94 protein-coding genes, 1 tRNA gene, 2 pseudogenes, 1 riboswitch and 3 other annotated features are annotated in these 99,110 nt (G+C 41.7%); of the genes and pseudogenes, 89 read left to right on the top strand and 8 right to left on the bottom strand.

Annotated features, from left to right (window positions below; all coding sequences use genetic code 11):
• Positions 1–360: 360 nt before the first annotated feature.
• Positions 361–2,157, top strand: coding sequence for a carbon starvation protein CstA (gene cstA, locus ACRRMM_RS04120; protein ID WP_008346013.1), 1,797 nt, complete (start codon positions 361–363; stop codon positions 2,155–2,157).
• Between the two features lie 45 nt (positions 2,158–2,202).
• Here cstA and sspI read toward each other — a convergent pair whose 3' ends face one another.
• A complete protein-coding gene (sspI, locus tag ACRRMM_RS04115; RefSeq protein WP_008346010.1) occupies positions 2,203–2,424 on the bottom strand; it encodes a small acid-soluble spore protein SspI in 222 nt (73 codons plus the stop codon).
• 113 nt (positions 2,425–2,537) lie between these two features.
• On the opposite strand from sspI, the gene ACRRMM_RS04110 reads away from it, so the two are divergent.
• The 3 genes from ACRRMM_RS04110 (at position 2,538) to pheT (ending at position 7,123) form a co-directional block, all read left to right on the top strand.
• Positions 2,538–3,281, top strand: a complete 744-nt coding sequence (locus tag ACRRMM_RS04110) for a TrmH family RNA methyltransferase (protein ID WP_076822407.1) — start codon at positions 2,538–2,540, stop codon at positions 3,279–3,281.
• Positions 3,282–3,658: 377 nt separating this feature from the next.
• Positions 3,659–4,693 carry a phenylalanine--tRNA ligase subunit alpha gene (gene pheS / locus ACRRMM_RS04105; RefSeq protein ID WP_008346004.1) on the top strand — a complete coding sequence of 345 codons (1,035 nt, stop codon included), beginning with the start codon at positions 3,659–3,661 and terminating at the stop codon, positions 4,691–4,693.
• Positions 4,694–4,708: 15 nt separating this feature from the next.
• Entirely contained in the window at positions 4,709–7,123 is a 2,415-nt protein-coding gene (gene pheT / locus ACRRMM_RS04100) for a phenylalanine--tRNA ligase subunit beta (protein WP_428828549.1), read from the top strand.
• A 41-nt stretch (positions 7,124–7,164) separates the two neighbouring features.
• Here the strand turns inward: pheT and rnhC are convergent, their stop codons facing one another.
• A complete protein-coding gene (gene rnhC, locus ACRRMM_RS04095; protein ID WP_035391180.1) occupies positions 7,165–8,088 on the bottom strand; it encodes a ribonuclease HIII in 924 nt (307 codons plus the stop codon).
• A 134-nt stretch (positions 8,089–8,222) separates the two neighbouring features.
• Between rnhC and zapA the strand changes: the two genes are divergently transcribed.
• From zapA to ACRRMM_RS04020, 15 genes are all read left to right on the top strand, one after another.
• Complete coding sequence (gene zapA / locus ACRRMM_RS04090; protein ID WP_008345998.1) at positions 8,223–8,480, top strand: cell division protein ZapA; 258 nt, start codon at positions 8,223–8,225, stop codon at positions 8,478–8,480.
• 7 nt (positions 8,481–8,487) lie between these two features.
• Complete coding sequence (locus tag ACRRMM_RS04085) at positions 8,488–9,021, top strand: CvpA family protein (RefSeq protein WP_025207758.1); 534 nt, start codon at positions 8,488–8,490, stop codon at positions 9,019–9,021.
• A 114-nt stretch (positions 9,022–9,135) separates the two neighbouring features.
• Positions 9,136–10,848, top strand: coding sequence for a DNA polymerase/3'-5' exonuclease PolX (gene polX / locus ACRRMM_RS04080; RefSeq protein WP_428828548.1), 1,713 nt, complete (start codon positions 9,136–9,138; stop codon positions 10,846–10,848).
• A 21-nt stretch (positions 10,849–10,869) separates the two neighbouring features.
• On the top strand, positions 10,870–13,227 hold the full coding sequence (locus ACRRMM_RS04075; protein WP_146272030.1) for an endonuclease MutS2: 2,358 nt from the start codon (positions 10,870–10,872) through the stop codon (positions 13,225–13,227).
• Positions 13,228–13,241: 14 nt separating this feature from the next.
• A complete protein-coding gene (locus ACRRMM_RS04070; RefSeq protein WP_007501637.1) occupies positions 13,242–13,646 on the top strand; it encodes a DUF350 domain-containing protein in 405 nt (134 codons plus the stop codon).
• Between the two features lie 162 nt (positions 13,647–13,808).
• The gene (locus ACRRMM_RS04065; RefSeq protein WP_202734298.1) at positions 13,809–14,264 is read left to right on the top strand and encodes an Imm63 family immunity protein; all 456 of its coding nucleotides are present in this window, start codon (positions 13,809–13,811) and stop codon (positions 14,262–14,264) included.
• A 100-nt stretch (positions 14,265–14,364) separates the two neighbouring features.
• Positions 14,365–16,074: an AMP-binding protein gene (locus ACRRMM_RS04060; protein ID WP_081114428.1), complete on the top strand. Its 1,710-nt coding sequence runs from the start codon at positions 14,365–14,367 to the stop codon at positions 16,072–16,074.
• Positions 16,075–16,248: 174 nt separating this feature from the next.
• Positions 16,249–16,833 carry a TetR/AcrR family transcriptional regulator gene (locus ACRRMM_RS04055; RefSeq protein ID WP_428828547.1) on the top strand — a complete coding sequence of 195 codons (585 nt, stop codon included), beginning with the start codon at positions 16,249–16,251 and terminating at the stop codon, positions 16,831–16,833.
• A 25-nt stretch (positions 16,834–16,858) separates the two neighbouring features.
• Positions 16,859–17,638 (top strand): enoyl-CoA hydratase, encoded by a 780-nt coding sequence (locus ACRRMM_RS04050; protein WP_017358245.1) that lies wholly within the window; start codon positions 16,859–16,861, stop codon positions 17,636–17,638.
• Positions 17,639–17,669: 31 nt separating this feature from the next.
• Positions 17,670–18,443 (top strand): electron transfer flavoprotein subunit beta/FixA family protein, encoded by a 774-nt coding sequence (locus tag ACRRMM_RS04045; RefSeq protein WP_007501632.1) that lies wholly within the window; start codon positions 17,670–17,672, stop codon positions 18,441–18,443.
• A 44-nt stretch (positions 18,444–18,487) separates the two neighbouring features.
• On the top strand, positions 18,488–19,465 hold the full coding sequence (locus ACRRMM_RS04040; RefSeq protein WP_058213898.1) for an electron transfer flavoprotein subunit alpha/FixB family protein: 978 nt from the start codon (positions 18,488–18,490) through the stop codon (positions 19,463–19,465).
• 75 nt (positions 19,466–19,540) lie between these two features.
• Positions 19,541–21,019 (top strand): alpha-N-arabinofuranosidase, encoded by a 1,479-nt coding sequence (locus tag ACRRMM_RS04035; RefSeq protein ID WP_428828546.1) that lies wholly within the window; start codon positions 19,541–19,543, stop codon positions 21,017–21,019.
• A 246-nt stretch (positions 21,020–21,265) separates the two neighbouring features.
• Complete coding sequence (trxA, locus tag ACRRMM_RS04030; protein WP_007501629.1) at positions 21,266–21,580, top strand: thioredoxin; 315 nt, start codon at positions 21,266–21,268, stop codon at positions 21,578–21,580.
• Positions 21,581–21,720: 140 nt separating this feature from the next.
• Positions 21,721–23,493, top strand: a complete 1,773-nt coding sequence (gene uvrC, locus ACRRMM_RS04025; protein WP_368774590.1) for an excinuclease ABC subunit UvrC — start codon at positions 21,721–21,723, stop codon at positions 23,491–23,493.
• Positions 23,494–23,554: 61 nt separating this feature from the next.
• Positions 23,555–23,732: riboswitch (Lysine riboswitch) on the top strand.
• Between the two features lie 131 nt (positions 23,733–23,863).
• Positions 23,864–25,099: an aspartate kinase gene (locus ACRRMM_RS04020; protein WP_007501626.1), complete on the top strand. Its 1,236-nt coding sequence runs from the start codon at positions 23,864–23,866 to the stop codon at positions 25,097–25,099.
• A gap of 168 nt (positions 25,100–25,267) precedes the next feature.
• Here the strand turns inward: ACRRMM_RS04020 and ACRRMM_RS04015 are convergent, their stop codons facing one another.
• On the bottom strand, positions 25,268–25,711 hold the full coding sequence (locus ACRRMM_RS04015; RefSeq protein ID WP_008345974.1) for a YslB family protein: 444 nt from the start codon (positions 25,709–25,711) through the stop codon (positions 25,268–25,270).
• Positions 25,712–25,993: 282 nt separating this feature from the next.
• Here ACRRMM_RS04015 and ACRRMM_RS04010 point away from each other — a divergent pair, with 282 nt between their 5' ends.
• From ACRRMM_RS04010 to ACRRMM_RS03990, 5 genes are all read left to right on the top strand, one after another.
• Positions 25,994–26,602 (top strand): succinate dehydrogenase cytochrome b558 subunit, encoded by a 609-nt coding sequence (locus ACRRMM_RS04010; protein ID WP_007501622.1) that lies wholly within the window; start codon positions 25,994–25,996, stop codon positions 26,600–26,602.
• Between the two features lie 37 nt (positions 26,603–26,639).
• Entirely contained in the window at positions 26,640–28,400 is a 1,761-nt protein-coding gene (gene sdhA, locus ACRRMM_RS04005; protein ID WP_008345971.1) for a succinate dehydrogenase flavoprotein subunit, read from the top strand.
• A 1-nt stretch (position 28,401) separates the two neighbouring features.
• The gene (gene sdhB, locus ACRRMM_RS04000; protein ID WP_008345969.1) at positions 28,402–29,166 is read left to right on the top strand and encodes a succinate dehydrogenase iron-sulfur subunit; all 765 of its coding nucleotides are present in this window, start codon (positions 28,402–28,404) and stop codon (positions 29,164–29,166) included.
• A gap of 122 nt (positions 29,167–29,288) precedes the next feature.
• Entirely contained in the window at positions 29,289–29,747 is a 459-nt protein-coding gene (locus ACRRMM_RS03995; RefSeq protein WP_007501614.1) for an acyl-CoA thioesterase, read from the top strand.
• A gap of 72 nt (positions 29,748–29,819) precedes the next feature.
• Positions 29,820–30,536: a biotin--[acetyl-CoA-carboxylase] ligase gene (locus tag ACRRMM_RS03990; protein ID WP_098680646.1), complete on the top strand. Its 717-nt coding sequence runs from the start codon at positions 29,820–29,822 to the stop codon at positions 30,534–30,536.
• 142 nt (positions 30,537–30,678) lie between these two features.
• Here ACRRMM_RS03990 and ACRRMM_RS03985 read toward each other — a convergent pair whose 3' ends face one another.
• Complete coding sequence (locus tag ACRRMM_RS03985) at positions 30,679–31,809, bottom strand: 2-methylaconitate cis-trans isomerase PrpF family protein (RefSeq protein ID WP_060832540.1); 1,131 nt, start codon at positions 31,807–31,809, stop codon at positions 30,679–30,681.
• A gap of 135 nt (positions 31,810–31,944) precedes the next feature.
• Here ACRRMM_RS03985 and ACRRMM_RS03980 point away from each other — a divergent pair, with 135 nt between their 5' ends.
• From ACRRMM_RS03980 to ACRRMM_RS03900, 17 genes and pseudogenes are all read left to right on the top strand, one after another.
• Positions 31,945–32,805, top strand: coding sequence for a LysR family transcriptional regulator (locus ACRRMM_RS03980; protein WP_007501609.1), 861 nt, complete (start codon positions 31,945–31,947; stop codon positions 32,803–32,805).
• A 155-nt stretch (positions 32,806–32,960) separates the two neighbouring features.
• The gene (locus tag ACRRMM_RS03975; protein ID WP_025207747.1) at positions 32,961–34,277 is read left to right on the top strand and encodes a CitMHS family transporter; all 1,317 of its coding nucleotides are present in this window, start codon (positions 32,961–32,963) and stop codon (positions 34,275–34,277) included.
• Positions 34,278–34,482: 205 nt separating this feature from the next.
• A complete protein-coding gene (gerE, locus tag ACRRMM_RS03970; protein WP_003184172.1) occupies positions 34,483–34,707 on the top strand; it encodes a spore germination transcription factor GerE in 225 nt (74 codons plus the stop codon).
• Between the two features lie 149 nt (positions 34,708–34,856).
• A complete protein-coding gene (locus tag ACRRMM_RS03965; RefSeq protein ID WP_007501606.1) occupies positions 34,857–35,297 on the top strand; it encodes a MarR family winged helix-turn-helix transcriptional regulator in 441 nt (146 codons plus the stop codon).
• Positions 35,298–35,304: 7 nt separating this feature from the next.
• Positions 35,305–36,123: a glutamate racemase gene (gene racE, locus ACRRMM_RS03960; protein WP_206677428.1), complete on the top strand. Its 819-nt coding sequence runs from the start codon at positions 35,305–35,307 to the stop codon at positions 36,121–36,123.
• Between the two features lie 101 nt (positions 36,124–36,224).
• Positions 36,225–37,286, top strand: coding sequence for a GerMN domain-containing protein (locus tag ACRRMM_RS03955; protein WP_017358166.1), 1,062 nt, complete (start codon positions 36,225–36,227; stop codon positions 37,284–37,286).
• 151 nt (positions 37,287–37,437) lie between these two features.
• Entirely contained in the window at positions 37,438–38,166 is a 729-nt protein-coding gene (gene rph, locus ACRRMM_RS03950; protein ID WP_017358165.1) for a ribonuclease PH, read from the top strand.
• Positions 38,167–38,176: 10 nt separating this feature from the next.
• Positions 38,177–38,779: an XTP/dITP diphosphatase gene (locus ACRRMM_RS03945; RefSeq protein ID WP_169791232.1), complete on the top strand. Its 603-nt coding sequence runs from the start codon at positions 38,177–38,179 to the stop codon at positions 38,777–38,779.
• Positions 38,780–38,793: 14 nt separating this feature from the next.
• Positions 38,794–39,318, top strand: a complete 525-nt coding sequence (locus ACRRMM_RS03940; protein WP_212338307.1) for a YfcE family phosphodiesterase — start codon at positions 38,794–38,796, stop codon at positions 39,316–39,318.
• 120 nt (positions 39,319–39,438) lie between these two features.
• Positions 39,439–39,512: transfer RNA gene (locus tag ACRRMM_RS03935), tRNA-Arg, on the top strand.
• Positions 39,513–39,666: 154 nt separating this feature from the next.
• A pseudogene (locus tag ACRRMM_RS03930) lies at positions 39,667–39,999 on the top strand (ArpU family phage packaging/lysis transcriptional regulator); the annotation flags it as partial.
• Positions 39,996–40,538 carry a site-specific integrase gene (locus tag ACRRMM_RS03925; protein ID WP_366205954.1) on the top strand — a complete coding sequence of 181 codons (543 nt, stop codon included), beginning with the start codon at positions 39,996–39,998 and terminating at the stop codon, positions 40,536–40,538. The pseudogene ACRRMM_RS03930 and the gene ACRRMM_RS03925, both read left to right, overlap by 4 nt.
• A 68-nt stretch (positions 40,539–40,606) precedes the next feature.
• Complete coding sequence (locus tag ACRRMM_RS03920; RefSeq protein WP_058336563.1) at positions 40,607–41,554, top strand: DUF2971 domain-containing protein; 948 nt, start codon at positions 40,607–40,609, stop codon at positions 41,552–41,554.
• A 241-nt stretch (positions 41,555–41,795) separates the two neighbouring features.
• A complete protein-coding gene (locus ACRRMM_RS03915; protein WP_058336564.1) occupies positions 41,796–42,680 on the top strand; it encodes a hypothetical protein in 885 nt (294 codons plus the stop codon).
• Positions 42,681–42,861: 181 nt separating this feature from the next.
• The gene (locus tag ACRRMM_RS03910; protein WP_058336565.1) at positions 42,862–43,467 is read left to right on the top strand and encodes a hypothetical protein; all 606 of its coding nucleotides are present in this window, start codon (positions 42,862–42,864) and stop codon (positions 43,465–43,467) included.
• A gap of 46 nt (positions 43,468–43,513) precedes the next feature.
• Positions 43,514–43,870, top strand: coding sequence for a hypothetical protein (locus tag ACRRMM_RS03905; RefSeq protein ID WP_017358159.1), 357 nt, complete (start codon positions 43,514–43,516; stop codon positions 43,868–43,870).
• A pseudogene (locus tag ACRRMM_RS03900) lies at positions 43,860–44,176 on the top strand (HNH endonuclease); the annotation flags it as partial. The gene ACRRMM_RS03905 and the pseudogene ACRRMM_RS03900, both read left to right, overlap by 11 nt.
• A gap of 83 nt (positions 44,177–44,259) precedes the next feature.
• On the opposite strand, the gene ACRRMM_RS03895 reads toward ACRRMM_RS03900, so the two are convergent.
• Positions 44,260–44,775 (bottom strand): hypothetical protein, encoded by a 516-nt coding sequence (locus tag ACRRMM_RS03895; RefSeq protein WP_046527223.1) that lies wholly within the window; start codon positions 44,773–44,775, stop codon positions 44,260–44,262.
• A gap of 91 nt (positions 44,776–44,866) precedes the next feature.
• Between ACRRMM_RS03895 and ACRRMM_RS03890 the strand changes: the two genes are divergently transcribed.
• The 8 genes from ACRRMM_RS03890 to ACRRMM_RS03855 all read left to right on the top strand — a co-directional run bounded on the left by ACRRMM_RS03890 (position 44,867) and on the right by ACRRMM_RS03855 (position 52,119).
• Positions 44,867–45,046 (top strand): hypothetical protein, encoded by a 180-nt coding sequence (locus ACRRMM_RS03890; RefSeq protein WP_017358156.1) that lies wholly within the window; start codon positions 44,867–44,869, stop codon positions 45,044–45,046.
• Positions 45,047–45,812: 766 nt separating this feature from the next.
• The gene (locus ACRRMM_RS03885; RefSeq protein WP_017358155.1) at positions 45,813–47,075 is read left to right on the top strand and encodes a Kelch repeat-containing protein; all 1,263 of its coding nucleotides are present in this window, start codon (positions 45,813–45,815) and stop codon (positions 47,073–47,075) included.
• 254 nt (positions 47,076–47,329) lie between these two features.
• Positions 47,330–47,479, top strand: a complete 150-nt coding sequence (locus ACRRMM_RS03880; RefSeq protein WP_024427820.1) for a teichoic acid D-Ala incorporation-associated protein DltX — start codon at positions 47,330–47,332, stop codon at positions 47,477–47,479.
• Positions 47,480–47,493: 14 nt separating this feature from the next.
• A complete protein-coding gene (gene dltA / locus ACRRMM_RS03875; protein WP_017358154.1) occupies positions 47,494–48,999 on the top strand; it encodes a D-alanine--poly(phosphoribitol) ligase subunit DltA in 1,506 nt (501 codons plus the stop codon).
• A complete protein-coding gene (gene dltB / locus ACRRMM_RS03870; RefSeq protein ID WP_008342868.1) occupies positions 48,996–50,180 on the top strand; it encodes a D-alanyl-lipoteichoic acid biosynthesis protein DltB in 1,185 nt (394 codons plus the stop codon). Before dltA ends, dltB begins: the two co-directional genes overlap by 4 nt.
• A 21-nt stretch (positions 50,181–50,201) precedes the next feature.
• Positions 50,202–50,438: a D-alanine--poly(phosphoribitol) ligase subunit 2 gene (gene dltC, locus ACRRMM_RS03865; protein WP_017358152.1), complete on the top strand. Its 237-nt coding sequence runs from the start codon at positions 50,202–50,204 to the stop codon at positions 50,436–50,438.
• Complete coding sequence (dltD, locus tag ACRRMM_RS03860; RefSeq protein WP_017358151.1) at positions 50,438–51,604, top strand: D-alanyl-lipoteichoic acid biosynthesis protein DltD; 1,167 nt, start codon at positions 50,438–50,440, stop codon at positions 51,602–51,604. Before dltC ends, dltD begins: the two co-directional genes overlap by 1 nt.
• 95 nt (positions 51,605–51,699) lie before the next feature.
• Positions 51,700–52,119 carry a YkvA family protein gene (locus ACRRMM_RS03855; protein WP_017358150.1) on the top strand — a complete coding sequence of 140 codons (420 nt, stop codon included), beginning with the start codon at positions 51,700–51,702 and terminating at the stop codon, positions 52,117–52,119.
• 195 nt (positions 52,120–52,314) lie between these two features.
• On the opposite strand, the gene ACRRMM_RS03850 is transcribed toward ACRRMM_RS03855, so the two are convergent.
• Positions 52,315–53,358, bottom strand: coding sequence for a lactonase family protein (locus ACRRMM_RS03850; RefSeq protein ID WP_008342861.1), 1,044 nt, complete (start codon positions 53,356–53,358; stop codon positions 52,315–52,317).
• 433 nt (positions 53,359–53,791) lie between these two features.
• On the opposite strand from ACRRMM_RS03850, the gene ilvE reads away from it, so the two are divergent.
• The 14 genes from ilvE (at position 53,792) to yihA (ending at position 72,143) form a co-directional block, all read left to right on the top strand.
• Complete coding sequence (gene ilvE, locus ACRRMM_RS03845) at positions 53,792–54,706, top strand: branched-chain-amino-acid transaminase (protein WP_008342856.1); 915 nt, start codon at positions 53,792–53,794, stop codon at positions 54,704–54,706.
• An 8-nt stretch (positions 54,707–54,714) separates the two neighbouring features.
• Positions 54,715–54,962, top strand: a binding site (T-box leader).
• Positions 54,963–55,084: 122 nt separating this feature from the next.
• Positions 55,085–56,809 (top strand): acetolactate synthase large subunit, encoded by a 1,725-nt coding sequence (gene ilvB / locus ACRRMM_RS03840; protein ID WP_008342854.1) that lies wholly within the window; start codon positions 55,085–55,087, stop codon positions 56,807–56,809.
• A complete protein-coding gene (ilvN, locus tag ACRRMM_RS03835) occupies positions 56,806–57,324 on the top strand; it encodes an acetolactate synthase small subunit (RefSeq protein ID WP_007501584.1) in 519 nt (172 codons plus the stop codon). The genes ilvB and ilvN overlap by 4 nt, the downstream gene beginning before the upstream one ends.
• 18 nt (positions 57,325–57,342) lie before the next feature.
• Positions 57,343–58,371, top strand: coding sequence for a ketol-acid reductoisomerase (ilvC, locus tag ACRRMM_RS03830; protein ID WP_007501581.1), 1,029 nt, complete (start codon positions 57,343–57,345; stop codon positions 58,369–58,371).
• Entirely contained in the window at positions 58,358–59,911 is a 1,554-nt protein-coding gene (locus ACRRMM_RS03825; protein ID WP_008342850.1) for a 2-isopropylmalate synthase, read from the top strand. Before ilvC ends, ACRRMM_RS03825 begins: the two co-directional genes overlap by 14 nt.
• Before the next feature lie 18 nt (positions 59,912–59,929).
• Positions 59,930–61,027: a 3-isopropylmalate dehydrogenase gene (leuB, locus tag ACRRMM_RS03820; RefSeq protein ID WP_056705888.1), complete on the top strand. Its 1,098-nt coding sequence runs from the start codon at positions 59,930–59,932 to the stop codon at positions 61,025–61,027.
• 42 nt (positions 61,028–61,069) lie between these two features.
• Positions 61,070–62,485 carry a 3-isopropylmalate dehydratase large subunit gene (gene leuC, locus ACRRMM_RS03815; protein ID WP_428828474.1) on the top strand — a complete coding sequence of 472 codons (1,416 nt, stop codon included), beginning with the start codon at positions 61,070–61,072 and terminating at the stop codon, positions 62,483–62,485.
• 15 nt (positions 62,486–62,500) lie between these two features.
• Positions 62,501–63,100: a 3-isopropylmalate dehydratase small subunit gene (gene leuD, locus ACRRMM_RS03810; RefSeq protein ID WP_008342843.1), complete on the top strand. Its 600-nt coding sequence runs from the start codon at positions 62,501–62,503 to the stop codon at positions 63,098–63,100.
• 123 nt (positions 63,101–63,223) lie between these two features.
• Positions 63,224–64,231 (top strand): DNA damage checkpoint antagonist DdcA, encoded by a 1,008-nt coding sequence (ddcA, locus tag ACRRMM_RS03805; RefSeq protein ID WP_008342841.1) that lies wholly within the window; start codon positions 63,224–63,226, stop codon positions 64,229–64,231.
• 240 nt (positions 64,232–64,471) lie between these two features.
• Positions 64,472–65,746, top strand: a complete 1,275-nt coding sequence (gene tig, locus ACRRMM_RS03800; protein WP_017358146.1) for a trigger factor — start codon at positions 64,472–64,474, stop codon at positions 65,744–65,746.
• Between the two features lie 251 nt (positions 65,747–65,997).
• Entirely contained in the window at positions 65,998–67,263 is a 1,266-nt protein-coding gene (clpX, locus tag ACRRMM_RS03795; RefSeq protein WP_017358145.1) for an ATP-dependent protease ATP-binding subunit ClpX, read from the top strand.
• Positions 67,264–67,401: 138 nt separating this feature from the next.
• Positions 67,402–69,063, top strand: a complete 1,662-nt coding sequence (lonB, locus tag ACRRMM_RS03790) for an ATP-dependent protease LonB (RefSeq protein ID WP_007501566.1) — start codon at positions 67,402–67,404, stop codon at positions 69,061–69,063.
• Between the two features lie 171 nt (positions 69,064–69,234).
• The gene (lon, locus tag ACRRMM_RS03785) at positions 69,235–71,559 is read left to right on the top strand and encodes an endopeptidase La (protein WP_007501564.1); all 2,325 of its coding nucleotides are present in this window, start codon (positions 69,235–69,237) and stop codon (positions 71,557–71,559) included.
• Positions 71,556–72,143: a ribosome biogenesis GTP-binding protein YihA/YsxC gene (yihA, locus tag ACRRMM_RS03780; protein ID WP_007501562.1), complete on the top strand. Its 588-nt coding sequence runs from the start codon at positions 71,556–71,558 to the stop codon at positions 72,141–72,143. The genes lon and yihA overlap by 4 nt, the downstream gene beginning before the upstream one ends.
• A 43-nt stretch (positions 72,144–72,186) precedes the next feature.
• Here yihA and ACRRMM_RS03775 read toward each other — a convergent pair whose 3' ends face one another.
• Complete coding sequence (locus tag ACRRMM_RS03775) at positions 72,187–72,672, bottom strand: hypothetical protein (protein WP_216099433.1); 486 nt, start codon at positions 72,670–72,672, stop codon at positions 72,187–72,189.
• Positions 72,673–72,912: 240 nt separating this feature from the next.
• Between ACRRMM_RS03775 and hemA the strand changes: the two genes are divergently transcribed.
• The 8 genes from hemA to ysxE all read left to right on the top strand — a co-directional run bounded on the left by hemA (position 72,913) and on the right by ysxE (position 81,613).
• Complete coding sequence (hemA, locus tag ACRRMM_RS03770) at positions 72,913–74,280, top strand: glutamyl-tRNA reductase (RefSeq protein WP_008342832.1); 1,368 nt, start codon at positions 72,913–72,915, stop codon at positions 74,278–74,280.
• 7 nt (positions 74,281–74,287) lie between these two features.
• Complete coding sequence (locus ACRRMM_RS03765) at positions 74,288–75,118, top strand: cytochrome c biogenesis protein (protein WP_008342830.1); 831 nt, start codon at positions 74,288–74,290, stop codon at positions 75,116–75,118.
• Between the two features lie 37 nt (positions 75,119–75,155).
• A complete protein-coding gene (gene hemC, locus ACRRMM_RS03760; RefSeq protein WP_008342828.1) occupies positions 75,156–76,091 on the top strand; it encodes a hydroxymethylbilane synthase in 936 nt (311 codons plus the stop codon).
• Entirely contained in the window at positions 76,088–76,879 is a 792-nt protein-coding gene (locus tag ACRRMM_RS03755) for a uroporphyrinogen-III synthase (RefSeq protein WP_008342826.1), read from the top strand. Before hemC ends, ACRRMM_RS03755 begins: the two co-directional genes overlap by 4 nt.
• Positions 76,876–77,847 carry a porphobilinogen synthase gene (gene hemB, locus ACRRMM_RS03750; protein ID WP_007501555.1) on the top strand — a complete coding sequence of 324 codons (972 nt, stop codon included), beginning with the start codon at positions 76,876–76,878 and terminating at the stop codon, positions 77,845–77,847. Before ACRRMM_RS03755 ends, hemB begins: the two co-directional genes overlap by 4 nt.
• Positions 77,848–77,874: 27 nt before the next feature.
• Positions 77,875–79,167, top strand: coding sequence for a glutamate-1-semialdehyde 2,1-aminomutase (gene hemL, locus ACRRMM_RS03745; RefSeq protein WP_008342821.1), 1,293 nt, complete (start codon positions 77,875–77,877; stop codon positions 79,165–79,167).
• A 132-nt stretch (positions 79,168–79,299) separates the two neighbouring features.
• Positions 79,300–80,544 (top strand): LysM peptidoglycan-binding domain-containing protein, encoded by a 1,245-nt coding sequence (locus tag ACRRMM_RS03740; protein WP_432450788.1) that lies wholly within the window; start codon positions 79,300–79,302, stop codon positions 80,542–80,544.
• Between the two features lie 37 nt (positions 80,545–80,581).
• On the top strand, positions 80,582–81,613 hold the full coding sequence (gene ysxE / locus ACRRMM_RS03735; protein ID WP_171465633.1) for a spore coat protein YsxE: 1,032 nt from the start codon (positions 80,582–80,584) through the stop codon (positions 81,611–81,613).
• 74 nt (positions 81,614–81,687) lie between these two features.
• Here ysxE and ACRRMM_RS03730 read toward each other — a convergent pair whose 3' ends face one another.
• A complete protein-coding gene (locus tag ACRRMM_RS03730; RefSeq protein ID WP_003216497.1) occupies positions 81,688–81,876 on the bottom strand; it encodes a hypothetical protein in 189 nt (62 codons plus the stop codon).
• A gap of 169 nt (positions 81,877–82,045) precedes the next feature.
• Positions 82,046–82,275 (top strand) — a binding site (T-box leader).
• Between the two features lie 60 nt (positions 82,276–82,335).
• On the opposite strand from ACRRMM_RS03730, the gene ACRRMM_RS03725 reads away from it, so the two are divergent.
• The 18 genes from ACRRMM_RS03725 (at position 82,336) to obgE (ending at position 99,022) form a co-directional block, all read left to right on the top strand.
• The gene (locus tag ACRRMM_RS03725; protein WP_008342812.1) at positions 82,336–84,978 is read left to right on the top strand and encodes a valine--tRNA ligase; all 2,643 of its coding nucleotides are present in this window, start codon (positions 82,336–82,338) and stop codon (positions 84,976–84,978) included.
• 65 nt (positions 84,979–85,043) lie between these two features.
• A complete protein-coding gene (locus ACRRMM_RS03720; RefSeq protein ID WP_428828473.1) occupies positions 85,044–86,345 on the top strand; it encodes a bifunctional folylpolyglutamate synthase/dihydrofolate synthase in 1,302 nt (433 codons plus the stop codon).
• Positions 86,346–86,497: 152 nt separating this feature from the next.
• Positions 86,498–87,229: a prepilin peptidase gene (locus tag ACRRMM_RS03715; protein WP_428828472.1), complete on the top strand. Its 732-nt coding sequence runs from the start codon at positions 86,498–86,500 to the stop codon at positions 87,227–87,229.
• Positions 87,230–87,386: 157 nt separating this feature from the next.
• Entirely contained in the window at positions 87,387–88,403 is a 1,017-nt protein-coding gene (locus tag ACRRMM_RS03710) for an SPOR domain-containing protein (protein WP_046527137.1), read from the top strand.
• A 177-nt stretch (positions 88,404–88,580) separates the two neighbouring features.
• Positions 88,581–89,150, top strand: a complete 570-nt coding sequence (locus ACRRMM_RS03705; protein ID WP_056705862.1) for a Maf family protein — start codon at positions 88,581–88,583, stop codon at positions 89,148–89,150.
• 48 nt (positions 89,151–89,198) lie between these two features.
• On the top strand, positions 89,199–89,873 hold the full coding sequence (gene radC / locus ACRRMM_RS03700) for a RadC family protein (protein WP_026050121.1): 675 nt from the start codon (positions 89,199–89,201) through the stop codon (positions 89,871–89,873).
• A gap of 90 nt (positions 89,874–89,963) precedes the next feature.
• Positions 89,964–90,983, top strand: a complete 1,020-nt coding sequence (locus ACRRMM_RS03695) for a rod shape-determining protein (RefSeq protein WP_007501538.1) — start codon at positions 89,964–89,966, stop codon at positions 90,981–90,983.
• Between the two features lie 27 nt (positions 90,984–91,010).
• Positions 91,011–91,910 (top strand): rod shape-determining protein MreC, encoded by a 900-nt coding sequence (mreC, locus tag ACRRMM_RS03690; RefSeq protein WP_007501536.1) that lies wholly within the window; start codon positions 91,011–91,013, stop codon positions 91,908–91,910.
• Entirely contained in the window at positions 91,907–92,425 is a 519-nt protein-coding gene (mreD, locus tag ACRRMM_RS03685; RefSeq protein WP_008342803.1) for a rod shape-determining protein MreD, read from the top strand. Before mreC ends, mreD begins: the two co-directional genes overlap by 4 nt.
• 54 nt (positions 92,426–92,479) lie before the next feature.
• Positions 92,480–93,163: a septum site-determining protein MinC gene (minC, locus tag ACRRMM_RS03680; protein ID WP_007501533.1), complete on the top strand. Its 684-nt coding sequence runs from the start codon at positions 92,480–92,482 to the stop codon at positions 93,161–93,163.
• A gap of 2 nt (positions 93,164–93,165) precedes the next feature.
• Positions 93,166–93,969 carry a septum site-determining protein MinD gene (minD, locus tag ACRRMM_RS03675; protein WP_017358134.1) on the top strand — a complete coding sequence of 268 codons (804 nt, stop codon included), beginning with the start codon at positions 93,166–93,168 and terminating at the stop codon, positions 93,967–93,969.
• Between the two features lie 109 nt (positions 93,970–94,078).
• Positions 94,079–94,870: a M23 family metallopeptidase gene (locus ACRRMM_RS03670; protein WP_035701746.1), complete on the top strand. Its 792-nt coding sequence runs from the start codon at positions 94,079–94,081 to the stop codon at positions 94,868–94,870.
• Positions 94,863–95,732, top strand: a complete 870-nt coding sequence (locus ACRRMM_RS03665) for a M50 family metallopeptidase (protein ID WP_428828471.1) — start codon at positions 94,863–94,865, stop codon at positions 95,730–95,732. Before ACRRMM_RS03670 ends, ACRRMM_RS03665 begins: the two co-directional genes overlap by 8 nt.
• A 66-nt stretch (positions 95,733–95,798) precedes the next feature.
• Positions 95,799–95,872, top strand: a sequence feature (ribosomal protein L21 leader region).
• A gap of 12 nt (positions 95,873–95,884) precedes the next feature.
• Positions 95,885–96,193: a 50S ribosomal protein L21 gene (gene rplU, locus ACRRMM_RS03660; RefSeq protein ID WP_003216781.1), complete on the top strand. Its 309-nt coding sequence runs from the start codon at positions 95,885–95,887 to the stop codon at positions 96,191–96,193.
• Positions 96,194–96,207: 14 nt separating this feature from the next.
• Positions 96,208–96,546, top strand: coding sequence for a ribosomal-processing cysteine protease Prp (locus tag ACRRMM_RS03655; RefSeq protein ID WP_007501524.1), 339 nt, complete (start codon positions 96,208–96,210; stop codon positions 96,544–96,546).
• A gap of 12 nt (positions 96,547–96,558) precedes the next feature.
• On the top strand, positions 96,559–96,843 hold the full coding sequence (rpmA, locus tag ACRRMM_RS03650) for a 50S ribosomal protein L27 (RefSeq protein WP_003216586.1): 285 nt from the start codon (positions 96,559–96,561) through the stop codon (positions 96,841–96,843).
• Between the two features lie 277 nt (positions 96,844–97,120).
• Positions 97,121–97,714: a sporulation initiation phosphotransferase B gene (locus ACRRMM_RS03645; RefSeq protein WP_007501522.1), complete on the top strand. Its 594-nt coding sequence runs from the start codon at positions 97,121–97,123 to the stop codon at positions 97,712–97,714.
• Positions 97,715–97,735: 21 nt separating this feature from the next.
• A complete protein-coding gene (gene obgE, locus ACRRMM_RS03640) occupies positions 97,736–99,022 on the top strand; it encodes a GTPase ObgE (protein ID WP_007501521.1) in 1,287 nt (428 codons plus the stop codon).
• Positions 99,023–99,110 lie beyond the last annotated feature (88 nt).

The raw sequence follows: 99,110 nt of genomic DNA, 5'->3' as shown, positions 1-99,110 counted from the left end.
GGTTCTTAAGACGAAGCCTTTCTCCAATATGGGGAAAGGTTTTTTAATTGCGTTGAATTTCCCAGGAAATGAACGTTGGAATGTAAGTTGTGTCAAAAGAACTGTTTTCAAGTAAATGAAGTGATATTTTTCTAGTGAGGAAGGCACATGTGATCCATCTTGTATTTATGTAAGATGAAATCAATAAAAAAGGACAGAGCCTCAAACTTGCTCTGTCAAAAGAGAGTTTATGGAAGTAGGTGAAGCTTATTTTAGATTAAATCAATTATTCCTATTTGTTAACTTGGTTTTAAAAGAAAGAAAAATCAATCAATTCATGTTATATTTGTAACAAATTGTTTATGCAAAGGGGATGGTTAAATGAATGCGGTTTCAATTGTGATAGGATCGATGTGTATTTTAGCGATTGCCTATCGCCTCTATGGTACGTTTATGATGGTGAAGGTACTAAAGGTCACAGATGATCATCCTACACCGGCTCATGCACTCGAGGATGGGAAAGATTATGTGCCAACAAACAAATGGGTCACATTTGGGCATCACTTTGCTGCAATTGCCGCTGCTGGTCCATTAGTTGGTCCGATTTTAGCCGCACAATTTGGGTATTTACCTGGTCTCCTTTGGCTCTTAATTGGAGCGGTGATTGGCGGAGCTGTTCATGATCTCGTGGTCTTGTTTGCTTCGATGCGGAAAAAGGGGAAATCACTATCAGAGGTAGCGAAAGAGGAGCTTGGTCCTGTGGCAGGATTTTGCACAGGGCTCGCCATGTTATTTATTATTACAATTACAATGGCAGGACTGTCCATGGTTGTGCTTCATGCTTTAGAACGAAATCCTTGGGGAACCTTTGCAGTTGGTATTACCATTCCAATAGCGATGGGAGTTGGCCTTTATTATAAAAAGACGGGCAATTTAAAGCTGGCGACATCTGCGGGATTCATATTATTGATGTTGGGGGTATTCCTTGGACCGAATATTCAAGGAACAGCACTTGGAGATTTGTTAACACTTGATACAAAAACGCTTGCCCTTGCCCTGCCAATCTATGCGTTCTTTGCCGCGGCCCTGCCGGTTTGGCTGCTTTTGGCACCCAGAGACTATTTAAGCAGTTTTATGAAAATTGGTGTATTCATCGCGCTCATTGCGGGAATCTTTGTGGTTAATCCAACCATCCAATTTCCGGCGTTTACGGAGTTTGTGAGTGGCGGAGGACCTGTCTTAGCTGGACCTGTATGGCCTTTTATTTCGATTACCATTGCTTGTGGTGCGATTTCTGGTTTTCATGCATTTGTTGGCTCTGGCACAACGCCAAAAATGCTAGATCGTTGGAGTGATATGAAGCCGGTGGCGTTTGGCGCGATGCTCGTAGAATGTTTAGTGGGAATCATGGCGTTAATTGCCGCTACTGCGCTTCATCCGGGAGATTATTTTGCAATTAATAGTACACCTGAAGTGTTCCGTACGCTTGGTATGAGTGTCGAGAATCTTCCTCAACTAAGCAAAGAAATCGGTCTTGACTTAGAAGGAAGAACAGGTGGAGCTGTTACATTAGCTGTAGGGATGGCGTACATCTTTACGGGTATTCCGTTCTTTAGTCATTTGGCCTCTTATTTCTTCCAATTCGTGATTATGTTTGAAGCCGTCTTTATTTTAACGGCAATTGACGCAGGAACCCGTGTCGCGCGATATTTGATCCAAGACTTCTTTGGAGAAGCATATAAACCGCTGAAACGAAATGACTGGGTACCAGGGTCAGTCTTTGCAAGTGCACTTGCTTGTTTTATGTGGGGATACTTGCTTTACTCTGGAGACATTGGGTCCATTTGGGCACTCTTTGGCGTGTCAAACCAGCTAATGGCCTCGGTCGGATTAATCATTGGGGCGACGGTTGTGTTGAAAATCGCGGATAAAAGGCGGTATATGTTGACTTGTTTAATTCCACTTGCCTACTTATATGTGACAGTGAATTATGCGGGTTATTGGATGGTTGCGAATGTCTATCTCAATCCAGAAGCATCTGGCTACAGTGTACTGAACGCCGTGCTTTCGATGATTATGCTGATTTTAGGTTTTGTCATTATCGTGTTCGCTATTAAAAAATGGATCGAGATTTGGCGCGATCCAGCTCTTCGAATGGAGACGCCAATCACTGGCTAAATGAACAAAGCCGGCTTGCTCATAAATAAGCAAACCGGCTTCCTGTTATTGCTGATGTTCAGGCTTTAAGCCCTGCTCTAATGTTTCAAGAATTTCATTTTTTTCATCTTCTGATGCCTCTTGCCATAACACCTCAAACAAAACGCCAAGACCTGGCAGCATTTTTTCCTCGCCGCTTTGAATCGCATCTAAAATCGTATGCTCAAGCTGCTCTTGATTATGGCCAGTAATGTTTTGAATCACTGCGCCTCTTAAATTAAAATCCATTGCCCACACTCCTTTTTTGATGGTGATAGCCCTATTCTGTCTCAAAGACAGGTTTATTATGTAGTGTGCTTGAGATATAATAAATTCATGATATTTAAAGGAGTTAAAGTCGCTTGAAGTATATAGAATCAGCTAAAAACGCACACATTAAACAATGGAAAAAGCTCCATACAAAAAAAGAACGAACGAAAACAGGGCTGTTCCTTGTTGAAGGAAAACACTTAGTAGAAGAAGCATTGAAAAGCGGGGTTGTGAAAGAGTTAATGATCACAACACCTGACATGCTCCCTGCCGACATCGAGCCTGACATTGAGCTGTATGAATTAAGTGAAGAGGCTTTTACTGCGATGACGGAAACGGAAACACCTCAGCAAATCGCAGCGGTTTGTACAATTCCTGTATTTGAGGAGAAAAAGTATGAACGAATGCTTCTGTTAGATGCAGTGCAGGATCCGGGGAATTTAGGCACACTCATTCGGACAGCAGATGCAGCGGGGCTTGATGCTGTGGTCCTAGGGGATGGAACCGTTGATGCGTTTAACGGAAAAACGCTCCGTTCAGCACAAGGGTCTCATTTTCACCTGCCTATCTTAAAACAAACACTACAACAGACAATTCCAGCATTAAAGGCGCAAGGTATACCTGTATATGGCAGTGCTTTAAAAAATGCGAAAGAGTATAGACACATAGCATCAGAAGGTCCATTTGCGTTAATTGTAGGCAACGAGGGAGCAGGTATTGATCCAGAGATTCTTCAAATGACAGATCAAAATTTATATGTTCCGATGTACGGACAAGCGGAATCATTAAATGTGGCTGTGGCAGCAGCGGTTCTTGTCTATCATTTGCGCGGATAGTGTTGCATCACGTCCTATTTTTCACTATAATGAAACTAATATTTTAAAAACCATGATAGAGGAAGATTGTTTCACGGAGCGTCCTAATAGGGAGAATGCATCGTAGACTGAAAGTGCATTTAAGGAATGCTGAAACAGGAATTCACCTCTGGAGTTGTCACCGGGACCGCAGGTTTTGCGTAAAGGTGGACCGGATTCGTTTGATTCCGTTATGTCAATGAAGCTTATTCGCACATGTATTTGTGCTTAACAAGGGTGGTACCGCGACCACAACTCGTCCCTTCTTTTTTGGAGGGGGCGGGTTTTTTTATTGTCTTCAAACAATCAAACACCCGTTTATTCAGACGGTTTTGTATATTAAAAGGAGGATCACACTCATGCAAGAAACGTTAAAACAGCTTGAAACAGAAGCGATAGCAAAGGTTGAAGCAGCCAGTTCGCTCAAAGAAGTCAATGATATTCGTGTTCAATATTTAGGGAAAAAAGGTCCGATTACAGAAGTGCTGCGCGGAATGGGCAAGCTTTCCGCTGAAGAAAGACCAAAAATGGGCGCACTTGCAAATGAAGTGAGAGAGCAGATTGCTGGTGCCATTGCTGAAAAAAATGAGCAGCTAGAAGCAGAAGAAGTGAAAAAGAAACTGGCTTCTCAAACCATTGATGTCACATTACCAGCAAGTCCGATCAAAATCGGGGCAAGACATCCATTAACGATTGTCGTAGAAGATATTGAAGATTTATTTATCGGCATGGGCTATACCGTTGAAGAGGGCCCAGAGGTGGAAACAGATTACTATAACTTTGAAGCGCTCAATCTTCCAAAAGAACATCCGGCACGTGATATGCAGGACAGCTTCTATATTACTGAAGACACACTCATGAGAACGCAAACATCACCCGTTCAAGCACGTACACTTGAGAAATATAAAGGCCAAGGCCCTGTGAAAATCATCTGCCCTGGTAAGGTGTATAGACGTGACAGCGATGATGCCACTCACTCCCATCAATTCATGCAAATTGAAGGACTTGTGGTCGATCACAATATTAGCATGAGTGACCTCAAAGGGACGCTTGAGACAGTCGCAAGAAAAATGTTTGGTGAGGATCGTGAAATTAGACTGCGCCCAAGCTTTTTCCCATTCACAGAACCTTCCGTTGAAGTTGATGTGTCATGCTTTAAATGCGGCGGGAAAGGCTGTTCTGTATGTAAAGGAACAGGCTGGATTGAAATTTTAGGTGCAGGAATGGTACACCCGAATGTATTGAAAATGAGCGGATTTGATCCAGATACTTACCAAGGCTTTGCTTTTGGAATGGGTGTTGAACGTATTGCCATGCTGAAATACGGCATAGATGACATTCGTCATTTCTACACAAATGATATTAGATTCACGAAGCAATTTAAGCAGGACTAAGAGGAGGAAATCAACATGTTTGTTTCATATAAATGGTTAGAGGACTATGTCGATTTAGAAGGCATTCAGCCGGATGAATTAGCAGAGAAAATCACAAGAAGCGGAATTGAAGTGGAAGCCGTTGAGTATAAAGGCGAAGGCATCAAAGGCGTTGTCGTTGGACACGTCATTGAACGTGAACAGCATCCGAATGCGGATAAATTAAACAAATGTCTTGTTGATATCGGCGAAGACGCACCGGTGCAAATTATATGCGGGGCTCCAAATGTGGATAAAGGACAGCATGTGGCTGTCGCAACAGTTGGTGCAGTCCTTCCTGGAAACTTTAAAATTAAAAAAGCAAAACTGCGCGGTGAAGAGTCTCATGGCATGATTTGTTCTCTGCAAGAATTAGGCGTAGAGAGCAAGCTCGTACCAAAAGAATATGCAGAAGGTATCTTTGTTTTCCCGAATGACGTAAAACCAGGAGATGATGCCCTTCAAGCGCTTCAATTAGATGACGCGGTACTTGAACTTGGCTTAACACCAAACCGTGCCGATGCCCTTAATATGCTAGGAGTGGCTTTTGAGGTTGCCGCCATTTTAGGGAGAGACATCAAGCTTCCTGATACAGCGCATGACACTTCTTCTGAAAAAGCAGCAGACTATATTTCTGTTAAAATTGAGGATCAAGAAGCGAATCCACTTTATGCAGCGAAGATCATTAAAAATGTAAAGATTGGGCCAGCACCACTTTGGATGCAAACAAGATTGATGAATGCAGGTATCCGCCCAATTAACAACGTCGTGGATATTACGAATTTTGTCTTACTTGAATACGGTCAACCTCTACACGCCTTTGATTATGACCGCTTTGGTTCAAAGCAGGTGGTCGTACGAAAAGGGGCTGAAAATGAAATGATTCAAACTCTGGATGAACAAGAACGTACATTGTCTTCGAAGCATCTTGTCATTACAAATGGCACAAAAGCGCATGCTGTTGCAGGCGTCATGGGCGGTTTTGAATCAGAGGTGCGTGATGAGACGACAACGATTCTTTTAGAAGCGGCATATTTCAACGGTCAAACCGTCCGTCAAGCATCTAGAGACTTAGGGCTTCGCAGTGAATCAAGCACACGATTTGAAAAAGGGCTCGATCCGCAGCGGACGAAATCAGCAGCCGAAAGAGCAGCGCAATTGATCAGCATCTATGCAGGTGGTGAAGTGTTAAGCGGGACTGTGGAGGAAAACCACCTTGAAACAAGTATGAATGTCATCCACGTATCAACTGAGCGTGTGAACAAGGTGCTTGGTATGAGCATTTCAAAAGAAGATATGATTCAGATTTTCAACAAACTAGGCTTTACAGTGGGCGAATCAAATGATGTGCTTGTCGTAACGGTTCCTTCCCGTAGAATGGATATTACGATTGAAGAAGACCTCATTGAAGAAGTCGCGAGATTATACGGCTACGACAATATTCCATCTACACTCCCTGCGACAGCTGGTACCGTTGGCGGTCTTACGCCATACCAAGTGAAGCGCAGAAAGGTGAGACGTTTCTTAGAGGGCGCAGGGCTTTCTCAAGCGATTACGTATTCATTAACGAATCAGCATAAGTCCACAGCCTTTGCTTTAAATCCAGCTTATCAAACAAGACTTTCCTTGCCGATGAGTGAGGAACGAAGTGTGCTGAGACAAAGCCTTCTGCCAAACTTACTTGATTCTGTTGCATATAACTTAGCAAGACAAGCTGATTCTTTTGCCTTTTATGAAACGGGTTCTGTGTTCTTAGCAGAAGCTGAAGGGGCAAAACCGGTGGAGAAAGAACATGTCGCTGGTGCGCTGACAGGCTTATGGCATAAAAATCTTTGGCAGGGCGAGAAAAAAGCTGTCGATTTTTATGTTGCGAAGGGTATTGCAGAAGGGCTGTTTGAAAAGCTTGGTGTATCAGAAGAGATCACGTATGTTCAAGCAGAGCGTGAGGGCCTTCACCCAGGACGTACAGCCGATGTTCATTTAAATGGAAAAGTGATTGGCTTTGTAGCTGCACTTCATCCAGTAGTGGAAAAGGAATTAGATTTAAAAGAAACGTATGTATTTGAATTTGATTTAACAGATGTAATGACGTCTGAAACAGAGGATATGAAATATACGGCTATTCCGAGATTCCCAGCAGTGACTAGAGACATCGCACTTGTCGTCGATCAGCATATTTCAAGCGGACAGCTGGAGCAAGTCATTTATGAAGCTGGCGGACAATTGCTCACAGACCTTTCCGTCTTTGATGTGTATGAGGGTGAGCATATGGAAGAAGGTAAAAAGTCTGTTGCATTCTCTCTGCAATATTTAAACCCAGAACAAACGTTGACTGAGGAAGAAGTCACGGCTGTTCATACAAACGTATTGAAAGCATTAGAAGATACGTATCAAGCCGTCTTGCGCGGATAATCAAAAGAGCTATCGCTTTATGGGCGATAGCTCTTTTTTAATTATAACCATTTTTTCGCTTTTTGGGTGTTGGCAAAATGAAGTTTTGTAAATTGGCGTAAAGCCTCTTCGCCGTGCTGTTTCATCAGCTTTGCTGCCGCTTTGTCAACATGCGGACCGGCCCCTTTTGGAATGTCAAAGCCCGCTGCTTTTGATAATTTATCCATTTCAATTAAAAAAGCATATCTTGCAATAATAGAAGCTGCAGCAACCGATAAGTGGATGCCTTCTGCTTTCGTACTAAAGTATGTACGCTCCCGAATGATCTTTTTCCCCGCAAGGTGCCTGAAATAAATGCCTGGTTCGGCAAATTGGTCAATGAGAATGGCTTCTGGTTTCTTGCCATCCAGTTTTTCAAGTACGGAGGTGATGACTTGGTTATGAAGCAGTGCCTTCATTTTCCCTTGGCTCATGCCCTTTTCCTGCATCGCATTGTATTTTTCATTCCGAAGCACGAGAAGGCTGAACGGGATGGTTTTGATCAAGTCTTTGGCAATGTTGATAATCTGCGGATCTTTTAGTCCTTTTGAGTCTTTCACCCCGAGCTCTTTCATGAGAGCAAGCTGACTGGAATCAACATAAGCCGCACAGACCGTAATGGGTCCAAAATAATCGCCAGTACCGACCTCATCTGAGCCAATAACCGACATGGAAGCAATGCCGGGTGGTGGGCTGTACTGTGTGATGGATGGTGTTTTTTTGCTTTTTGTTTCAGCTGCTTGTAAATGGTTGAACTGACTTGCTTCAGCTTCTGCCTTTTGTCCTTGGAACAGCACTTTTCCAGATTTGTAAGCTGTAATCGTACAGCCGGGAACCTTTGCTTGAAATAGAGCGCCTGGCGGCAAAGTGTCAGTTAAATGCTGAGCGTACACGCTCTTCATTTTTTTCATGTCTTCTGATGTTGCTTTTAAGACGGATTGGGGCACAGTGGATAACTCCTTTTTACCTTGATATCATTGATTTCTAAAGTGTACCATAACAGGGAAGGGCTCGTCTTTCCATTCAATGTCTAAACATGTTATGATAGAGACTAGGATTCTCGTGGAATGGAGGAGAAACGTTGTCTGACGGCGGTAAAACGAAAACAACAGTTGAGATTTACGGACAGTCCTATACGATCATCGGTCAAGAAACGAAGATGCATATGCGACATGTTGCTTCAATTGTTGATGATAAAATGAGAGAAATCAATGAAAAAAATCCATACCTTGATATAAACAAATTAGCTGTACTGACAGCAGTCAATGTCGTCCACGACTACTTGAAATTAAAAGAGCAATACGAAAAACTAGAGCTTCATCTAAAAGAAAAGGAATGAAATTACCGTGATCGATATCATCATTTTGTTTTTGCTTCTTATGGGAACGCTTGTCGGTCTAAAACGCGGGTTTATTCTTCAATTTATTAAATTGATTAGCTTTGTTGTTTCTATTTTAGTGGCTTCTCTGTTTTATCAGTCACTTGCACCACAGCTTACGTGGATTCCAGCACCTAATTTTAGCGGCGGTCAAGCGCAGCTTGCTTTCTTTAGTGGGAATCTAGAAACAGCTTATTATAATACCATTGCGTTTATCATTCTGTTTATCTTGACTAAAATCCTGCTCGCTATCATCGGCGGATTGCTCACAACCATTGCAAGTATCCCTGTGATTAAACAGGTCAACAAACTGCTTGGCGCTGTTTTAGGATTTCTTGAAACCTATCTATTTGTGTTTATTTTATTGTTTGTGGCCGCATTACTTCCAGTCGATGCGCTTCAAACGATGATGAGCAAATCAATGTTAGCAGATGTGATCGTAAATAGCACCCCTTACCTGTCCGGTCTTGTCAAAGACCTCTGGTCGACGTATGGAGTTTAAGAACTTCTCCTTTCTTGGAGAAGTTTTTTCTCATTCCATGACAGAAAGTTGTCGGATGAAGGGAAAGTTTGTATATTTATATAGGAAGATGCCAAAGCGGCTGGAGGATGAGAGATGAATAAAAAAGATATTATCAAACTTCTTGAAACAATTGCAGTCTATATGGAGCTAAAAGGAGACAATCCTTTTAAAATTTCTGCCTTTCGTAAAGCAGCTGCGGCACTGGAACAAGATGACCGCAGCCTTTCTCAAATAGATGACCTATTAGCATTACCCGGTATTGGCAAAGGAACCTTTGCTGTGATCACAGAGTATATCGAAAAAGGACAGTCTGAAACACTCGAACAATTAAAAAAAGAAGTGCCTGAAGGACTTGTCCCCCTCTTAAAATTGCAAGGACTCGGCGGGAAGAAGATTGCTAAGCTCTACCAAGAGCTTGGTGTTCACGATGCACAGTCTTTAAAAGAAGCATGTGAAGCGGAAAAAGTACAAACGCTTGCTGGGTTTGGCAAAAAAACAGAAGAAAAGATTCTTGCCGCTCTTGAGGAGGCGGGAAAGCAGCCAGAACGACTGCCAATTGGTTTTGCATTAGATGTGGCAGAGCGAATTGATGATGCGCTGGAACAGATGGAGGGAATCATCCGTTTTTCAAGAGCGGGCAGTTTAAGACGTGCGCGTGAAACGGTTAAAGATTTAGATTACATCATTGCGACTGATAACCCTGAACAAGTGAGAGAACAACTTGTTGCTCTTGATGATGTCAAAGATGTCATTGCGAGCGGTGATACGAAGGTATCGGTCATACTTGCACTAGATTTTGAAATCAGTGTAGATTTCCGCCTTGTGACAACAGACCAATTTGCAACAACGCTGCACCATTTCACTGGCTCAAAAGATCATAACATTCGTATGCGACAGCTTGCGAAGGAGCGCGGTGAGCGTATTAGTGAATATGGGGTTGAAACGATCGAAACTGGGGATGTGAAAACATTTGAAGACGAAAGCGCTTTTTATGCACATTTCCAACTTCCGCTCATTCCGCCAGAAATTCGTGAAACCGGAGCAGAGATTGATACGTATAAAGAAAGTATGCAATTTGTGGAACGAAAAGATATCAAAGGCGATCTTCATATGCACTCGACATGGAGTGATGGCGCTTTTTCTATTCGCGAAATGGCAGAGGCATGTATCGCAAAAGGCTATGAATACATGGCGATCACAGACCACTCACAATATTTAAAAGTAGCAAACGGTTTAACAAAAGAACGTTTGCGTTTGCAAGCAAAAGAAATTGACAAGCTGAATCAAGAATTCGAACATTTTCACATTTTCAAAGGGGTCGAAATGGATATTTTGCCGGATGGGTCGTTAGATTATGATGATGACTTTCTAGCAGACATGGATTTTGTCATTGCGTCTATTCATTCTAGCTTCTCTCAGCCGGAGGAAGTCATTATGGAGCGCCTAGAAAATGCCTTGAATAATCAGCATGTGGATTTAATTGCCCATCCAACTGGCCGTTTGATTGGTAGACGAGATGGCTATGCCTTAAATATTGATCAGCTCATAGAGCTTGCGAAAAAAACGGGCACTGCACTGGAACTCAACAGCAACCCGTCAAGACTTGATTTAAAAACAGAGCATTTAATGAAAGCAAACGAAGCGGGTGTGAACATCATGATCAACACAGATGCACACAACTTCGCCATGCTCGATCATATGGACGTCGGTGTCACAGCTGCAAGAAAGGGCTGGACACCAAAAGCAAATGTCGTGAATACATTTTCACTCAATGAGATGAAAAAGTTTTTAACGCGTGACAGGTAGTCGTTAGGAGGCTGGACCATGCTGCAACAAAAAGTGTTAGCATCATTAGAATTTCATAAAGTAAAAGAAAAAGTCATGTCCTATACTGCTTCGACTTTAGGGAAAGAAAAAGCGCAGGACTTAATACCACTCACAGATATCGAGAGCATTCAGCATCTGCTAGAAGAGGTAGCAGAAGCGCAAGATGTGATTCGTTTAAAAGGATCTGCGCCGTTTGGCGGGTTAACGGATATTAGACGAGGCGTCAAACGAGCAGAAATAGGCAGTATATTAAGCCCTGCTGAGCTGATGGAAATTGCGGCGCTGTTATATACCACAAAAAACATGAAGCACTTTCTCACCTCTATGTATGAGGACGGAGTAGAGATACCCCGTCTTCATACATATGCAGAATCGCTGATTTTACTGCCAGACGTGAGAAAAGAAATCGAAAGCTGTATTGGTGACAATGGAGAAGTGCTTGATCACGCAACGCCTGCCCTCCGCACCATACGAACGCAGTTACGATCACTAGAATCAAAAGTACGAGATAAATTAGAATCAATGATTCGTTCACAATCTGCCTCGAAAATGCTGTCAGACACCATTGTGACCATTCGTAATGATCGGTTTGTCATTCCCGTAAAACAAGAGTACCGCTCGAATTATGGAGGAATTGTTCACGATCAATCTTCTTCAGGCGCAACTCTTTTTATTGAGCCGCAAGTGGTCGTGGATTTAAATAACACCTTGCAGCAAACTCGCCTAAAAGAAAAGCAAGAGATTGAAAAGATTTTGCAAATGCTAACAGCGAGTGTGTCAGAGCACATTGATGAATTGCTTCATAATGTGAATGAACTTCAAACATTAGATTTTATTTTCGCCAAAGCCAAATATGCAAAAGCAGAAAAAGCCACAAAACCTACTGTGAATAACCAAGGGGAGATTTATTTAAAACGGGCAAGACATCCCCTATTGCCCCGAGATCAGGTTGTGGCAAATGATATTGAGCTAGGCAAAGATTTTTCTACGATCGTCATCACGGGTCCAAATACAGGCGGTAAGACCGTCACTTTAAAAACACTTGGACTTCTTACGCTGATGACGCAGGCAGGCCTTCATATTCCAGTCGAAGAAGGATCAGAAGTGGCTGTATTCGATCAAGTCTTTGCTGATATTGGAGACGAGCAGTCTATTGAACAGAGCTTGAGTACATTCTCATCTCATATGGTCAATATTGTGGATATCTTAAAGCATTTGACGTCTAATTCACTCGTGTTATTTGATGAATTAGGTGCGGGGACAGATCCTGCTGAAGGTGCAGCACTTGCGATGAGCATCTTAGATGAAGTTCATCAAACAAATGCGCGCGTCATCGCAACGACTCACTATCCTGAGCTGAAGGCATACGGGTATAACCGAGAAGGCGTCACAAATGCGAGTGTAGAATTTGATATTGAAACCTTATCCCCCACATATCGCTTGCTCATCGGGGTGCCGGGACGAAGTAATGCATTTGAAATTTCCAAACGTCTAGGATTGCCTCATCATTTAATTGACCGTGCAAAAGCAGATATGCACGCAGAACATAATGAAGTCGATCAGATGATTGCTTCATTAGAAGACAGCAAAAAACAAGCAGAAGAAGAACTGCATGAGACGGAATTCTATAGAAAAGAAGCAGAGAAGCTCCATAAAGAATTGCAAAAACAAATCCTTGAATGGAATGAACAAAAGGACAAACTGCTGGAAGAAGCTGAACAAAAAGCGGCAGAAAAGATTGAACAAGCAACAAAAGAAGCAGAAGAGATTATTCAAGAGCTTCGGTCCATTAAAAGTGAGCATCGTTCATTCAAAGAACATGAACTCATTGATGCGAGAAAGCGTCTTGAAGAAGCTGTCCCTGAGTTTGACCGTAAGAAAAAATCAGAGCCAGTGAAAAAAGCAGCAAGACAGCTAAAGCCAGGCGATGAAGTCAAAGTGTTGACGTTTGGCCAAAAAGGAACGCTCATCGAACAAACGGGTAACAAAGAATGGAGTGTCCAAATGGGCATTCTGAAAATGAAAGTAAAAGAAAAAGATATGGAATTTATCAAATCAGCACCGGAATTTAAACAAGAGAAAGCCATCACGGCGGTCAAAGGAAAAGACTATCATGTATCACTTGAGCTTGATTTAAGAGGAGAGCGTTATGAGAATGCCTTAAGCAGAGTCGAGAAATACTTAGATGATGCCGTCTTAGCTGGCTATCCGCGTGTGTCGATCATTCACGGTAAAGGCACTGGCGCCTTGAGAAAAGGGGTCCAGGAATTATTAAAACAGCACCGTAGTGTAAAAAATGCTCGTTTTGGAGAACAAGGCGAGGGAGGATCAGGCGTCACCATCGTCGAATTAAAGTAAAAAGGAGAAAACGCATGAAAGCCTTTTGGGAAAATGAACTTGTGGAAATTGCCGCCTATTACAGCGTGGCCGTCCTATGTCTTGTCTTATTTCTGACCATATTTGAACTCGTGACCTCCTATAAAAACTGGGAAGAGATTCAGCGGGGGAACTTAGCTGTTGCTATGGCAACCGGCGGGAAGATTTTTGGGATTGCCAATGTCTTTCAGCATTCCATCGCCCAGCACAACTCGCTTCTTCAAATGGTCGGATGGGGCGTATACGGCTTTGTGATGCTGCTCGTCAGCTATTTCATTTTTGAATTTTTAACACCACGATTTAAAGTAGACAAAGAGATTGAGAATGATAATAGAGCGGTCGGGTTTATTTCACTCATTATTTCTGTTGGGCTGTCTTATGTAGTAGCAGCCGGCATTTAAGGAGACGACATGGAAAAACTAGCCAAAGTATTAATTGTAGTTGCCTGCACTTTTGCGGTTATTGGTGCCGTTTACATGTTCCTGTAAAATGAAGAATACATTCTAGAAAGCTGTCAGGGAAAACCTTGACAGCTTTTCACTCATCAAAGGCGGCGAATCAGAATGAATCAAATCTTGCAAAAAGACGAACTCATAAAGCGCATTGACACTTGTCTCAAAAAGACATCTCTTCCCCAAGACATATATGAACCGTATATTGCACGTCCTTTTCAAACGACTGGTTTTTTTGATGATTTGAGCCCCTATATTGAAATTGATCCAGCCGGCTATATTCTTATTCAATATGAACGAGGGATTAAAGTGCTTCATAAAAGAACAAAAGAGGCGGATGAAGTCGTTTATTGGATTTTAGAAGACACCATCTTTCTAACTGTGTATCTAGACATGATGAGACAATATCAAGTGGACAACATCCACACACATTTACCTAATGACCCTAGTATCCATAAACAGATCGTGGAGAGAGTCCATGAGTCATTTCGTGCGATCGGTGGATTATACGAAAAGTGGCATCATGAAGGGAAAAGAGCCTCTATAGAAACACCGGCGAAAAAATGAAGATGTGTCATGGAACGAGCTCGATTTGAAAAAAGCAAACAGCCATAAGGAAAAGTTTGCTATAATAAAATAGTACGAAAGTTCAGGAAGGAGGGTTTTTATGCAGTCAGATAAACGTTGGCTTCTGCATTACCCGAATCAAATTCCCCACGAACTCACCATCCCAAATGAAACGTTGCAATCTTACTTATTCAGCTCCGCAGAGGCAGCACCTGAGCATACTGCCATTCATTTTTTAGGAAAAAACATCACCTACCAGCAGTTACAAGAAGATGCACTGAAATTAGCCAGTCACTTGATTGACATCGGTGTCAAAAAAGGCGACAGAGTAGCGATTATGCTGCCAAACTGCCCGCAATCGGTGATTTCTTATTATGCGGTTTTAATAGCAGGCGGCATTGTCGTTCAAACCAATCCGCTTTATACGGAGAAAGAACTGGAATATCAAATGGAGGACAGCGGCTCTAAGGTGCTGATCACTCTCGATCTACTGTATCCAAAGGCCTATAAAATGAAAGCGCTGACAAGTATGGAGCATTTGATCATCACAAAATTACAAGATTACTTGCCATTTCCGAAAAACATATTGTTTCCGATTGTCCAGCGAAGGAAAAACAACATGGTCATCCAAGTGGAGAAGAGTGATTCCATTCATCATTTCTCACAGATCATGAAAGAGTCGTCAGGAGAACGGATTCCGCAAATATCCTTTCAACCGAAAGAGGATGTCGCAGTTTTGCAATATACAGGCGGAACGACCGGTTTACCAAAAGGTGTCATGCTCACACACGAAAATATAGTAGCCAATACAGAAATGTGTACATCCTGGATGTATAAAACGAACCGCGGAAAAGAGCGGATTCTTGGGATCATTCCGTTTTTTCATGTATACGGCATGACGACCGTGCTAAACCTTGCAGTCAAAGAAGGTCATCAAATGATTCTTCTTCCGCGTTTTGATGCAGCGGATGCCTTGAAGACCATTGAAAAACAGAAACCGACGCTGTTCCCAGGAGCACCAACGATGTATATTGCCCTGCTTCATCATCCGAATATTGAGAAGTATGACCTATCATCCATCACCGCATGCTTAAGCGGATCGGCCGCTCTTCCTGTTGAAGTCAAACAGAGTTTTGAAAAACTAACAGGAGGAAGGCTGGTGGAGGGGTATGGACTTTCTGAAACTTCTCCTGTCACTCATGCCAATTTCTTATGGGGAGCGAACAAAATAGGAAGTATCGGGTGCCCTTGGCCGAATACAGATGCCGGTATTTATTGTGAAGAAACGGGTGGACTCAAAGCGCCATATGAGCACGGAGAGATTATCGTCAAAGGTCCTCAAATCATGAAAGGGTACTGGAATCAGCCGGATGAGACAGCGGCAGTGTTAAGAGACGGCTGGTTTTTCACAGGAGACATTGGGTATATGGATGAGGATGGTTTTTTCTATATCGTAGACCGGAAAAAGGATGTCATCATCGCGAGCGGCTATAATATTTACCCAAGAGAGGTTGAAGAAGCCCTTTATGAGCATGAGCTTGTACAAGAAGTTGTTGTGGCGGGTATTCCTGATCCGTATAGAGGGGAAACAGTAAAAGCCTTTGTTGTCCCGAAGAAGGATGCCTATGTAACAGAGGATGAACTGGATCGTTTTGTTAGAACAAGAATTGCCTCATTTAAAGTGCCGCGTGTCTACGAATTTAAGGAATCACTGCCTAAAACGGCTGTAGGGAAAATCTTGCGCAGAGTGTTAATTGAAGAAGAAAAAAGAAAGCAATCATCTTCAACAGAAGAACCAGTCGATCAATGAGAGAATGAACCAGCATCATCCGGTCAAGCGGCCGGATGATTTGAATTGTACGTGTCTGCTCTGGTATGCTAAAGGTTGAAAAGAAAAAAGAACATCACTTGACAAATCACTCGTTTCTTTTTAACATAAAGTTATGAATGAATGCTCATTCAATTTAGAAAGGGACGAAGCACATTGAAGCAGAAAAGACCGAAGTACATGCAAATTATTGATGCAGCCGTTGTGGTGATTGCAGAGAACGGCTACCATCAATCACAAGTTTCAAAGATTGCCAAACAAGCAGGAGTAGCAGACGGAACCATTTATCTCTATTTTAAAAACAAAGAGGATATTTTGATCTCGTTGTTTAAAGAAAAAATGGGACAATTCATCGAACGGATGGAAACAGATATTCAAAAGAAACCGTCTGCCAAAGAAAAGCTTCTTCTCCTCATTCGAGAACACTTTCGCCTGCTATCGCAAGACCATCATTTGGCCCTTGTGACACAGCTTGAACTCAGGCAGTCAAACCTTGAGCTGCGCCAAAAAATCAATGAGGTGCTGAAAGGGTATTTAAATATGCTCGACTCCATTTTATCCGAGGGAAAGAAGACAGGAGAATTTAGACAAAATCTAGATGTCCGCTTAGCGAGACAAATGGTATTTGGGACGATTGATGAAACCGCTACAACATGGGTCATGAATGATCAAAAATATGACTTGCCTGCACTCGCAGAAAGTGTACATGATCTTCTCTTAAACGGAATACATCAATCTTAAAGACAATTGAAAAAGGATGATTGACATGGAAAAAATACTTAGCTTACACCAAGACGAACAGACAGCACTCATCACGATTCAACACCCACCTGCAAATGCCTTATCCTCTCAGCTTCTCACTGAACTCAACGACATGTTTGATCAGCTTGAACAAAACAGTGAAGTGAGAGCAATTGTCATTCATGGAGAAGGTAGATTTTTCTCAGCAGGTGCTGATATTAAAGAATTTACGACCTTGCAGGAAGAGTCTGATTATGCCAGCCTTGCAGACAGAGGACAGCAAGTGTTTGAACGAATTGAACAATGTCCAAAACCGGTGATTGCTTCCATTCACGGGGCAGCATTAGGCGGCGGGCTTGAGCTGGCGATGTCGTGTGATATTCGAATCGCAACAAAAGATGCAAAGCTGGGACTGCCGGAATTAAATCTCGGTATTATCCCAGGATTCGGCGGAACGCAGCGCCTGCCTCGCTACGTTGGATCAGCTAAAGCACTTGAAATGATGGGAACAGCTGAGCCAATTACAGGAGAAGAAGCATTTGCCTGCGGACTTGTTTCAAAACTTGCGGAAACAGAGGAAGAAGCGCTGGAAACAGCGAAAACATTGGCGGCGAAATTTGCAGCGAAAAGCCCTAAAACGCTTGAGTATGTGCTTGAGTTATTGAATGCGACAAAAGTGTACTCATATGATGGCGGAATGAAGCTGGAAGCCAAAAAGTTTGCTGAGGTGTTCCAGTCGAATGATGCCAAAGAAGGCATCCAAGCTTTTATTGAAAAGCGTAAACCGAATTTTAAAGGGGAATAAGGGATTAGTACGACACAAGGGGGAGAAATGAATGAATATTTTTGTTTTAATGAAGCGTACGTTTGACACGGAAGAGAAAATCTCTATTCAGTCTGGTGCTATTCAAGAAGATGGGGCAGAGTTCATTATTAATCCTTATGATGAGTACGCAATTGAAGAAGCGATTCAGCTTCGGGATGAGCACGGGGGAGAAGTAACGGTCGTGACAGTTGGCAATGAAGATGCGGAGAAGCAGCTTAGAACAGCACTTGCAATGGGCTGCGATCAAGCCGTTTTATTAAATGTTGAAGATGATTTGGAGGAGTGGGATCAGTTTTCCGCTTCTACGATTCTATATCACTATTTCAAGGATAAAGAAGCTTCCTTGATCTTAGCAGGGAATGTAGCGATTGACGGCGGGTCTGGACAGGTGGCCCCGCGTCTTGCTGAATTACTCGGCTTTCCATATGTCACAACCATTACAAGTATTCAAATCGACGGCGGCTCAGCTTCAATTGAACGAGATGCAGAGGGTGATGTGGAAGTGATTTCTGCCGAGCTCCCGCTAGTGGTCACCGCGCAGCAAGGTCTCAATGAGCCTCGTTATCCATCGTTACCAGGCATCATGAAGGCAAAGAAAAAGCCTTTAGAAGAACTGGAATTAGACGATCTAGATCTAGATGAAGACGATGTGCCATTTAAAATCAAAACAATCGAACGTTTCTTACCGGAGAAAAAAGAGGGTGGCAAGGTGCTGAGCGGCGAGCTTCAGGATCAGGTCAAGGAACTGACAGACCTGCTAAGAAATGAAGCAAAAGTCATCTAAACATCCACTTTACGATACCACGAGAACAAGGGGGAGCTTAAAGGATGAGTAAAAAAGTTGTTGTACTTGGAGAAAGTCGTGACGGTAAATTAAGAAATGTGACGTTTGAAGCGATTGCTGCCGCTCACGAGGTGGCTGATGGCGGTGAAGTGATTGGCGTTTTAATAGGGGATCACGTCAAAGACCAAGCGGATGAACTGCTTTATTATGGAGCGGATCATGTGATGATTGTCGAGCACCCGCATCTTTCTTATTATACGTCTGATGGTTTTGCGCAGGCGTTTCAGGCAATATTAGATCAAGTCAATCCTGATGCAGTGCTCTTCGGTCATACATCGATCGGAAAAGACTTGTCACCAAAAATAGCTGCACGCCTGCAAACAGGCTTAATTTCAGATGCAATAGATGTAAGCGTTACCGGTGAACATCTTGTTTTCACTAGACCGATTTATTCAGGAAAAGCTTTTGAAAAAGTCATTTCAACAGATCGTCTGCTTTTGGCTACTATCCGTCCAAACAACGTGGCACCGTTGGAGCGTGATGCGTCACGCAGCGGAGAAGTGACGCAAGTTTCTGTCGATATTCAAAACCTAAGAACGATCGTGAAGGAAGTCATTAAAAAAACATCAGAAGGTGTAGATTTATCTGAAGCGAAGGTTATTGTGGCAGGAGGCAGGGGGGTCAAGAGCAAAGAAGGCTTTGAACCGCTGAAAGAACTTGCCCAAACGCTTGGCGCAGCAGTCGGTGCCTCGCGTGGTGCATGTGACGCTGACTACTGCGATTATGCCCTGCAAATTGGTCAAACCGGTAAAGTCGTCACACCTGACCTTTACATTGCTTGCGGGATTTCAGGAGCTATTCAGCATTTAGCCGGTATGTCCAACAGTAAAGTCATTGTTGCGATCAACAAAGACCCAGAAGCTGAAATCTTCAAAATCGCTGATTACGGAATAGTTGGTGACTTATTCGAAGTCGTTCCGCTTTTAAATGAAGAGTTAAAAAAGATGAATATCCATTCTTAACGCTCATACACTCAGAATGCCTAGGTATTCTGGGTTTTTTTGTATGTTATCACGAAACAAAGGAGCGGTTTATAAGTGAATGGGACAGTAAAAGTCAATGAAGTGATTGGACGCATTTCTAAACACATTTATGGGCACTTTCAAGAGCATTTAGGGAGAGGGATTTATGACGGGATTTGGGTAGGAAAAGACTCAGAGATTGATCATATTGAAGGGATTCGTACCGATGTGCTAAAGGCCCTTCAAGCATTACATATTCCGGTGCTGAGGTGGCCGGGGGGCTGCTTCGCAGACGAGTATCACTGGGCAAATGGTGTAGGTGATCTGAGTGAACGAAAGACGATGGTAAACACCCATTGGGGTGGTACGGTTGAATCCAATGCATTTGGTACGCATGAATTTATGGCATTATGTGAGCTGCTTGAATGTGAGCCATACATTTGCGGCAATGTGGGAAGCGGGTCTGTTCAAGAATTAGCCGATTGGGTCGAATACATGACATTTCCAAAAGGGACACCTATGTCAGACTGGCGCATTAAAAACGGAAAACAAGAACCTTGGAAGCTGACCTATGTTGGTGTAGGCAATGAAAGCTGGGGCTGCGGCGGGAATATGACGCCTGAATACTACGCAGATTTATATAAACGCTATCAAACGTACGTAAGAGAGTTTGCAGGGCAGCGTATTTACAAAATCGCCTGCGGCGCGAACTCTAATGACGTGAATTGGACGAAAGTATTGATGGAGCGGGCTGCACCGTGGATGGATGGGCTCAGTTTGCATTACTATACGGTCCCAGGAACATGGGAGAAAAAAGGGTCAGCGACCGATTTTGATGAGGATGAGTGGTTTACAACGCTGAAAAAGGCGTCTGAAATGGAGCGGCTTGTTGTAGATCACGGAGAGATCATGGATCGTTATGACCCAGATAAGCGAATCGGGATGATTATTGATGAATGGGGGACATGGTATGATCCAGAACCGGGGACAAATCCAGGGTTTTTGTATCAGCAAAACACATTAAGAGATGCTCTAGTCTGTGCCTTGCATTTTCATATTTTTCATCGCCATTGCCAGCGGATTCATATGGCGAATATTGCCCAGACCGTCAATGTGCTGCAAGCGATGGTGTTGACGCAGGACGAAAAGATGCTTCTGACACCTACCTATCATGTATTTCACATGTTTAAAGTGCATCAAGAAGAAGAAGCGCTTGAAGTAGAATTGAATGCGCCTTCGTATGAACGCCGGGGTGAAAAAATCCCTCAAGTCAGTGTGTCAGCCTCGCGGTCATCTGACAAGATGCATATTAGTTTATGTCATGTGAATCCCCATGAAAAAGCAGACGTATCTCTTGCGATAGAGGGAATCGATGCAAAAACGAAGGTCACTGGCCGTGTGCTGACTGCTGATCGGATGAATGCACACAACACGTTCGATGATCCTCATTCCGTTCAGCCTGCGGACTTTCGGCAATTTGCTGTTAAGCACGGCGAGCTGACTATTGATCTGCCGCCTATGTCGGTTGTCATGTTGACCGTCGATCTGGCTTGATCGCATATTTCAATGTTTGATGAGAAGAGTGTTGGGGCATCATACATTGTAAATGAAGCGGAAAGGGAGTCATGTCATATGCTTAGAACCATTCTGATGATCATTGGTGCGATTGTTGTTATTGGTGCGATTATACGGTTTGTTTTTTAATTCATTTCATAAAAAATGATTCGTAAGCATTTCATTCGCAAGTCACATTGGTAGATGCTATACTAAAAAGCATAATTTACATTGGAGGAATGAATAATGGCAATCGTAAAAGCTACTGACGCAACATTTTCACAAGAAACTGCAGAAGGTGTTGTTCTTGCAGACTTTTGGGCACCTTGGTGCGGACCTTGTAAAATGATTGCTCCAGTTCTTGAAGAACTTGATCAAGAAATGGGCGATAAAATGAAAATTGTAAAAATTGATGTGGATGATAACCAAGAAACTGCTGGTAAATACGGCGTTATGAGTATCCCAACACTTCTTGTTTTAAAAGACGGTGAAGTCGTCGAAACGTCTGTTGGTTTCAAACCAAAAGAAGCACTAGCTGAGCTTGTAAACAAACATCTATAAACCGATCTATGCCCGCGTGGCATGATCTCAAAAAGCGGTTCTCGTATAGTCGAGAGCCGCTTTTCTTTCATCATGGTATAAAACAAATGTTCGTGATACACTAGAAGGAGTGAAAGCGGAAAACAAGGACGGATGAAAATATGAACAAATTGATCAAAGAAAAGCTGTCAGTCTTACCTGATCAACCAGGCTGTTACTTAATGAAAGATAGACAAAATACGATCATTTATGTGGGAAAGGCAAAGGTATTAAAAAATAGGGTCCGCTCTTATTTTACAGGATCTCATGATGCCAAAACGCAGCGGCTTGTCAGTGAAATCGAAGACTTTGAATACATTGTCACCTCTTCAAATATTGAGGCACTTATTTTAGAGCTGAATTTAATCAAAAAATATGACCCGAAATACAATGTCATGCTCAAGGATGATAAAACGTACCCTTTTATTAAAATTACGAATGAACGTCACCCTAAGCTGATTGTCACTCGCAATGTGAAAAAGGATAAAGGGAAATACTTCGGTCCATATCCGAACGTACAAGCAGCAAGAGAAACGAAAAAGCTGCTCGACCGTTTATATCCACTTAGAAAATGTGCAACACTCCCTGACCGAGTCTGTCTTTATTATCATCTTGGACAATGTCTTGCTCCGTGTGTGTATGACATTTCTGAAGAAACGAATAAACAGCTCGTCGATGAAATCACAAGATTTCTAAACGGAGGTCATCAGCAAATCAAGAAAGAATTAACAGAGAAGATGCAAGAAGCGGCCGAACAATTAGAATTTGAGCGGGCAAAAGAACTGAGAGATCAAATCGCTTATATCGACTCAACGATGGAAAAGCAAAAGATGACGATGAGTGACTTATCCGATCGCGATGTATTTGCCTATGCTTATGATAAGGGCTGGATGTGTGTCCAAGTCTTCTTCATCAGACAGGGAAAATTAATCGAACGTGATGTCAGCCTATTTCCGATGTATCAAGACCCTGAGGAGGAATTTCTCACGTTTATGGGGCAGTTTTATGAAAAAAACAACCACTTTTTGCCGAAGGAAATTTTGGTGCCAGACAGCGTCGATCAAGAGATGATTGAGCAATTGCTTGAAACGAATGTTCATCAGCCGAAAAAAGGAAAGAAGAAGGATTTGCTTTTACTTGCCCACCAAAATGCCAAAATTGCACTCAAAGAAAAATTCTCGCTCATAGAGCGCGATGAAGAACGGACAATTGGTGCAGTGAAGCAGCTTGGTGATGCACTTAATATTTATATGCCATACCGGATTGAGGCATTTGATAACTCCAATATCCAAGGAGCAGACCCCGTATCCGCTATGGTTGTCTTTCAAGACGGGAAGCCGTATAAAAAGGAATACCGAAAATACAAAATTAAAACCGTTGAGGGGCCCGATGATTATGCTTCCATGCGTGAAGTCATTAGAAGGCGGTATACCCGGGTGTTAAAGGATGAACTGCCGCTTCCTGACTTGATTTTAATCGACGGAGGAAAAGGACAAATCAACGCAGCCATAGATGTGCTCGAAAATGAATTAAATCTGTCTGTTCCTGTGGCAGGTCTAGTGAAAGATGAAAAACACAGGACATCGAATCTGATGATGGGTGATACGCTTGAAATTGTTGCGCTGGAACGGAATAGTCAGGCCTTTTATTTATTGCAGCGTATTCAAGATGAAGTGCACCGATTTGCGATTAGTTTTCACCGGCAGCTGCGCGGGAAGAATGCATTCCAGTCTATTCTAGACGATGTCCCAGGTATCGGGGAAAAGCGCAAAAAGCAGTTACTTAAACATTTTGGCTCTGTGAAAAAGATGAAAGAAGCCTCTATCCAGGATTTTCAGGACGCTGGTATTCCGAAACAAACGGCCGAACTTTTAATGGCGGCATTAAAAAAATAGATTGTACTTTTTCCAAAAGTCTGTTAAGATGTGACTAATTTAATAAATGAACGTGTTGTTTGTTGAAGATAGAGGTGCGAACTTCAAGAGTAAGCCTTCAGAGATCGAGGGGATCTAGGAAGAGGGCTGAAAGGGGAGCGTCGCCGAAGTGAATAAAATCCACTCATTTTATTCGCTGGCTGTACATTGAAGAAATGTAGGGCTGTCAAGAATGTATTTCTTGGAGGGCTATCTCATTGTTTGCATCGTTTGATGATGATTTTAAAGCAATGGGAGATTTGTTCTCTCATTGCTTTTTTATTTGCAGTGACGAGAGCAGTCTCCGCAGCCTCTTCTCTCACACGTGATCTTTTGAAAAAGGGTGGTAGACATGGGACTAATTGTACAAAAATTTGGTGGAACATCTGTTGGATCGACAGAAAAAATTCGCAATGCCGCAGAGAGAGTCATCGCTGAACGCGAGGCAGGAAATGATGTGGTCGTGGTTGTGTCTGCGATGGGAAAATCAACGGATGTTCTAGTAGACCTAGCGAAAGAACTCACAGATGATCCAAGCAAAAGAGAAATGGATATGCTACTGACAACTGGTGAGCAGGTGACCATTTCATTATTAGCGATGGCACTGCAAGCAAAAGGTTATGATGCCATTTCCTTTACAGGCTGGCAAGCTGGGATGAAAACAGAGAAGGTGCACGGAAATGCAAGAATCGTGGACATCGATGAAGCAAGAATCAAAGAAGAACTGAGTGCGGGAAAAGTCGTCGTTGTAGCAGGTTTCCAAGGAATTGCGGATGATCTACATATTACAACACTTGGGCGTGGTGGATCAGATACGACAGCAGTGGCACTAGCTGCGGCACTCAAAGCGGACAAATGTGATATTTATACGGACGTACCAGGTGTGTTTACAACAGATCCTCGTTATGTGCCGTCTGCGCGAAAACTTGCAGGAATTTCATACGATGAAATGCTTGAGTTAGCCAATTTAGGAGCAGGTGTGCTGCATCCGAGAGCGGTCGAATTTGCGAAAAATTATCAAATCCCACTAGAAGTCCGTTCTAGTATTGAAAATGAATCGGGTACGTTAATTGAGGAGGAATCATCCATGGAACAAAATTTAGTTGTAAGAGGCATTGCATTTGAAGATCAGATGACACGCGTGACGGTATGCGGCCTTTCAAGCGGTTTAACAACGCTATCGACGATTTTTACGACACTTGCAAAGCAAAATATCAATGTTGATATCATCATTCAGTCTGTCACAAGCACCAATCAGACCTCCATCTCTTTCTCTGTGAAAACGGATGATTTGTCTAAAACAGTTGAAGTATTAGAAGAATATAAAGGAGCGCTTGGCTATGAGCAGATTGAGACAGAAAGCAAATTAGCCAAAGTATCTATCGTTGGCTCTGGTATGGTCTCAAACCCAGGCGTTGCGGCTGAAATGTTCGCTGTGTTAGCTCAAAAAGACATTCAAGTGAAAATGGTCAGTACGTCTGAGATTAAAGTCTCAACAGTCGTTGATCGTGAAGATATGGTGAAAGCTGTAGAAGCCCTTCATGATGCGTTTGAATTATCAAAGGTGAGCGCCGCTGCTCATTCTTAAATCTTCAAAAGAGGTGTATCTCATGAAAAGATACACCTCTTTTTTATATTGGAAATCATCAGCATATGAAGAAAGAAAAACATGCGTAAACCGGTACGCCAACTGTGCTATGATAGAAGGGTATATAAAAAAGGCGTGACACAAAGTCCTCGCCTTTCATAAGCAGTGTTAGCTAGGGTCTCTTAAATCCCATTTAACGGTTAAAATGACTTTATCAGCACGCTTCTTTACTTGTTCATATGATTCAGCCACGTGCTCATTGAGAAGCTGAATCTGTTCAGCGATAAAACCTGCTTCCATTTGAAAGCATGGCTCCTTTTGATAGCTGAGTCGATTCGATACAAGTGGACCTTCGAGCTCAAACTCAATTTCCTGTTTTTTAGAATGGACCATCGTGAGAGTTCCCCATCCGGCATCATGGAAAAATTCGGGGATCTTTTCCCATGACTCTTGAGGAAATTTACGAGCAAGCAGTTTACCCGCAAAATACATCATAGATGAATGATCCTGACCAAGAATGTCAGGCAGCAGAACTTCGCGTATCAGCTCGTAGGCAAATCCATTGACTTCAATTTCTTTTAGCTGTTCTAAGTTAGATTCGAATTTATTCATTGTATGGCTCCCCTCTTTCAACAATTTATTATAGCTTATGTGGGCATATGATGACAGAGTTTTCCCTGAAGTCTAAGAAATTCTTATTGTAGTAAAACGAATTTTGATTTAAAACTTTTAAATTTCGGAAAATTTTAATTTATGTACGCGGTTTCTTGACGCTTTTTTGACATAGGAGTAAAATGAAATTGTCAATAAATTTGAATAAAGTGCTTACAATTGAAAGAAGCGGGGTAAGACAATTTTCAAGCAATTGCACTTTTTTTACTAGGGGGTAAAGTAATGTCGGGGAACAAAGAATTTTTTTATCGGAGATTGCATTCTTTGCTTGGCGTCATTCCGGTCGGTCTATTTTTAGTACAGCACTTAGTGATTAACCACTTTGCGACGAATGGACCAGAGGCGTTTAACAAAGCTGCACACTTTATGGAACAGCTTCCATTCAGATATGCACTTGAGCTGTTCGTGATTTTCTTACCACTGATCTATCATGCTGTTTATGGGGTGTACATAGCCTTTACGGCACAAAACAACACGTCTCGCTTCAGTTACTTAAGAAACTGGTTGTTCAGACTGCAACGGATTACAGGTATCATCACATTGATTTTTGTCACTTGGCACGTATGGGAAACACGCATTCAAGCGCAGCTTGGAGCTGAAGTAAACTATGACATGATGGCGAATATTTTAAGCTCTCCATTTATGCTAGGTTTCTATATTGTCGGCGTTTTATCTACTATTTTCCACTTTGCTAATGGCTTGTGGTCATTTGCTGTCAGCTGGGGAATTACAGTTTCACCACGCTCACAAAGAATCTCCACATATGTGACATTAGGTATATTTATAGCGCTTTCATATGTAGGGCTAAGAGCAATTTTCGCTTTTGTTTAAGAGGAAATAGATTAGTAGAAGAGGGAGAGGGGCTACAATGAGTAATTCTAGCATCATCGTTGTCGGAGGCGGCTTAGCTGGTCTCATGGCAACTATCAAAGCAGCAGAAGCGGGAACAGCTGTTAAACTATTTTCAATCGTACCTGTGAAACGTTCGCATTCTGTTTGTGCGCAGGGCGGAATTAACGGAGCGGTCAATACAAAAGGTGAAGGAGATTCACCTTATGAGCATTTTGATGACACGGTATATGGCGGAGACTTTTTAGCTAATCAGCCGCCAGTAAAGGCAATGTGTGAAGCAGCGCCGTCCATTATCCACTTACTTGATCGTATGGGTGTAATGTTTAACAGAACACCAGAAGGATTACTGGACTTCCGCCGTTTCGGGGGAACACAGCACCACCGTACAGCATTTGCTGGTGCGACAACAGGTCAGCAGTTATTATATGCACTAGATGAGCAGGTTCGCCGCTATGAAGTAGCAGGGCTTGTGACGAAATATGAAGGCTGGGAATTCCTTGGTGCTGTGTTAGATGACGAGGAAGTATGCCGAGGCATTGTCGCGCAGAACTTGACGACAATGGAAATCGAATCCTTCCGTTCAGATGCTGTCATCATGGCAACAGGAGGCCCTGGTATCGTATTCGGTAAATCAACGAACTCCATGATTAATACTGGATCAGCTGCATCGATCGTTTATCAGCAAGGTGCTCATTATGCTAATGGAGAATTCATTCAAATTCACCCAACAGCGATCCCAGGAGATGACAAGCTGCGTCTCATGAGTGAATCAGCTCGTGGTGAAGGTGGACGTGTTTGGACATATAAAGACGGAAAACCTTGGTACTTCCTAGAAGAAAAGTACCCAGCATACGGAAACCTTGTACCGCGTGACATTGCAACGCGTGAAATTTTCGACGTATGTGTGGAGCAAAAGCTTGGCATCAACGGAGAGAACATGGTGTATCTAGACCTTTCTCACAAAGATCCAAAAGAGCTTGATATTAAGCTTGGTGGAATCATTGAAATCTATGAAAAATTCATGGGTGATGACCCGCGTAAGCTTCCGATGAAAATTTTCCCGGCTGTTCATTATTCAATGGGCGGCTTATGGGTTGATTATGATCAAATGACGAATATCAAAGGCTTGTTTGCTGCAGGAGAATGTGATTACTCTATGCACGGCGGAAACAGACTTGGTGCAAACTCATTGCTTTCTGCGATTTACGGCGGAATGGTTGCTGGACCAAATGCTGTGAAATACATTAGCGGTCTTGAAAAGTCTGCAGAAGATTTATCATCTGCAACATTCGACAGTGCCGTGAAGAAAGAGCAGGAGAAATGGGACAACATCCTTAGCATGGATGGCACAGAAAATGCATATGTGCTTCATAAAGAGCTTGGAGAATGGATGACGGACAACGTGACAGTGGTTCGTTACAACGAGAAGCTCTTAAAAACAGATCAGAAGATTGAAGAACTGATGGAGCGCTATAAGCATATTAACATCAACGATACAGCTTCATGGAGCAACCAAGGCGCTGCCTTCACGCGTCAGCTTGACAACATGCTTCAGCTGGCACGCGTCATTACGATTGGGGCTTACAACCGGAATGAAAGCCGAGGCGCACACTATAAACCGGAATTCCCAGAAAGAAACGATGAAGAATTCCTAAAAACAACGATGGCTACGTTCAAAGGGAAGAACCAAAAACCTGCATTCCACTATGAGGACGTCGATGTATCGTTAATTGCACCTCGTAAACGAGATTACTCGAAGAAAAAGGTGGAGAAATAAGATGAGTGAAAAAAACACGATTCAATTTATTATCACACGTCAAGATACAGCAGATGGCAAGCCTTATGATGAGGAATTCGAAATCCCTTACCGTCCGAATATGAACGTCATTTCTGCACTCATGGAAATCAGACGTAATCCGGTCAATAAAAAAGGTGAAAAAACAACGGCGATCAACTGGGACATGAACTGTCTTGAAGAAGTATGTGGCGCTTGTTCCATGGTCATTAATGGAACGCCTCGCCAATCATGTACTGCACTGATTGACAAGTTAGAGCAGCCGATCCGTCTTCAGCCGATGAAAACGTTCCCGGTTGTGAGAGACTTGCAGGTTGATCGAAGCCGTATGTTCAATTCATTGAAAAAAGTCAAAGCATGGGTGCCGATCGATGGCACATATGATCTTGGACCTGGACCAAGAATGCCTGAGAAAAAGCGTCAATGGGCGTATGAGCTTTCAAAATGTATGACATGTGGTGTCTGCCTTGAAGCTTGTCCAAACGTGAATGATAAGTCTTCCTTTATGGGCCCTGCACCGCTTTCACAAGTTCGTCTATTTAACGCACATCCGACAGGTGCAATGAATAAGTCTGACCGTTTAGAAGAAATTATGGGTGATGGCGGTCTCGCAAACTGCGGGAACTCTCAAAACTGTGTGCAGGCTTGTCCGAAAGGAATCCCGCTCACAACATCAATTGCAGCACTTAACCGAGATACAACATTACAAGCTTTCCGTAACTTCTTCGGAAGCGATCACGCAGAATAACATCACATTCAGTCCTCCTTGCCAATCATGATGAGTGTTTACAAGAGGCTGGATGCAAAAACATAACAAACGCCTCTTCCAATACGGGAGAGGCGTTTGTTTGCGAATAAGGAGTGGATCAAATGAGGCTGCCGTCATATATTGAAGAACCGTTTGAAGAGTGGAGGGCATCGTTTCGATTTTATGTGGAAACAACCGTCCGTTTTTCAGAAACGGATATGTTTGGTCACATGAACAATGTCACCCCATTTGTGTATTTTGAAGAGGCGCGGATTGCCTTCTTTCAAAAAACGGGAATTGTAGATAAGCGAATGAAGCGCGCGAGAGAGACGATTACGGTCGTGGCAAACCTTCAATGTGATTACATCAAGCAAGTGGAAATCGGTGAGAGGCTGCGTGTGTATGTAAAGCCAGAAAAGGTTGGATCAAGCTCTCTCATCCTTCATTATTTAGGAGAAAATGAACAGCAAGAACCGTGTTTTACAGGCTCAGTCACGATGGTGCAAATAAGTAAAGACACCGGTGCCCCTGTACCGTTTACAGAAGAGGAAAAAGAGACTTTTCAGGCCCAGCGACATTAAAGAATCACGGTCACATGTTTCATTTTGTTATAATAAAAGAATCATAATGAAGAAGAAACAAAAGGAGAGCACATGAAGATTTTTCAATACGACACCATTGATAGTACAAATAATGAAGCGAAAAGGCTTATTCAGCAAGGAGAAACCCCTTCATTTGCTGTATATGCCCGGCAGCAGACAGCAGGGAGAGGCAGGCTTGGCAGACCGTGGGAAACGCCTACAGGGAATGTAGCTGTCACGATGACAGTAAAACCGCCAGTAGATATCTCCACCCAATCAACGATTGCCCCGCTGACGGCACTTGCCATTTATGATGTACTCAAACCACTCATGAGAGCAGAGGATAAACTGGCGATCAAATGGCCAAATGATCTATTGATTAATGAAGCGAAAGTATCTGGCACATTAATTGAAGCAGACCGCAGCGCCATTTACATCGGTGTGGGCATCAATGTAGAGACAAAGCCGGAGCACGTTCCGTATAAAACCGTTTGCCTATCAGAACTCACTGAGGTGAAAGCCGACCAGCTAGTGAAAGATTTGGAAGCGGCCTTTGAAAAATACCATGCACGCTGGCAAATGGAAGGATTTGAAGCCCTCACTGCCCTTTATAACAAACGATTATATCGGCTGAATCAACCGCTTCGTATTTCATTAGATCGTGAAAAGCAAACATGGCAGGAAGGGATTTGCTGTGGTGTGAATCGTTATGGTCATATTCAGTTAAAAGATGATCAAGGACATATAAAAGCCCATTCAGCAGGAGATATTGATGCACCGCCCAAGTAGACAATTTCTCGTTCGATGAGTGTGTAGACAAACCGTTGCATTCGATGTTAGAACGGATTGCTTTAAGATCTTCACACTGAAAAAAAGACAAAGAGCTAAAATCAGTTCATTTTAGCTCTTTGTCGACAAGATGACGTCTCATTTATGCTTCTCTTTTTATTTGAGGTTGAACCATGTAGTCTTGTTTTGTAAAGACCACTCCATCTAGAATTTCTCTTGCGGTTCGAATGACTTTCACTCTATTTTGTGAGATATCAATTTCAGTTTGCATAATACCAGCAGGATGCCCAATACGGAGGGTGTCATCTTTTCCTTGAAACAGCTGAGCTGGAAGCGTTTGATCCATGAAACAGCTGGCTGACACACAGACAGATCCGGTAATGGCAAGTGCTTGGTGCGGTCTTTGCATCGATAGCATCCGAACGATGATGTCCATATCTGCTGCTCTTCTCAATATTCCATTTGTATCTACATAATCAGCAGGCTCGCTAATAATTGCAAGCTTAGGAACAGCTGGAGACTGTAATGTGGCCAATTCTTTTGGTGCAAAGTGGCACATTTCAGCAGCGATGGAACGAATCTCTTCTAAATCATCCAGCAATTCGTCTGTAAACTCCTCAGGCAATTCAGTTCCTTTTAATTGAATATCTTTGGCACGGACAAAGGCGATTGGATTTGCAATGTCAACGATTGAGATCGGAATCTCTCCAAACTTTGTTTGGATCGTATCCATTTTGTTTCCAGTCGGAAAGGTTTTACCTGTGACAGCGCCTTCAGGTTTCTCAAAGGATAAATAAATGGGAGAACCTGTTCCTTTCACTCCTGGAATTTCTGCCTGTCCTTCAAATTTTACTTCTCCGTTCTCGACTTCTACCTCTGCCACAATGATTTTATTCGTGTTGGTATTCAGAATACGTACTGTTGTGACAGGCTCAACTGCTTGGACAAGTCCTTTAATGATGGCATACGGTCCAACTGCTGATGAGATATTCCCACAGTTTCCTTTAAAGTCGACAAATCTTTCATTGATGCTGACTTGTGCAAACGTATAGTTCACATCCACATCTGGACGAGTGGCTTTATCGATAATGGCCACCTTACTTGTTAAAGAATTACCGCCCCCGATTCCATCAACTTGCAGCCGGTCAGGGCTACCCATAATGTCTAATAGAAATGCTTCGAGCTCATCGTGTTCGTAAGGTGCATCATTGGCTTGAATGAAGACCCCTTTGCTTGTACCGCCTCGCATGATTGTGATTGGAACTTTTCTCATTGCTCTCACCCTCAATTGTTTAGTTACTATTTATCTAATCAAAATGGTAAAGTATAATAAGAAATAAGTTAAATACATTATTTTAAGAGAAACTGATAAAATATTTTTATAACAAGGTCAAAAGGAGGGCACACAATGGATGAGAAAGATTGGCGGTTTTTAAAGGTGCTATATGAAGAGAAGAACATCACAAAAGCGGCAGAAAAATTATTTGTATCGCAGCCTGCCTTAAGTTATCGATTGAAACAGCTTGAAGAGGAATTTGACATGAAGCTTTTCTTTAAAAGAAAGCGAGGCATTGAATTTACATCAGAGGGCGAATACTTGGCTAAATACGCAAATGACATGCTCAAGCAGCTCCAGCAAACGAAAGATGGCATGCTCAATATGCAAAAAAAGGTCAAAGGAACGATCAGGTTAGGGGTGTCGAGTAACTTTGCTCAATATAAACTGCCGGAAATTTTAAGAGAGTTTTCTAAGCAGTATCCACATGTTCAATTTATGGTGAACACAGGATGGAGCACAAAAGTCATGGATTTATTAGGGACATCAAGTGTACATTTAGGGATTTTAAGAGGAGATTACGACTGGAATGGAGAGCGATTTTTGCTTGATAAAGAACGCCTTTGTATCATTTCAAAATCAGAAATACAGCTAAAGGACCTTCCGAAACTGCCGCTCATTGACTATCACACGGATAGTTCATTAAAACGATTGATTAACAGATGGTGGCAGGAGACGTTCACGATGCCTCCGCTTGTGACAATGGAGACAGACAGGCAAGATACATCAAAAGAGATGGTGAAGCATGGTTTAGGTTATGCCATTGTCCCGGAAATTTGCCTCAGACCAAGTGATGAGCTATTTGTAAAAGGTCTTTCGTATAAAGATGGACAGCCTGTTTTAAGAGATACATGGCTCATGTACCAGCCGGATTCCCTTCATTTGTCTGTTGTGAAAGCATTCATTGAGTTTTTAAGAAGTCAGCAAGGCTAATTATAAAAAAAATTTATTGAATAGACGAAAAAATCGATATTTTCATTATAAAAAAAGCTATTATATCCTTGAAATAGAAAGCGCTAACATTTCGGGCCGCAAGTGCAAAAGGGGCGCTTGTGGATCGTGTAAAGAAGAGGATGGAGGGATATGAAGTGCTAGCTATTTTAGGGATCTTGATGGTCGTGACTTTTACATTTCTTATTATGACAAAACGTATGCATCCGGTGGTGGCTCTAACCGTTGTGCCAATCATCTTTGCATTAATTGGTGGATTTTACAGCGGATTAGGGGACATGATGCTTGATGGACTCAAGACCGTTGCACCATCTGCTGCTTTATTGTTATTTGCCATCTTATTCTTCGGTGTCATGCTGGATGCTGGATTGTTTGACCCGTTGATCAAACTGATTTTACGCCTTGTGAAAGGCGATCCGGTCAAAATTGCTTTTGGGGTAGCGATTTTGTCTATGCTTGTTGCATTAGATGGTGATGGGACGACAACGTACATGATTACCGTATCAGCTATGCTGCCACTTTTCTTAAGAATTGGGATGAACCCGCTGATTTTAGGGACGATTTCATTATTATCACTAGGCATTATGAGTGGAATGACGCCTTGGGGCGGTCCAGCTACTCGTGCGATTGCTGCACTTGGTTTAGATGCAGCGGAATTCTTCATTCCATTACTCCCGACGATGATAGGGGGCGGTCTTTTTATCCTTTTTACAGCGTATGTTCTTGGAAAAAAAGAACGGAAGCGCATTGGGGTTGCCGAGATTCAGTATAAAGAAGAGGTCTCGATCTCTCCTGAATTGGCGGCATCAATTGAAGATGGCGTTGCAGATATGAAGAGACCAAACTTGATTTGGGTCAACTTCTTCCTGACGATTGCTGTCATGGTCACACTTGTATTGGATATCGTACCGATTCCTGTACTCTTTCTCATTGGCTTTGTCATTGCGCTTATGATCAACTATCCAAAAGTGGAAGATCAGCGTGAGCGGATTTTATCGCATGCAGGAAATGCTTTAACGGTCATTACCCTTGTGTTTGCAGCAGGAATTTTCACAGGCATTTTTTCGGGAACAAAAATGGTGGAGTCCATTGCTCACTTGGTCATTTACATGATTCCAGATTCATACAGCTCATTTTTTCCACTCATTGTCGCTTTGACGAGTATGCCATTTACATTTGTTCTTTCAAATGATGCGTATTATTTCGGGGTGCTGCCAATCTTAGCTGAAGCCGGCGCAGCTTACGGAATTGATCCAGTAGAAATTGCGCGCGCCTCTATTATCGGACAGCCTGTCCATTTACTGAGTCCGCTTGTGGCTTCCACATTACTACTTGTGAGTATGCTGAATAAAGATATCGGTGATTTGCAAAAGTACGCACTGTTATGGACCGTACTCACAGCCCTGTTTACAACACTTATTGCTCTTTTAACAGGAGCCATTTCGATATTTTAAAAGCTTGTTTGATCAAGGACGATGTCTCTATGGGGACTCGTCCTTTTTTGTGCGGTTTGAAGGGGAGCAAATTGGACGCTCATCTGCGGGAATTCTCGATTTTAACGTCACCTACCTCAAGTACCCGGCATATGATATCTCGACTATACAGAATCCCATTCTATAGAGACTAGAGCTCTCACCTTAGCAAGGAGGGTTACAATACTTGAAGGAGAAAGAGTTTCAATCCAAGCCGCTATTAACCAAAAGAGAAAGAGAAGTATTCGAATTGCTCGTCCAAGATAAAACAACAAAAGAAATTGCAAGCGAGCTTTTTATTAGCGAAAAGACTGTTCGAAATCATATTTCGAATGCCATGCAAAAGCTAGGAGTCAAAGGTCGTTCACAGGCCGTAGTCGAGCTTCTGCGTATGGGTGAGCTAGAGCTCTAACGTCAGCCGGTTTTCCTTCCGCACCAGGGAGGAGCCGGTTATTTCTATATCGTTTCCATGAGTCTCTTCTTGCAATTTCATTGAAAAACGAGGAAAATAGGAATGTACGTTTTAATCAAAGTGAGATGCTATAGTGAGGTATCAATGAAATGGAAACGAATGAGTCAGGCCATGTTGCAGAAATTGAAAAATCATTGCGCCATATTGCTGCAATCATTAAGCAAAAAGGTAGAGAAATTCTGAATCAATATACGATTACACCTCCTCAATTTGTGGGGCTTCAGTGGCTTTATGAATTCGGAGATATGACAATAGGTGAGCTATCACAAAAGATGTATTTGGCTTGCAGCACGACAACCGATTTAATTGATCGAATGGAAAAAAGTGAACTTGTTGAACGGGTGAAAGATCCGTCTGACCGCCGCGTGGTTCGCATTCATTTATTACCTGAAGGTGAGCGGATCATTCAAGAAGTGATTGTCAAACGCCAAGAATACGTCAGTGAACTTCTAGGGGCTTTCTCAGAAGAAGAAGCCATCGTTTTCAACCAATCTTTAACGAAACTACAGCAGCAAATGAAAAGAAAATGAGGCGATTTTGTTGGATCAACCCATCGGCGTGATTGATTCCGGTGTAGGCGGTTTAACCGTTGCGAAGGAAATCATGAGACAACTGCCAAAAGAAAAGATTATTTATGTAGGCGACACAAAACGATGTCCATACGGCCCTCGAGCAGAAGAAGAGGTTCTTCAATATACATGGGAAATGGCACACTACCTATTAAGACATCACCATATTAAAATGCTTGTCATTGCGTGTAACACTGCGACGGCGATAGCACTTGATGAAATTAAAGCAACACTTGATATCCCGGTCATTGGCGTAATCCAGCCCGGAGCCCGCACAGCGATCAAGGTGACAAACAATCAGCATATTGGCGTCATCGGCACAGTCAATACGATCAAAAGTGAGGCCTATAAAGAAGCACTGCTTTCTTTAAAAGCAGGACTAACTGTTCAAAGTCTGGCATGTCCATTGCTTGTGCCATTTGTGGAAAGTGGTACGTTTTTAGATCATGCAGCAGATGAAGTCGTAAAAGCTTCTCTTGAACCGATGAAAGAAACAGGCATTGATACGCTCATTCTTGGCTGCACGCACTACCCGATTTTAAAAGAACCGATTCAGCGCTTTATGGGCAGTGGCGTCAACATCATTTCTTCAGGAGACGAGACAGCGAGAGAAGCGAGCACAATTCTTTCATATAAAGGGCTGTTAAATGACTCGAAGGAAGAGCCTGTTCATACGATTTACACAACAGGGCAGCAGCAAAACTTTCAAAACATCGCTCAAGACTGGTTCGGCTACCTGCCAGGAAAGGTCGAAACGGTTTCGCTTGAACACGTATATCAGCAATAACCTACTTCTCATGGAAGTGGGTTATTTTTTTATGAAAAGGGTCTAATCCTCTGAGGGAGCTCGTATACATACTAGTACAAACCACTAGAGGAGGGTGAAGTATGCTGAAAAAAGGAACTACAGCAGCTGTTACGTGTATTGCGTCAGCCATGCTTTTATCAGGATGCGGATTGTTTCAAACAGACCAAGCGAAAACAGAGATTGATCCACCACAAAATGTCACGTTTGTGAAAGAAAATAAAGAAGAGAAACAAACAGCGAAAGAAGGAAAAGAAGAGAAGCAAGCAGATACAGTTATGAGAGAATTATATTTAATTGATAAAAATGGGTATGTTGTGTCTCAATCCATTCCGCTGCCGAAAAACGAAGGAAGTGCGAAACAAACACTTGAATACCTCGTAGACGGGGGACCGATTTCTAACCTGATGCCAAATGGATTCAGAGCCGTGCTGCCGGCGGACACGAGCGTATCTGTCGATATTAAAGATGGCACCGCGGTTGTTGATTTCTCAAATGAATTCAAAAACTATAAAAAAGAAGACGAACAGCGCATTTTGCAATCAGTCACTTGGACATTAACGCAGTTTGATTCGGTAGCGAAAGTCAAATTAAAGATGAATGGCCATGAATTAAAAGAGATGCCTGTGAATGGGACACCGATTTCAGATGATTTAAGCAGAGAGGACGGCATTAATATTCAGCACGAGGCTGCGGCTGATATGACATCGACAAAGCCTGTGACTGTCTACTATTTAGCTGAATCTGATAAACAGACGTACTATGTTCCAGTGACCAAAAGAGCACCAAAAGACGAGGATGATCCAATTACAGCAGCCATTGATGAGCTCGTCTCTGGGCCAAGCAAAACAAGCCAATTGCTGACAGACTTTGATCAAGATGTGAAGCTGAATGATGTTCCGAAAGTAAAAGACGGTCATGTGACACTTGATTTCAATGAATCCATTTTTGGCAGTGCAGATGAAAAGAAAAAGGTCATTTCACAAAAAGTTCTTGATAGCATTGTGCTGACATTAACAGAGCTGCCAGATGTGAAAAGCGTGTCTGTGAAGGTAAACGGAAAGGCAGAGCTTGTGAATGAAAAAGGAACAGAACTCACAAAGCCAGTTTCAAGACCAGAACAAGTGAATACAGGTAGTTTTTAACGTCACACATTGATATAATGGAGAAAAAGAGGCATGCACATTCGCTGCCTCTTTTTTATTCCAAGCGATTAGAACGGATCGAGGTTGTCAAAGTTAATAGGAGAACCCCGCTGACACCCGCGCGGAATGTATATTGTAACGGAGGTAAAACATGAGATTAGATGAAAGACAATACGACGAATTAAGAAAAATTGAAATACAGGCAGGCTACATTACGCACCCAGAAGGCTCTGTCTTAATCTCAGCGGGAAATACGAAGGTGATTTGTAACGCATCTATCGAGGACCGCGTACCTCCTTTTTTAAGAGGAGAAGGAAAAGGCTGGATTACAGCAGAATATAGCATGCTTCCAAGAGCAACGGCTCAAAGAACGATAAGAGAATCATCTAAAGGAAAAGTCACAGGACGTACAATGGAGATCCAGCGTTTAATTGGACGAGCTCTGCGCGCAGTCGTTGATTTAGAAAAGCTTGGTGAACGCACCATTTGGATTGATTGTGATGTCATTCAAGCAGACGGCGGCACACGCACAGCATCTATTACAGGTGCATTTGTGGCCATGACACTAGCGATTCAAAAGCTTCGATCTGAAGGCGTTTTGAAAGAAAATCCGATCACTGATTATTTAGCTGCGATATCCGTCGGAATTGATTCTAAACAGGGACTTCTGTTAGATTTAAATTATGAAGAAGATTCTTCAGCTGAAGTGGATATGAATGTCATTATGACAGGCGCTGGACGCTTTGTTGAACTTCAAGGCACTGGCGAAGAAGCGACATTCTCAAGAGAACAACTAAACGGACTGCTTGATTTAGCCGAAAAAGGCATCAAAGAATTAATTGAAAAGCAAAAAGCAGTGACAGGAGAAGTTATCGAATAAAGAGAAGGGTTTGATCAGGATGAAAACTGCCATCATCGCAACGCACAATGCGGGCAAAGCGAAAGAATTCAAAGCCATTCTTGAGCCAAAAGGATTCACGGTCAAAACACTAGCGGACATCGGATTTACGGAAGAGATCGAAGAAACAGGACATACCTTTGAAGAAAATGCGATTATCAAAGCCGAGGCCATTCAAGCCAAAGCAGGTGAAATGGTGATTGCAGACGACTCGGGTCTGTCGATTGATTACCTTGGCGGAAAACCTGGCGTCTATTCAGCGAGGTATGCGGGCGAGCATAAAAACGATGCCGAGAACGTGGAAAAGGTGCTGAATGAGCTGCGAGGCATAGAAAAAGAAGACCGCACTGCTAGATTCAGATGTGCCCTGGCTGTCAGTATACCGGGCAAAGAGACTCAAACGGTAGAAGGATCAGTAGAAGGCTTCATCGCCGAAGAACCGATCGGCGAAAACGGCTTCGGATACGACCCGATTTTCATCGTCAAAGACAAAGACCAGACGATGGCCGAGTTATCACCAGAGGAGAAAAACAAGATCAGCCATCGAGCGGTTGCGCTTCAAAAGCTTTCATCACTGCTAGACGCAAATGAATAAGGGGGAATGAAGCCATGAAGATACTCATCATTAGTGACAGTCATGGACTCACAGACGAACTTCAAACCATTGCCAAACGGCATGCGAATGAAGTGGACATGATGATTCACTGCGGAGATTCAGAACTCGAAACGAACCACCCAGCACTCGAAGGATACAAAGTCGTCAAAGGAAATTGTGACTTTATGGGCGATTTTGAAGAAGAGCTCCTGCTCCCACTCGACGGAGGCGGAAAACTATTTCTCACTCACGGACATCTGCATGGCATCAAACAATCCTTGCTCCAAGTCTACTACCGTGCAGAAGAGCTAGGCGCAGACATTATCTGCTTTGGCCACTCGCACATCCCTGGCAGTGAACTGCTAAGAGGAAAACTGCTCATTAACCCAGGCAGCGTGCACCTGCCAAGAGTGCGCAAAGAGCGCAGCTATGCTATACTGACACTAGATGGAAGTGAAGCAAACGTACAGTTTTTCACGGACGAAGGTCACGTCATACTAGACCTCGAAAACACTGTCACATTGGAAGGTATTTCATAAGGGTGCAGCATTTGCCCCTTATGAAAAAACTTTCGAAAAACCGTTGACTTTAAAGAACAATAGTAATATAATAAATCTTGTCGCTGAGGTAATACGCCAAAGCACACTACATAACAACATGTCCCAGTAGCTCAGCAGGATAGAGCAACGGCCTTCTAAGCCGTCGGTCGGGAGTTCGAATCTCTCCTGGGACGTATAATGATTTAAAACTGTTAAAAGCCAGAAACATTGATTCATCAATGTTTCTGGCTTTTTTATTTTATCTTATTGTTTAAGAAAGGAGGCCTTACCTATTTTAGCGATCTTTTATGACTCTAGTAACTGATGACGTCGGTACTCTCAGGTTTATTGCCTTTTGATCCGCCAACATATACTACTACACCACGAGTTTTTTGAATCAATTCTACTCATCCACCGAAGAAGCAGCTCTTAGAAAGATGGTTTGGTAAACTGAACGTGATCAGTTCATGAAACAGATTCAGCGTGCACAATTGTCTTACGCAAAAAGAGCGGCGCATATTAGTTATGCTCTATATGCAGGATGAAGAAATGTTTGATTACGAAATTTACGCGGAAATGGGTCTCAGCCAAAGGAATTATTATCGTGTTAAAAATAAAGCATATTATAGACTGGCCTTTGCTTTGAGAGAAGAAGTGTACAAGCAGGGGGATAAATCATGAATTTTGTTCAGCCAATAAGGGACCTTGATCAGATCCATTATATCAAGAAGTATTTAGGTGAGAGAAACAAACGAAACCTGCTGCTTTTTGTGGCCGGAATCAATTTAGGCTTGCGCATATCCGATCTGCTGCAATTGAGAGTTAAAGATGTAAGAAAGCAATATGTGTCGCTAAGAGAACAAAAAACAGGTAAAGAAAAAAGAATCAAAATAAACAAGACGCTTCGAAAAGCGATAGATCAATATATCAAAGACAAAGATGATCAAGAGTATCTTTTTAAGAGTAGAGAAGGGCTCAACAAACCAATCAGCCGTAGCAGTGCATACAACATTTTGAGAGAGGCTGCGGAGTATGTTGGGCTTGATAGCGTAGGTACACATACATTAAGGAAAACATTTGGATACTGGCATTATAAAAAGTTCAAGGATGTGGCCTTGCTGCAAGAAATCTTCAACCACTCAAGCCCAGATATCACACTGAGATATATCGGAATCACGCAAGATACAATGGATAGAACAATGGACAACTTCGGGCTGTGAATTATTTAGTCATTTTATCTATAAAATGATAATATTAGCATATTATCAGAAAAATAGAGGTGTTAATGATGACAATTGATCCTTTTGAATATGAGAAATACAAAAAATATTTTTTTACAAATTATATTACTGTAATTTCAGATCAGGATTTATTATTTAGTGATGAGAAATATAATAAATATAAGGTACACCACTATACCAATATTAATGGATTAGAAGGGATACTGAAAAAAGGTGAATTTTGGGTTTCTCAAGCAGACTTTTTAAATGATAAAACAGAGATGAAGTATACATTTGATATGAGCAAGGAAATATTTTCATCTATATGTAAAGAAAAAAAGAAGTCTCAAGATGAGATAAATACATTTCTCTATTTATTTGATGAAGCTGTAAATAGGAATAAAGAAAATGGGACTAATTATTATACCCTTTCTTTTTCCAGAAATCCGGATTCTAATCTATTATGGTCAAATTATTCTCAAGATGATGGATATAGTATTACTTTTAAATTTAAAGAATTATTTGATGGGCTGACGCAAGATAGGAATTTTGGAGATCCTTTGCCGATTGCTTCCAAAGTGATTTATGAAAAGTCTGAACAAAAAAGTAAACTTTTAAAGCTTTTAAGTGAGATTATTGATCGTTTTGAAGATAAGACTAACAAAGGTAATTATGATGTAAACAGTGATGCATTTATTATTAATGCTATAACTGTTTTGGAATGGTATTCTATCTTTTTTAAAGACGAGTGTTTTTCTCAAGAAGAAGAATTCAGAATTGCATTCCTCTATTTAAGAAATAGTGATGCTAAAATCTATGACTGTCGAATATCAAATGGGACATTTATTCCTTATGTGAAGATTAAAATTGATTGTAATTCCGTAAAGGGTGTTACTATAGGACCTAAAAATAACATGGATATTAACAAGGAAGGGTTACGTAAATTTCTTTGGAAACATGAATATGATTTAACTAAAGTTAATATTAGCAAATCTAAGATCCCTTATAGATATTAGTTATATTCGCTCTAAATTTACCACCTGGAAAAAGGTGGTTATTTTTGTGTTTTTTATTCAATTCACTACAAAAATTATATGTCTAATTCGTTTAGAGTGTTGGCTGAAAAGCAAGAGGGGTGAAGGGTTCAGCGATTTTCTGAGTTAGACACAATATTAGATATGGTGAATTGGTGGATAATGTGGATAATTGTAGAATTTTTGTTTATAATTTTAAATGAATTCTAAGGGGGAAATTAATTTGTCAACAAAAAAAGAGAAAAAGAAAGAAGAAATCCAAATAAAGAAAAAGAAAAAGGCGTTTGTAATTATGCCCATAGGGGAAGATAATAGCCCTGTTAGAAGGTCAGCCGAGGGAATTTATAAAGCTGTAATAAAACCTGTATTAAGTGGAATGGGTTATGACGCTCATGCAGCTCATGAAATTAGTGAGCTAGGTTCAATCAACAAACAGATAATTACTCGATTATTAGAAGATGATCTTGTAATAGCCAATTTAACAGGATTAAATCCTAATGTTATGTATGAAATTGCTGTTAGGCACGCTGCTAGAAAACCTATTGTTAGTTTGTGTGAAAGAGGAACAAGACTTCCTTTTGATTTATATGATGAACGCACGATTTTCTATACGAATGATATGCATGGTGTTTTAGATGTTAAGGTAGCTTTTGAAAAATATGTAGAAAGTGCTCTTGCAGAATCTACACCAGATAATCCAATTTATAGAGCTAAAAAAGAAAATATCATAGCTAATAATCTGCAAGCTAGTGATTCTGAAGAATTTAATATGTATACAAAAATTGAGGAATTAGAGCAATTAGTTAAAAGAGCTCTTAACGACAATTTTTATCCGAGAGCGTTGAATAATCCAGCAATAGATAATTTTTCTCTTTTTGATAATAAGTTCTATATTACGAATGATGCCAATAACGATGATAAAGAGTTCAAAAAGGATGTCATAAGAATATTAGGCTATTTAGGTATTACTAAATTTTCTGTGTTACCAGATACTGAAAAGGGTGGATACTATATTATGACTGATGATCTTAATAATAATTTATCAAGTCAATTTCAATTCTTCTTGAAGGAATCGGGTTACGGAGTAACTTTAATGGGACGAAAATAGCTTAGTTGTTTTGACTTGAAAATTGGCACAATTTTGGCACGATCTTGGCAAAGCATTTTGTCTGTGAGCGGTTATGATAGTAATATGAGATAGATTGAGAGCGGCTTCCATTGCGGAAGTCTCTTTCTTGTTTATTCATAATCACTCTCTTCCTTCCGATAAAAATAAAAGGGGGGATAATATGTCTAATGAAAACAAATATATTGAGTCAGCAAAAATAGCAGCAGAAACAGCTGCAAGTAATACACAGCTCACGATGGTAGTGACCATGATATGTACCATGATTGCTTTGATAGGAACTGGATTAACTGCTTGGTTTGCATATAAAAGTGCATATCGAACAGCTGTGGTTGATACTTTAAGCAAACAAAGGATAGAATGGTTAAATAATTTAAGGGGGAAATTTGTTGAATTTAATACCTTAGCTACTGAATTTTATTATAATAAAAATAATCCTCATCAGACTAATTACAACGTTTTTGATAAATTCAATTTGTTAGATAAAACCAAAAATCATATTAGATTATTACTCAATCCAAAAGAACCTGTTGCTAAAGGTATTAATGTGAAATTTCAAGAAGTTATTAATCTTTTACTTGATGAAAATTCATTCGATTCTTCACAATTAGGTGCTCTACTACTAGTAATTGATAACTTACAACAAATTATATTGAAAGCAGAGTGGAAGAGAATAAAAGAAGAGATAAAAAAAGGTAGAGAACTAAATCCAGATGAGGTAAGTAAGATTTACATGAATGTTTCTGAGAAATTAAAATTAAAAATTTAGCCTAAGCATCCTTCGGGGTGCTTTTTATTATGGGGAGGGACACAACGTGGATAACTCACTCAGGGAACTAATCATTAACACAGCAATTGGACACGCAATAAGGACAGACCAATTGTATAACGGTCTTAAAGCCCTTAATAAAAGGGGATGCGTATGGGCGGATGCGGAGATCATCAGGGGGTTAGGAATGCTTGGGTCTTATGGTGTGAGGGATAGGCAAGCTATAGACAGTCTCCTATATGTCAGCCAGACTCTGTCCTATGAAGAAGCTCGATCCTATCTAGCATCATATCAAAGGGAGTACAGGGAGTTTTATGCTGTGCAGAAAGTGGGGCATCTTCATGCCTTTGTTTTGTTTGCAATGATAGATGAGAGAAAAGCTGGTGAATCAGATGCCATCTAAACCATTGAGAGAGTGTAAGCTGCGAGGGTGCAGGGAGTTAACAAGGGATGGTTATTGTCCTGCTCATGCTGATGGTAAGCAGCAGGAAGCGAAGTATTACAACAATCATGTTCGAGATAAACAATCAACAAGTTTTTATAAATCAAGAGAATGGAAACAGACAAGACAACTTGTTCTAATGCGAGACAATTACCTTTGTCAGAGCTGTTTAAAATAAGATCGTGTCATACCTATTGACATGGTTCATCACATAGTGGAACTAGACTTAAACAAACGCCTAGACTAAACAACCTTGAAAGCATGTGTATATCACGTCTGCATCTGAATATCACGATAGGTAACAATAGTAAACTGAAAAGCCCTTCCATAATAATGAAGGGACTTTTTTGTTATTTAACACGATCGATGTTAGTATCTACTTCCGAGATCCATTTTTTTGTTGTGGTTGTTTTGTATTTGCCATTAACATATATTTTTGTGGTTGCTTGGTATTCAGCTTTAGTATACTTCTTAAGCCATCTATACTTTTGTACTGCTTTTAATTTTATTTCACCTTTTGCCGAGACATAACCAGATACCATCCCAGCAAACGCAGCAGCTGCAGCAGGTCCAAGCTGTAAAGTTGCAGTTAAGTATCTTGTAATATGAAACATCCCATAGGTGGCAGCTGATGCAACTACATAAGAAGGTATAGTGTAATTAGATGAGAATTGTCCGTCCCATTTTGCTCGAGCTTCCAATTCATTGTTTAATAAGTTCTCATTAGTAACATATAGGGAAGGTTCATAGTTTATTTGATTTTTAGAAATCACTTCATTCTGCTGCGCCAATAAAGGAGTGCTGCTGACAGAAAGCATTAACACCAAAGACAAACTAACAAGAAACAAAGATCTAAAGATTTTCATCAACCTTCTTTCTGTAAAAAAATGTAATTTATTTCGTTTTAATTCCAACTTTTATGTAATAAAATGTATATGATTTAAACAAAGGGGTGAGATGGCGGTGAAGCATTTTTTAACGGCAATCGTAGTAGCTATCATTGTGGGGATCATTGTTTATGTTGCAGATAATCGTTTAGGTATGTTTCCGTTGATGCTAATTTTAGCGGTTGCGATCTATATTGTAAGCAGGATTAGTGAATCATTGATAAAAAAATACTCCAAAGAAAATAGTTAATTACACAGCCCCTCCCACTGGAAGGGCGTTTTTTAATGAACCTTCATTTTTTCTTCTCTTTATCTCATTCTAATACACCATTAATTAAGACAAGCTTCTTAACAGCCTTACGAATCTCCTGCTCAGTCATCGCAGAGATTAATGTTAAATAGAAAGAACATTCTTTCTCTAACTTAAAAAATTAAGGTGTATAGTAGAAGGAGAATATGAAATGAGTAAGGAGGAATTCTGGGGTGTACAAAATCAAATCAGTGATTGACAAGGGGAGCAGTTCTTTGGCTATAGAGTTGATACTGGAAAAGGGTATTTTATAGAAGAGCATGCTTTGAGATTTATACTTTCCGAACATGATTACATATATGATGCACTTGAAGAGAAATTTGAGAAATGTTATGAGGATACAAGAAGCTAGTTAGTCACGCGCTTTCAGGAGAAACCTGATTTAGAGATCTTTTCTATTGGTTTTGGGGACAGTGTGTATCAAAGCTTTTGAGGGCTGGATGAAAACGTGGAACTTGTTTGCCTTGTGACGGATTTTTTAATAACGGACTGAGAAGAAACCCATGAATCATGGGTTTTTTTGATGGAGGAATACAAAAATATGAATTGATTCTAATGAGGAAGTCTAATTTTGGAAATTTATAGGCGCATTGGGGAAGCAGTAAGTAAATAAGTAATAAATATATATATAAGTAACAAAAACATGAAAAAAATAAATAACTATCCGATATTTGTTGTGTAAACAAATTGAAGGAGTGTGGTTATCTTGAAAAAATGGTTTTTTATTTTCATTTTATTATTTTCTGCATTAAGTTATCCATTACAATCAATAAAAGCAGAAACGCTTGAATGGGAAAAACGAGAAGAGCTACCAGATGCAAGAGTAGGAGCTGTAAGTGAAGTATATGATGGGAAAATCTATGTAATAGGTGGAACGGGTCCAAGTAAGGCATATTCTAATACTACTTATGTATATGATCCGAAGTTAGATAAATGGTCAGAAAAAGCTGGTATGAAAACAGGCCGTATGGGTGCTGCCAGTGTAATAGTAGATGAACGTATATATGTAATGGGTGGTAGAACAGAACAAGGATCCACAAATAGCGTAGAAGTTTATAATATCAAAACGGATACATGGGAGAATTCAGAAGACCTTCCATTTGAATTGAAGATATCTGCATATAATTTATACGCTGGTGTTATAGATAATAAAATCTATGTTGTTGGTTATAATAGTTCGTTAAAGCCAGAGAGGTACAATAATACATTTAGTTACGATACAAAAACAAAGGAATGGACAAAAAAGAAAAAATTCACCAATGAGGCTACTGCTGGAAATGCTGTGGTTGTAAAAAATAAACTCTATGTTTTAGCTGGATCAGAATTAATAGGTCCAAAAACGTTTGAGTACGATCCATTATTAGATCAGTGGACAGTTTTAGGATCGGGAGCAATTGCACCTTATCATGATGCATTAAATTTTGAGGATTATATTATAAGAACAGGTGGAACTTCTAGAGTTACACTCTTTGATATAGAAGCTATGAAATCGAAAACTATACCTAACACTTCTGCACCTTATCGAATGGGACATGTATCAGCACTTGTTGATGATACACTCTATGTAATTGGAGGAGTTGAACAAAGTTCAAGTGCCCCTACTAACGCTAGAGCAAATTTCAAATCTAATTTATCTATCTCATTAAAGAGTCTTAAAAACACTGAAACTGAACCACCTGGTGACAAAGACCCAGAACCAACCACACCACCAAAAGACGATACAACAGATGAAGACGGCGATGCTCTTCTCATCATCACAATGGTCAATGGTTTGCAAAAAGAGTATGACCTTTCAATGAAAGAAGTCAACGCCTTTCTATCCTGGTACAAAAAGCGAGATGCCGGCGAAGGTCCAGGGTTTTATGAAATTGACGAGCATGACAACAACAAAGGTCCTTTTGAAAGTAAAAAGGACTATGTGGTATTCAACAACATTCTCATGTTCGAAGTGAATAAATATAAAAAGTAAATAACATCAAAGCCATCTAGTCTAACTAGGTGGCTTTTGCGTTTGTTCGACAGTTTTCACCAATTTTAAGGCAAATTTAAGCTTCCATTTCATTTCAATTACATTAAATCTTTGTTACAATAATACAGCTTTGCCCGAAGACACGTTCATACTTTGGACATCTTTTTTTCATCAATTCTTAAAATTTTTATGTTTTGATATGAAACTCTTTTGATGATCCATGCGTCTTTATAAGTGTCAAAAGAAAAGAGGTTATCAATATGCTATTCAAAAAGCTATCAGAAAATAAGTCTGTAAAATGGATAGGATATACAAGCTTTTACTTACTTATTTTGCTATTATTGTTCTTTATTTACGGATTCCATACAGCAAATACGGGATCATTCATTTACAACGATTTTTAATTGGAGATTAAACTATGAAACTATTACACACGATTCATGAATACCAACAAACGAAACCGACACAGCCAGCATTTGTTTCTCAACATGCTTCGATCACATATGATGAGCTTTGGCGTCTATCAGACCAAATGGCTGGTGCGATTGATACAGTCGCAACTGACAGTGCACCTGTCATTGTATACGGTCATATGGAGCCAGAGATGCTGATTTCTTTCTTAGGCACTGTGAAATCAGGCAGACCCTATATTCCAGTCGACATCTCAATACCTGTCGAGCGCATCGTCTCAATCATTGAAAGCTCAAAAGCCAGTCTATTGATTTGTGCAAATGAGCAGGCTGTACCAGGTGTAGAAGAACACATTGAAGTGAAGAGTGCGGCATCGCTTTTAGCACTTGAAAAAGAAGTACCGCCATCCACGCAGTGGGTTCAACAAGATGATGTTTTCTACATTATTTATACGTCTGGCAGTACCGGAAAACCGAAAGGCGTTCAGGTAACAGCCAATAATTTAGAAAGTTTTACAGAGTGGATTTGCCGCGATTTCCCAATTGGTGAGGGGCGCACGTTCTTAAATCAAGCACCATTTTCTTTTGACTTATCAGTGATGGATTTGTATCCAGCGCTTCAATCAGGCGGCACGCTTTACTGTTTAGTGAAAGATCTTGTGAATAAGCCAAAGGATATGTTTGCAGCACTTGGTCAATCTGACGTTGAAGTGTGGACATCAACACCTTCCTTTGTGCAAATGTGCTTAATGGACCCATCCTTTACAGGTGACCTTTTACCAAAGCTAAACGTTTTCCTTTTCTGCGGTGAGGCACTTCCTGTCTCTGTAGCAAGTGCACTTCTTGAGCGTTTTCCTAAGGCGCAGGTCTTTAATACGTATGGTCCAACTGAAGCAACTGTTGCAATTACATCGATTGAAGTCACGCAGGAGATTCTTGATCAGCACGATTCTTTACCAGTGGGTTATGCCAAATCGGATACAGATATCGTCATTTTAGATGAAGAAGGCAAGACACTCCCTGATGGGGAAAAAGGGGAAATTGTCATCGTGGGGCCAAGCGTCACGAGAGGTTACTTAGGTGAACAAGCCTTAACGGATAAAGTGTTCTTTGAATACGAAGGACGCCCTGCTTACCGCACAGGTGACGCAGGTGTGGCGCAGGATGGTTTGATTACGTGCCACGGTCGTCTGGACTATCAAATTAAGCTACATGGATACCGAATGGAGCTTGAAGAAATTGAATATCATGTGAGCGAGACAACGTATGTCAATGCTTGTGTGATTGTGCCATTCCAGCCAAACGGGCATGTGGAGTACTTGATTGCAGCCATTGTGCCAGCAGCGCATTCCTTTGAAAAAGAATATCAGCTGACAAGTGCGATTAAGAAAGAAATGGCGGATTCACTGCCTGCGTACATGATTCCAAGAAAGTTTGTCTATCTTGAGCAGTTGTACATGACGCCAAACGGGAAGGTTGACCGTAAAAGAATCGCGAAAGAGGTTCTTCTATGATTCCGTTTAGTTCATTCTTTTTCTTCATTCTAATTGGTATTCTTCTTTTGCCGACGATGATTCTTGGTCTTCGCGGCAAAAGAATGCAGGGCTACAACATGTTTGCAACGGTTGTGGCACTTGCGCTTATTTTCTCAAAGGATGCACATGGCGCTTTGCTGCTGTTCCTGTTTACAGTGTGGCAAGTCTTGATTATCCGCCTATACCTTGCGTACCGGTTGAAGGCGAACAAGGCGTCTGTCTTCTATATGGCAGTGGTGGCATCGATTTTGCCGCTTGTGCTATCAAAGATTTTACCGTTCTTTTTAACTCATCAGCCGCATCAACCGCCGCCAATGAACTGGCTGAGCTTTTTGGGGATTTCGTACTTAACATTTAAAGGTGTTCAGTTAATTATCGAGACAAGAGACGGCTTGATTAAAAAGAAAATCCCGATTCACCGTTTGGTTTATTTCATCGTCTTTTTCCCGACGATTTCGTCAGGTCCAATTGACCGTTACCGCCGGTTTGAAAAGGATATGGATACACCGCCTGAAAAAGAAGTGTACAGTGATCTTTTATATGCAGGGATTCATAAAATTTTTATCGGGTTCTTATATAAGTTCATTATTGGTTATCTCATTCACACATATATTCTGATGAATATTCACCACATTAGCAGCAGTCACTTTGTTCAACAGTTAACGTATATGTATGCGTACAGTATGTATTTGTTCTTTGACTTTGCTGGATATACAGCATTTGCTGTAGGTGTGAGTTATATCATGGGTATTAAATCACCAGAAAACTTTAATAAACCGTTTATCAGCCGTAATATTAAAGACTTCTGGAATCGCTGGCACATGTCGCTATCCTTCTGGTTCAGAGATTATGTGTTTATGAGATTTGTGTTCTTTATGACAAAGAAGAAGTGGATCAAGAACCGGATGGCTGTATCAAATATTGGGTACTTTGTCCTCTTTCTATTGATGGGTGCTTGGCATGGTCTCGCCCTTCAATATATTATTTACGGACTATACCATGCAGTTGTGATGTCCGGTTACAATTTATTTGAGAAGTGGAATAAAAAGCACAAGTGGTGGCCGGATAATAAGGTCACAATGGTTGTGTCGATCATTATTACATTCCACGTCATTTGTTTCGGTTTTTATATTTTTTCAGGAAAACCATTTCATCATTAATGGATAAGGGAGTAGAAAATTATGGAATTTAAAAATCAAGTATTCGGTATTATTGCAGAGGTTTGTCAGGATGACGTTGTGAAAGAAAATCCAGAGATTGCGATTTTTGAAGAAGGTCTTCTTGATTCATTTGGTACAGTTGAATTGCTCATGGCAATTGAAAGTCAGCTAGGAATTATGGTTCCGATTACAGAATTTGATCGTGATGTGTGGGATACACCGAATCACATTGCTGAGCAGCTGGCAGAGATGAAGTAATGAAAAAGCGTTTTTTTGGGCCGCTTATTTTAGCGGCTGTTCTATTCATTGGTGTTCTTCTTGTACCAAATGCATGGCTCTCACATCTGATCCCAAAAGACAAATTACAAAAGTCAGCCACAGAATTAGATCCAGGGATGTTCCAAGGGCTTTATTTACAAGATGAAATGCTAAAAGATCCAACTTATTTGCCGATCTATGGATCTTCTGAACTATCACGTTTTGATCCATATCACCCTTCGAATTTCTTTCATGAAAATCCTCAAGGGTTTACACCTTATCTTGTTGGAAAAGGTGGATCGCAATCATTAATTCATGCCATGAACTTTGCAGCGCATATGGATGAATTAAAAGGGAAAAAGCTTGTGTTTATCGTGTCCCCGCAGTGGTTTGTCAAATGGGGATCAGACGAGAATCACTTTGCTCCTAACTATTCAGCGCTTCAGGCGCTTGATCTCGCTTATAATAAAGAAATTGATCCAGCTGTTAAAAAAGAGCTCATCAAAAGAATCATGAAGTTTAAGGCAGTAAAGAACGACATGGTCATCACAGAGCTTTTTAAAGCAGAGCTTTCTGGGAACAAATTCGCCTATGGCGCGATTTCTCCTATTGCAAAAATGTATTATGGCATGCTTCAAAAGAAAGACATGTACTATACGATCGGGTCTGGGCATGAGCGCAAGCTTCGTCCGTCTCCTTCAGTGAAAGGGAAAACATGGACTGAGCTTGAAAAAGAAGCGAGCGTCCTAGGATCTGAAAAAGCAGGGGACAACCCGTTTTATATTGATCAGAGACTGTTTGATCGCAAGCTGAAGCCGATCATGAAAAAGATGAAGGATTCTCGTCGTGACAATTCTTATGCAGAATCACCTGAATATAAAGATTTCCAGATCATGCTGGATATTTTAAAACAGGCAGGGGCGAAGCCTTTATTCGTGACGATTCCCGTCAACGGAAAATGGTATGATTACACTGGTTTTCCGAAAGAGGGACGTACAGATTATTATCAAAAAATCAATCGTCAAATTCGAGATAATGGGTATGAAGTCGCAGATTTGACTTCTCATGAGTATGACCCATATTTCTTTAAGGATACGATTCATGTGTCGTATAAAGGATGGGTATACATCGATAAGGCGATCGAAAAGTTTTACAAAGAGCAGTAGATTGCAGCAGCTTTCTGCTGCTTTTTGTTTGTCGAATGAGTGGATTTTTTGTATAAATAAGGTGGAAGGGCTATGCTGAATATGGAGGCGATACGATGAATCGTTCTGAGAAAAAAGAACTATTAAAGCGTTCAAAGAAGCATTTTAATGATCATGCCTTTTGGGAAAAGTTAAAAAAGACGGCACAAAAAGCTGGAGTTTCTCTTGTCTATGCTGTGTTATTACTTTATTATACATTGCAAAAACCCGAAGTACCGGTTAAAGCGAAGACCCTCATCATTGGGGCGCTAGGGTACTTTATCCTTCCGATTGACCTAATCCCTGATACATTGGTGGGGATCGGCTACACAGATGATCTAGGCGCCATCACATTTGCTCTGCTTCAAGTCGCAATGTACATTGATGACGATGTCAAAGGAAAAGCGAAAGACAGGCTGGGAAAATGGTTCGGTGAAAAAAGCGATACGTCTTTCATTGACGAAAAGCTTGAAGATGGCGGTATGCCGTCTGCTTAAAGAAAAGCCTCCTAAACGGAGGCTTCAGCGTGTAGACAAACCCTCGCATTCTTTGTCAGTCCTGCGCTTCGGTGCTCGTTCTTCCTAGACTTCAAGGGTTTTCAACTACGCTGAAAAAAAGACAAAGGGCTAAAATAAAGTTCATTTTAGCCCTTTGTCAACAATCTAATGCCTCCTAACCGGAGGCTTTTTTCATTATCCTAAAAATTTCACGCAAACCGGATGCGGAACGGTGATGTCTGATTGTAAGACAGTGAGTCTACCGGTTTCTTTGTCACGTTTGTATAACACAAGGTTGCTAGATTCTTGGTTTGAACCAACGAGAAATTCTTCTGTTGGATCAAGGACAAAGTCTCTAGGCCAATTTCCTTCAGATGAAGCAATTTCAACGAGGCTTAGTTTGCCGTCATGATCTGCTTTGAAAATGGCAATGCTGTCATGTCCACGATTTCCTGCATACACAAATTGACCGTCAGAAGACACATGAATGGCGCTGCCTTGATTATTCTCTGTGAAGTCATTAGGAATGGTTGCGATCGTTTGGATCTCTTCGAAATGACCATCTTCAAAGTAACGAAGTACAATGACCTCTGAGCTGAGCTCTGTCATGACATATGCCACAGGTTTCGTTGGGTGGAATGTGATATGACGAGGGCCGCTGCCTGGTTTTGTTTCAAATGTATGGGCAAGCTCAAGTTTGCCGTTTTCTTTCTTATACGTATAAATACCGTCTGTGCCAAGGTCAACAGCCACCGCAAATTGTTCATCAGGCGTCAAACCCATAAAGTGGGTGTGCGGTTTTTCTTGACGGTCTTCGTTTGGTCCAGTGCCTTCATGCTGCGCCTGTGACAGTGTGCGGATCACTGAGCCGTTTTCAGCATCAATTTCATACATCTCTGCTGTTCCTTTATGATAGTTTGCTGTAAACGCCGTTTTCGTTTGGCTGTCCACGCTGACGTGACAAGGAGAAGCCCCATCGGCAAGCTCTTGGTTGATGAAACGAAGTGCGCCGGTGTCGGCATCAATTTGATACGCAGCAAGACCGCCCTGTGCTCCTTCTTTCACAACAGCATACACAAACTTTTGAGAATCTGAGACAGTTAAATATGTAGGATTTTCAAGTTCTGCAGCCACTTCTACTTGTTCAATCTGCTGCTTGTCCGTATTTAAAGTAAAAGAATAGATTCCTTTGCTGTCTCCCTTTGTATACGTTCCGATATAACCTCTGATGTTAGCCATGTATTGCCCTCCTTCTATTAGATGCTCTCATTCTATCACAAATTCATAGGAAAACGCTTTAGAAAGGCATGCTGAAGGAAAAAACAAACGCAATGAAATCTCACAATATTCTTCAAAAACCGTGTGAAAAAATATCACAAAAGCTTGTTCAAAAGAAAACCGTTCATGTAGAGTAAATAAATTGAAGAAAAAATACAAAAAATTTTAGGTTTTTTCATTCCTTGTCTAGCAAAGGTGTAAGCGTATACATTTTATTTTGATTAGTCTAAATTGTCTAATAATTTTAAAAATGCTGTTGACACTGTATGGAAAGGGGCGTAAGATGGGTTCAACAAAAGCAAACAAACACGAAAGAGCAAGCGTGAGACACTTCAAAATAAAGTGTCTGAAAATTCAACTACTTTTTGTTTGAAAGAGAGGGTGCTCACTGAAGATGGAAGACCAAAAGGAACAGTGGATCTTTTTAAACGATGAACTCGTGAAAAAAGAGGATGCGAAAATTTCAGTTTATGATCATGGCTTCTTATATGGTGACGGTGTGTTCGAAGGAATACGTGTATATAACGGAAATATCTTTCGAATGAAAGAACACTTAGATCGCCTGTATGATTCCGCTAGATCCATTATGCTGAACATTCCATATTCACTTGAGGAGCTCACTGAAAAAATGATTCATACAGTTGAAAGGAACGGCCTAAAAGATGCCTATATCCGCCTTGTTGTCTCAAGAGGAGCCGGTGATCTTGGCTTAGATCCAAACAACTGCGGGAGAGCCAACACAGTGATCATTGTAGAGCCGCTGGCCATCTTTCCAAAGCACCTATATGAAACAGGTATTGATATTGTGACAGTACCAACGAGACGAAATCGTCCTGACGTATTGAGTCCGAAAGTGAAATCATTAAACTATTTGAATAACATTCTTGTCCGAATTGAAGCCCATATGGCCGGTGTCAGTGAAGCGCTCATGCTGAACGATCAAGGGTATGTGGCTGAAGGTTCAGCGGACAACGTGTTTATTTATAAAAAAGGCAAGCTTTATACACCGCCAGGTTATATCGGCGCACTTGAAGGCATCACAAGAAATGCCATCATGGAGATTGCAGAAGACTTAGGCTACGAAGTGAAAGAAGAACCTTTCACAAGACATGATGTGTATACAGCTGAAGAAGTCTTCCTGACAGGAACCGCTGCCGAAGTCATCGCTGTTGTAAAAGTTGACGGTCGTATCATTGGCGAAGGAAAACCAGGGTTCCACACAAACAAACTTCTTGAACAATTCCGCAAGCGAGTCGTTGAAGAAGGAGAAAAAGTAGTCTTTACCGATGAGAACATTCACGCAAGCTAAATAGATATCGATAAACGTTGAAGAGGACTAGTAGCTTTAGAGTCAGTATCTACAGAGAGCCGGTGCTAGCTGGAAACCGGTGTTACTTTCTAAAGTGAACTCACCTCTGAGTGTCTGCTTGAAATGATAGTAGGGCAGACCGAGTGACATTGCATCACTCGTTACCAAAATGGATGAAAGATGTCCATGAGACGGCAGCATGATTTGCCGTGAACAAGGGTGGTACCGCGAAAAACAAAGCTTTTTCGCCCCTTTGACCTAGTGAAAAGTAGTGTCATTGTGGGGTGAGAAGGCTTTTTTATATGGTCTCATATCTCTATCTTGAATGGAAAAGGGTGAAAGGACTTGACTGAAGCAAGACAAAGAGGAGGAAATCAAATGGGGACAAATGTACAAATGGAGACGGAAAAATCAAATGCACCACAAACGATGAACGGTGCACTCATGTTAATTGAAGCACTCAAAAGAGAAAAAGTAGAAGTCATTTTTGGTTATCCTGGCGGAGCCGTTTTACCGATCTACGATAAAATTTACGATTCTGGTTTATTTCATGTCTTGCCAAGACATGAGCAAGGAGCGATTCACGCAGCGGAGGGATACGCAAGAGTATCTGGTAAACCAGGCGTTGTTATTGCCACATCAGGACCGGGGGCAACAAACCTAGTCACAGGAATTGCGGATGCGATGATTGATTCACTACCTATGGTTATCTTCACTGGACAGGTGGCAACCTCAGTCATTGGATCAGATGCTTTCCAAGAAGCAGATGTACTTGGTATCACAATGCCAATCACAAAACACAGCTATCAAGTGAGACGTCCAGAAGAGTTACCGGGTGTCATTAAAGAGGCATTTCACATCGCAACAACCGGCAGACCTGGTCCAGTCTTGATTGATATTCCAAAAGATGTCGCTGGCATTGAAGGGACATTTGAATACGATCAGCCAATCGATTTGCCAGGTTATCAGCCGAAAATTGAGCCGAATTATTTGCAAATTCGCAAGTTAGTAGAAGCTGTAAGCAGAGCAAAGAAACCAGTTATTCTTGCAGGAGCTGGCGTTCTTCACGGCAAAGCGTCGGAAGAATTAAGGCAATATGTAGAGCAGCAACAAATCCCTGTCGCTCATACATTGCTTGGGCTTGGTGGATTCCCGGCAAAGCATCCTCTTTTCCTAGGAATGGCGGGTATGCACGGCACATATGCAGCGAACATGGCACTACATCAATGTGACTTACTCATTTCAATCGGAGCGAGATTTGATGACAGGGTAACCGGCAACCTCAATCATTTTGCAAAGCATGCGAAGGTGGCTCACATTGACATCGACCCAGCGGAAATTGGTAAAAACATTCACACCCATATCCCAGTTGTTGGTGACAGTAAGCTAGTGCTTCAAGAACTGATCAAGCAGGACGGGAAACAAGGTGAATCAGACGAGTGGAAGAGCCAGCTAAATCAGTGGAAAGAAGAATATCCACTCTGGTATGTCGAAAACGAAGCTGAAGGTTTTAAACCTCAAAAGCTGATTGAATACATTCATCAATTCACAAAAGGTGAAGCCATTGTGGCAACTGATGTTGGACAGCATCAAATGTGGGCTGCACAGTTCTATCCATTTGAAAATGCCGATAAATGGGTGACATCTGGTGGGCTTGGCACAATGGGATTTGGTTTACCGGCAGCGATTGGCGCGCAGCTAGCTGATCAAGAGGCAACGGTTGTAGCGATTTTAGGAGACGGAGGTTTCCAAATGACCCTGCAAGAACTTGCCGTTATCCGTGAGCTGAACCTTCCAGTGAAAGTGATTGTTCTCAATAATCACAGTCTTGGAATGGTAAGACAATGGCAAGAAATTTTTTACGAAGAACGCTACTCACATTCTAAATTTTCAGAGCAGCCAGACTTCGTGAAATTATCTGAAGCTTATGGCATTAAAGGGATCAGAATCTCATCAGACGAAGAGGCGCAAGAAAAGCTAGAAGAAGCATTAACGTCTAGAGAGCCTGTTTTCATCGATGTCAATGTAGCGAGAGATGAGAAAGTATTCCCGATGGTAGCACCGGGGAAAGGACTTCATGAGATGGTGGGGGTGAAACCTTGAAAAGAATTATTGTGTTGACTGTATTAAATCGATCAGGCGTACTGAACAGAATCACAGGCCTTTTTACGAAAAGACACTACAACATTGAAAGCATTACGGTCGGCCATTCTGAGATTCAAGATGTATCACGCATCACGTTCGTCGTCCATGTAGACCAGGAGAAAGACATCGAACAGCTGACAAAACAGCTGAACAAACAAATCGATGTTCTGAAAGTAACAGACATTACAAACCAATCAATCGTTCAGCGAGAGCTGGCTTTGATAAAAGTCGTATCTGCACCAGCATCTAGAATGGAGATCACGGGTGTCATTGAACCGTTTAGAGCTTCTATTGTAGATGTGAGCAGAGAAAGTGTCGTCATTCAGGTGACAGGTGAGTCTTCAAAAATTGAAGCACTCATTGAATTACTTAAGCCATACGGCATTAAAGAAGTCGCCAGAACTGGCACCACGGCCTTTGCGAGAGATAATCAGCAAAAGCCGCAAACAAATAAAACAATTTCAATTGTCTAAACAAAAGGAGAGAGTCAAATGGTAAAAGTATATTATAACGGTGATATTCAAGAAAACGTATTAAACGGTCAAAAGGTAGCTATCATTGGTTACGGATCACAAGGTCATGCACATGCATTGAACTTAAAAGAGAGCGGCGTAGATGTCATTGTCGGCGTAAGAAAAGGCGGATCTTATACAAAAGCACAAGAAGACGGTCATCAAGTATTCACAGTAAAAGAAGCAGCAGCACAAGCAGATGTCGTCATGGTATTACTTCCAGATGAGCAGCAAAAGAAAGTATATGATGAAGAAATCAAAGATCAATTAGAAGCAGGGAATTCACTTGTATTCGCACACGGATTCAACGTTCACTTCCATCAAATTGTTCCTCCAAGTGACGTAGATGTGTATCTTGTGGCTCCAAAAGGTCCAGGACATCTTGTCAGAAGAACATATGAGCAAGGCGCTGGTGTACCTGCACTATTTGCTATCTATCAAGACGTATCTGGTCAAGCGAAAGACAAAGCACTTGCTTATGCAAAAGCAATCGGTGGAGCAAGAGCGGGCGTTCTTGAAACAACATTTAAAGAAGAAACAGAAACGGATCTATTCGGTGAGCAGGCAGTTCTTTGTGGAGGTCTTACTTCATTAGTAAAAGCAGGTTTTGAAACATTAACAGAAGCTGGTTATCAGCCAGAGCTTGCATACTTCGAGTGTCTGCATGAACTGAAATTGATCGTTGACCTTATGTATGAAGAAGGATTAGAAGGTATGAGATATTCAATCTCTGATACAGCGCAATGGGGTGACTTCGTATCAGGACCACGCGTTGTGGATGCAAAAGTAAAAGAATCAATGAAAGCAGTCTTGACTGACATCCAAAACGGAACATTCGCGAAAGAATGGATTGTTGAAAACCAAGTGAATCGTCCACGTTTCAATGCAATCAATGCAAATGAAAATGAGCACCAAATTGAAATTGTCGGAAGAAAGCTTCGTGAAATGATGCCTTTCGTTAAACAAGGAAAGAAAAAGGAAGCGGTGAGCGTCGGTGCGAAAAATTAATTTTTTTGACACAACACTTCGAGATGGAGAGCAATCACCAGGAGTGAACTTAAATGCACAAGAAAAGCTAATCATTGCTAAGCAGCTTGAGCGCCTTGGGGTTAATATCATTGAAGCGGGTTTTCCCGCTTCATCCCGAGGGGATTTCTTAGGCGTACAAGAAATTGCAAGAACGATTAAGAACTGTTCAGTTGCAGGACTTGCACGATGTGTGAAAGGTGACATCGATGCTGCATGGGACGCATTAAAAGATGGAGCTCAACCAAGAATACACGTCTTTATTGCGACTTCTGACATTCACCTCAAGCATAAACTAAAGAAAACGCGTGAAGAAGTGGTTGAACAAGCTGTTTCAATGGTGAAATATGCGAAAGAGCGCTTCCCAGTTGTTCAGTGGTCAGCAGAAGATGCATGCCGGACAGATCTTTCTTTCCTAGCAGAAATTGTAGAAAAAGTGATCGACGCAGGCGCAAGTGTCATTAACTTGCCTGACACTGTTGGATACCTAGCACCAAAAGAGTACGGAAATATCTTTAAATATATGAAGGAACACGTTCCAAATATCGATCAAGTCATCTTGTCAGCACACTGTCATGATGATTTAGGAATGGCTGTAGCGAACTCACTTGCTGCCATTGAAAATGGAGCAGATCAAATTGAAACGGCTGTCAACGGTATTGGAGAGCGCGCAGGGAATGCTGCTTTAGAAGAAATTGCAGTTGCCCTTCATATTCGCAAAGACTTTTACCAAGTCGAATCAACCATTCAGTTGAATGAAATTAAGCGTACAAGTGATGTAGTGAGCAAATACTCAGGTATGATTGTACCGCGTAATAAAGCAGTCGTTGGAAACAATGCATTTGCTCATGAATCAGGTATTCACCAAGATGGATTCCTCAAAGAAAAAACAACCTATGAAATTATCTCTCCAGAGCTTGTAGGCGTCACAACAGATGTGCTTGTCCTTGGTAAACACTCCGGAAGACACGCGTTTAAAGACCGCTTAAAAACACTCGGCTTTAAATTGACTGAAGAAGAAATCAATAAGTTCTTCGAAACTTTTAAGAACTTAACAGAGAAGAAGAAAGAAATCACAGATGATGATTTGATCTCTATTATATTAGAAGAAAAAGTAGCAGACCGGAAAATCGGCTATGAATTTGAAAGTCTTCAAGTTCACTATGGAACAGAGCAAATGCCGACAGCAACAGTCTCTCTTAAAAATCAAGAAACGCAGGAAGTCATTCAAGAAGCAGCTACAGGTGCAGGCAGTGTAGAAGCTGTGTACAACACGCTTGAGCGCTGTATGGAGGAAAGAATTCATTTGCTAGACTATCGTATTCAATCAAATGGAAAAGGCAGAGACGCACTAGCGGAAGTATATGTCACTGTTTCAATAGAAGGAAAAGAAACAGCAGGACGCGGTGTAGCACAAGATGTGCTGGAAGCATCGGCTAAAGCTTACGTCAATGCAGTGAATAGACATTTAATCTTTAAATCAAACCTAATAGAAATTGAGAAACATCACGCCATCTCATAAGAAAGGAGGAAGGGACTCATGAAAAAGAAAATTGCACTTTTGCCCGGCGATGGAATCGGACCGGAAGTCGTCACATCAGCCGTCGCTGTCCTGAAAGAGACAGCGGCTCAATTTCAACACGAATTTGAATTCGAAACAGCTCTCATTGGCGGTATAGCGATAGATGAAAAAAACAATCCGCTCCCTAAAGAAACAGTAGAAGTGTGCAAAAGCGCAGATGCGATTTTATTAGGAGCCGTTGGCGGACCAAAGTGGGATCAAAACCCGCCAGAACTTCGCCCAGAAAAAGGCTTGCTCTCCATTCGCAAGCAGCTGGACTTATTTGCGAACATCCGCCCTGTCAAAGTATTTGATAGCTTGAGTGAGGCTTCACCGTTAAAACAAGATCACATTAGCGGAGTAGATTTCGTCATCGTTCGTGAATTAACTGGAGGCCTCTACTTTGGCGAACCAAGTGAGCGCTACATGGATGATGAAGGAAAAGAAGCTGCGGTTGATACACTTCTTTATACAAAGGAAGAGATTGTTCGTGTATTAAAAGAAGCGTTCGACATGGCGTTAACGAGACGGAAAAAAGTAACGTCTGTGGATAAAGCAAATGTTCTCGCTTCGAGTAAACTATGGCGGGATGCGGTAGAAGAAGTTGCATCACAATATCCAGATGTCGCATATGAGCACATGCTCGTCGATAATGCCGCGATGCAGCTGATTTATAAGCCCGCTCAATTTGATGTCATCGTGACAGAGAATATGTTTGGTGACATTTTAAGTGACGAAGCATCTATGATTACTGGCTCACTCGGCATGTTGCCATCTGCTAGTTTATCAAGCACCGGCCTTCATTTATATGAGCCGATTCATGGTTCAGCACCCGATATTGCGGGGCAAAATGTCGCAAACCCTCTGGCTACAATATTGTCAGCAGCCAGCTTGCTTAGAACATCCTTTGCTTTAGAAGAAGAAGCGGCTGCAATTGAAGCAGCTGTGGAAGCCGTTCTTGCCTCTGGCAAACGAACAAAGGACCTAGCATCAAAAGAGGGAACGTATGAAACGACTGATGATATCACGAAAGCCGTTGTAGATGCACTCAAACAACGTACGAAATCAATTGTATAAATAGAAATCTTGTTGAATTAGGTAGAGGGAGGAAAAAGGGTTATGCCTCGAACAATCATCGAAAAAATATGGGATCAGCATGTTGTCAAAAATGGCGAGGGAAAACCAGACCTTTTATATATTGATCTGCACTTGGTGCATGAGGTGACGTCACCTCAAGCATTTGAAGGATTAAGACAAAAAGGGCGCAAGGTGCGAAGACCACAAAACACATTTGCGACGATGGATCACAACATTCCGACTGTGAATCGATTTGTGATCAAAGATGAGATTGCGAAGAAGCAAGTGAGTGCTCTAGAGCGCAACTGTGCTGAATTCGGGGTCCGTCTAGCTGACCTTCACAGTGTAGACCAAGGAATCGTTCATGTCGTTGGACCAGAGCTTGGTTTAACACTTCCGGGGAAAACAATCGTGTGTGGAGATAGTCATACATCTACTCATGGCGCATTTGGTGCACTTGCCTTTGGGATTGGCACAAGTGAGGTTGAGCATGTGCTTTCCACACAAACACTTTGGCAGCAGCGTCCGAAGACACTAGAAATTAGAGTAGACGGAACGCTTCAAAAAGGGGTAACAGCCAAAGATGTCATTTTAGCAGTCATTGGCGCACATGGCGTGAAGTTCGGTTCAGGTTATGTCATTGAATACACTGGGGAAGTATTCAGAAACATGTCAATGGATGAGCGGATGACCGTTTGTAATATGTCAATTGAAGCAGGCGCAAGAGCAGGATTGATCGCACCTGATGAAGTGACCTTTGAATATTGCCGCGGACGCAAATACGCACCGCAGGGTGAAGATTTTGAAGCAGCGATCAAAGAATGGAAAGAACTAAGAACAGATCCGGGTGCGACCTATGATAAAACCATTGTTTTAGATGGAAATCATATTTCACCAATGGTCACGTGGGGAATTAACCCAGGAATGGTGCTCCCTGTGGATGCGGCAATTCCAGGACCTGAAGATTTTGCACAAGAAGATGACCAAAAAGAAGCAAAACGTGCTTATGAATACATGGGGGTTCACCCGCATCAGCGTATTGAAGATATTACGATTGAGCATGTGTTTATTGGCTCATGTACGAACTCAAGAATGACTGATTTACGCCAAGCCGCTTCTATGATTGAAGGACAAAAAGTAGCTGATCATGTCAGAGCGATTGTGGTTCCTGGCTCACAAAGTGTCAAACTGCAAGCAGAAGAAGAAGGTCTTCATGAAATTTTCCTAGCAGCAGGATTTGAATGGAGAGAATCTGGCTGTAGTATGTGCCTCAGTATGAATAACGATGTGGTCCCAGAAGGTGAACGCTGTGCATCTACATCAAACCGTAACTTTGAGGGACGTCAAGGGAAGGGTGCAAGAACGCATCTAGTCAGCCCGGCAATGGCTGCAATGGCTGCCATACATGGCCGATTTGTCGATGTCAGGAAGTTTAATCAAGAGAAAACAGTCGTGTAAGGAGTTGTGTCATAGATGGAGCCTTTAGTCACTCATAAAGGAAAAGCCGCTGTGCTTAACCGTATAAATGTAGATACAGATCAAATCATTCCGAAACAGTTTTTGAAAAGAATCGAACGAACAGGATATGGCCGATTTGCCTTCTTCGACTGGCGATATTTAGCAGATGGCAGTCCGAATCCAGATTTTGAACTCAATCAGCCGATTTATGAAGGAGCCTCTATTTTGATCGCAGGCGAAAACTTTGGCTGCGGATCATCAAGGGAACATGCGCCTTGGGCACTTGATGATTATGGTTTCAAAATTGTCATTGCCCCATCTTTCGCCGATATTTTTCATCAAAACTGTTTTAAAAACGGGATGCTTCCAATCCGCCTTGATTATGATGTGTGGAAAACGTTTGCTGCATCATATGAAAACAAAGGATATGAAATGACAGTTGATCTGGAAAAACAACAGATTCAAGACCATGAAGGGAATGTTACTCCTTTCGATGTAGATCCACACTGGAGAGAAATGCTCCTGAATGGCTATGATGAGATTTCATTAACATTGTTACTAGAAGATGAGATTCAAGCATTTGAAGAGAAACGTAGCAGCTGGCTGCGTGCATAAACAACGAGAAGCCGTCCCCGTGGTGTGACGGCTTCTTTTTTGCATGAAAACCTCTCGTTACTTGTGTTTACTAACCTTCGTTGGTAAACTGATAAAAAATATGCGCCCGAAAGGAACGTAAGCATGAAACATGACAAGAAGAAAGATAATGTCATTTTGTTTCCTGGTCTGAAAGAAAGACTGATTGAAAAAGGAATGGCAGCATTAAAAGATAAACAGTATCAAGAGGCGCTTCACTTATTTTCAGAAGCGAAATCGTATGATGACGATGAAGAATCCGATATTCATCTCGGTATGGCGATTTGTTTTCTAGAGCTTGGTGAGCTGCAGGATGCAAAGCGAGTATGTGAAAAGATGCTACATGAAGGATATGGACACTATTTCACTGTGCTTCAAGTATATATGACCATCTTAATTCAGCTGAAAGAGTACGAGGAAGTCAAACAAACAATTGAGGCTGTCCTTGAAGAAAATCACCTTCCAGCAGAAAGCGCGGAGCATTTTTATAAACTGCTTGAATTTAGCAGAAAGATGATTGAATCACCAGAAGAGATTTTAGACGAAGACGAGGAAGGCAGCGGAGAAATCAATATAGATGAAATGCTCGAGCGGCCAGAAGAGCAGGTGCAGTTCATCCATTCGCTGAAAGACCGAAACATCACGCCGCATATGGGTCTATTAAATACGATCCTACAAAAGCCTGATGGAAACCCTTTGGTCAAATCATTGATCCTGCAACTTCTGTCAGATCATGATGTGGCAAAGCCGGTTCATGTGACGAAGTTCGGTGATTCTTTAACGCTTGTTCCTTCTGAGGCTGTCAAGCCAGAGCAAATGCCACTGCTTCAGCAAGTCCTTCGAAAGCTCGATGACACACTCGGCAATGAGAACCCAACCCTTTACCAAGGAGTTGAAGAGTTATGGCGCCGGCACTTATTTGTGCTATATCCATTTCTTCCTAAATATACGGATCCGAATCTTTGGGCTGCGGCACTTCATAAAGTCGGCTATGAAATGCATGGAATCGAGATTGACCTAGAAGAATTGCATTTATTGTATGATTTTAACGAACGAGAGCTGAGAGAAGCTTGTACAATGCTGAAAGATATTGAAGAAATTTCTTATTTGTAATTTGTCGATTTAGTTGAAAGACGGACTTGTTATGTTATAATATAATGGTTGTATTTGTGCATATATCGTGCGGTTGTAAGATTCCAACGGTTGAAAGACGTTATGTATAATCAAGTCAAATGTTGTATACATAAGACCGCTTCTTTAGCGGAGTGCGTGGTTTTTGATTGGACGAAGTCTTTATGATGCTTTAGAATGTAACAACGCACAATCTGAATAGATTTTTGGAGGGAAACACACATGTCAGTAAAATGGGAAAAACAAGAAGGTAACGAAGGTGTCTTAACAGTAGAAGTTGACGCTGAAACATTTAACAAAGCACTTGATGATGCATTTAAGAAAGTAGTTAAGCAAGTATCAATCCCTGGATTCCGTAAAGGGAAAGTACCACGTGGTCTTTTCGAGCAGCGTTTTGGAGTAGAATCTCTTTATCAAGATGCACTAGATATTCTTCTTCCAGTTGAATATCCGAAAGCAATCGACGAAGCTGGTATCGAGCCGGTTGACCGCCCTGAAATCGATGTTGAGAAAATCGAAAAAGGCGAAAGCTTAATCTTCACTGCAAAAGTAACAGTGAAGCCAGAAGTAAAACTTGGTGACTACAAAGGTCTTAACGTAGAAAAAGACGACACATCTGTATCTGATGAAGATGTCCAAGAAGAGTTAAAAGCTATGCAAAACCGTCAAGCTGAGCTTGTTGTCAAAGAAGAAGGCGCAATCGAAAACGGCGATACAGTTGTTCTAGATTTCGAAGGATTCGTTGATGGAGAAGCATTCGAAGGCGGAAAAGCTGAGAACTACTCTCTTGAAGTAGGTTCTGGTTCATTCATCCCTGGTTTCGAAGAGCAATTGGTTGGTCTTGAAGCAGGTGCAGAAAAAGATGTTGAAGTGACATTCCCAGAAGAATATCATGCTGAAGACCTTGCAGGTAAACCAGCTGTATTCAAAGTGAAAATTCATGAAATTAAAGCAAAAGAACTTCCAGCACTTGACGATGAGTTCGCTAAAGATGTTGATGAAGAAGTTGAAACGATTGCTGAATTAACTGAAAAAACGAAGAAACGTCTTGAAGAAGCAAAAGAAAACGAAGCAGAAGGCAAACTTCGTGAAGAGCTAGTAGCAAAAGCTTCTGAAAATGCGGAAGTTGACGTTCCTCAAGCGATGGTTGACACTGAGTTAGACCGCATGATGAAAGAATTCGAACAACGTCTTCAAATGCAAGGGATGAACCTTGAGCTTTACTTCCAGTTCTCTGGACAAGATGAAGATGCGCTAAAAGAGCAAATGAAAGAAGATGCTGCTAAACGCGTAAAATCTAATCTTACTCTTGAAGCAATTGCTGCTGCAGAAGACCTACAAGTGTCTGATGAAGAAGTGGAAGAAGAACTTTCAAAAATGGCTGAAGCATACAACATGCCAGTTGAAAATATCAAACAAGCGATCGGTTCTACTGAAGCAATGAAAGAAGATTTAAAAGTTCGTAAAGCAATTGATTTTCTTGTAGAAAACCGTTAATATGGTGCATAATAATAAAACAGGGCGCGAGTGACTCGTGCCTTGTTTTGTACAATTTTTGACTTATCATCGCTTCTTTTGGAAACGATAGTGTAAGTCGCATCTTTCTGTCATACATATCTCAATGTGCAGTGTTACAAACACATCATTACCGTCTTTTAGGAAAGTATGGTAAAATGCATACATACTGGACCCAGAAGGGTAGCTGACTGTTAGCTACAGGCAAGTGAAGAAGAATAAGGGGTGAAAGAATGTTTAAATTCAACGAGGAAAAAGGTCAATTAAAATGCTCGTTTTGCGGAAAAACGCAAGATCAAGTGCGTAAACTGGTCGCAGGACCTGGCGTATATATATGTGATGAATGTATCGAGCTTTGCACGGAAATAGTTGAAGAAGAGCTCGGTACTGAGGAAGAAGTTGAATTCAAGGATGTTCCGAAACCTCATGAAATCCGGGAAATTCTTGATGAATATGTCATCGGACAAGAGAATGCGAAGAAATCCTTAGCTGTAGCGGTTTATAACCATTACAAGCGGATTAATTCCAACAGTAAGATTGATGATGTTGAGCTTTCGAAAAGTAACATTTCTATGATTGGACCTACAGGAAGCGGTAAAACATTACTTGCTCAAACGCTTGCACGTATTTTAAATGTTCCATTTGCGATTGCAGATGCGACGTCTTTAACAGAAGCAGGTTACGTTGGGGAAGACGTAGAGAATATTTTACTAAAGCTGATCCAAGCAGCAGATTATGATGTAGAAAAAGCTGAAAAAGGCATTATCTACATCGATGAGATCGATAAAGTAGCAAGAAAATCAGAAAACCCTTCTATCACTCGTGATGTATCTGGGGAAGGTGTACAGCAAGCCCTTTTGAAAATTCTTGAAGGAACAGTCGCTAGTGTACCGCCTCAAGGTGGACGTAAGCATCCTCATCAAGAATTCATTCAAATTGATACAACAAATATCCTCTTCATTTGTGGTGGAGCCTTTGACGGCATTGAGCAAATCATCAAACGCCGCCTAGGTCAAAAAGTCATTGGATTCGGTGCGGAAAATAAAATTGAAGATCTTGAAAAAGAAGTCCTTCTATCAAAAGTTCTGCCAGAAGACTTACTTCGCTTCGGTTTAATCCCAGAATTCATCGGTCGTCTTCCGGTTATTGCAAGCCTAGAGCCGTTAGATGAAAAAGCACTTGTAGAAATCTTGACGAAGCCTAAAAATGCGCTCGTTAAGCAATATACAAAAATGCTTGAGCTTGATGATGTTGAGCTTGAGTTTGAAGAAGATGCTCTTAGCGAAATTGCGAAAAAAGCAATTGAGCGTAAAACAGGAGCTCGTGGTCTTCGCTCCATCATTGAAGGCATCATGCTTGATGTGATGTTTGATCTTCCATCTCGTGATGATATTGAGAAATGTGTCATTACTGGTGAAACGGTTGCTGATGGTGAGCCGCCTCGTCTTGTCTTAAAAGACGGTACAGTCGTGAATAAAGATACAAAAACATCGGCATAAGCCCGTTTGATGACTCCTGAATCGTTTGATTCAGGAGTTTTTTATTTATCGTGGAAGTTGTGTTTATTCCGTCCAGCTCTAGGAAATACTAGCAGACAGAAACCAATACATAACGATAGATGAAGGAGGGAGCACCGATTGAGCTGGACAGGAATCGTATTATTCATACAACTGTTCTTTGGTATCGTCATCGGGTTGTACTTTTGGAACTTACTGAAAAATCAGCGCACACAAAAGGTGACGATCGATAAAGAATCAAAAAAAGAAATGGAAGCACTCAGAAAGATGCGATCCATTAAACTGAGTGAACCTTTATCAGAGAGAGTCCGGCCAAAGGGGTTTCAAGATATTGTAGGGCAGGAAGATGGTATACGTGCACTTAAAGCTGCCCTGTGTGGACCGAATCCGCAACATGTCATCGTCTACGGGCCGCCTGGTGTTGGAAAAACAGCTGCTGCTCGTCTAGTGATGGAAGAGGCGAAGCGTCACGCTGATTCACCATTTAAAAAAGATGCAGTATTTGTTGAGCTTGATGCCACAACGGCAAGATTTGATGAACGAGGCATCGCAGACCCCTTGATTGGTTCCGTACATGATCCCATTTATCAAGGAGCAGGGGCCATGGGACAGGCAGGCATTCCGCAGCCGAAACAAGGAGCCGTCACACATGCTCATGGCGGCGTTCTCTTTATCGATGAAATTGGAGAACTGCATCCGATTCAAATGAACAAAATGCTCAAAGTGCTAGAAGATCGAAAAGTGTTTTTAGACAGTGCTTATTACAGTGAAGAAAATACGCAAATCCCGAATCACATCCATGATATTTTTCAAAATGGGTTACCCGCTGATTTTCGACTGATTGGCGCCACGACAAGAACACCAGACGAAATTCCGCCGGCTATTCGATCAAGATGTTTGGAGATTTTCTTCAAGGATTTGGATCAGCATGAGCTGAAAATTGTTGCAGCTAAAGCAGTCGAGAAAATACAGAAGGAATTAAGTGACGAAGGACTGAACCTGTTAACATCTTATGTGAAAAATGGACGTGAAGCGGTCAACATGGTACAGATCGCCGCAGGTATGGCTGTCACTGAAAACCGAAAAGATATTACGATCGCCGATGTAGAATGGGTCATTCATTCAAGCCAGCTGACACCAAGATATGAACAAAAAGTACCGGAAAAGCCAAAGGTAGGAGTAGTAAATGGTCTTGCCGTGTATGGACCGAACAGCGGGGCTCTGCTTGAAATTGAAGTGAACATTTGTAAAGCGCTTGAAAAAGGCAGTATCAATATTACAGGTATTGCGGAAGAAGAAAGCATCGGCAATCAGTCTAAATCGATCAGACGGAAAAGTATGGCGAAGGGCTCAGTTGAAAATGTCTTAACCGTGCTTCGAAACTTAGGCATACGAACAAATGAATATGATATCCACATTAATTTTCCGGCTGGTGCCCCGATTGATGGGCCGTCTGCTGGAATTGCGATGGCCACAGCCATTTTCTCAGCCATTCATCAAATCCCGATTGATCATTTAACGGCGATGACCGGTGAGATTGGATTACAAGGTCAGGTGAAGCCGATTGGCGGTGTCATACCAAAAATCAAGGCAGCCAAACAAGCGGGTGTCAAAACAGTGATCATCCCTTATGACAATCAGCAGTCGATCTTAAAAGAGATTGAAGGGGTTACGATTGTGCCTGTGAAGCATTTCCAAGAAGTGCTGGATCAGTGTTTGGTCAATCCGCCAGATGAGAAGAAAGATGGACTAGAAGAAGAAATGAAAAGGAAATCTGTTTAATCCCCATCTCATATGGGGATTTTTTAGTGAAATAGATCTTTTTTTCTTTTTCAAGATAAAAAGAAAGGGTATACTACGGTAAGATCATCATTTCTCAAGTCTTTTACATTGTACAAGACTGAAACAGGTATATTATAATGATTCATACTAGTGACGGAGGTGTCTATCAACATGGCAGATGAAATCAAAAAGAATGTTCCGCTCCTTCCACTGCGAGGCTTGCTTGTTTATCCAACAATGGTCTTGCATTTGGACGTTGGGCGCGAAAAGTCTGTTCAAGCATTAGAACAGGCCATGATGAACGATCATATGATTTTTCTAGCAACACAGCGGGAAATTTCAATAGATGAACCAGGTGAAGAGGAAATTTTCAAAGTCGGCACCTACACAAAAATTAAACAAATGCTGAAGCTGCCAAATGGAACGATCCGTGTGCTCGTCGAAGGCTTAAATCGAGCGCAGATCGAATCCTACATGGAGCTAGAAGACTATACGTCAGTCGATATTAAAGAGTTGACAGAAGAAGAATTAAAGGACGCAGAAGCAGAAGCACTCATGCGCACTTTGTTAGATCACTTTGATCAGTACATAAAAATTTCAAAAAAAATCTCAGCTGAAACATATGCAACGGTGACGGATATTGAAGAACCTGGAAGAATGGCGGATATCGTCGCTTCCCACCTTCCTTTGAAATTAAAAGACAAGCAAGAAGTGCTGGAAACAGTCGATGTCAAAAAACGGTTGAATCGGGTCATCAGTCTCATTCACAATGAAAAAGAAGTGCTAGAGATTGAAAAGAAAATTGGCCAGCGTGTCAAACGTTCAATGGAGCGAACGCAAAAAGAATATTATTTGCGCGAACAAATGAAAGCTATTCAAAAAGAGCTTGGAGACAAAGAGGGGAAAACAGGCGAAGTCAGTACGCTTATGGCTAAAATTGAAGAGTCCGGCATGCCAGATTCCGTTCGTGAAACGGCTTTAAAAGAACTGAACCGTTATGAAAAAATCCCTTCAAGCTCTGCTGAGAGTTCTGTCATTCGCAATTATATTGATTGGCTGATCAATCTGCCGTGGGGCACTTATACAGAAGATCGTCTAGATTTAAAGCTTGCAAGCGAAATTTTAGATGACGAGCACCACGGGCTTGAAAAAGTAAAAGAGCGGGTACTCGAATATCTTGCTGTTCAAAAACTAACAAATTCATTAAAGGGACCGATTCTTTGCTTGGCAGGACCTCCTGGGGTAGGGAAGACGTCACTTGCAAAATCCATTGCTAAATCACTTGATCGAAAGTTTATCCGTATCTCTCTTGGCGGTGTACGTGATGAATCTGAGATCCGTGGTCATCGAAGAACCTATGTAGGTGCGATGCCGGGCCGTATCATTCGCGGGATGAGCAAGGCGGGCACAATGAATCCGGTCTTTCTTTTAGATGAAATTGATAAAATGTCTTCTGACTTTAGGGGAGATCCGTCTTCTGCGATGCTTGAAGTGTTAGATCCAGAGCAAAATCATAATTTTAGCGATCATTATATTGAAGAGACATTTGATTTGTCTCAAGTCTTATTTATCGCAACTGCCAACAATTTAGCAACCATTCCGGGTCCACTTCGTGATAGAATGGAGATTATCACGATTGCAGGGTATACGGAAGTTGAAAAAGCAGAAATTGTGAAAGATCACCTTCTGCCGAAGCAGCTAAAGGAGCACGGATTAAAGAAAGGGAACTTGCAGCTTCGTGAAGCAGCGATTTACGATATGATTCGCTATTACACGAGAGAAGCAGGAGTCCGCGGGTTAGAGCGTCAGCTAGCGGCGATTTGCCGAAAAGCGGCAAGAGCAATTGTGGCTGAAGACCGCAAACGCATCACAGTGACGGAAAAGAACTTATCTGAATTCCTCGGAAAAAGACTTTACCGTTATGGTCAGGCGGAAACGACCGATCAGGTCGGCGTTGTCACAGGCCTTGCATATACCACAGTTGGCGGAGACACCTTGTCCATCGAGGTCTCACTCTCGCCTGGTAAAGGCAAGCTTTTGCTAACAGGTAAGCTCGGTGATGTCATGAGAGAATCTGCGCAGGCGGCATTCAGTTATATCCGTTCAAAAGCAGATGAACTGAACATTGATCCTCAATTTAATGAAAAGCACGATATTCATATCCATGTTCCAGAGGGTGCGGTTCCAAAGGACGGGCCATCAGCTGGTATTACCATTGCGACGGCTCTTGTATCAGCACTCACAGGACGTCCTGTTTCAAAAGAGGTTGGCATGACAGGAGAAATTACGTTAAGAGGAAGAGTGCTTCCGATTGGCGGATTAAAAGAAAAAGCATTAGGCGCACATCGTGCAGGACTGAAAACGATTATTCTTCCAAAGGACAATGAGAAGGATATTGATGATATTCCTGAAAGTGTGAGAGAAGGATTAACTTTTATTCCGGTTTCACATTTAGATGAGGTGCTTGAGAAAGCGTTAGTAGGAGAGGGAAGATGAAAGTAACAAAATCAGATATCGTCATTAGTGCGGTGAAACCAGAGCAGTACCCGAGCGGGGGACTGCCTGAGATCGCACTTGCTGGACGATCAAATGTTGGAAAGTCCTCGTTCATTAACTCATTGATTAATCGGAAAAATTTAGCGCGTACGTCTTCTAAACCAGGAAAGACCCAGACGCTTAATTTTTACATTATTAATGATATGCTTCATTTTGTGGACGTCCCCGGTTATGGCTTTGCGAAAGTATCAAAAACAGAGCGCGAAGCATGGGGGAGAATGATCGAAACGTATATTACAATGCGTGAAGAGTTAAAAGCAGTCGTCCAAATTGTGGATCTGCGTCATAAACCATCCGCAGATGATGTGAACATGTATGAATTCCTTAAATACTATGGAGTTCCTGTGATCATTATTGCGACAAAGGCCGATAAAATTCCAAAAGGCAAATGGGAAAAGCATGCGAAAGTCGTCAAACAGACACTCGACATCGATCCATCAGATGAATTAATCCTTTTCTCTTCTGAAACAAAAAAGGGAAAAGATGAAGCCTGGAATGCGATCCTTGCGAAGATTAACAGCTAAAAAAAGGCATCTGCTATGTGCAGATGCCTTTTTATTGTATAAGTTATTTCCTTTTTAAAAATAATAAGAGGAGACTGACGGCAATCAATACATATGGCCAGTACAATTCAAAACCGGAAGTAGGGATCGAAAGTGTGCTAAGTTGCTTTGTAATTTGTTGAAAGAAATAAAGGAATAGACCGAGTGCAATGAGAACAATACTTTCTATTCGATATTCCTTTTTCTGTGATGATTTCATCAAAAGTGCGAGGCCGATGATGAACACAATCATCGTAAATGTATCTGGCCAGTGTTCTAATTTCGGCTGAAGGATAAAGTGTAGCGCAAGGCCTGTCATGAGCATACCGATAAACACATGAGAGGTTTCCTGCTCCTTCTTTCCTTGATATAAGAAAGCAAGGCCAAAAAGCAGTACAAGTGTATACCATTTCTCCTGATCTTTCCAAATGTCAAATTGATCTCCTGAGAGAATGGCATATAGTGCTACAGCCAGCAAAGTGAGCGGCAGCAAAATAGATTTCTTCTTCAAAGATGTCACCTTCTTATAAGCAGATCATTTGTCCGCACGCGCCAAATCTGATAAATTGCTTGAAGTGATGATATGGCATTCGATGTCGAACATTTTTCTACTATATCACAACATTTTTGAAATCTGTTCACAATTTTTATCCAGTTAAAAATGAATATATGTTATAATCATTATAAATAATAAATTCTATATTGTAATTATTATAAATTAGACAGGGCGTTGGGGGTGCAAGCTGAAGTTATGCATATTCTTGTTGTGGGTTTAGATTATAAAACAGCCCCTGTTGAGATACGGGAACAGCTGAGCTTTGAACCGAGCGAGCTCGGAACAGCGATGTCCAAGCTTAAAGAAGAAAAAAGCATTCTAGAGAATATCGTCATCTCAACATGTAATCGAACAGAGATCTACGCAGTTGTAGATCAGCTTCATACTGGTCGGTTTTATATAAAAAGATTTTTAGCAGATTGGTTCGGTTTAGAAAAAGAAGATGTCTCTCCATATTTGAAGTTTTATGAAAATGATGGAGCGGTTGAGCATTTATTCCGGGTTGCCTGTGGACTTGATTCTATGGTCATTGGTGAAACACAAATACTCGGTCAAGTGCGCTCAAGCTTTAAAGTCGCTCAAGAGGAGAAGACCATTGGTACCGTTTTCAATTATTTGTTTAAGCAGGCGGTAACAGTTGCGAAGCGCTCTCATGCGGAAACAGATATTGCGTCTAATGCTGTATCTGTCAGCTATGCGGCAGTGGAACTTGCCAAAAAAATCTTTGGACGTCTTTCTGATAAACATGTCCTTATTCTTGGTGCGGGTAAAATGGGCGAGCTGGCGGCTCAAAACCTTCAAGGTCAAGGGATTGGCCAGGTAACAGTCATCAATCGAACGTTTGAAAAGGCCAAAGAACTTGCCGGCCGTTTTTCAGGAGAGCCTAAGAGCTTGAATCAATTAGAAAAAACTTTATCTGAAGCGGATATTTTAATTAGCTCTACTGGGGCTAAACAATTTGTGATTACAAAAGAAATGGTCGAAAAAGCGAACAAACAGAGAAAAGGCAGACCTCTATTCATGGTGGATATTGCAGTACCGCGTGATTTAGATCCAGCTATTTCTGAAGTAGAAGGTGCTTTTTTGTATGACATTGATGACCTTGAGGGTATTGTGGCGGCCAACCTGAAAGAGCGACGTGCAGTAGCTGAAGAGGTGGAGCTTCTCATCGAAGCTGAAATTGTGGAATTTAAGCAATGGCTTAATACGCTCGGAGTGGTTCCTGTGATTTCTGCTTTAAGAGAAAAAGCACTCTCAATTCAAGCGGATACGATGCAAAGCATCGAACGAAAGCTTCCAAACCTCACAAATCGTGAAATGAAGCTGTTAAATAAACATACGAAAAGCATCATCAATCAAATGCTGAAAGATCCTATCTTAAAGGCCAAAGAAATTGCCGGGGAGCCGAATGCAGAGGAAAAACTTTTACTCTTTAAAGAAATCTTTGATTTACAGGTTGAAGATGAAGAGCAAAAGGCAGAGCCGATGCAGGTGGAGCAAGGGGCATTTCAGCTGTTCAAATCAAATATGGCACAAGGCCTTGCTACAGTTGCCAGTGAGTGATTAGGCGATGATGGAATCCATTGTAGCGAGACTAGGCGAAGCGACGATCTTGATCTATGCACTCAGTGTCTTGTTCTATTTCATAGATTTTCTTCAACACAACCGGAAGGCTGGAAAGATGGCTTTCTGGTTGCTTTCTATTGTCTGGCTGCTGCAAACAGTCTACATGTTTTATATTATGATGGAAACAGACCGATTCCCTGTGTTGAATGTAGCAGAGGGGTTATATTTTTATACGTGGGTGCTTGTGACATTGTCACTCGTTTTGACAAAAGTATTACGCGTTGAATTTATTGTCTTTTTTACAAATGTAATTGGTTTTTCCATGATGGCGATTCACACCTTTACACCATCCGATCTTCATTCTGCCGAACTGACGGGAAAGCTGACGAGTGAGCTGCTCGTCATTCATATTACGATGGCCATTTTATCATACGGCGCTTTTTCACTTTCATTTGCTTTTTCACTACTCTATCTATTTCAATATCGTTTGCTGAAAAAGAAAAAATGGGGAAAATGGCTTTTGAGAATTGAAGACTTATCAAAGCTTGATCATATGGCGTATGTCTTAAATATTATTGGCGTACCGATGCTCTTGCTTAGTTTAATTCTTGGCATTATATGGGCATATATTTCGTATGATACGTTGTACTGGACAGATGCAAAGGTGCTCGGTTCGTTTATTATGCTGTTTTTATATGGCTTTTACTTATACATTAGACTGGTGAGAAATATGCAAGGCAAAATCGTGGCGCGATGGAATGTCGCTTCATTTCTTGTGCTGATGATCAATTATTTTCTGCTTGGTAGCTTATCAACCTTTCATTGGTTTCAATAATGATGAGTCTTAAGGGCATTGTCGGGAGGAAGACGTAATGCGTACAATTAAAGTAGGTTCTAGACGAAGCAAACTTGCGATTACACAAACAAAATGGGTCATTCAAAAGTTGTCTGAACTAAACCCTTCTTATTCTTTTGAAATTAAAGAGATTGTGACAAAGGGTGATCAAATTTTAGATGTGACCTTATCAAAGGTTGGCGGAAAAGGTCTGTTTGTTAAAGAGATTGAACAGGCAATGCTGAACCATGACATCGATATGGCAGTACACAGCATGAAAGATATGCCGGCTTCTCTTCCAGAAGGTTTAGTCATCGGCTGTATTCCTGAGCGTGAAGATGTGCGGGATGCATTGATTTCAAAGGATCATCTCCGTCTTCATGAACTACCAAAGGGAGCGATTGTGGGAACGAGCAGCTTACGGCGCAGTGCTCAGCTTCTTCAGGAGAGACCAGATCTTGAGATTAAATGGATCCGTGGAAACATTGATACGAGACTCGAAAAACTGAAAAATGAAGAATATGATGCGATTATTCTAGCGGCTGCCGGATTGTCTAGAATGGGTTGGAGTCAAGAAGTCGTGTCGGAATTTTTATCTCCTGATACTTGCCTTCCTGCTGTGGGGCAGGGCGCATTGTCGATAGAATGCCGCGGAGATGACGAAGAGCTCTTGCAGCTGTTAGCTCAATTCACAAATGAGTATACAAAGAAAACGGTCCTTGCTGAAAGAGCCTTCCTTAAGCAAATGGATGGAAGCTGTCAAGTGCCGATCGCTGGTTACGCAACGATGAATGAGCGTGATGAAATTGAATTGACAGGTCTTGTGGCATCTGCGGATGGGCATACGATTATTCGAGAAACCGTAACAGGTACTGACCCTGAGGCAATCGGAACAGCATGTGCGAAGCACATGGCTGATAAGGGAGCAAAGGATTTGATCGACAAGGTGAAAAAGGATCTGTCTTCCCAATGACGATAGCCAAATCGCTTTACGGACAGACGGTGCTTGTCACTCGAAATGAACGTCAAGCGGGTGCGTTTCAGCAGAAAATTGAAGCGCTGAACGGCCATGCTGTTTTAACCTCTCTTATCAGGTTTGAACCAACGCTTACAAAAGAAAAAGCGAAGGCATTTTTAGAAGACTTAGAAGCAAGCCATTGGCTTGTGTTTACAAGTGTAAATGGTGCGTCTTTTTTTCTTAGTTATATAGAGAAGCATCAATTACATCAAAGCTTATCCCACTTGAAAGTGGCGGCTGTAGGTGAAAAAACATCTGCCTATCTGATGCAGCACGGCTTAAAAGTGGATGTGGTTCCAGAACGTTTTATAGCAGAAGAACTGGCAGATGCTTTAATTGAACATGTACATCCAGAAGAATGTGTCTTTGTAGCAAAAGGCCACCTGTCACGAGATGTGGTGAAGAATACCCTCGTTCCGCTTGGCATTGACGTAAAAGAGTGGATTATATATGAAACAGTGAAGGATGAGGACGGAATTATCGCACTCAAGTCGGCAATGATGGAGCAATCATTTGATTTTATTACATTTACAAGCTCCTCCACTGTTCATTCTTTTATGCACGCCATGGAGGCTGATATCGATAGATTAGCTGCATCAGACACATGTTTTGTGAGCATTGGTCCTCTTACACAAGAGGCACTGCTTCAATACGGGATTTCTTCTGAAACCCCAGATACTTATACGATAGACGGGATGCTTGATTTAATGTGCCGTTTATCTGAAAGGAAGTTGAACCAATGATGAAATTTAACAGACACCGCAGATTGCGTACAAGCGCAGGAATGAGAGAATTGGTGAGAGAAACATTTTTAAGACCCTCTGATTTCATTTATCCCATCTTTTTTGTAGAGGGAGAGAATGTCCGGAAAGAAGTCCCTTCAATGCCGGGTGTCTATCACATTTCAGTTGATCTTGTGAAAGAAGAAGTCCAAGAGCTTGTTGACCTTGGGATTAAATCTATCATTGTTTTTGGGGTACCAGACCATAAAGACCATGTAGGCAGTGAAGCTTATCACGATCATGGGATTGTTCAAAGAGCAACGCTTGAAATCAAAAAGCATTTCCCTGAGCTTGTGGTCATTGCTGATACTTGCTTATGCCAATATACAGATCACGGACATTGTGGAATCGTTGAAGATGGAGAAATTTTAAATGATGAATCTCTTCAGCTCTTAGCGAAAACCGCTGTCAGTCAGGCTCGTGCAGGTGCAGATATCATTGCTCCATCAAACATGATGGATGGCTTTGTTATCGCAATTCGTGAGGCGCTTGATGAGGCCGGCTTTGTTCATGTGCCTGTCATGTCATATGCTGTGAAATATGCAAGTGCTTTTTACGGTCCGTTTCGTGATGCGGCGCATAGCACACCGCAGTTTGGAGATCGTAAAACGTATCAAATGGACCCTGCAAACCGCTTAGAAGCACTGAGAGAAGCGCAGTCTGATGTAGAAGAAGGCGCTGACTTCCTGATCGTGAAGCCGTCACTTTCATACTTAGATATCATGCGTGATGTGAAAAATGAATTTACACTTCCTGTTGTTGCGTACAATGTGAGCGGAGAGTATGCAATGGTCAAAGCAGCAGCTCAAAATGGGTGGATTTCTGAAAAAGAGCTTGTTCTTGAAATGCTGACTAGCATGAAACGTGCAGGCGCAGAATTAATCATTACGTATCATGCAAAAGATGCAGCGAAATGGCTCTCAGAATAAAGAACGGATAGACAGGAGGACATTGAAATGGGACGTAGCTATGAAAAGTCAAAGCAAGCATTTAAAGAAGCGCAGCAGTTAATGCCGGGTGGTGTGAACAGCCCTGTGCGCGCATTTAAATCAGTCAATACAGACCCGATTTTTATGGAACGAGGCAAAGGCGCAAAAATATACGATATTGACGGAAATGAATATATTGATTATGTCTTATCGTGGGGACCGCTTATTTTAGGGCATACAAATGACCGTGTGGTTGAAAGTATTCAACGAGTAGCTGAACATGGTACAAGCTTCGGTGCTTCTACTTTAGTTGAAAATGAATTAGCTAAGCTTGTATCAGAACGAGTTCCTTCTATTGAGGTCATTCGTATGGTCAGCTCTGGAACAGAGGCGACGATGAGTGCGCTTCGTCTAGCACGTGGTTTTACAGGCAGAAACAAAATTGTGAAATTTGAAGGCTGTTATCATGGCCACGGTGATTCTTTGCTTATTAAAGCTGGTTCGGGTGTGGCAACGCTTGGACTTCCGGATAGCCCTGGTGTCCCTGAAGGTACAGCAAGCAATACGATCACCGTTCCATACAATGATTTAGAAAGCATCAAAGTCGCTTTTGAAGAATTTGGAGACGACATTGCAGGTGTCATTGTAGAACCAGTTGCAGGAAATATGGGGGTTGTCCCTCCGCAGGAAGGTTTCTTGCAAGGATTGAGAGACATCACTGAGCAATATGGCTCTTTACTCATTTTTGATGAGGTCATGACAGGCTTCCGTGTGGATTATCATTGTGCACAAGGCTATTTTGGCATTACGCCTGATCTGACATGTCTTGGTAAAGTCATCGGAGGCGGTCTGCCAGTTGGTGCCTATGGCGGTAGAGCGGACATTATGAGACAAATTGCGCCAAGCGGCCCGATTTATCAAGCAGGAACGTTATCCGGTAACCCGCTTGCGATGACAGCAGGTCTTGAAACATTAAAACAGCTGACACCTGAGTCTTATGAAGAGTTTAGACGCAAAGGAGATCGTTTGGAAGAAGGCATTTCAAAAGCGGCGAAAGCACATGGGATTCCACTAACATTTAACCGTGCAGGTTCCATGATTGGATTCTTCTTTACAAACGAACAAGTCGTCAATTACGATACAGCGAAAACAGCTGACCTCGCTTTATTCGCTGAATTCTACAAGGAAATGGCTGATCACGGCATCTTCCTTCCACCTTCACAATTCGAAGGGCTGTTCCTATCAACTGCTCATACGGATGAAGACATCGAGTATACGATTGAGACAGTTGAAAAGGTATTTCAAAAATTAGCTCAGTAACCAAAAGCCGATATGGAGACATATCGGCTTTTTGCTTTGCATAAAACCAATCATATTTTCACCGCCTCTTTCATACACCTGTATTGACATCTAATTTTATTTTGAAGGATTAGATGAAAGGAGGACACCGACTTGTCTCAAAACAATCGATTACAGTTTTCGGTAGAAGAGTCCATTTATTTCAAAAACGGACAGGAAGTCAGTGAGCTGCTGTCAATTTCTCTCGATCCTGACATTCTCGTTCAAGAAGTGAATGATTATGTTTCCATTAGAGGTTCACTCGAGCTAACAGGAGAATACAACATAAATCAAGAGGAGCTAATGGGTGAATCCAGTTCCTATGCATCATACAGGCAGGCTGATGAGGTGAAGGTAAGAGAGGACGGAACGGCTGAGCTGCTGCATCAATTTCCGGTGGATATCACGATCCCCAAGAACAAAATTAGTCATTTAAATGATGTATTTGTGTTTATTGATGCATTTGATTACCAGCTGACAGAAAGCCGTTTGCTCACGATTCAGGCTGATTTGGCCATTGAAGGTCTGTTAGATGAAGGAACGCCTGAACCGCTTGTAGAAGAGCCATATGAATTTGTCCATCGTGCTGAAGAGGAATATGGCGATGTCACTTATGAATATCAGGCGCAGTCTGAATATGAAGAGCAAGAAATGCTGCCACGTGAAGAGCATGAAGAAAATGCAGAACAGCAGGCCGTTTTGCAACATGAAGCGCGAACTGAACAAGAAGAGGATGAAATAGACATCAAGACGGTGATGGTGGAAGAAGCAGAAGAAGAGGAGGAATATGAGGAAGAAGAAGCCGTGGCGCTTGGGTATCGTTCCTTCCCAGAAGCTCAAGTACAAGAGCCGCCATTCTTTGACCCGCCTAAACTGTTAGAAGAAGAGGAGCGGGATGATACGTTCTTTGAGGTGGAAGTGAGGAAAGACCCTGAAGCAGAGAGCAAGGAAGAAGAAGAGCCGCCAGCTTATCCAGCCTTTGAATCACCTGCTTATCAGATGGAACAGACGCAGGAAGAGCGGGATGACAGCTATCAGTTCGAACGATTATATGAACGTGAAGCACCAAAGGTGTATGAATCAGCTCAAGAAGCTGAGGAGTTTGAACATGACCAGAGAGAAGCGTCTGGCAGTGAGAATTCTCTTTATTTAACGAAGCTGTTCGCTAAGCAGGAGGAGGAAGATTTTTCTCGCATGAAAATATGTATAGTTCAGCAAGAAGATACGGTCGATCGTATTTGTGAGCGATATCAGTTGAATGTGCAGCAGCTCCTTCGAACGAATTCATTGTCGGTGGATGCAGAGCTTGAAGAAGGGCAGATTCTTTATATTCCTGAATATCAAAAAAGCAATGCATAGTATGAGATGATGGACCGAGAAAATGTGGTGAGAGAACGTGGATGAAATCCAATCTGTCCTATACGAATATGGGCTTGAGGCTGAATATATCGAACCTGTCAGTCCAGCTGTCGTTAGAGTGTATACAAAGCAGGGCGTATTTGCACTAAAGCGAGTAAAACCCCATCGACAAATGCAATTTACAGAGCAAATGCTTGAACTAGAATCAAAAGGCTATCGCTCCTTTGTGCCGATTTATCGCACGAAGAGCGGTTCCTTTTTCTCTAATCATCGAGAAAGCCAGTACACGTATTATCTCATGCCATGGCTGACAAATGAAAAGAGAGAAGAGCAGGACGATAAACATGAATATTTATTTCAAGAGATTGCAAGACTTCATAAACGAACAGAAGTCATGATGGACATTACTGAGCAGGAAATAGAGGCTCACTACACCCAAATGAAAAGTAAATGGGAAACAGAGAAAGACATGTATGAACGATTTATCGAGCGGGCAGAACAAACATGGTATATGTCGCCATTTGAGCTGGCTGCTGCTATGTATTTTTCAGAAGCGATGTCTGCAAGTGAATTTGCACTTGAACGTTTAGAGGATTGGCATGAGGAAATGAAAGACCAAGAGACGACACGTATTGTGTTAAACCATGGACAATTGTCGATCCATCACTTTTTGTACAATGATGTAGGTACAGGACATTTCACCAATTTTGAGCGGTCCAAAAAGGCTGCCCCCATTTATGACCTTTTGACCTTTTACTATCGTACATTCAAAACCTACCCTACTCCTTGTCCTGAATGCACATCTTTGTTTTATACGTATCAAAAGGGAAATAAACTTCGTGAGGAAGAGATTCATTTGTTCTTGAGCTACCTCGCTTATCCGCAGGGTTTGTTTGATACGGTGAAAGCCTATGAAGCAGGCGGACAGGATGAGATGGAAAGTTGTCAGGAGCTGTTAAGGGCGTATTGGCAAATGAAAAATTCTGAGCCGACCGTCATGAGAATACACGAAATTGAGCAAGCTAGACGCCTTGAAGAAGAACAAAATGCCTCGTCATCAGAAGAGTGACGAGGTTGTTTGCTGTCAAATGTCTAATATGGGGTAATCGTTACATAAGAGTGAGCCTGCAGCTTTCAGCTCTCTTAAAACCAATCAAGATGAAAGGCACAGGCGAGAAATATGAGAATTCCTAAGATGAGGACGTCAAATGTTGTGGGAAAAATGATCGTGCGAAAGCCTTGAAATATGGCAATCGGGAGAACGACTTGGGAGGCAACTGCCCGAATTTGTCTAAGCCATGGGGGGAGTGTGTAAGGATTGATCTTTTTCAAAATAAAACGCCCTCCTTCTTTATTTTGTTATTATCATATGGGCAATAAAGCAAAGGGTGCCTGCCCAATTTGTATAAAGAAGAAGAAAAGCGGAAAAGATGATTGACGAAAACAAAAGGCATTTAGTAATATTAATAAAAGATGAGTATAAGCTGATGAACGTGATATATCGTAAGCGTGGATCAGGAAGAGTACGAGCAAGACCCTAAAGAGAGGGAAACCAATAGCTGAAAGGTTTTCTAGGATGCACTTGTTTGGAAGGTCGCCTGTGAGCTTAATTTCTTGAAACATGTAGTAGAGAAATTCGGGAGATCCCCGTTATCCTTTAGAGAGTACGGGACACGTCTAAGTGTTTCGTGAAAAAAGGTGGTACCGCGAAAAAGCTTTTTCGTCCTTTTATAAGGATGAGAAGGCTTTTTTTTATGTTTCATCAGCCGAAAAAATGTGGAGGTAACACAAATGGAAACAAATAATCAAGAAATGCCAACAAAGTACGATCCAAATGCGATTGAAAAAGACCGCTATACGTACTGGCTTGAAGGGAAATTCTTCGAAGCACAAAATGACAAAACGAAAGATCCATATACAGTCGTCATTCCTCCACCAAACGTGACAGGAAAATTACACTTAGGGCATGCTTGGGATTCAACCCTTCAAGACATCGTGACTCGTATGAAACGGATGCAGGGCTATGATGTTTTATGGCTGCCAGGAATGGACCATGCGGGTATTGCAACACAAGCCAAGGTAGAGGCGAAGCTTCGCGAAGAAGGTGTGAGCCGCTATGATCTCGGACGTGAAAAATTTGTAGAAGAAACGTGGAAATGGAAAGAAGAGTATGCCGATTTTATTCGCAGCCAGTGGGCGAAAATGGGTCTAGGTCTAGACTATTCGCGTGAGCGTTTCACATTAGATGAAGGCTTGAATAAAGCGGTCCGCCAAGTGTTTGTTCAATTGTATGAAAAAGGATTGATCTATCGCGGAGAATACATCATTAACTGGGACCCAGCAACAAAAACGGCCCTTTCTGATATTGAAGTCATCTACAAAGATGTGCAAGGTGCGTTTTATCACTTGAGATATCCGCTTGCAGATGGATCAGGTTCGATTGAAATTGCGACAACAAGACCTGAAACGATGCTGGGAGATACGGCAGTCGCTGTACATCCTGAAGATGAACGCTATCAGCATTTGATTGGGAAAACAGTTGTTTTACCAATTACAGGCCGAGAGATTCCAATCGTCGGGGATGACTATGTCGATATGGAATTTGGATCAGGAGCTGTAAAAATTACGCCGGCTCATGACCCGAATGACTTCGAGCTTGGAAACCGTCATAACCTAGAGCGCATTCTTGTGATGAATGAAGATGGCACAATGAATGGAAACGCACTTCAATACAAAGGAATGGACCGCTTCGAATGTCGTAAACAGCTTGTGAAAGATCTTCAAGAAGAAGGCATTTTGTTCAAAATTGAGGACCACATGCATTCAGTTGGTCACAGTGAGCGCAGTGGCGCTGTAGTGGAGCCATATTTATCAACACAATGGTTTGTGAAAATGCAGCCGCTCGCAGATGAAGCCATCAATCTGCAAAAAGGTGATGAGCAAGTTCAATTTGTTCCAGACCGATTTGAAAAGACGTATTTACACTGGATGGAAAATATCCGTGACTGGTGTATTTCTCGTCAGCTATGGTGGGGCCACCGCATCCCGGCTTGGTATCATAAAGAAACGAAGGAAGTATACGTGGGACTTGATGCGCCAGAAGATATTGAAAACTGGGAGCAAGATAACGATGTACTTGATACATGGTTTAGTTCAGCGCTTTGGCCTTTCTCTACAATGGGCTGGCCAGATGCAGAAAGTGAAGACTTCAAGCGCTACTACCCAACCAATCTGCTTGTAACAGGCTATGACATCATCTTCTTCTGGGTATCTCGTATGATCTTCCAAGGTCTTGAATTCACAGGAGAAAAACCATTTAAAGACGTCCTCATTCATGGTCTTATTCGCGATGAACAAGGGCGTAAAATGAGTAAGTCACTTGGCAACGGAATTGATCCAATGGAGGTTATCGACAAGTACGGAGCGGATTCATTGAGATATTTCTTAGCGACTGGAAGCTCTCCAGGTCAAGATTTACGTTTTAGCTTTGAAAAGGTTGAATCCACTTGGAACTTTGCGAACAAAATTTGGAACGCATCCCGTTTTGCTCTCATGAATATGGATGGTTTAACGTACGATGAGCTTGATTTAACAGGAGAAAAATCAGTTGCTGATCAATGGATTTTAACACGCTTAAATGAAACAATTGAAAGTGTCACACAGCTTGCTGACAAGTATGAATTCGGAGAAGTGGGCAGACATTTATACAACTTCATTTGGGATGATTTCTGTGATTGGTACATTGAAATGGCGAAACTTCCGCTTTATGGAGAAGATGAAGCAGCGAAGAAAACGACTCGTTCGATCCTTGCGTATGTATTAGATCAAACGATGAGACTTCTTCATCCGTTTATGCCGTTCTTAACAGAAGAAATCTGGCAACATCTACCTCATGAAGGTGAGTCCATTACTGTAGCGGCATGGCCTGAAGTGAAGCCGGAGCTTTCAAATGAACAGGCTTCTGCTGACATGAAGCTGCTTGTTGAACTGATTCGCTCTGTTCGTAACATTCGCAGTGAAGTCAACACACCAATGAGCAAACAAGTTGAGCTTTACATTAAAGCATCTACGTCTGATGTTCAGGAACGTTTAGAGAAAAATCGTTCATATATTGAGCGCTTCACGAATCCAAGTGTTCTTGAAATTGGCACAGATGTCCCAGCTAGTGATAAAGCGATGACGGCTGTTATTTCTGGAGCAGAACTCATTCTGCCGCTTGAAGGCTTAATCAACTTAGATGAAGAAATTGCCCGTCTGCAAAAAGAGCTTGATAAACTGACAAAAGAAGTGGAACGAGTTCAGAAAAAGCTTGGCAATGAAGGCTTTATGAAAAAAGCGCCTGAAAGTGTCGTAGAAGAAGAGCGTGCGAAAGAACGTGATTATGTCGCAAAACGCGAAGCTGTTCAAAAGCGTATTGAAGAGCTGAAAGCATAATGTTGAAAAGACGGCTCCTAACGGAATGGAGTCGTCTTTTTTGAAAATTTCGTATGAAATGAGAGATGACATTGTTTACAACCTATCATGAAGCCATTGAATGGATTCATAGCAGACTCGCTTTCGGTGTCAAACCGGGACTTGAACGAATGAAATGGCTGATGGACAGACTAGACCATCCTGAACAAAAAATAAAAGCGGTGCATGTGGCTGGAACAAATGGAAAAGGATCAACGATTGCATTTACTCGATCCATTTTACAGTCAGCGGGCTATTCAGTTGGAACCTTCACCTCTCCATTTATTTTAACGTTCAATGAACGAATTAGTGTTAATGGGGAGCCGATTTTGGACGAAGAGTGGCTGAGTTTGGTGAACGACATCAAGCCTTTAGTTGATGAATTAGATGATACAGAGCTTGGTGCAGCAACAGAGTTTGAGATCATTACAGCATGTGCGTTTGCTTATTTTGCCCATGTGCACCAAGTAGACTTTGTCCTCTTGGAAACAGGACTTGGCGGAAGACTTGATTCTACAAATGTGGCAGCGCCCATCTTAACAGCAATTACGTCGATTGGTCACGATCATATGGCCATTTTAGGCGACACACTTGATCAGATTGCAGCAGAAAAAGCTGGCATTATTAAAACTGGGATTCCGATGATCACGGCCGTTCATCAAGCGGAAGCTCTTACTGTGATACAACACAAAGCCGAAGAAAAGAATGCGCCGTTTATCTCGTTACATGATACTTGTACCTTTAAGGACCAGCAGCCGACTGAAACAGGTGAACGCTTCACATTCACTACCCCAAAAAGGGAGTACTCGCAGCTAGAGACAGGGTTAATCGGAACGCATCAAAGGCAGAACGCCTCCCTTGCCGTTCTACTGATCGAATGGCTGGAGCAAGAAGGATATATCCATGTGCTAGATGAGCAAGTGTATGAAGGAATTCGGCAAGCGGTGTGGGCTGGAAGATTTGAAAAGATCCAAGATCAGCCTCTTGTTTATTTAGATGGTGCTCATAACGAAGAAGGAATGGACCGTTTAATCGAAACTGTACAAGCTCATTTTTCCAGTAAACAGGTTCATGTTTGTTTTAGTGCGTTAAAAGATAAACCTTACAAACAAATGATCGAAAAGCTTGAAAGGATTAGTTCATCGATTCATTTTGTTTCCTTTGACTTTCCAAGAGCTGAATCAGCGGAAAAGCTTTATGCTTGCAGTCATTTAGAAGCAAAATCGTTTGATGAAGACCCTCGTGCAGTGCTTGAGTTCATTCAGAAAAAAAGCGCTGATCCTGCAGCAATGATTCTGGTGACAGGTTCGCTTTATTTTATCTCAGATGTACGAAGTCGTATTTTATAGTAAGGAAAAGACGCAAATTGCTTCTATGCAGTGTGCGTCTTTTTTCTTTTGATATGTAGGAGAGGGGGAAATTCACTTTTTCGCAAGGTGATCAAGGGTGAATCGCTATGGTACAATCCGGTCTATTCTATTTCCGGAAGGAGTCACCTAATTTGATCGATTTTTTTATGTTTTTCACAGGCATGGTCATGGGGTCATTTTTTCATCTAGTTGGTGAGAGGCTTCCGATGAAGCGGTCCATTCTTTTTCCTCGTTCACACTGCGGAGCTTGTAAAGAGCCGCTTTCTTTTCACGACATGCTCCCGCTTGTTTCTTATGTTGTATTGAAAGGGTCATGTAAGCATTGTGGAACCCGGCTCTCTTTGCTTTATCCACTGGTTGAGCTGTTGACAGGCGGCCTTTTTTTACTCGTTTATAGACATGCTGGTTTCTCTTTTGAGGGCTTTTTTCTTGTGAGTCTATGTAGTTTATTCGTGATTGCTGTCGTGAGCGATCTTTTTTATATGAGAGTACCAAACGAGCTCTTTCTCTTCTTTTTTCCTCTTTTCGTCATATACCGCACGCAAGAACCGCTTTTTATTTGGTGGGAAGGAGCGGCATCCCTTCTTATTTGTCTTCTTTTGTTTTATAGTTTAGAACATTTCAAGCCAAATAGTATGGGGGGAGCGGATGTCAAACTATTTGGTGTGCTTGCATTTTGCTTCGGATTTAAGCCGTTTCTGATCATTCTTTTTCTTTCGTCTGTCACGGGAATGGTTTACGCAAAGGTGTTTTCTTACAAGGCAAATGAACCCTTTCCTTTTGTTCCTGCCATCGCTTGTTCTTTCTGGCTTTATCTTTTTTGTGGTGATCTGTTAAACCCAATTCGCGATTTTTTTGGATGAGAAAATTGGCGAACACTTTTTGAACCTGCCGACAAAAGTCTTGTTCTTTTTTTTATTGGCTATGTTAAAGTGTGAAACAGAAAGAAGGACGGGTTACATTCGCGCTATTTCATTGGACAGAAAGGTCTTTCTTACAAACAATGTCAGAAAGCGGGGAATGACAGTGAAAAAAAGGCAGGCAAAAAAACAAGGGTTAAAGGTCAATATTAATGGCAAGGAAGAAATGCTGCATGGAGAAGAGCATCAACCTCAAAAACAGCAAGAGGATCAAGTGACGTTTTCGAACTGGGAGGAAAAGAGGCAGTCGGAACAGGAGACAGCCGCTTCCGAGGAGGAACCGTCCAAACCGAAAGAAGAAGATTTTCAATGGGACGATGCAGCTGATCACATTTACCATTCGGATCCAAAGGTCGTCACACCTTATCAAAAGAAAAAAGGTTCTTTTGACCAGAAGTTCAGTAAAAATCGCGGTCCCTTCAAACGAGTGATGACTACGATTGTGTTTGCAGTCGTTCTAGGGACAGGCCTCGGTGTATTTGCATTAAGTTTAAGTAAAGATGGGTCTGCCAATCCATCAGGAGGCGATCATATCAGCGTCTCAGCATCTGGAAGCGGACCTTCGGCGAAAGCTGGGGGAGATGCGCCACCGGCTGATCTTGCAGATACGTCAAAGGACAATGAAGGTGAAAAAAGTGCATCAGGTCATTTTTCAACCTTTGTGGTGCAGGCTGGAAAGTTTTCTTCTGAAAAAGGAGCAGATGACTTAGTGGACAGTTTAAAAGAGGCAGGATATGCAGGTAAAAAGGTATCAATGGATGATGGATATTATGTGATTGCCGGACTTGCCACAGAACAAGGGATGACAAGTGCCGTTGGGAAAAAATTGATCGATCAGCACTTTGAAGCATGGGGAGGAAAAGAGCTCTCGTTTCAAGTGCCGGATGAGCTGACAGGTTTAATAGAGAAGGCATCTGTCTTATCCTCTAAGGTGATTGCAGGAGAAGATGTGGATCAAAAAGAAGTCACTCAGCTGATTTCTGAACTCGAAAATGCCAAAACAACCGATGCACCAGCTAAAAGCAGTTTGCTGAAAGCTGTTCAGCTTTTAAATGACCCATCTGCTGAAAATGGCTGGAAATCTCAGCAAGCGCTATTAGATCAACTAAATACGTAAAATCATGTTTTTAACAGCCAAACTAGTCAAAAAATGACTAGTTTTTTTCTTTTGCTTCCAACATAATGATGTAGGAACATGAAAATGGCATTTTCGTCAATTGTCGGTAAGATATTCATTTGATAGGATGAATGGGTATCTTACCTCTTAGGCTAAACCCTGAAAGGATGAACAAACATGAACCAGTTAATACTCGCATCTCAATCACCTAGAAGAAAAGAATTGCTTGATTTAGCAGGGTTTTCTTATGACATTCAAGCAAGTGATTTAAAAGAAGAAATAAATCGAAACCTTTCTCCTGCTGAGAACGTCCAATGGTTGGCAGAACAAAAAGCAAATGATATTCAAAAAATACATCCCAAAGCTGTGATCATTGGTGCAGATACAATTGTTGCAATTGATGGCAAATGTCTTGGAAAGCCAAAAGACAAGGAAGATGCAGCCTCAATGCTTCAATTATTGTCAGGTAAGACACATCAAGTCTTGACTGGTGTCACGATTCAATCAGAGAATAGAAAAGAAACATTTTATGAACAGACAGACGTGACATTTTGGCCGCTTACACAAGATGAAATAGACCGCTATATTGAAACCGATGAGCCTCTTGATAAAGCTGGAAGCTACGGCATTCAAGGAAAAGGTGCCCTGTTTGTACAAAAAATAGACGGTGATTATTTTTCCGTTGTAGGACTCCCTATTGCTAAAACAGTCAGAGTGCTTGAAACATTTGGTATCACCCCTTTTTGATGACGGGAAGGAATCAAAAAAGGAGTGTAGATCTTGAATCATTTCCCTATGCTGCTAAAGCATTTTCCTCATGATGAAAAGCCGCGCGAACGATTTGTCAAATATGGCCCAAGCAGCTTATCAAACCATGAACTTGTCGCGATTCTTTTGAGAACAGGCACAAAAAAGGAATCAGTTCTTCAAGTGTCCGCAAGACTTTTACAAACATTTGGTGGTCTTCGTTCTGTGAAGGAAGCTTCGATTGAAGAATTGTCAAAGATTCGAGGAGTTGGAAAAGCGAAGGCGATCTCTCTTTTAGCTGCTTTAGAACTCGGCACTAGATTACACCATCAAACGACGGACAACCGTTATGTGATCCGCACGCCGGAAGATGGTGCGAATTTTGTGATGGAAGATATGCGATTTTTGACGCAGGAGAATTTCGTTTGTCTTTATCTCAATACCAAAAATCAAGTTCTTCATAAACATACTGTGTTTATCGGAAGTCTAAATTCGTCGATTGTTCACCCGCGCGAAATTTTTAAAGAGGCCTTTAAACGTTCGGCCGCTTCATTTATATGTGTGCACAACCATCCATCTGGAGATCCGACGCCCAGCAGGGAAGATATTGAAGTCACACAGCGACTTTTTGAATGTGGGAAGCTGATTGGAATACAGCTGCTTGATCATCTAGTGATCGGTGATCAAAAATTTGTGAGTTTGAAGGAAAAAGGGTATTTGTAACACTTTTTTTTTCAATGTTTTACGATATAATAGAGTTTATGAGTTTTTCCCTAAAGGGAATTTTGGTTTAAGAAAGGAAGATACATACATATGTTTGGAATTGGTACAAAAGACCTTGGAATAGATCTTGGAACAGCGAATACGCTTGTTTTTATTAAAGGAAAAGGCATTGTTGTGAGAGAACCTTCGGTCGTAGCTTTGGAAACTGATACGAAGTCTATAGTGGCGGTTGGAAATGACGCTAGAAACATGATCGGTCGTACACCTGGTAATGTTGTGGCACTGCGCCCAATGAAAGACGGAGTCATTGCAGACTACGAGACGACAGCAACAATGATGAAATATTACATTAATCAAGCATTAAAAGGTAAAGGGCTTTTTGCTCGTAAACCGTACGTGATGGTGTGTGTACCATCTGGTATTACAGCAGTAGAAGAGCGTGCAGTCATTGATGCAACAAGACAAGCTGGTGCTCGTGACGCATACCCTATTGAAGAGCCATTTGCTGCGGCAATTGGTGCTAACCTTCCTGTATGGGAGCCAACTGGAAGCATGGTTGTAGATATTGGCGGCGGTACAACAGAAGTAGCCATTATCTCACTTGGCGGTATTGTGACATCTCAATCGATCCGTGTTGCAGGAGACGAAATGGATGATGCGATCAGCAGCTACATTCGTAAAACGTATAATCTTATGATTGGTGATCGCACGTCAGAAGCGATTAAAATGGAAATCGGTTCTGCGCAGCCTGACGTACATGATGAGATGGACATTCGCGGCCGTGACCTTTTAACAGGTCTGCCAAAAACGATCTCTATTACGGCAGAAGAAATTGCAAAAGCGCTTCGCGATACGGTGGAAACAATTGTCGATGCGGTCAAAATGACACTTGAAAAAACGCCACCTGAGCTGGCAGCAGATATTATGGACCGTGGAATTGTATTAACAGGCGGCGGTGCATTGCTACGTAATCTTGACAAAGTCATTAGTGATGAAACAAAAATGCCGGTCATTATTGCTGAAGATCCGCTTGACTGTGTGGCGATCGGAACAGGGAAAGCACTAGAACATATTCACTTGTTCAAAGGAAAATCTAAAGATAATCGATAATTGGGCGTAAATAAAGAGGTGTAAGACATGCCGCAGTTTTTTATGAATAAAAGATTAATGTTGCTCCTTGTCTGTGTCATCGTACTGGTGGCCATGATTGGTTTTTCAGTGAAAAGCGGCAGAGGTGCTTCATGGCCGGAAAAATTAGTGGGGGATACGACAGGCTTTTTTCAAGGTGTCTTTCATAAACCATCACAATTTATTGCCGGTATTTATGGGAACGTACAAGATTTAAAGAACACATATGATGAAAACGAGCGACTTCGAAAAAAACTTGATGGACAAACCCAATATGAGGCGAAACTTCAAGAACTAGAAGATGAGAACAAAAAGCTTCGCAAGCAGCTCGGATATGTGAACTCTATTCGTGACTACACGCCCATACTTTCAACAGTCATTGCGAGAAACCCGTCCCTTTGGGATAGTTTTGTCATGATTGATAAAGGGAAAAAACAAGGCGTTGAAAAAGATATGGCGGTCACCAATGAGAGTGGTGCGTTAATTGGGAAAATTGAAAGTGATAAGCTCAACAATTTTACGTCGACTGTAAGGTTGCTAAGCTCTACAGATCAAAATAATAGAATTTCAACGAAAATTTTTGCGAAAAAGGGCAAAGAAGAACTCAATGGAATTATTAACGGTTATGACAGCAAGAAAAAAATGCTGACAATGAACATTTTAAAATCCGATGCTGATGGGGATGTCAAAAAAGGAGATCTTGTTGAAACATCTGGAGCGGGGGGCGTATTCCCGCAGGGCTTGACGATTGGGAAGGTAAGTGAAATTGAGCCGGACCATTACGGACTGACAAAAATTATTTATGTAGAACCAGCTGCTGAACTCAATAATTTAGACCGTGTGATTGTTGTGAATCGCAGCACAAGTACGGCAGATGCATCTCAATTAACGAAGGAGGAAGGCTCGTGAAACGTGTCCTTCTTGCTTTCGTCATGTTGTTTATTTTCGTATTTGACAGTATTTTTGTCGATTTAGTGAAGCTCCCATTTGTTTCAGACAATCAAATTTTAGCGCCTCATTTCATCTTACTCGCACTTGTATTTATGACAGCTTTTGTGAATCAAAAATATGGTGTGATTTATGGATTTATCTTTGGACTTTTATATGATATTTCGTATACAGGTATACTTGGTGTTCATATGTTTGGCTTTGGTGCGCTCTGCTATTTGTTAGCAAAAGCCTTCAAAGTCCTCCAAACGAATATGTTAGTCGTTGTCTTTCTATCGATGATTGCTGTTGCAGTGATGGAGTTTTATGTGTACGGCGTTCAAGCGACGATTCAACCAGGTATTATGCCTTTTAATACGTATGTCATCGAACGCTTTATTCCAACGATTCTTTTAAATACTGCTGCGTCTCTCATACTTGTTGTGCCGCTTAGGCTCTTTTTCATCAATGTGAAACAAGGACTGATCGACGAATAAAAGCAGGAGTTTGTCCAATTACGGCGAAATGAGTATGTTGTTGAGGTGAGCATCTTGAAAACTCAAAAACAGCAGTATGTGACAATAAAAGGTACAAAAAACGGATTAACATTACAGTTAAATGATGACTGTTCGTTTGAAGACCTTCTTTCTGGCTTGCGAGAGGTTCTTTTACTTGAGCAATATACAGACGGAAGAGAAGGACATAAAGTCAATGTGCATATTAAACTTGGTTTTCGATATTTAACAGAGGATCAAGAGGCGCGTTTAACTGAAGCGGTGTCTGAAAATGAACATCTCGTCATTCACTCTATTGAAAGTGACGTCATGTCAACTGAAGAGGCGAGACGTTTAAAAGCAGAGGCTGAGATTACTTCTGTAGCAAAAATTGTACGCTCTGGACAGGTGCTTTATGTCGAAGGGGATCTTTTATTAATAGGAGATGTCAACCCTGGCGGCACCATTCGTGCAGGGGGGAATATTTTTGTGCTCGGTGCATTAAAAGGTGTAGCGCATGCTGGATGTAATGGGAACAAACAAGCTGTCATTGCGGCATCTCATATGATTCCAACCCAGCTTCGCATCGCACAGGTGTTTAACCGTGCACCGGATCAAAAAGAAGATGGAAATGAAATGGAATGTGCTTATTTAGATATAGATGGCAATATGATCATTGAACGCCTGCAGCAATTGGCTCATATAAGACCTAATCTGACAAGGCTTGAGGGAGGAATGTGAAATTGGGCGAGGCTATTGTGATTACCTCAGGAAAAGGCGGCGTTGGCAAAACAACAACATCTGCAAACTTAGGCACAGCACTAGCAATTCAAGGAAAAAAAGTGTGTCTAGTTGATACCGACATCGGCCTTCGGAATTTAGATGTCGTGATGGGGCTTGAAAACCGCATTATTTATGATCTAGTCGATGTAGTAGAAGGAAGATGCAAGATTCACCAAGCGCTTGTGAAGGATAAGCGGTTCGAGGATCTGTTGTATCTTTTACCTGCTGCTCAAACAAGCGATAAAACGGCGGTAGAGCCGGAGCAGATCAAAGAATTAATTCAATCATTGAAACAAGACTTTGATTATGTTGTCATTGATTGCCCTGCTGGAATTGAGCAAGGCTTTAAAAATGCTGTATCAGGTGCTGACAAAGCGATTGTGGTCACGACACCTGAAATCTCAGCTGTGAGAGATGCAGACCGAATTATCGGCTTGCTGGAACAAGAGGATATTGAACCGCCTCGTTTGATTGTGAACCGCATTCGTACACACATGGCGAAAAATGGCGATTCGATGGATGTGGATGAAGTTGTCCATCATTTATCAATTGATCTTCTCGGCATTGTAGCCGATGATGATGATGTCATTAAGGCTTCAAACAATGGTGAACCGATTGTCATGGATGCTAAAAATAAAGTTTCCATTGCGTATCGTAATATTGCTCGCCGCGTACTAGGTGAATCTGTTCCTCTTCAATCCTTTGAAGAAGAAAACAAAGGGATGTTTGCAAAGCTGAAAGCATTTTTCGGTGTAAGAGCATAATGATTCACGTGAGATGAGACCGATTCGATGAGAATCGGTCTTTTTGTTGCATATCATATGAGGTCGCCACATAAAATGTACAAACTGTTTGTATGTAAAGGGTGATCTTATGAAAAGAGTGGACGAGTATCGAAAGAAAATAGCGCAGCGCCGCAAAATGAAGCAGCCAGCTGCTGCCCCTAAGAAGGCAGCTTTCAAGAAGAGAGATGATGTTCCGCCATGGGTCATGTTAACAGAAGAAGAAAAGCATTCTGGCTCGGCTTCCTACGAGTCAACGTCTCACCAAACGAAAAAATTTCGCCATCCGTTATTTCATTCAAATACGTTTGTGCTTAAATGTTTACTTTCTGCCTCTCTTGTACTGATTGCCGCTATTTCATTTAAAGGGCAGGCGGGGCCTTTTCAGCAGCTGAAGCCGATGATCAGTCAAACCTTTGAACAAGATTTTCAATTTGCCGCCGCCAACCGGTGGTTTGAGAAAACTGTCGGAAACCCACTTGCCTTTTTAACCGATAGAAAAGAAGGGCAAAAGGACGTACAAGCCAATCAAGAACTGGCTGTCCCTGCCTCTGGAAAAGTACAGGAATCCTTTACGCAAAATGGTGCCGGAGTGAAAGTTGAAACATCTGCTGAAGCCATCGATAGTATGAAAGAAGGCTATGTCGTAGAAGTGAAAAAGAAAAGTGATACAGGGCTTACAGTCGTGGTGCAGCATGCAGATAACAGCTACAGCTGGTACGGCCAACTAAAAGAAGCTGATGTGGCTTTATACGATTTTGTCGATAAAGGGGAAAAAATTGGTCAAATTGCGCTTGATGAACAAGGCAAGGGGACATATTACTTTGCCATTAAGCAAAATGAACAGTTTATTGATCCCATTCAGGTGATGACCTTTGAATAGATGGATGCTCATGCTGACAAAGGTCCATGTTCACCCGCTCCTTTGGATAGTCATGGCATTTGCCATGCTATCAGGTCAAATTAAGCCGCTGCTTTGTCTGCTCATCATCGTCTGTGTCCATGAGCTTGGACATGCAGCGGCTGCTTGTTATTATCACTGGCGGATTCGGCGGATTTTTTTACTGCCATTTGGCGGGGCGGTAGAAGTAGAAGAGCACGGGAACCGTCCGCTAAAAGAAGAGCTGGCGGTCATTTTATGCGGACCGCTTCAGCATGTCCCGCTCCAGCTCGTCGCCTGGCTTCTCATGGAAGCCTCACTTATCTCATATGACGTCTTTACGATGTTTACTTTTTATAATGTAGCGATTTTTCTAGTGAACCTTTTGCCCATTTGGCCACTTGATGGCGGGAAATTATTCTTTTTGCTCTTATCTGTTTTTTACCCTTTCCAACAGGCACATGCCCTTGCAATAAAAGGCTCTCTCATTTTTTTCGGTCTTTTGACAGCAGGGTTACTCTGTTTTGCTCCGCTGCAATTCAACGGCTGGATCCTGCTCACTTTTTTAGCCTACTCGCTTGTGATGGAGCACCGGCAGCGGCATTATATCAGGGTACGTTTTTTACTAGAACGTTATTACGGTAAAAAAGAGCAAAAGGTAGAGAAACTCATTCCGCTGAGAGCCAGTGCTGAGGAGAAAATATATGAAGTGATGGCGCGATTCCAAAGAGGCTGTAAGCATCCCATTATTATCGAACGGAATGGTGTGAAAATGAGCCAGCTCGATGAAAATGAATTGCTCCATGCTTATTTTTCAGATCGAAGAACCACCTCTTCCATGGAAGATCTTCTTTTGCCGTACTAATGGTGAAAATACATTGACATTCAGCGTCTAATTTGATATATTTTTTAATGTTATGGATATGTAGCACCCGTGCTACAACCGCGCGGAGCAGGTGTAAAGTGCCTATTGGCCCCCTGTATTCGGCGAGTCTGAGTTTATTAGGAGGTGCAGAGATGTACGCAATTATCGAAACTGGTGGCAAACAAGTAAAAGTTGAAGAAGGTCAAACTGTTTATGTTGAAAAACTAGCTGCTGAAGCAGGTGAAACAGTTACTTTCGAAAACGTATTGTTTGTCGGCGGAGACACTGTCAAAGTGGGTAACCCTTCAGTTGCTGGAGCAACAGTAACGGCTAAAGTTGAAAAACAAGGTCGCGGTAAAAAAATTACTGTGTTCAAGTACAAACCGAAGAAAAACAACCACAAGAAACAAGGTCATCGTCAACCTTACACTAAAGTTGTTATCGAAAAAATCAACGCTTAAGGCGTGTGAGTGATATGATCAAAGCAACCATTACTCGGTCGCCAGCAGATGAAAGCATTACGTCTTTTCAGATGACTGGACATGCCGAGTTTGCTGAAAAAGGTCAGGATCTCGTTTGTGCAGGTGTATCTGCTGTTGTTTTCGGGTCAGTCAATTCAATTATTGCACTGACAGGAATGGATCCACTGCTTGATATTGGAGATGAAGGCGGGTATTTCTCTTTTGAACTGCCAGCTGATACAGATCCAGTCACCTTTGAAAAAGCCCAGTTGCTTTTAGAAGGCATGGTCGTTTCCTTAGAAACAATTGAACGAGATTATCACGATTATGTGAGAATATCTACAAAAAAATAGGAGGTGAACTTCATGCTTAGATTAGATCTTCAATTTTTCGCATCTAAAAAAGGGGTAGGTTCTACAAAGAACGGACGTGACTCTGAGTCTAAACGTTTAGGCGCTAAACGTGCTGATGGTCAATTCGTAACTGGTGGTTCTATCCTTTATCGTCAACGTGGAACGAAAATCTATCCAGGTGAAAACGTTGGACGCGGAGGCGACGACACTCTTTTCGCTAAAATCGACGGAACAGTTAAATTCGAACGTTTCGGTCGTGACCGTAAAAAAGTGAGCGTATATCCTGCGGCACAATAATTGCTAAAAACTCCGGTCATTGACTGGAGTTTTTTTCACTATTCAGGGAGCTTTTGCGCTTTTTACAAGTAGTACCGAAGATGATAAAAGAAGATGCACTCCATAAATATCAAAGAATGTTTGCTGACTTTGCCTCATTTTCTCCTATACGATCAGAAAAAACAACCTTTCCTCACATAACTAGTGTTTTTCTAAGCTGTCTTCTCTGTTATAATTCAGGGAGACATATTGATGATAAGACTCCTAAAAGAGAGACCAAACGATTGGGAGTGCGATAATGGAAGAGATACCAAGTAAACAAAACGAAAAATTAACTCACGTTGCATTAACGAATGAATTGATCCATCTGCTTAGTCGTTCAAGACACGACTGGATGAATAAATTGCAGTTAATCAAAGGCAACTTGACATTAGAAAAATATGACCGAGTGTTCGAAATAATAGAAGAAATGGTCATTGAAGCACAGCATGAATCCAAACTCTCAAATTTAAAAATTCCCCAATTGGCCTATTACTTTCTAACCTTTAATTGGGAGTCGCATTTTATCACCCTAGAATATGAAGTGCTTGGTGAAACCCGAGACTTATCAGCATATGAATCGCAGCTGCTAACGGTATCACGGGAGTTGTTTTCGATATTCGATCAATCAGTTTGCCAAAAAACTGAAAATCATTTAACGGTCACTTTCCAAACGGATCATGAAGAGAATGATGTGATCTTATATTTTGATTTCAAAGGAAAATTAACAAGTTTGGATGCGTTAAATGCGTTTCATGACGCAAACTATCCATGTATGAGTATAACGCAATTTCATGTGACGAATCACGAGTCCATGATTGAGCTTTGTTTGAGGCAAGAACGAGATATGTGATGCAGAGAAACGGAGGAAGTTATGTTTGTAGATCAGGTTAAAGTGTATGTTAAAGGCGGTGACGGCGGAAACGGTATGGTGGCGTTCCGTCGTGAAAAATATGTGCCAAAAGGCGGGCCAGCTGGCGGCGACGGCGGAAATGGTGCAGATGTAGTTTTTGAAGTAGACGAAGGACTCAGAACGTTAATGGACTTTCGTTATAAGCGTCATTTCAAGGCGGACCGCGGTGAGCATGGAATGAGTAAAAACCAGCATGGCCGAAATGCGGAAGAAATGATTGTTAAAGTTCCGCCGGGTACAGTTGTGACAGATGCTGAGACGGAACAAGTACTAGCTGACTTGACAGAGCATGGACAGCGGGCTGTGATTGCCAAAGGCGGACGTGGCGGACGTGGAAATTCACGCTTCGCAACACCAGCAAACCCTGCACCACAGCTGTCTGAAAACGGTGAGCCAGGTAAAGAACGTGACGTCATCTTAGAATTAAAAGTACTTGCAGATGTTGGACTTGTTGGTTTCCCAAGTGTCGGGAAGTCAACGCTGCTTTCGATTGTCTCTTCTGCAAAACCAAAAATTGCGGATTATCATTTTACAACGCTTGTGCCAAACCTCGGAGTTGTTGAAACAGACGATAACCGAAGCTTTGTCATGGCGGATCTGCCAGGACTGATCGAAGGAGCGCACGAGGGTGTTGGCTTAGGTCATCAATTTTTACGCCACATTGAACGTACACGTGTCATTGTCCATGTCATTGATATGTCTGGACTTGAAGGGCGTGACCCATACGAAGATTACGTGACGATTAACGAGGAGCTTGAGCAATACAATATGAGATTGACAGAGCGTCCGCAAATCATTGTAGCGAACAAAATGGACATGCCGGATGCAGCTGACAATCTAGCGGCATTTAAAGAAAAATTAACAGATGACTATAAAGTGTTCCCAATTAGTGCGATCACAAGAGAAGGGCTTCGTGAGCTCTTATTTGAAATCGCCAATCAGCTTGAAACAACACCGGAATTCCCGCTCTACAATGAAGAAGAGCTCTCTGATAACCGTGTGATGTACAAGTTTGATGAAGGAGAAGCAGCATTTGAGATCTCAAGAGATCCTGATGGTACGTTTGTCTTAACTGGTAAAGCACTTGAGCGACTGTTTAAGATGACAGATTTCTCAAGAGACGAGTCAGTGAAACGATTCTCTAGACAGCTGCGCGGAATGGGCGTTGATGATGCCCTGCGTGAACGTGGTGCAAAAGATGGAGACATCATTCGTCTGCTTGAATTTGAATTTGAATTTATCGATTGATCAAAAGGAGGGTCCAGTTCATGGGCTCTCCCGTTTTTAAAAGGGGAGAAAACAGGTGAAAGAAGAAACGTTCTATTTAGTAAGAGAG

Source organism: Bacillus sp. XT-4, assembly GCF_050864245.1.
GTDB lineage: Bacteria > Bacillota > Bacilli > Bacillales > Bacillaceae > Bacillus > Bacillus altitudinis.
This window is presented reverse-complemented; position numbering and strand designations above follow the sequence as displayed.

Bases quoted from the DNA above. Each gene is read 5' to 3' on its own strand.
- cstA (WP_008346013.1), top strand. From the start codon at position 361: ATGAATGCGGTTTCAATTGTGATAGGATCGATGTGTATTTTAGCGATT.
- sspI (WP_008346010.1), bottom strand. From the start codon at position 2,424: ATGGATTTTAATTTAAGAGGCGCAGTGATTCAAAACATTACTGGCCAT.
- pheS (WP_008346004.1), top strand. From the start codon at position 3,659: ATGCAAGAAACGTTAAAACAGCTTGAAACAGAAGCGATAGCAAAGGTT.
- pheT (WP_428828549.1), top strand. From the start codon at position 4,709: ATGTTTGTTTCATATAAATGGTTAGAGGACTATGTCGATTTAGAAGGC.
- polX (WP_428828548.1), top strand. From the start codon at position 9,136: ATGAATAAAAAAGATATTATCAAACTTCTTGAAACAATTGCAGTCTAT.
- ACRRMM_RS04070 (WP_007501637.1), top strand. From the start codon at position 13,242: ATGAAAGCCTTTTGGGAAAATGAACTTGTGGAAATTGCCGCCTATTAC.
- ACRRMM_RS04065 (WP_202734298.1), top strand. From the start codon at position 13,809: ATGAATCAAATCTTGCAAAAAGACGAACTCATAAAGCGCATTGACACT.
- ACRRMM_RS04060 (WP_081114428.1), top strand. From the start codon at position 14,365: ATGCAGTCAGATAAACGTTGGCTTCTGCATTACCCGAATCAAATTCCC.
- ACRRMM_RS04050 (WP_017358245.1), top strand. From the start codon at position 16,859: ATGGAAAAAATACTTAGCTTACACCAAGACGAACAGACAGCACTCATC.
- ACRRMM_RS04045 (WP_007501632.1), top strand. From the start codon at position 17,670: ATGAATATTTTTGTTTTAATGAAGCGTACGTTTGACACGGAAGAGAAA.
- ACRRMM_RS04040 (WP_058213898.1), top strand. From the start codon at position 18,488: ATGAGTAAAAAAGTTGTTGTACTTGGAGAAAGTCGTGACGGTAAATTA.
- trxA (WP_007501629.1), top strand. From the start codon at position 21,266: ATGGCAATCGTAAAAGCTACTGACGCAACATTTTCACAAGAAACTGCA.
- uvrC (WP_368774590.1), top strand. From the start codon at position 21,721: ATGAACAAATTGATCAAAGAAAAGCTGTCAGTCTTACCTGATCAACCA.
- ACRRMM_RS04020 (WP_007501626.1), top strand. From the start codon at position 23,864: ATGGGACTAATTGTACAAAAATTTGGTGGAACATCTGTTGGATCGACA.
- ACRRMM_RS04015 (WP_008345974.1), bottom strand. From the start codon at position 25,711: ATGAATAAATTCGAATCTAACTTAGAACAGCTAAAAGAAATTGAAGTC.
- ACRRMM_RS04010 (WP_007501622.1), top strand. From the start codon at position 25,994: ATGTCGGGGAACAAAGAATTTTTTTATCGGAGATTGCATTCTTTGCTT.
- sdhA (WP_008345971.1), top strand. From the start codon at position 26,640: ATGAGTAATTCTAGCATCATCGTTGTCGGAGGCGGCTTAGCTGGTCTC.
- sdhB (WP_008345969.1), top strand. From the start codon at position 28,402: ATGAGTGAAAAAAACACGATTCAATTTATTATCACACGTCAAGATACA.
- ACRRMM_RS03995 (WP_007501614.1), top strand. From the start codon at position 29,289: ATGAGGCTGCCGTCATATATTGAAGAACCGTTTGAAGAGTGGAGGGCA.
- ACRRMM_RS03990 (WP_098680646.1), top strand. From the start codon at position 29,820: ATGAAGATTTTTCAATACGACACCATTGATAGTACAAATAATGAAGCG.
- ACRRMM_RS03985 (WP_060832540.1), bottom strand. From the start codon at position 31,809: ATGAGAAAAGTTCCAATCACAATCATGCGAGGCGGTACAAGCAAAGGG.
- ACRRMM_RS03980 (WP_007501609.1), top strand. From the start codon at position 31,945: ATGGATGAGAAAGATTGGCGGTTTTTAAAGGTGCTATATGAAGAGAAG.
- ACRRMM_RS03965 (WP_007501606.1), top strand. From the start codon at position 34,857: ATGGAAACGAATGAGTCAGGCCATGTTGCAGAAATTGAAAAATCATTG.
- ACRRMM_RS03955 (WP_017358166.1), top strand. From the start codon at position 36,225: ATGCTGAAAAAAGGAACTACAGCAGCTGTTACGTGTATTGCGTCAGCC.
- rph (WP_017358165.1), top strand. From the start codon at position 37,438: ATGAGATTAGATGAAAGACAATACGACGAATTAAGAAAAATTGAAATA.
- ACRRMM_RS03940 (WP_212338307.1), top strand. From the start codon at position 38,794: ATGAAGATACTCATCATTAGTGACAGTCATGGACTCACAGACGAACTT.
- ACRRMM_RS03925 (WP_366205954.1), top strand. From the start codon at position 39,996: ATGAATTTTGTTCAGCCAATAAGGGACCTTGATCAGATCCATTATATC.
- ACRRMM_RS03920 (WP_058336563.1), top strand. From the start codon at position 40,607: ATGACAATTGATCCTTTTGAATATGAGAAATACAAAAAATATTTTTTT.
- ACRRMM_RS03910 (WP_058336565.1), top strand. From the start codon at position 42,862: ATGTCTAATGAAAACAAATATATTGAGTCAGCAAAAATAGCAGCAGAA.
- ACRRMM_RS03895 (WP_046527223.1), bottom strand. From the start codon at position 44,775: ATGAAAATCTTTAGATCTTTGTTTCTTGTTAGTTTGTCTTTGGTGTTA.
- ACRRMM_RS03890 (WP_017358156.1), top strand. From the start codon at position 44,867: ATGGCGGTGAAGCATTTTTTAACGGCAATCGTAGTAGCTATCATTGTG.
- dltA (WP_017358154.1), top strand. From the start codon at position 47,494: ATGAAACTATTACACACGATTCATGAATACCAACAAACGAAACCGACA.
- dltB (WP_008342868.1), top strand. From the start codon at position 48,996: ATGATTCCGTTTAGTTCATTCTTTTTCTTCATTCTAATTGGTATTCTT.
- dltC (WP_017358152.1), top strand. From the start codon at position 50,202: ATGGAATTTAAAAATCAAGTATTCGGTATTATTGCAGAGGTTTGTCAG.
- dltD (WP_017358151.1), top strand. From the start codon at position 50,438: ATGAAAAAGCGTTTTTTTGGGCCGCTTATTTTAGCGGCTGTTCTATTC.
- ACRRMM_RS03855 (WP_017358150.1), top strand. From the start codon at position 51,700: ATGAATCGTTCTGAGAAAAAAGAACTATTAAAGCGTTCAAAGAAGCAT.
- ACRRMM_RS03850 (WP_008342861.1), bottom strand. From the start codon at position 53,358: ATGGCTAACATCAGAGGTTATATCGGAACGTATACAAAGGGAGACAGC.
- ilvE (WP_008342856.1), top strand. From the start codon at position 53,792: ATGGAAGACCAAAAGGAACAGTGGATCTTTTTAAACGATGAACTCGTG.
- ilvB (WP_008342854.1), top strand. From the start codon at position 55,085: ATGGGGACAAATGTACAAATGGAGACGGAAAAATCAAATGCACCACAA.
- ilvC (WP_007501581.1), top strand. From the start codon at position 57,343: ATGGTAAAAGTATATTATAACGGTGATATTCAAGAAAACGTATTAAAC.
- leuB (WP_056705888.1), top strand. From the start codon at position 59,930: ATGAAAAAGAAAATTGCACTTTTGCCCGGCGATGGAATCGGACCGGAA.
- leuC (WP_428828474.1), top strand. From the start codon at position 61,070: ATGCCTCGAACAATCATCGAAAAAATATGGGATCAGCATGTTGTCAAA.
- leuD (WP_008342843.1), top strand. From the start codon at position 62,501: ATGGAGCCTTTAGTCACTCATAAAGGAAAAGCCGCTGTGCTTAACCGT.
- ddcA (WP_008342841.1), top strand. From the start codon at position 63,224: ATGAAACATGACAAGAAGAAAGATAATGTCATTTTGTTTCCTGGTCTG.
- tig (WP_017358146.1), top strand. From the start codon at position 64,472: ATGTCAGTAAAATGGGAAAAACAAGAAGGTAACGAAGGTGTCTTAACA.
- clpX (WP_017358145.1), top strand. From the start codon at position 65,998: ATGTTTAAATTCAACGAGGAAAAAGGTCAATTAAAATGCTCGTTTTGC.
- lon (WP_007501564.1), top strand. From the start codon at position 69,235: ATGGCAGATGAAATCAAAAAGAATGTTCCGCTCCTTCCACTGCGAGGC.
- yihA (WP_007501562.1), top strand. From the start codon at position 71,556: ATGAAAGTAACAAAATCAGATATCGTCATTAGTGCGGTGAAACCAGAG.
- hemA (WP_008342832.1), top strand. From the start codon at position 72,913: ATGCATATTCTTGTTGTGGGTTTAGATTATAAAACAGCCCCTGTTGAG.
- ACRRMM_RS03765 (WP_008342830.1), top strand. From the start codon at position 74,288: ATGATGGAATCCATTGTAGCGAGACTAGGCGAAGCGACGATCTTGATC.
- hemC (WP_008342828.1), top strand. From the start codon at position 75,156: ATGCGTACAATTAAAGTAGGTTCTAGACGAAGCAAACTTGCGATTACA.
- ACRRMM_RS03755 (WP_008342826.1), top strand. From the start codon at position 76,088: ATGACGATAGCCAAATCGCTTTACGGACAGACGGTGCTTGTCACTCGA.
- hemB (WP_007501555.1), top strand. From the start codon at position 76,876: ATGATGAAATTTAACAGACACCGCAGATTGCGTACAAGCGCAGGAATG.
- hemL (WP_008342821.1), top strand. From the start codon at position 77,875: ATGGGACGTAGCTATGAAAAGTCAAAGCAAGCATTTAAAGAAGCGCAG.
- ACRRMM_RS03725 (WP_008342812.1), top strand. From the start codon at position 82,336: ATGGAAACAAATAATCAAGAAATGCCAACAAAGTACGATCCAAATGCG.
- ACRRMM_RS03720 (WP_428828473.1), top strand. From the start codon at position 85,044: ATGACATTGTTTACAACCTATCATGAAGCCATTGAATGGATTCATAGC.
- ACRRMM_RS03710 (WP_046527137.1), top strand. From the start codon at position 87,387: ATGACAGTGAAAAAAAGGCAGGCAAAAAAACAAGGGTTAAAGGTCAAT.
- ACRRMM_RS03705 (WP_056705862.1), top strand. From the start codon at position 88,581: ATGAACCAGTTAATACTCGCATCTCAATCACCTAGAAGAAAAGAATTG.
- radC (WP_026050121.1), top strand. From the start codon at position 89,199: ATGCTGCTAAAGCATTTTCCTCATGATGAAAAGCCGCGCGAACGATTT.
- ACRRMM_RS03695 (WP_007501538.1), top strand. From the start codon at position 89,964: ATGTTTGGAATTGGTACAAAAGACCTTGGAATAGATCTTGGAACAGCG.
- mreC (WP_007501536.1), top strand. From the start codon at position 91,011: ATGCCGCAGTTTTTTATGAATAAAAGATTAATGTTGCTCCTTGTCTGT.
- ACRRMM_RS03670 (WP_035701746.1), top strand. From the start codon at position 94,079: ATGAAAAGAGTGGACGAGTATCGAAAGAAAATAGCGCAGCGCCGCAAA.
- rplU (WP_003216781.1), top strand. From the start codon at position 95,885: ATGTACGCAATTATCGAAACTGGTGGCAAACAAGTAAAAGTTGAAGAA.
- ACRRMM_RS03655 (WP_007501524.1), top strand. From the start codon at position 96,208: ATGATCAAAGCAACCATTACTCGGTCGCCAGCAGATGAAAGCATTACG.
- rpmA (WP_003216586.1), top strand. From the start codon at position 96,559: ATGCTTAGATTAGATCTTCAATTTTTCGCATCTAAAAAAGGGGTAGGT.
- ACRRMM_RS03645 (WP_007501522.1), top strand. From the start codon at position 97,121: ATGGAAGAGATACCAAGTAAACAAAACGAAAAATTAACTCACGTTGCA.
- obgE (WP_007501521.1), top strand. From the start codon at position 97,736: ATGTTTGTAGATCAGGTTAAAGTGTATGTTAAAGGCGGTGACGGCGGA.